General features: G+C 67.9%; 105 protein-coding genes, 2 tRNA genes and 1 pseudogene (2 of these 108 running past the window's edge). 61 read left to right on the forward strand and 47 right to left on the reverse strand.

What is annotated here, in order from left to right:
* Positions 1–882: the 5' portion of a DNA polymerase Y family protein gene (locus R4823_RS12165; RefSeq protein ID WP_279819942.1), read on the reverse strand. It extends 588 nt beyond the left edge of the window; the window shows 882 of its 1470 coding nt (coding positions 1–882); it begins with the start codon at positions 880–882; its stop codon lies off the left edge, out of view.
* On the reverse strand, positions 812–1558 hold the full coding sequence (gene imuA / locus R4823_RS12170; protein WP_087841058.1) for a translesion DNA synthesis-associated protein ImuA: 747 nt from the start codon (positions 1556–1558) through the stop codon (positions 812–814). Before imuA ends, R4823_RS12165 begins: the two co-directional genes overlap by 71 nt.
* A 151-nt stretch (positions 1559–1709) precedes the next feature.
* On the opposite strand from imuA, the gene R4823_RS12175 reads away from it, so the two are divergent.
* The gene (locus R4823_RS12175) at positions 1710–3014 is read left to right on the forward strand and encodes a pyridoxal phosphate-dependent aminotransferase (RefSeq protein WP_233146089.1); all 1305 of its coding nucleotides are present in this window, start codon (positions 1710–1712) and stop codon (positions 3012–3014) included.
* On the opposite strand, the gene R4823_RS12180 is transcribed toward R4823_RS12175, so the two are convergent.
* Both R4823_RS12180 and R4823_RS12185 read right to left on the reverse strand, forming a co-directional pair.
* On the reverse strand, positions 3011–4198 hold the full coding sequence (locus R4823_RS12180) for an alpha/beta fold hydrolase (RefSeq protein WP_338618787.1): 1188 nt from the start codon (positions 4196–4198) through the stop codon (positions 3011–3013). The two genes, R4823_RS12175 and R4823_RS12180, sit on opposite strands and share 4 nt — an antisense overlap.
* Before the next feature lie 51 nt (positions 4199–4249).
* Entirely contained in the window at positions 4250–5224 is a 975-nt protein-coding gene (locus R4823_RS12185) for a tripartite tricarboxylate transporter substrate binding protein (protein WP_338618789.1), read from the reverse strand.
* Positions 5225–5345: 121 nt separating this feature from the next.
* Between R4823_RS12185 and R4823_RS12190 the strand changes: the two genes are divergently transcribed.
* On the forward strand, positions 5346–6263 hold the full coding sequence (locus tag R4823_RS12190; RefSeq protein WP_279819954.1) for a LysR family transcriptional regulator: 918 nt from the start codon (positions 5346–5348) through the stop codon (positions 6261–6263).
* Between the two features lie 20 nt (positions 6264–6283).
* Here R4823_RS12190 and rnhA read toward each other — a convergent pair whose 3' ends face one another.
* The 4 genes and pseudogenes from rnhA to R4823_RS12210 form a co-directional block, all read right to left on the reverse strand.
* Complete coding sequence (rnhA, locus tag R4823_RS12195) at positions 6284–6751, reverse strand: ribonuclease HI (RefSeq protein ID WP_279820009.1); 468 nt, start codon at positions 6749–6751, stop codon at positions 6284–6286.
* A 93-nt stretch (positions 6752–6844) separates the two neighbouring features.
* Positions 6845–6964: pseudogene (locus R4823_RS12200) on the reverse strand (DUF5710 domain-containing protein); the annotation flags it as partial.
* Positions 6965–7152: 188 nt separating this feature from the next.
* The gene (locus R4823_RS12205) at positions 7153–8460 is read right to left on the reverse strand and encodes an MATE family efflux transporter (protein ID WP_338619156.1); all 1308 of its coding nucleotides are present in this window, start codon (positions 8458–8460) and stop codon (positions 7153–7155) included.
* Between the two features lie 179 nt (positions 8461–8639).
* A tRNA-Asn gene (locus R4823_RS12210) sits at positions 8640–8715 on the reverse strand.
* 73 nt (positions 8716–8788) lie between these two features.
* Between R4823_RS12210 and R4823_RS12215 the strand changes: the two genes are divergently transcribed.
* On the forward strand, positions 8789–9388 hold the full coding sequence (locus tag R4823_RS12215; protein WP_087841064.1) for a YigZ family protein: 600 nt from the start codon (positions 8789–8791) through the stop codon (positions 9386–9388).
* Between the two features lie 13 nt (positions 9389–9401).
* Here R4823_RS12215 and R4823_RS12220 read toward each other — a convergent pair whose 3' ends face one another.
* From R4823_RS12220 to R4823_RS12240, 5 genes are all read right to left on the reverse strand, one after another.
* Positions 9402–10220 (reverse strand): alpha/beta hydrolase, encoded by an 819-nt coding sequence (locus R4823_RS12220; protein ID WP_087841065.1) that lies wholly within the window; start codon positions 10218–10220, stop codon positions 9402–9404.
* Positions 10221–10357: 137 nt separating this feature from the next.
* The gene (locus tag R4823_RS12225; RefSeq protein WP_338618791.1) at positions 10358–10846 is read right to left on the reverse strand and encodes a copper chaperone PCu(A)C; all 489 of its coding nucleotides are present in this window, start codon (positions 10844–10846) and stop codon (positions 10358–10360) included.
* A 67-nt stretch (positions 10847–10913) separates the two neighbouring features.
* Positions 10914–11273: a DUF2946 domain-containing protein gene (locus tag R4823_RS12230; protein WP_087841067.1), complete on the reverse strand. Its 360-nt coding sequence runs from the start codon at positions 11271–11273 to the stop codon at positions 10914–10916.
* A 41-nt stretch (positions 11274–11314) separates the two neighbouring features.
* Entirely contained in the window at positions 11315–12283 is a 969-nt protein-coding gene (locus R4823_RS12235; protein WP_087841068.1) for a tripartite tricarboxylate transporter substrate binding protein, read from the reverse strand.
* Positions 12284–12499: 216 nt separating this feature from the next.
* The gene (locus R4823_RS12240; protein WP_338618793.1) at positions 12500–13990 is read right to left on the reverse strand and encodes an FAD-dependent oxidoreductase; all 1491 of its coding nucleotides are present in this window, start codon (positions 13988–13990) and stop codon (positions 12500–12502) included.
* 61 nt (positions 13991–14051) lie between these two features.
* Here R4823_RS12240 and R4823_RS12245 point away from each other — a divergent pair, with 61 nt between their 5' ends.
* The gene (locus R4823_RS12245) at positions 14052–14534 is read left to right on the forward strand and encodes a MarR family transcriptional regulator (protein ID WP_338618794.1); all 483 of its coding nucleotides are present in this window, start codon (positions 14052–14054) and stop codon (positions 14532–14534) included.
* A 274-nt stretch (positions 14535–14808) separates the two neighbouring features.
* On the opposite strand, the gene R4823_RS12250 is transcribed toward R4823_RS12245, so the two are convergent.
* Both R4823_RS12250 and R4823_RS12255 read right to left on the reverse strand, forming a co-directional pair.
* Positions 14809–14884 (reverse strand) — tRNA-Asn (locus tag R4823_RS12250).
* A 197-nt stretch (positions 14885–15081) separates the two neighbouring features.
* Positions 15082–16284 carry an amino acid aminotransferase gene (locus R4823_RS12255; RefSeq protein WP_087841071.1) on the reverse strand — a complete coding sequence of 401 codons (1203 nt, stop codon included), beginning with the start codon at positions 16282–16284 and terminating at the stop codon, positions 15082–15084.
* Between the two features lie 149 nt (positions 16285–16433).
* On the opposite strand from R4823_RS12255, the gene uvrB reads away from it, so the two are divergent.
* From uvrB to R4823_RS12310, 11 genes are all read left to right on the forward strand, one after another.
* On the forward strand, positions 16434–18581 hold the full coding sequence (uvrB, locus tag R4823_RS12260; protein WP_132980291.1) for an excinuclease ABC subunit UvrB: 2148 nt from the start codon (positions 16434–16436) through the stop codon (positions 18579–18581).
* 249 nt (positions 18582–18830) lie between these two features.
* Complete coding sequence (locus R4823_RS12265; RefSeq protein ID WP_087779776.1) at positions 18831–19322, forward strand: low molecular weight protein-tyrosine-phosphatase; 492 nt, start codon at positions 18831–18833, stop codon at positions 19320–19322.
* 239 nt (positions 19323–19561) lie between these two features.
* Positions 19562–20065 (forward strand): Rrf2 family transcriptional regulator, encoded by a 504-nt coding sequence (locus R4823_RS12270; protein WP_087841073.1) that lies wholly within the window; start codon positions 19562–19564, stop codon positions 20063–20065.
* A gap of 32 nt (positions 20066–20097) precedes the next feature.
* Entirely contained in the window at positions 20098–21309 is a 1212-nt protein-coding gene (locus R4823_RS12275; protein WP_087841074.1) for an IscS subfamily cysteine desulfurase, read from the forward strand.
* A 15-nt stretch (positions 21310–21324) separates the two neighbouring features.
* Complete coding sequence (gene iscU / locus R4823_RS12280; protein ID WP_087841075.1) at positions 21325–21711, forward strand: Fe-S cluster assembly scaffold IscU; 387 nt, start codon at positions 21325–21327, stop codon at positions 21709–21711.
* A gap of 9 nt (positions 21712–21720) precedes the next feature.
* A complete protein-coding gene (iscA, locus tag R4823_RS12285; protein ID WP_087841076.1) occupies positions 21721–22044 on the forward strand; it encodes an iron-sulfur cluster assembly protein IscA in 324 nt (107 codons plus the stop codon).
* On the forward strand, positions 22044–22577 hold the full coding sequence (gene hscB / locus R4823_RS12290; protein WP_087841077.1) for a Fe-S protein assembly co-chaperone HscB: 534 nt from the start codon (positions 22044–22046) through the stop codon (positions 22575–22577). Before iscA ends, hscB begins: the two co-directional genes overlap by 1 nt.
* 15 nt (positions 22578–22592) lie before the next feature.
* Positions 22593–24455, forward strand: a complete 1863-nt coding sequence (hscA, locus tag R4823_RS12295; protein ID WP_087841078.1) for a Fe-S protein assembly chaperone HscA — start codon at positions 22593–22595, stop codon at positions 24453–24455.
* Positions 24456–24500: 45 nt separating this feature from the next.
* Complete coding sequence (fdx, locus tag R4823_RS12300; RefSeq protein WP_087841079.1) at positions 24501–24842, forward strand: ISC system 2Fe-2S type ferredoxin; 342 nt, start codon at positions 24501–24503, stop codon at positions 24840–24842.
* Positions 24843–24873: 31 nt separating this feature from the next.
* Positions 24874–25065, forward strand: coding sequence for a Fe-S cluster assembly protein IscX (iscX, locus tag R4823_RS12305; protein WP_087841080.1), 192 nt, complete (start codon positions 24874–24876; stop codon positions 25063–25065).
* Positions 25066–25136: 71 nt separating this feature from the next.
* Positions 25137–26690, forward strand: coding sequence for a TonB-dependent receptor (locus R4823_RS12310; RefSeq protein ID WP_087841081.1), 1554 nt, complete (start codon positions 25137–25139; stop codon positions 26688–26690).
* Here R4823_RS12310 and R4823_RS12315 read toward each other — a convergent pair.
* Together R4823_RS12315 and R4823_RS12320 are read right to left on the reverse strand one after the other, a co-directional pair.
* Complete coding sequence (locus R4823_RS12315) at positions 26672–27136, reverse strand: MarR family transcriptional regulator (RefSeq protein WP_087841082.1); 465 nt, start codon at positions 27134–27136, stop codon at positions 26672–26674. The two genes, R4823_RS12310 and R4823_RS12315, sit on opposite strands and share 19 nt — an antisense overlap.
* Positions 27136–27999: an amidohydrolase family protein gene (locus R4823_RS12320; RefSeq protein ID WP_087841083.1), complete on the reverse strand. Its 864-nt coding sequence runs from the start codon at positions 27997–27999 to the stop codon at positions 27136–27138. The genes R4823_RS12315 and R4823_RS12320 overlap by 1 nt, the downstream gene beginning before the upstream one ends.
* Positions 28000–28152: 153 nt before the next feature.
* Between R4823_RS12320 and R4823_RS12325 the strand changes: the two genes are divergently transcribed.
* Complete coding sequence (locus R4823_RS12325; protein WP_087841084.1) at positions 28153–28356, forward strand: hypothetical protein; 204 nt, start codon at positions 28153–28155, stop codon at positions 28354–28356.
* A 12-nt stretch (positions 28357–28368) separates the two neighbouring features.
* On the opposite strand, the gene R4823_RS12330 is transcribed toward R4823_RS12325, so the two are convergent.
* Positions 28369–29274 (reverse strand): LysR family transcriptional regulator, encoded by a 906-nt coding sequence (locus R4823_RS12330; RefSeq protein ID WP_338618801.1) that lies wholly within the window; start codon positions 29272–29274, stop codon positions 28369–28371.
* A 117-nt stretch (positions 29275–29391) separates the two neighbouring features.
* On the opposite strand from R4823_RS12330, the gene R4823_RS12335 reads away from it, so the two are divergent.
* Genes R4823_RS12335 through R4823_RS12345 form a run of 3 tightly spaced genes read left to right on the forward strand, consistent with a single transcriptional unit; the run spans position 29392 to position 32511 of the window.
* Entirely contained in the window at positions 29392–30552 is a 1161-nt protein-coding gene (locus R4823_RS12335; protein WP_132980288.1) for a mandelate racemase/muconate lactonizing enzyme family protein, read from the forward strand.
* A 38-nt stretch (positions 30553–30590) separates the two neighbouring features.
* Positions 30591–31550 carry a tripartite tricarboxylate transporter substrate binding protein gene (locus tag R4823_RS12340; RefSeq protein ID WP_338618804.1) on the forward strand — a complete coding sequence of 320 codons (960 nt, stop codon included), beginning with the start codon at positions 30591–30593 and terminating at the stop codon, positions 31548–31550.
* Between the two features lie 4 nt (positions 31551–31554).
* Positions 31555–32511 (forward strand): NAD(P)-dependent oxidoreductase, encoded by a 957-nt coding sequence (locus R4823_RS12345; protein WP_338618806.1) that lies wholly within the window; start codon positions 31555–31557, stop codon positions 32509–32511.
* Between the two features lie 15 nt (positions 32512–32526).
* Here the strand turns inward: R4823_RS12345 and R4823_RS12350 are convergent, their stop codons facing one another.
* Together R4823_RS12350 and R4823_RS12355 are read right to left on the reverse strand one after the other, a co-directional pair.
* Positions 32527–33522 carry an aldolase/citrate lyase family protein gene (locus R4823_RS12350; RefSeq protein ID WP_279820004.1) on the reverse strand — a complete coding sequence of 332 codons (996 nt, stop codon included), beginning with the start codon at positions 33520–33522 and terminating at the stop codon, positions 32527–32529.
* A 468-nt stretch (positions 33523–33990) separates the two neighbouring features.
* Positions 33991–34977 (reverse strand): malate dehydrogenase, encoded by a 987-nt coding sequence (locus R4823_RS12355; RefSeq protein ID WP_087841090.1) that lies wholly within the window; start codon positions 34975–34977, stop codon positions 33991–33993.
* A 377-nt stretch (positions 34978–35354) separates the two neighbouring features.
* Between R4823_RS12355 and R4823_RS12360 the strand changes: the two genes are divergently transcribed.
* The 15 genes from R4823_RS12360 (at position 35355) to lpdA (ending at position 52041) form a co-directional block, all read left to right on the forward strand.
* Positions 35355–36095, forward strand: coding sequence for a GntR family transcriptional regulator (locus tag R4823_RS12360; RefSeq protein ID WP_207958678.1), 741 nt, complete (start codon positions 35355–35357; stop codon positions 36093–36095).
* Positions 36096–36309: 214 nt separating this feature from the next.
* Positions 36310–36723: a succinate dehydrogenase, cytochrome b556 subunit gene (gene sdhC / locus R4823_RS12365; protein ID WP_087841092.1), complete on the forward strand. Its 414-nt coding sequence runs from the start codon at positions 36310–36312 to the stop codon at positions 36721–36723.
* Positions 36723–37106, forward strand: a complete 384-nt coding sequence (sdhD, locus tag R4823_RS12370; protein ID WP_087841093.1) for a succinate dehydrogenase, hydrophobic membrane anchor protein — start codon at positions 36723–36725, stop codon at positions 37104–37106. The genes sdhC and sdhD overlap by 1 nt, the downstream gene beginning before the upstream one ends.
* A 3-nt stretch (positions 37107–37109) precedes the next feature.
* Positions 37110–38888 (forward strand): succinate dehydrogenase flavoprotein subunit, encoded by a 1779-nt coding sequence (gene sdhA, locus R4823_RS12375; RefSeq protein ID WP_087841094.1) that lies wholly within the window; start codon positions 37110–37112, stop codon positions 38886–38888.
* A gap of 108 nt (positions 38889–38996) precedes the next feature.
* Positions 38997–39713: a succinate dehydrogenase iron-sulfur subunit gene (locus R4823_RS12380; RefSeq protein ID WP_087841095.1), complete on the forward strand. Its 717-nt coding sequence runs from the start codon at positions 38997–38999 to the stop codon at positions 39711–39713.
* A gap of 7 nt (positions 39714–39720) precedes the next feature.
* Positions 39721–39981: a succinate dehydrogenase assembly factor 2 gene (locus tag R4823_RS12385; protein WP_087841148.1), complete on the forward strand. Its 261-nt coding sequence runs from the start codon at positions 39721–39723 to the stop codon at positions 39979–39981.
* Between the two features lie 46 nt (positions 39982–40027).
* A complete protein-coding gene (gltA, locus tag R4823_RS12390) occupies positions 40028–41338 on the forward strand; it encodes a citrate synthase (protein WP_338618812.1) in 1311 nt (436 codons plus the stop codon).
* Between the two features lie 208 nt (positions 41339–41546).
* Positions 41547–41804 (forward strand): hypothetical protein, encoded by a 258-nt coding sequence (locus R4823_RS12395; RefSeq protein WP_338618814.1) that lies wholly within the window; start codon positions 41547–41549, stop codon positions 41802–41804.
* The gene (locus R4823_RS12400) at positions 41801–42910 is read left to right on the forward strand and encodes a class I SAM-dependent methyltransferase (RefSeq protein WP_338618816.1); all 1110 of its coding nucleotides are present in this window, start codon (positions 41801–41803) and stop codon (positions 42908–42910) included. Before R4823_RS12395 ends, R4823_RS12400 begins: the two co-directional genes overlap by 4 nt.
* Positions 42907–43329 carry a hypothetical protein gene (locus R4823_RS12405; RefSeq protein WP_338618818.1) on the forward strand — a complete coding sequence of 141 codons (423 nt, stop codon included), beginning with the start codon at positions 42907–42909 and terminating at the stop codon, positions 43327–43329. The genes R4823_RS12400 and R4823_RS12405 overlap by 4 nt, the downstream gene beginning before the upstream one ends.
* A 41-nt stretch (positions 43330–43370) precedes the next feature.
* Positions 43371–44345, forward strand: coding sequence for a tripartite tricarboxylate transporter substrate binding protein (locus R4823_RS12410; protein ID WP_338618821.1), 975 nt, complete (start codon positions 43371–43373; stop codon positions 44343–44345).
* 285 nt (positions 44346–44630) lie between these two features.
* On the forward strand, positions 44631–45950 hold the full coding sequence (aceA, locus tag R4823_RS12415) for an isocitrate lyase (protein WP_338618823.1): 1320 nt from the start codon (positions 44631–44633) through the stop codon (positions 45948–45950).
* A 330-nt stretch (positions 45951–46280) separates the two neighbouring features.
* Complete coding sequence (locus tag R4823_RS12420) at positions 46281–49148, forward strand: 2-oxoglutarate dehydrogenase E1 component (protein ID WP_087841100.1); 2868 nt, start codon at positions 46281–46283, stop codon at positions 49146–49148.
* Positions 49149–49245: 97 nt separating this feature from the next.
* Positions 49246–50478 carry a 2-oxoglutarate dehydrogenase complex dihydrolipoyllysine-residue succinyltransferase gene (gene odhB, locus R4823_RS12425; protein ID WP_087841101.1) on the forward strand — a complete coding sequence of 411 codons (1233 nt, stop codon included), beginning with the start codon at positions 49246–49248 and terminating at the stop codon, positions 50476–50478.
* A gap of 135 nt (positions 50479–50613) precedes the next feature.
* Positions 50614–52041: a dihydrolipoyl dehydrogenase gene (gene lpdA / locus R4823_RS12430; protein ID WP_338618827.1), complete on the forward strand. Its 1428-nt coding sequence runs from the start codon at positions 50614–50616 to the stop codon at positions 52039–52041.
* Positions 52042–52187: 146 nt separating this feature from the next.
* Here the strand turns inward: lpdA and purB are convergent, their stop codons facing one another.
* Genes purB through R4823_RS12460 form a run of 6 tightly spaced genes read right to left on the reverse strand, consistent with a single transcriptional unit; the run spans position 52188 to position 57462 of the window.
* Positions 52188–53546, reverse strand: coding sequence for an adenylosuccinate lyase (purB, locus tag R4823_RS12435; RefSeq protein ID WP_087841103.1), 1359 nt, complete (start codon positions 53544–53546; stop codon positions 52188–52190).
* 55 nt (positions 53547–53601) lie between these two features.
* A complete protein-coding gene (locus R4823_RS12440) occupies positions 53602–53946 on the reverse strand; it encodes a carboxymuconolactone decarboxylase family protein (protein WP_338618829.1) in 345 nt (114 codons plus the stop codon).
* Positions 53947–53978: 32 nt separating this feature from the next.
* Positions 53979–54950: a tripartite tricarboxylate transporter substrate binding protein gene (locus tag R4823_RS12445; protein ID WP_338618831.1), complete on the reverse strand. Its 972-nt coding sequence runs from the start codon at positions 54948–54950 to the stop codon at positions 53979–53981.
* A 49-nt stretch (positions 54951–54999) separates the two neighbouring features.
* Positions 55000–55740 carry an enoyl-CoA hydratase/isomerase family protein gene (locus tag R4823_RS12450; RefSeq protein ID WP_132980281.1) on the reverse strand — a complete coding sequence of 247 codons (741 nt, stop codon included), beginning with the start codon at positions 55738–55740 and terminating at the stop codon, positions 55000–55002.
* On the reverse strand, positions 55733–56248 hold the full coding sequence (locus tag R4823_RS12455) for a cysteine dioxygenase (protein ID WP_338619158.1): 516 nt from the start codon (positions 56246–56248) through the stop codon (positions 55733–55735). The genes R4823_RS12450 and R4823_RS12455 overlap by 8 nt, the downstream gene beginning before the upstream one ends.
* A 47-nt stretch (positions 56249–56295) precedes the next feature.
* Positions 56296–57462 carry a CoA transferase gene (locus tag R4823_RS12460; protein ID WP_338618834.1) on the reverse strand — a complete coding sequence of 389 codons (1167 nt, stop codon included), beginning with the start codon at positions 57460–57462 and terminating at the stop codon, positions 56296–56298.
* A 99-nt stretch (positions 57463–57561) separates the two neighbouring features.
* On the opposite strand from R4823_RS12460, the gene R4823_RS12465 reads away from it, so the two are divergent.
* On the forward strand, positions 57562–58344 hold the full coding sequence (locus tag R4823_RS12465) for an IclR family transcriptional regulator (RefSeq protein WP_087841109.1): 783 nt from the start codon (positions 57562–57564) through the stop codon (positions 58342–58344).
* A gap of 18 nt (positions 58345–58362) precedes the next feature.
* Here the strand turns inward: R4823_RS12465 and R4823_RS12470 are convergent, their stop codons facing one another.
* The 8 genes from R4823_RS12470 to R4823_RS12505 form a co-directional block, all read right to left on the reverse strand.
* Complete coding sequence (locus R4823_RS12470; protein WP_338618835.1) at positions 58363–59232, reverse strand: hypothetical protein; 870 nt, start codon at positions 59230–59232, stop codon at positions 58363–58365.
* A 120-nt stretch (positions 59233–59352) separates the two neighbouring features.
* Positions 59353–59547, reverse strand: coding sequence for a hypothetical protein (locus R4823_RS12475; RefSeq protein WP_132980278.1), 195 nt, complete (start codon positions 59545–59547; stop codon positions 59353–59355).
* Positions 59548–59644: 97 nt separating this feature from the next.
* Entirely contained in the window at positions 59645–60835 is a 1191-nt protein-coding gene (locus R4823_RS12480; RefSeq protein ID WP_338618838.1) for an alpha-hydroxy acid oxidase, read from the reverse strand.
* A gap of 9 nt (positions 60836–60844) precedes the next feature.
* Positions 60845–61828, reverse strand: a complete 984-nt coding sequence (locus R4823_RS12485) for a tripartite tricarboxylate transporter substrate binding protein (RefSeq protein ID WP_087841112.1) — start codon at positions 61826–61828, stop codon at positions 60845–60847.
* A gap of 38 nt (positions 61829–61866) precedes the next feature.
* Complete coding sequence (locus R4823_RS12490) at positions 61867–62778, reverse strand: tripartite tricarboxylate transporter substrate binding protein (protein WP_132980275.1); 912 nt, start codon at positions 62776–62778, stop codon at positions 61867–61869.
* Between the two features lie 89 nt (positions 62779–62867).
* Complete coding sequence (locus R4823_RS12495) at positions 62868–63782, reverse strand: LysR family transcriptional regulator (RefSeq protein WP_087841114.1); 915 nt, start codon at positions 63780–63782, stop codon at positions 62868–62870.
* Positions 63783–63949: 167 nt separating this feature from the next.
* Positions 63950–66370: a DNA ligase D gene (ligD, locus tag R4823_RS12500; protein ID WP_338618841.1), complete on the reverse strand. Its 2421-nt coding sequence runs from the start codon at positions 66368–66370 to the stop codon at positions 63950–63952.
* 21 nt (positions 66371–66391) lie between these two features.
* Positions 66392–67261 carry a Ku protein gene (locus tag R4823_RS12505; RefSeq protein WP_132980273.1) on the reverse strand — a complete coding sequence of 290 codons (870 nt, stop codon included), beginning with the start codon at positions 67259–67261 and terminating at the stop codon, positions 66392–66394.
* A gap of 168 nt (positions 67262–67429) precedes the next feature.
* On the opposite strand from R4823_RS12505, the gene zapE reads away from it, so the two are divergent.
* A complete protein-coding gene (gene zapE / locus R4823_RS12510; protein ID WP_132980272.1) occupies positions 67430–68524 on the forward strand; it encodes a cell division protein ZapE in 1095 nt (364 codons plus the stop codon).
* Between the two features lie 65 nt (positions 68525–68589).
* Here the strand turns inward: zapE and R4823_RS12515 are convergent, their stop codons facing one another.
* Positions 68590–70956 carry a Tex family protein gene (locus tag R4823_RS12515; protein ID WP_087841122.1) on the reverse strand — a complete coding sequence of 789 codons (2367 nt, stop codon included), beginning with the start codon at positions 70954–70956 and terminating at the stop codon, positions 68590–68592.
* 55 nt (positions 70957–71011) lie between these two features.
* On the opposite strand from R4823_RS12515, the gene R4823_RS12520 reads away from it, so the two are divergent.
* The 3 genes from R4823_RS12520 to R4823_RS12530 are packed head-to-tail and all read left to right on the forward strand — an operon-like array spanning position 71012 to position 74075.
* Positions 71012–71791, forward strand: coding sequence for a hypothetical protein (locus tag R4823_RS12520; protein WP_338618845.1), 780 nt, complete (start codon positions 71012–71014; stop codon positions 71789–71791).
* Entirely contained in the window at positions 71791–71994 is a 204-nt protein-coding gene (locus tag R4823_RS12525; RefSeq protein WP_087841124.1) for a YdcH family protein, read from the forward strand. Before R4823_RS12520 ends, R4823_RS12525 begins: the two co-directional genes overlap by 1 nt.
* 8 nt (positions 71995–72002) lie before the next feature.
* Positions 72003–74075: an ATP-dependent DNA helicase gene (locus R4823_RS12530; RefSeq protein WP_338619160.1), complete on the forward strand. Its 2073-nt coding sequence runs from the start codon at positions 72003–72005 to the stop codon at positions 74073–74075.
* A gap of 44 nt (positions 74076–74119) precedes the next feature.
* Here R4823_RS12530 and R4823_RS12535 read toward each other — a convergent pair whose 3' ends face one another.
* Together R4823_RS12535 and R4823_RS12540 are read right to left on the reverse strand one after the other, a co-directional pair.
* Complete coding sequence (locus tag R4823_RS12535; RefSeq protein WP_338618847.1) at positions 74120–75811, reverse strand: hypothetical protein; 1692 nt, start codon at positions 75809–75811, stop codon at positions 74120–74122.
* A 12-nt stretch (positions 75812–75823) separates the two neighbouring features.
* Entirely contained in the window at positions 75824–77485 is a 1662-nt protein-coding gene (locus tag R4823_RS12540; protein ID WP_338618848.1) for a hypothetical protein, read from the reverse strand.
* A gap of 133 nt (positions 77486–77618) precedes the next feature.
* Here R4823_RS12540 and R4823_RS12545 point away from each other — a divergent pair, with 133 nt between their 5' ends.
* Positions 77619–79364, forward strand: coding sequence for a hybrid sensor histidine kinase/response regulator (locus tag R4823_RS12545; protein ID WP_132980741.1), 1746 nt, complete (start codon positions 77619–77621; stop codon positions 79362–79364).
* Between the two features lie 14 nt (positions 79365–79378).
* Here the strand turns inward: R4823_RS12545 and R4823_RS12550 are convergent, their stop codons facing one another.
* Positions 79379–80011, reverse strand: a complete 633-nt coding sequence (locus R4823_RS12550) for a response regulator transcription factor (RefSeq protein ID WP_087841129.1) — start codon at positions 80009–80011, stop codon at positions 79379–79381.
* Between the two features lie 13 nt (positions 80012–80024).
* Positions 80025–80873, reverse strand: a complete 849-nt coding sequence (locus tag R4823_RS12555) for an outer membrane protein assembly factor BamD (RefSeq protein WP_087841130.1) — start codon at positions 80871–80873, stop codon at positions 80025–80027.
* 89 nt (positions 80874–80962) lie between these two features.
* On the opposite strand from R4823_RS12555, the gene R4823_RS12560 reads away from it, so the two are divergent.
* Both R4823_RS12560 and pgeF read left to right on the forward strand, forming a co-directional pair.
* On the forward strand, positions 80963–81973 hold the full coding sequence (locus tag R4823_RS12560) for an RluA family pseudouridine synthase (protein ID WP_087841131.1): 1011 nt from the start codon (positions 80963–80965) through the stop codon (positions 81971–81973).
* Positions 81970–82725, forward strand: coding sequence for a peptidoglycan editing factor PgeF (pgeF, locus tag R4823_RS12565; protein WP_087841132.1), 756 nt, complete (start codon positions 81970–81972; stop codon positions 82723–82725). Before R4823_RS12560 ends, pgeF begins: the two co-directional genes overlap by 4 nt.
* Before the next feature lie 39 nt (positions 82726–82764).
* Here pgeF and R4823_RS12570 read toward each other — a convergent pair whose 3' ends face one another.
* A complete protein-coding gene (locus tag R4823_RS12570) occupies positions 82765–82989 on the reverse strand; it encodes a hypothetical protein (RefSeq protein ID WP_087841133.1) in 225 nt (74 codons plus the stop codon).
* Between the two features lie 225 nt (positions 82990–83214).
* Between R4823_RS12570 and phaC the strand changes: the two genes are divergently transcribed.
* The 4 genes from phaC (at position 83215) to rimO (ending at position 87789) form a co-directional block, all read left to right on the forward strand.
* On the forward strand, positions 83215–84846 hold the full coding sequence (gene phaC / locus R4823_RS12575; RefSeq protein WP_176400835.1) for a class I poly(R)-hydroxyalkanoic acid synthase: 1632 nt from the start codon (positions 83215–83217) through the stop codon (positions 84844–84846).
* Between the two features lie 64 nt (positions 84847–84910).
* On the forward strand, positions 84911–85648 hold the full coding sequence (gene phbB / locus R4823_RS12580) for an acetoacetyl-CoA reductase (protein WP_087841134.1): 738 nt from the start codon (positions 84911–84913) through the stop codon (positions 85646–85648).
* Between the two features lie 106 nt (positions 85649–85754).
* Positions 85755–86321: a polyhydroxyalkanoate synthesis repressor PhaR gene (gene phaR, locus R4823_RS12585; protein WP_087841135.1), complete on the forward strand. Its 567-nt coding sequence runs from the start codon at positions 85755–85757 to the stop codon at positions 86319–86321.
* Positions 86322–86403: 82 nt separating this feature from the next.
* The gene (rimO, locus tag R4823_RS12590) at positions 86404–87789 is read left to right on the forward strand and encodes a 30S ribosomal protein S12 methylthiotransferase RimO (RefSeq protein ID WP_087841136.1); all 1386 of its coding nucleotides are present in this window, start codon (positions 86404–86406) and stop codon (positions 87787–87789) included.
* 7 nt (positions 87790–87796) lie between these two features.
* On the opposite strand, the gene R4823_RS12595 is transcribed toward rimO, so the two are convergent.
* The gene (locus tag R4823_RS12595; RefSeq protein WP_176400836.1) at positions 87797–88561 is read right to left on the reverse strand and encodes a helix-turn-helix domain-containing protein; all 765 of its coding nucleotides are present in this window, start codon (positions 88559–88561) and stop codon (positions 87797–87799) included.
* 92 nt (positions 88562–88653) lie between these two features.
* Between R4823_RS12595 and R4823_RS12600 the strand changes: the two genes are divergently transcribed.
* The 8 genes from R4823_RS12600 to R4823_RS12635 all read left to right on the forward strand — a co-directional run bounded on the left by R4823_RS12600 (position 88654) and on the right by R4823_RS12635 (position 99244).
* Positions 88654–89796: an acyl-CoA dehydrogenase family protein gene (locus R4823_RS12600; RefSeq protein ID WP_165963381.1), complete on the forward strand. Its 1143-nt coding sequence runs from the start codon at positions 88654–88656 to the stop codon at positions 89794–89796.
* Positions 89793–91175 carry an MmgE/PrpD family protein gene (locus R4823_RS12605; RefSeq protein WP_338618854.1) on the forward strand — a complete coding sequence of 461 codons (1383 nt, stop codon included), beginning with the start codon at positions 89793–89795 and terminating at the stop codon, positions 91173–91175. Before R4823_RS12600 ends, R4823_RS12605 begins: the two co-directional genes overlap by 4 nt.
* 103 nt (positions 91176–91278) lie before the next feature.
* Positions 91279–92949 (forward strand): hydantoinase B/oxoprolinase family protein, encoded by a 1671-nt coding sequence (locus R4823_RS12610; protein WP_338618857.1) that lies wholly within the window; start codon positions 91279–91281, stop codon positions 92947–92949.
* The gene (locus tag R4823_RS12615; protein ID WP_338618859.1) at positions 92946–94994 is read left to right on the forward strand and encodes a hydantoinase/oxoprolinase family protein; all 2049 of its coding nucleotides are present in this window, start codon (positions 92946–92948) and stop codon (positions 94992–94994) included. The genes R4823_RS12610 and R4823_RS12615 overlap by 4 nt, the downstream gene beginning before the upstream one ends.
* 60 nt (positions 94995–95054) lie before the next feature.
* Positions 95055–95801, forward strand: coding sequence for a tripartite tricarboxylate transporter substrate binding protein (locus tag R4823_RS12620; protein ID WP_338618861.1), 747 nt, complete (start codon positions 95055–95057; stop codon positions 95799–95801).
* 13 nt (positions 95802–95814) lie between these two features.
* Entirely contained in the window at positions 95815–96687 is an 873-nt protein-coding gene (locus R4823_RS12625) for an amidohydrolase family protein (protein WP_338618862.1), read from the forward strand.
* On the forward strand, positions 96684–98165 hold the full coding sequence (locus tag R4823_RS12630; protein WP_338618864.1) for a class I adenylate-forming enzyme family protein: 1482 nt from the start codon (positions 96684–96686) through the stop codon (positions 98163–98165). The genes R4823_RS12625 and R4823_RS12630 overlap by 4 nt, the downstream gene beginning before the upstream one ends.
* A 164-nt stretch (positions 98166–98329) precedes the next feature.
* Positions 98330–99244, forward strand: coding sequence for an AraC family transcriptional regulator (locus tag R4823_RS12635; RefSeq protein WP_338618866.1), 915 nt, complete (start codon positions 98330–98332; stop codon positions 99242–99244).
* Here R4823_RS12635 and R4823_RS12640 read toward each other — a convergent pair.
* The 3 genes from R4823_RS12640 to R4823_RS12650 form a co-directional block, all read right to left on the reverse strand.
* On the reverse strand, positions 99232–100482 hold the full coding sequence (locus tag R4823_RS12640; protein ID WP_130358687.1) for an MFS transporter: 1251 nt from the start codon (positions 100480–100482) through the stop codon (positions 99232–99234). The genes R4823_RS12635 and R4823_RS12640 overlap by 13 nt on opposite strands.
* A 2-nt stretch (positions 100483–100484) precedes the next feature.
* A complete protein-coding gene (locus R4823_RS12645; protein ID WP_087841146.1) occupies positions 100485–101096 on the reverse strand; it encodes an isochorismatase family cysteine hydrolase in 612 nt (203 codons plus the stop codon).
* A 224-nt stretch (positions 101097–101320) separates the two neighbouring features.
* The gene (locus R4823_RS12650; protein ID WP_338618869.1) at positions 101321–102262 is read right to left on the reverse strand and encodes a LysR substrate-binding domain-containing protein; all 942 of its coding nucleotides are present in this window, start codon (positions 102260–102262) and stop codon (positions 101321–101323) included.
* Positions 102263–102375: 113 nt separating this feature from the next.
* Here R4823_RS12650 and R4823_RS12655 point away from each other — a divergent pair, with 113 nt between their 5' ends.
* From R4823_RS12655 to R4823_RS12665, 3 genes are read left to right on the forward strand one after another with little or no spacing between them, the layout of a single operon-like run.
* Positions 102376–103293, forward strand: coding sequence for an SMP-30/gluconolactonase/LRE family protein (locus R4823_RS12655; RefSeq protein WP_338618872.1), 918 nt, complete (start codon positions 102376–102378; stop codon positions 103291–103293).
* A gap of 22 nt (positions 103294–103315) precedes the next feature.
* Positions 103316–104281, forward strand: a complete 966-nt coding sequence (locus R4823_RS12660; RefSeq protein WP_338618874.1) for a tripartite tricarboxylate transporter substrate binding protein — start codon at positions 103316–103318, stop codon at positions 104279–104281.
* Between the two features lie 2 nt (positions 104282–104283).
* Positions 104284–104946, forward strand: a complete 663-nt coding sequence (locus R4823_RS12665) for a hypothetical protein (RefSeq protein WP_338618876.1) — start codon at positions 104284–104286, stop codon at positions 104944–104946.
* Here the strand turns inward: R4823_RS12665 and R4823_RS12670 are convergent.
* The 3 genes from R4823_RS12670 to mfd are packed head-to-tail and all read right to left on the reverse strand — an operon-like array spanning position 104921 to position 110008.
* The gene (locus R4823_RS12670) at positions 104921–105574 is read right to left on the reverse strand and encodes a TetR/AcrR family transcriptional regulator (RefSeq protein WP_087840971.1); all 654 of its coding nucleotides are present in this window, start codon (positions 105572–105574) and stop codon (positions 104921–104923) included. The genes R4823_RS12665 and R4823_RS12670 overlap by 26 nt on opposite strands.
* A 59-nt stretch (positions 105575–105633) precedes the next feature.
* Positions 105634–106500 (reverse strand): phosphoserine phosphatase SerB, encoded by an 867-nt coding sequence (gene serB / locus R4823_RS12675; protein WP_087840970.1) that lies wholly within the window; start codon positions 106498–106500, stop codon positions 105634–105636.
* A 22-nt stretch (positions 106501–106522) separates the two neighbouring features.
* Complete coding sequence (mfd, locus tag R4823_RS12680) at positions 106523–110008, reverse strand: transcription-repair coupling factor (RefSeq protein WP_338618879.1); 3486 nt, start codon at positions 110006–110008, stop codon at positions 106523–106525.
* A 69-nt stretch (positions 110009–110077) separates the two neighbouring features.
* On the opposite strand from mfd, the gene ispD reads away from it, so the two are divergent.
* The 4 genes in view from ispD to R4823_RS12700 are tightly spaced (at most 25 nt apart) and all read left to right on the forward strand, a layout consistent with a single transcriptional unit that may run on beyond the window.
* Complete coding sequence (ispD, locus tag R4823_RS12685) at positions 110078–110806, forward strand: 2-C-methyl-D-erythritol 4-phosphate cytidylyltransferase (protein WP_279815005.1); 729 nt, start codon at positions 110078–110080, stop codon at positions 110804–110806.
* Positions 110803–111354, forward strand: coding sequence for a 2-C-methyl-D-erythritol 2,4-cyclodiphosphate synthase (gene ispF, locus R4823_RS12690; RefSeq protein ID WP_338618882.1), 552 nt, complete (start codon positions 110803–110805; stop codon positions 111352–111354). Before ispD ends, ispF begins: the two co-directional genes overlap by 4 nt.
* 25 nt (positions 111355–111379) lie before the next feature.
* Positions 111380–112474, forward strand: coding sequence for an adenosine deaminase (locus R4823_RS12695; RefSeq protein WP_338618884.1), 1095 nt, complete (start codon positions 111380–111382; stop codon positions 112472–112474).
* 5 nt (positions 112475–112479) lie between these two features.
* A protein-coding gene (locus R4823_RS12700) for a tripartite tricarboxylate transporter substrate binding protein (RefSeq protein ID WP_087840978.1) crosses the window boundary here: on the forward strand, positions 112480–112958 show its 5' end (the start). 505 nt of this gene lie beyond the right edge of the window; the window shows 479 of its 984 coding nt (coding positions 1–479); the start codon lies at positions 112480–112482; its stop codon lies off the right edge, out of view.

Raw genomic sequence — 112958 nt, forward strand, 5'->3', positions numbered from 1 at the left:
GGTAGGAGGACGGGCGTATCGGCCGCGTTCATGTTCCAGGACCAGAACGATGGCATTGGTCGCGGTCTGGCTGGCGTGTAGCCAGCCCGCCAATTGCTGGACAAGGCGTCGAGCCACGACAAGGACTGCGGGAGCGTGGTCGATGCGAAAGAGCAATTCCACGCGGGCCGAGAACTCGGGTGGGGCCTGGACCCAGGTGAACAGCTCCGGCTTGCGGCCGCAGGCTTGGTCCAGCAAGTCGAGCAGTTCGCGGCCGCACCGGCGTTGCAGGCCGGATCGAGGCAGTTTCATCAGGGCCGCCACTGTGCGGCAGCCGATACCGTCCAGCCAGTCGCGATGCGGCCGTGCAGGAGGCAGCAGCAGGCAGGGCAGGTTCGCTATCCGGCGTATCAGGGGCGTCTCCCGCAGGACGCGTCGCGGTCCCGGCGTGGCGCGTGCCGCCAGCAACCAGGCGCCGTGTGCCGTGGGACCCATGCCGAGGCGAGCGTGGCAGCCGAGCTGGCGCAAGCTGTCGCGTATGCGTCGGCACAAGGCGGCAGGACCGCCGAAGACTCGCAGGCCGGCGCCCACGTCCAGCAGCAGGCTGGCATCGGGGCCCAGTGCCACCTCGGGGGTATATTGCAGCATGGCCAGCGCGGCGGCCTCCAGCAGCTGTGTCTCGCGCGCCGGATCGCGTTGGAGGAACTCGGCATGGGGTGCCAGCGCGCCGGCCCCTTTTTTGCGCATGCCGGGCCGTACGCCCAGCCGGCCAGCTGCGGGTGTCACGGCCACTACCGCTTCGTGGTCCAGCACCACGATCACGGCTGCCGGATCATCCTGCCAGAGCGGGTTCAGGGCGTCGAGGCTGGGCTGCGTCAGGTAGACGCTGATCCACAAACGCATGGCGAGGCTCGGAGGAAGGCTGGCCGCTGCCGAAGGCGGGCGCCGGCGGCGCGAGCGGCAGCAGCAGCGGCGTTTCGTGATGGGGGCCGCGGCGCTTCAGGATGGTCACGCTGAGATGGTCGCCCGCGGGCCGCAGCAGCAGGCGTAGCGGCGACGGCGACGAGGCGCGCGCGGCATCGGCATGGCGGAACATGAAGAAGGCGGTGTCGCCCGCCTGCGCCGCAAGGTGCAGCCGACGCAGGGCACTGGCCGGTGGCCGGGCGGACCAGTACAGCAGGGCGCCGCAACTGCCGTGCTGCAGGATGCGTTCGGCGGCCCACAGGGCATCGGCAGCCTGACTGGGATCGATCCACAGCAACTGGCTGGCGGGAAAACGATGCGCCAGCCAGGCTTGCGCGCAGGGCGCGTGAGGCGGATGCAGCAGCACGATGCTGCGCCGGGCGGGCAGTTGCCGCAGGGCGGGCAGGAGCAGCCGCATTTCGCCCAGACCGGGTTGTGCCAGCAGCAGTTCGGTCAGACTGCCCAGGGGCCAGCCTCCGCCGGGCAGGTGGCGGGACAGGTCGGGATGGCCGGTTTCCAGGCCCGGACGGTTGGCGCGCGCGAGTTGCGAGCCGCGCCAAAGGAGCGGGTGGATGGCGGCATGGGCCGTGGCGGACGAGATTCCGAAGGCGGACATGAGCCGGCAAACATGAATGATTACTGTATAAATATACAGTATTTGAGGGAAGTGGCGGCGGCATCCCTGTCTTTCGGCATGCCGTGTCCCGGTTCTGGTATCGTGGCTTGGCCGAGTTGTTGCTGTAATCCCTAGGAAAGACCGTTCATTCATGAAACCCATCAACAAATCGAACAAACTAGCCCACGTCCTGTACGACATCCGCGGCCCCATCATGGACAGGGCCAAGCAGATGGAAGACGAAGGCCAGAAGCTCATCAAGCTCAACATCGGCAACCTGGCCGTGTTCGGTTTCGACGCTCCCGAGGAAATCCAGCTCGACATGATCCGCAACCTGCCCAACTCGGCGGGTTATTCGGACAGCAAGGGCATCTTCGCCGCGCGCAAGGCGGTCATGCACTACACCCAGGCGCAGGGCGTGCAGGGCGTGACGCTGGAAGACATCTACCTGGGCAACGGCGCCTCCGACCTGATCGCGATGGCCACCAACGCGCTGCTGGACGACGGCGACGAGTTGCTGCTGCCCGCGCCGGACTACCCGCTGTGGACGGCGGTCGTGAGCCTGTCGGGCGGCACGCCCGTGCACTACCTGTGCGACGAGGCCAAGGGCTGGATTCCCGACCTGGACGACATCCGGGCCAAGATCACCCCGCGCACCAAGGGGATCGTGGTCATCAACCCGAACAACCCGACCGGCGTGGTCTATCCCGACCACGTGCTGCAGGAAATCGTCGCCATCGCGCGCGAGCACGGGCTGGTCATCCTGGCCGACGAGGTCTACGACAAGGTGCTGTACGACGACGCCCGCCACACCGCGCTGGCGAGCCTGTCCACCGACGTGCTGACGCTGACCTTCAACTCGCTGTCCAAGAGCTACCGAGCCTGCGGCTACCGCGCGGGCTGGCTGGTGGTCTCGGGCGACAAGCGCGCCGCGCGCGATTACATCGACGGCCTGAACATGCTCGCCAACATGAGGCTGTGCGCGAACGTGCCGGGCCAGTGGGCGATCCAGACCGCGCTGGGCGGCTACCAGAGCATCAACGACCTGGTGGCCCCGGGGGGCCGGCTGCGCCAGCAGCGCGACCTGGCCTATGAATTGATCACCGCCATTCCCGGCGTGACCTGCGTCAAGCCGCAGGCCGCGCTCTACATGTTCCCGCGGCTGGATCCCGAGGTGTATCCCATCGAGGACGACCGCCAGTTCTTTCTGCAGATGCTGGAAGCCACGCGGGTGATGCTGGTGCAGGGAACGGGGTTCAACTGGCCGCATCCCGACCACTTCCGCATCGTGTTCCTGCCGCACGAGGCGGATCTGCGCGAGGCCATCGGCCGCATCGCCAAGTTCCTCGAGGACTACCGCCTCAAGCATGCCAGGAAGGCGCCGGCGTCGCCCGAGGCCGGCGCGGACGATCGTGCCGTCGTCGTGCCGGCCAAGTTCGGGGCGAAGGCCGGCTAGCGCGGGCGTCGATCCTGCGGGCGCTGCCCAAGCTCCCGCATGGTTGCGCCGACCCAGTCAGCGATGGCGTCCACGCCCAGCGCCAGGTTGTCGACGCTGCAATGCTCGGCGCCGCCATCGCGCAGCGTATGGACGAACAGCTCCGCCTTGGGGCTGTTCACGCATTCGGCGACCAGGCGTTCGGCCTGGGCCAGCTTGATCTGCCGGTCGTTCTCGCCGTGCGTGACCAGGATGGGGCAGCGTATGCGATGCAGCACGCCCTCCAGCGTCATGCGGTCCGCCGTGGCCAGCAGGCCTTCCATGGTGGTCTGGCCGAACACCCACATCACATGTTCCCAGTAATGCGGAACGGGTAGCCGCGGATCCTGGCTCTGGTGGCGGTAGCGCTGGGTCGCGCCCCAGTCGTAGCTGGCGCCCCAGGCCACGCAGCAGCGCAGGCGGGGTTCGAAGGCGGCGGCGCGCGGCGCGTGATAGCCGCCCAGCGACAAGGCCATGATGCCGATGCGCGAGGCATCGACGTCGTCGCGTCCCTCCAGGTAGTCGACGCAGGCCGAGGCGGGCACCTCGGCCTCGGGGAAATTGGTCAGGCCCTGCAGGCGCAAGGCCTCGCCCACGCCGGGGTTGTCCACCAGCAGCACGGACACGCCGCGCTCGCGCAAGGCCTCGCCCATGCCCATCAGGTACAGGATCTCCTTGGTCACGTCCAGTCCGTCGAAATGCACCATGCAGGGCGCGCCGCCGGGCGGTATCTCGCGCGCCGGGACGTACAGGGCCGGCAGGGTGGTGCCCTGGTAGGGCACGTCCACCCATTCGACGGGCTGGCCGGTCAGCTCGGCGTAGCGCCGAAAGCACTCGAGCATGTTGCGGAAGGCCGCGTCCCGGCCTGGGAAGCGCGGCGCCTGCATGCGTTCGGCCTGTACGTAGTAGATGGCGGCGCGCTTGAACTTGCGGCCCGCGCTGTAGGCGCGATCGTGCTGGAGGTCCTGCTGCGCCAGCGCCTTCACGCGGTCGGCCAGCCCGGTCCAGGCGGCGAACAGGATCTCGGCCGCATGCGGGTCGCCGCGGCGCGACGCTTCCTTGACAGGGCCGGAGGCGTCGTCGAGCTCGCCGATCTCGGCGCCCATGCCGAGCGCCAGGTTGACGGCCATATTCCAGGTGTAGTTGTCGCCGAAGTATTCAAACATGGTCGATGTCCATTCGTGGTTGCATGGAAAGTGCGGTGGCGCCGGCGAAGGTCAGTCGGCCTTGATATTCTTCTCGACGATCAGCCTGGCCCACATCGATTGCTCGGCGACCAGGTCCCTGGCGAATTGGTCGGGCGGCTGGAGCACGAGGTCGTAGCCGTCCTTTTGCAGGCGGGCCTGCATCTCGGGCATGCGCATGACCCGGGCGATCTCCGCCGCCAGCTTGTCCCGTATGTCGGCGGGCAATCCCTTGGGCGCGAAGACGCCTTGCCAGACGTAGGCCTCCACCGGGACGCCTTCCTCGCGCATGGTCGGGATGTCGGGGATGGCGGGCGAGCGCTGCGCGGCGGCCAGCGCCAGTCCTCGCATCTTGCCCGCGCGGACCATGGACTGAGAATTGCCGACGGAGTCGCACAGGAAGTCCACCTCTCCGGCGATGACCGAGGTCTGTGCCGGCCCCGCGCCCGAATAGGGCACGTGCAGGGCCTTGATGCCCGCCGCATCCAGCATCTGTTCGCAGGCGAGGTGGCTGCCGCCGCCGGTTCCCGCGCTGGCGTAGCTCAACGCGCCTTGCCGGGACTTGGCCAGGGCGAGGAATTCCTTGAAGGTCCTGGCCGGCAGCTTGGCCGAGGCCACCAGGTAGGCGGGAAAGCGCAGCGCCTCGGTGATGGGCGTGAAATCGGCGGCCGGGTCGAAGGTGTGCTGCCTGTGCAGCAGCGGGCCGATGACGTGGGCGCTGTTGGTGGTGTAGAGCAGCGTGTAGCCGTCGGCTGGCGCATCCTTGACCAATCGGCTGCCGATCAGGCCGGTGGCGCCGGCGCGGTTGTCAACGATCACGGGCTGGCCCAGCGCCTCGCCCAGCAGCTTGCCGGCCAGGCGGGCATAGGTATCCGTGGAACCGCCCACGGGGAAGGGCACGATCAGCCGGATCGGCCGGGTGGGATAGGCCTGCGCGCCCGCCGTGGCCGCGATCAGCAGCGACGCGGCGGCAAGGACAAGGCGCGGCGCGATGAGATGGCGTTGCATGGTGTCTCCGTCTTGTTCATGTGCCAGGACATTCTGGACGGACTCGCGGCGCAGGAGAAATGCCGTTTTTCGGGGCGAGCTATAAAATAATTCGATAGCGAAAACGCATGGCGAGGCAGCGATGGATCTGGTTCAACTCCGGTATTTCGTGCGCGTCGCGCAGTTGAAGAGCTTCACGAAGGCCTCGGTGGCGCTGCACATCGCACAGCCCGCGCTGACGCGGCAGGTGCTGCTGCTGGAGGACGAACTGGGCGTGCAGCTCCTGTTCCGCCACAGCCGCGGCGTCGAACCGACCGAGGCCGGCATGCGGCTGCTGTCGGGAGCCGAGGCCATCTTCCGATTGGTGCGCGAAGTCCGCGCCAACGTCATCGCGTCCAGCACCACTGTCGCCGGCACGCTGCGGATCGGCTTTCCGCCTTCGTTGGGCGGCTTCGTGATCGGCACGGTCGCGGCCGCGTTCCAGAAGATGTACCCGCAGGCCACGTTCGACCTGTACGAGGGCCTGAGCAACGAATTGCGCGACCGGCTGCTGGCCGACAGGCTCGACCTCGCGGTATTGGCCGGGGGCGCCAATCCGCTGCTCGTCAGCACGCACCTGTGCGACGAGGAGTTCTGGGTGATGATGCCCCGCCGCCGCAAAAGCCGGCATGCGCTCAGGACCTACTCGCTGAAGGAGTTGGCCGGGCTGCCGCTGATCCAGCCCGGACGCGCGCAACTGGCGCGCCAGCACATCGAGAGCGAGGCCGCGCGCCTGGGCGTGGCGCTGAACGTGACGGTGGAGACCGATGCCTTCCAGGTCATCAAGGATCTCGTGCGCCGCGGGGTAGGGGCCCACATTTCGCCGTACTCCGGCATAGGCGCCGACATCAAGCGCGGGGACTTCGACGGCGGCCCGGTGAAGGGCCTGTTTCTGTCGCGCTATCTCGTGCGGCGCATCGATCGGCCCATCAGCCTGGGCATCACGAAGTTCCAGGAGATCCTGGTCGACACGCTCAGGGACCTGGGGGCTTCTGACCGGGCGATCCGGCTGCCTGCCTGAGGTCCGCCGATAGCCGGCCGTTATCCTGCGGCGCCGTGCTCGGCCACGATGCGCACCACCACTTCGCCGCGGCCGGTACGCTTGGCGTGGTCCAGCCCTTCGTTGGCCAGCGCATCCGCGCGTTCGTTGCCGCGATGCCCGCTATGTCCGCGCACCCACCGGAAGGTTGCGCGATGCCGGTCGGCCTCGGCGATCAGCGTCTTCCACAGCTCGACGTTCTTGACGTCCTTCCAGTTCTTGCGTACCCAGCCGTGGCGCCATTGCGTCATGCCGTTCACGACGTATTGCGAGTCGGTGTAGACGACCACCTCGCAGGCCTGCGGCAGCCAGCGCAGCGCCTCGATGGCGGCGGTCAGTTCCATGCGGTTGTTGGTGGTGTCGGGCGAGCCGCCGAAGATTTCCACGGTGGCCTCGGTGGTGCGGATCCACGCGCCCCAGCCTCCTGGGCCGCCGGGGTTGCCGCGGCAGGCGCCGTCGCAGTAGACGATGGCGCCGCCGGCCGGGGGCGTTTCGTCCCCCGTGGGCTGCGGCGCGGGGGGCGCCTGAGCTGGCGAGGGCGCGTCGGCATCCAGCCAGCGCTGGAAGGGCGCGGCATCGGCGCCGTCCTTGACGTACCACTTCTTCTGCGCTGGCGACCATCTGGCCCCGAGCGCCTTGGCTTCGTCTTTCTCGGCAAAGGGCACTTTCAGCCAGACAACCATGGAGTCACCAATTCGATGCAAGGGGCGAGACCTTAATCGGCGCGGCAAGCGGTTGTCAAGGCGGCTCGCCGGGAACGGGCCTTGCTCATTTCGTGGGCGGGGAACCTCGGAGCCTGCTGTGATGCGGGTCGCTTCGTCCTGTTCCAGGGCTGTCCCCAACGTTGTCCACAGGATGCGGGGATAACTGGTTACACGTTGTCCAGCCGTGCGGCCGGCCCGGTCCGGAACTCGCGATAGAGCGTGCGCGGCGCGGCCAGGTGCAGCGTCAGGCCGCGCAGGGCATTGAAAGCAAGGAAGGACAGCCACAGTCCATGGTTGCCCAGCCGCGGCAGCAAGCCCAGCGACAGCGCCAGGAACGCCGCGCCGCAGACCAGCATGGCCCGCATCAGCGCGCGGGTCTGGGTGGCGCCGATGAAGATGCCGTCGTACAGGTAGGCCGCGACCGAGGTGATGGGCGCCAGCGCCAGCCAGGGCAGGAAGCGGCCGGCGGTCTCGCGCAGCGCCGCCTGGTCGGTCAGCAGGCTCACTATCCATGGACCCACGGCCAGGTAGACCAGGGCATAGGCGAGCGCGCCGGCGAAGGCCCAGCCCATGCACAGCCGCACGGCGCGCCGCAGGCCCGGGCGGTCGCCCGCACCCACGGCGGCGCCCACCAGCGCCTCGGCCGCATGGGCGAAGCCGTCCAGGCCGAAGGCCATGAAGGTCAGGAAATTCAGCAGCAGCGCGTTGGCGGCCAGGACCATGTCGCCCTGGGTGGCGCCCAGGTGGGCGAACCATCCCATGCTGGCCAGCAGGCAGGCCGTGCGTACGAAGATGTGGAAATTGATGCCGACCAGGCGCCGCATCGCGGCGGCGTCGCGCAAGACCGCCAGGCGCAGTCGCGGCCAGGCGGCGCGGTGCGAGCGCCACAGCAGGATGCCGCCCGTCAGCGTGCCGGCGCCGTCGGCCACCGCGGTCGCCGCGCCTATGCCCGCCACGCCCAGGCCGAAGCCATGCACGAACAGCAGCACGGCGCCCAGGTTGACCACGTTGATCAGGATCTGCAGGGCCAGCGCCAGCCGCACGCGCTGGCACCCCAGCAGCCAGCCCAGCACCACGTAGTTGACCAGCGCCAGCGGCGCCGCCCAGATCCGGCCCGAGCAATACGCGATGGCCTGGCGCGTGGCCTCGGCGCTGCCGCCCAGCAGGCCCAGCACCAGCGAGATCAGGGGCCGCTGCAACACCAGCAGCGCCAGGCCGATGGCCAGCGCAAGGGATACCGCCCGCACCACGCTGGCGGCCAGCGCCTGTTCGTCGCCCTTGCCCCAGGCCTGGGCGACGAGCCCGGTCGTGCCCATGCGCAGGAAGCCGAAGCCCCAGAACAGGAAGCTGAAGAGCAGGCCCCCCAGCGCCACGCCAGCCAGGTATTCGGGGCCGGGCAGGTGGCCCGCCACGGCGGTGTCCACCGCGGACATCAGGGGCTGGGTCAGGTTGGCGAGGACGATGGGCAGGGCCATCGCGAGCACGCGCCGATGGGTGAGGGGGGAAGCGTTGGCTGGCACGTGTTGTCTCTGACGTGTTGTCTCTGTTTATTGGTCCCTGTTTTTTTTATTGGTCCCCGCATTATCCCTGCCGAGCGACCGGACCGCACAAATAAAAACGGACGCCCGGGGGCGTCCGTTTTCATTTTTAATCTTGGCTCCCCGAACTGGGTTCGAACCAGTGACCTGCGGATTAACAGTCCGTCGCTCTACCGACTGAGCTATCGGGGAAAGGAGCCCGCAAATATAGCAGAAAAATGACGTTCGTCAAAGCAAGGCGCAAGGGGCGCGGTAAACTCGCCGCATGAGTTCCCTCTTCACGCTCGAGGCGCCTTGCAGCTACCGCGAGGAGGTTCGCAAGAGCCGGTTCGTCGCCCACGCGGCGCCCGTGGCCAGCGCCGACGAGGCGCTGGCTTTCTTCGCCCGGCATGCCGACCCCACGGCCACGCATAACTGCTGGGCCTATCGCATCGGCGCCGCGTACCGTTTCAACGACGACGGCGAGCCGGGCGGGACGGCCGGCCGCCCCATCCTGCAGGCCATAGACGGACAGTCCTGCGATCGCGTGGCGGTGCTGGTGGTGCGCTGGTTCGGCGGCACGCTGCTGGGCGCGGGCGGCCTGGCGCGCGCCTATGGCGGCTGCGCGGCCAACTGCCTGCGGCTGGGGCGCCGGGTGCCGCTGCTGGACCTGGCCGAGGCCGAGGTCGCCTGCACCTTCGCCGAGCTGCCGCTGTTCAAGGCGCGGCTGAAGGAGCACGGCGCCGAGGTCCTCGGCGAGCTTTTCGACGAACAGGGCGCGACGCTGGCATTGAGCGTGCCGCGGCCGCGCCTGGAGGCGCTGCGAACGATGCTGTCCGACCTGAGCCGGGGCCGCGCCGTCCTGGCCGTGCGGGACGAGGCGTGAGGCGGGGCCGTTCCTACAGCCCCGCCAGGCGGCACGCGCGCTGGGTCAGGATGCCTTCGGGCGAGGCCAGGTCGTTCAGGATGGTGAAGTGGTTGCGATCGGGCAGCCGCAGCAGTTCGCCGGGCAAGCCCGCCCGCGCGGCGGCGAAGGTCTCGGACTGGCGTTGCAGCTCGGGCAGTTCGGAGGCGCCGTAGGCCAGGACCAGCTCGCGCTGGCTGAGCGGGCGATGCAGGGGGCTGAGCCGCCGGACGTCGGGCGGACACAGGCGCAGCTTGTCGTTCAGGTAACTCAGGCGTATGGGCTCGAGATCGTAGACGCCGCTGATGGCCAGGCCGCCGCATACCCCTGGCTCGTCCAGGACCATGGCCGCCAGGTGGGCGCCGGCGGACCATCCGCTGACGATCATCCGTTCGGGATCGGTGCCCCATTGTGGGGCCTGCCGCGCCAGCCATCCCAAGGCAGCGCGTATTTCGCCGACGATGCCGTCCAGGGACTGCTCGGGCGCCAGGGTATAGCCCACCAGCGCGACGTGCAGCCCATGGGCCAGCGGCCCGGCGGTCAGGAAACTGAAGTTTTCCTTGGAGCGCGTCTGCCAGTAGCCGCCATGGATGAAGACCATGAGCGGTCCCGGACGGGCCGCGGGGAAATAGTCGATCCGGTTGCGGGGAGCCGGGCCGTAGCGCAGGTCCAGGTATTGGGGATGGGCGGCCCGCAGCTTGGCGCTGCGTTCGTCGAATTCCGCCATCAGCACCGCGCTGTTGAGCACGGCGGCGGAATTGTTGTAGGAAGCGTCCAGCGCTTCCCGGGTCATTCCGTTGTACAGCGCAGTCATGCGGCAGTTCCGGTCCGGGCAGGGGGCAGGGCTATCGAGGGCACGGTTTGCAACCAAAAGTGTCCGAAATAGAAGAATTCATCCTTTCTCGTTCGATTGCAAGACCCGTGCCGGCCTTCCCGGCACGGACCGCCGCGTCAGTGGCGATGGCCGCCCGCTTCGTGACCGCCCGAACCTGCCCCGGCGCCGGCGGGCTCGACCTTGAAGTCCACCTTGACCTCGCCCGCCTTCTCGAAGACCAGGGTGGCGGGGAAGCTGGTGCCTTCCTTGAGCGGCGCTTTCAGGCGCATGAACATGATGTGGTAGCCGCCGGGCCTGAGCTCGACGGTCTGGCCCGTGGGCAGGGCGATGCCGTCGACCTGGCGCATGCGCATGATGTCGCCGTCCATCTGCATGGTGTGCAGTTCGGCGGTGGCCGAGACGTCGGCGCGGACGGCGATCAGCTTGTCGTCGGCCCCTTTGTTGGTCAGCTCCAGGAAACCGCCTCCGGCGGGCTGGCCGGTGACGGTGGCCCGGCTCCAGGGGTGGTTGATCTGGATCGCGCCGGCCGTATAGTCGTGGGCGACGGCCTGGCCGGCGGCCAGCATGGAAAACAGCAGCGACAGGGTGAACGTACGAATCTGCATGAGGGTCTCGTCTTGGAAATATGGCCGGCAAAGCCTGCCGGCGTGGCGCGTCGAGGAGAGCATGGGCTCAGGCCGGCGGCGCGCGGGACGAGAAATGCAGGTGGGGCGGGATGGGCAGGGACGGCAGGGCCCGGGTGGGCCGGCAGGCCTGGCCGAGGTCGCGCGCGGGCGCGATCTGCGCCTGCACGGCGGGCGGGGGCAGGGCGGCATGGGCGCCGGCCAGGCATAGCGGGCATTGCAGGGCGGCCAGCGCATGCGGATCGCCGTCGCGCGGATCCTGGGGCGCGGGAACGCTGCCCTGCGCCGTGCACAGCACGGACAGCCATGGCGGCGGGCCCGCCGATGCGTGCGCGACGGGCATGGCCGTGTGCCAGAGCACGCACAGCAGTGCCAGCCAGACGAAGCGCGGGGAAGCATGAACGGCCATGGGCGGGATGATACCCCAGTCCCGCTCCGGGGCCTGCCGCGCTACTCGGGCTTGATGCCCGCCTTGCGCGCGACGTCGCCGAACAGTTTCACCTCGCGTTCGATGCGGGCTTTCATCTGGGGCGCGGTCTCTCGCATCGGTTCGAAGCCGGCGGCGCGCAGCCTGTCGGCGTACTCGGGGTTGGCGACGACCTTGCCGACCGCCTCGGCCAGCCGCGCGCGGACGGCCGGCTCGACCCCCATGGGCAGCATGATGCCGAACCAGATGCTCATGATCACTTCGGGATAGCGCTCGGCCGCGGCCGGCACCTCGGGCAGGGCGGGCAGGCGCCTGGGTTCCATCACCGTCAGCGGCAGCAGCCGGTTGCTGCGTATGTATTCGGCCGACGGCGCATAGGTGGCCGAGGCCAGGTTGATCTGCCCGCCGACGGCGTCGGCCACCACGGCGGCCGCACCTTTGTAGGGCACGTGCACCAGATCGATGCCCGCGGCCGACTTCAAGAGCTCCACGGCGAAGTGCTGCGGCGTGCCGTTGCCCGAACTGCCGTAGGTCAGCCTGCCCGGATTGGCCTTGGCGTACTTGACCAGCTCGTCCAGGGTCTTGACCGGTGCCTGGGGATGGGCAAGCAGCAGCAGGGGCGTACCGCCGATCAGGCCGATGGGATCGAGGTCGCGCGCGATGTCGAACGGCAGGTCCTTCTGCATGGACGGCGCGATCGTGCGCGCGCTGTCGGCGAACAGGATGGTGTAGCCGTCGGCGGGGCCCTTGGCCACCATGTTGGAGCCGATCACGCCGCCCGCGCCGGGACGGTTCTCGACCACCACCTGCTGGCCGAGTTCGGCCGACAGGTAGGGAGCGATGAGCCGCGCGACGATGTCGGTGCCGCCGCCGGGGCCGAAGGGCACGACGAAGCGGATGGGGCGGGAAGGGAACGTATCGGCCCTGACGGGCGCGGCGGCCGCGCAGGCCAGGCCCGCCAGCGCGGCCGACAGCAAGGCGCGTCTCTGCATGGTGTCTTCTCCGGTGGTGCGGGCGCGATGGATGCTCGCCGCCTCGTCATGGGAACGGCCAAGGTTCCGGCCTGCGGCGGAAACGGGCGCCGGACCGGCCGTGCTGCGGCAAATTACCGGACGGTCCGGTGTTGATCAAGATTGAATGTTGAATGAAGTTTCGGCCCGCTTGTCGTCAGGTTCCGGGCCGGCAAGAATGGCGGTGTTCCACTCCATTCAGCTCAAGCCGACTTCCTCGAGATAGCTTTCGAGCGTGCCGGTTTCGTCGGAACCAAAGATTGCGGCGACATAACCGTCGGGTCGAACCAGCACCCATTCGCCAGGTGCAAGGCCGTAGGCGTCGCGTAGATGGCCGCCATCGTCTGAAAACTCGTGCCCGGCCCCGACTTGATGGATGCGGAGATCGCCTCGAGGTGTTGCGATTTCGCGGGTCGCTTCATAGCCAATCAGGCTCCAGTGCGTACCGGCGAACAGATCGAACAGCCGCCGGGGATGACCGGCCGCGCCGCGCAGCGGCGCGTCCGGTGCTCGGTCGCCCGCGAGAAGGATTCCTGACCGGGATGACGGTTCGAGGGTAAGGGACGATTCCGGATAACCGATGTCGAGCTGATGGACTTCGCGTCCCCGGCGCATGGAACCGCGCTTCTGCGCCTCGAGCAGCCGGGTCGAGAGACCCAGCATTTCTTCCGCCACAGGCCGCCTCTCTTCCTCGTAGGTGTCGAGCAGCCTATCGGGCGCGCCGCCCAGCACCGCCGCCAGCTTCCAGCCGAGATTGTAAGCATCCTGGACGCTCGTATTGAGACCCTGCCCTCCAGTGGGCGGGTGGACGTGCGCGGCATCGCCGACCAGGAATATGCGGCCGACGCGGTAGCGATCCGCCAGACGGGCGCTCATCGTATAGGCCGAGGCCCAGGACACCGATCGAACATGGATATCGTCGCGTCCGGTCCGCTTCGCCACCATGGCGTTGAGAGCGTCGACGGAGAGGTCCGCTTCTCCTTCGCTTGGGATGGCTGCCTGGATCTGGAACAGATCGGTCCCGGCGAGCGGACAGATCGACATCAACCGCTGCTTATCGCCGACATGATATTGATGCCACGCGTCACGGCTCAGTCCCACGAGATCGACATCGGCCACCATTGCACGCGCGCCCAGTGTCTTGCCGGGAAAGTCGATGCCGAGGGCGTTGCGGATGGAACTGCGTCCACCGTCGGCCGCGATCAGATACGGAACATGAACCAGCTCTTCACCGACGGGACTGACTAGACGCGCCGTGACGCCATCCTCTTCCTGCTCGAAGCCGACCAGCTCGCTCCCGAACTCGACGCGGCCGCCAAGCTCGGTGAGGCGTTCGCGCAACAGTCGTTCGGTCAGGAACTGCGGGAGCATTAGAGGGATATGGTAGGGCTCAGCCGGCGTCGGCGGTTCGACCTCGAGGGCCGTATCCGTGTGGCTGCCATCATCACGATATTCGCGTAGCGGCGGGTAGACGCCGCCGGCCGCAACGAGCCGGTCAAGCACCCCGAGATCCTCGAATACTTCCTGTGATCGCGGCTGTATGCCCTTGCCGCGCGACCCGGCAAACGGACGGTCCAGTTTCTCGATCAGCCGGAATGGCACGCCTCTTCTCGCCAGGTCGATCGCGAGTGTCAGGCCGGCAGCGCCGGCGCCGCAAATCAGGACCGCAGGCGGGCTTTGCTCTTTCATTCGACCTCCAATGTGTATAATGCACATATTAGTAGAGGGCTGACGGATGTCAAGAAAAAAAGTGCAAAATGCACATATTAAGGCGGTGTTTCCCTCCCTGCATGCGTCACTGCTCGAAATCGTGACCGTGATGAATCGGCCGGAAAGGGACGAGGAGTTGCTGGAGTTGGCGGGCCTGACGCTCGAGCGTGCGCTCTTTCCTCTGCTCGTCTTCGTCGAGCGCAAGGGACCGATCGGAGTCGTCGATCTCGCCGGCAGGGTTGGTCGTGACTACTCGACGGTCAGTCGGCAGGTCGCGCGTTTGGAAGAACTCGGCCTCGTCGAACGTCGGGCGGGGTCGGCGGACAAGCGCGTGCGCGAGGCGATCATCACGCCGCGAGGAAAGGCCGCGACCGACGCTTTGGATGCTGCCCGTGAGACGATGGCGCTGGACCTGTTCCACGATTGGTCTCGCGAGGACCTTGACGAGCTGGTTCGCCTCATGAGGAAGCTCGCCGAAGGTATGGCCAAGGAACCGGCACGGTCGAACCTGTCCGCCAGTTGATCGTCGATGCAGGGCCGCTTGTTCTTGGCGTTCGAGAGGCCCGGTTTGCGTGGGCGAATTCGTCGGCGATCGTGAGGAAGCTTACGCCGGAGAGCGCGGTGGCAACGGCTGAAGCCGGGGCAATCGCCAGGGCCGGGCCCACCGGCGAAGGGGCATGAGGTTTGCGTAACCGACGCCTTGTGCTCGGTTATCCGGCTTCCTGGCGAGGATCGCTTCTGGAAGAAAGCCTGGGGTGGGAACTGCGGCGCACGGCGCTTGCAGTTTTGCTTTGAAATGGCTCCCCGAACTGGGTTCGAACCAGTGACCTGCGGATTAACAGTCCGTCGCTCTACCGACTGAGCTATCGGGGAATCGAGCCCAAAACTATAGCATGCCCCAACGCTAGAGCGCAACCAGGGCGTCCCGGATCCGGCTCTGCCGGTCCGCCAGTGCCGCCCCGCGGGGTCCGGCGCCGGGCCGCCCCAAGGCGGGCCCCGGCCCCCTCGGGGGGCTGCCGCGTAGCGGCTGGGGGCTCACCATGCCGGGCGCGCGTAAGCGCGTAGGGGAGTTACTTCAACACAGCGGCGATGCCGTCGGCGACGGCATCGATGTTGCGGCTGTTGAGCGCGGCCACGCAGATGCGGCCGGTCGAGACGGCATAGATGCCGTGCTCTTCGCGCAGGCGGTCCACTTGCGCGGCCGTCAGGCCCGAATACGAGAACATGCCGCGCTGCTGCAGCACGAAGCCGAAGTCCCGCGCAACGCCGCGTTCCTTGAGCTTGGCGACCAGGGCGGCGCGCATGGCGCGGATGCGTTCGCGCATCTCGCCCAACTCGGCTTCCCATTCGGCCCGCAGTTCGGGCGAGGTCAGTACCTGGGCGACCACCGTGCCGCCATGGGTGGGCGGGTTGGAGTAGTTGGTGCGGATCACGCGCTTGAGCTGGCTCAGCACGCGGCCGCTTTCTTCCTTGTCGGCGGCGACCAGGGACAGGGCGCCCACGCGCTCGCCATACAGCGAGAAGGACTTCGAGAAAGACGAGCTGATCAGGAAGGTCAGTTCGGCGTCGGCGAACTGGCGCACGGCCGTGGCATCGGCGTCGATGCCGTCGCCGAAGCCCTGGTAGGCGATATCCAGGAAGGGAATGAGCTGGCGCGCCTTGACCACCTCGACCACCTTGGTCCACTGGTCGGCGGTCAGGTCCACGCCCGTCGGGTTGTGGCAGCAGGCATGCAGCACGACCACCGTGCCGGCGGGGTAGCTTTCCAGCGCGGCGATCATGCCGGCGAAGTTCACGCCGTGGGTGGCTGCGTCGTAGTAGGGATAGTTGACGACCTCGAAGCCGGCGTACTCGAACAGCGCGCGATGGTTTTCCCAGCTCGGGTCGCTGATGGCGACCTTGGCCTGGGGAACCAGGCGCTTGAGGAAGTCGGCGCCGATCTTGAGCGCGCCCGTGCCGCCCAGGCTCTGGGCCGTCAGGACCCGGCCCGCGGCGATCAGCGGGGAGTCGGCGCCCAGCAGCAGCTCCTGCACCGCGCGGTTATAGCCCGCCAGCCCTTCGATGGGCAGGTAGCCGCGCGCGGCGGCCGCGTCGATGCGCGCCTGCTCGGCCTTGCGAACCGCCTTCAGAAGGGGAATCCGGCCTTCGTCGTTGTAGTACACGCCCACGCCGAGATTGACCTTGTTGCTGCGGGTGTCGGCGTTGAATTGTTCGGTAAGGCCCAGGATGGGGTCGCGAGGGGCCAGTTCTACGGCGGCGAAGAGCGAAGTCATGAAAAGCGTCCGTTAAGCGCGCGGGGTTGAAGGGAGAAGTGGTGCAGGGGATAATGGCAGGTTGGTTTTTACAATACGAAACGCATCGGGGTCCGGAACTCTGGGACCCTTTCGCTGCCGAAGTTTTCCTGATGAAACAAGAGTCTAGCATGCAGACTACGCCTTCCGATGGGTTGAACGACGCCGCCGCGGTGGTGGCGGCAGCCGCCGGCGAGCAAGGCTTCGAGCCCCGTTTCGTTACCTACGACGGCAGCCCTTTCCAGCTCTACCAGCCCTATCCGCCGGCCGGGGACCAGCCGACGGCCATCGCGCAACTGTGCGAAGGCATCGAGGACGGCCTGATGTACCAGACCCTGCTGGGCGTGACCGGCTCGGGCAAGACCTACACCATGGCCAACGTGATCGCCCGCATGGGGCGTCCGGCCATCGTGCTGGCGCCTAACAAGACGCTGGCCGCCCAGCTCTACGCCGAGATGCGGGAATTCTTCCCGCGCAACGCGGTCGAGTATTTCGTCTCGTACTACGACTACTACCAGCCCGAAGCCTACGTGCCGACCCGCGATCTCTTCATCGAGAAGGATTCGTCCATCAACGAGCACATCGAGCAGATGCGCCTGTCGGCCACCAAGAGCCTGCTCGAGCGCCGCGATACCATCATCGTGGCCAGCGTTTCGTGCATCTACGGTATCGGCAATCCCGACGACTATCACGACATGGTGATGCTGCTGCGCACCGGCGACCGCATGGGGCAGCGCGACATCATCGCGCGGCTGGTGGCCATGCAGTACACGCGCAACGATACGGAGTTCATGCGCGGCACGTTCCGGGTCCGGGGCGAGCTGATCGACGTCTTCCCGGCCGAACACGCCGAGCTGGCCCTGCGCATCACGCTGTTCGACGACGAGGTCGAGACGCTGGAGCTGTTCGATCCGCTGACCGGCAAGGTGAGGCAGAAGATCCTGCGCTTCGCGGTCTACCCGGGCTCGCATTACGTGACGCCCCGCGCCACCGTGCTGCGCGCGATCGAGACCATCAAGGAAGAGCTGCGCGAGCGTACCCGCTACTTCGTCGACAACGGCCAGCTGGTCGAGGCCCAGCGCCTGGAACAGCGCACCCGTTTCGACCTCGAGATGCTGCAGGAGCTGGGATTCTGCAAGGGCATCGAGAACTACTCGCGCCACCTGTCGGGCGCCAAGCCGGGCGATCCGCCGCCGACGCTGGTGGACTACCTGCCGCACGACGCCCTGATGATCATCGACGAGAGCCACGTCACGGTGGGGCAGGTCGGCGCCATGTACAAGGGCGACCGCTCGCGCAAGGAAACCCTGGTGAACTACGGCTTTCGCCTGCCGTCCGCGATGGACAACCGGCCGCTGAAGTTCGAGGAATTCGAGTCCAAGATGCGCCAGACCATCTTCGTCTCGGCCACTCCGGCGGACTACGAAAAGAAGCATGCCGACGCCGTGGTCGAGCAGGTGGTGCGGCCGACCGGCCTGGTCGATCCCGTGGTCGAGATCCGGCCCGCGCTGAACCAGGTGGACGACGTGCTGGGCGAGATCAACGAGCGGGTGGCCCGCAACGACCGGGTGCTGATCACCACGCTGACCAAGCGCATGGCCGAGGACCTGACGGACTTCCTGACCGACCACGGCGTGAAGGTGCGCTACCTGCACTCGGACATCGATACGGTCGAGCGCGTGGAAATCCTGCGCGACCTGCGCCTGGGCACCTTCGACGTGCTGGTCGGCATCAACCTGCTGCGCGAAGGGCTGGACATCCCCGAGGTGTCGCTGGTGGCCATCCTGGACGCCGACAAGGAAGGCTTCCTGCGGTCCGAGCGCAGCCTGATCCAGACCATAGGGCGGGCGGCGCGCAACCTGAACGGCAAGGCCATCCTGTATGCCGACCACATGACCGACTCGATGCGGCGGGCGCTGGACGAGACCACCCGCCGCCGCGAGAAACAGTTGCGCTTCAACGAGGAACGCGGCATCGTCCCGCAAGGGGTCAAGAAGGAAGTGCGGGACCTGATCGACGGCGTCTATGCGCCGTTGGATGGCATGGACGGCGGCGAGTCGCTCGAGGCGGCCCGCTTCGAGGCCATGGGCGAGAAGCAGATCGCCAAGGAGATCAAGAAGCTGGAGAAGGCGATGCTCGAGTACGCGCGCAACCTGGAGTTCGAGAAAGCCGCGCAGGCCCGCGACCAGTTGCTGGCGCTCAAGCAGAAGGTATTCGGCGCGGGCGGGCAGCAGGCCGACGAGGACGCCCTGAACGCCGCCGGGCCGGCGCGCGCGTGAAGCACCCGTTGGCGGGTGCGGCGGACTTGTGCATCGCGAGATAGTTGTGCACCGTTTTGGTGCTCGAACGGGGCGAGACAAGGATTCGTCCGTGGAACCGCTATTGTGCGCGGTGTTTGCCCATGGTGCCCAATCGCTAATGCGTGAAAGGTAACGCCCTGATTCTAAAGAGGTTTTTAAAGCACCACATTTTCATGTGCTTATAAAAAAAGCTTGAACTATCCGGGGTTTTCCCGCACACTTCTGGACATGATGACCAAGGTACTGTTTGTGTGCATGGGCAACATCTGTCGCTCGCCGAGCGCAGAGGGCGTGTTTCGCCGCTTGGTGAAGGACGCCGGTCTTTCCGACGTTGTCCGTATAGAATCGGCCGGGACGCACGCCTTCCATATTGGCGAGCCGCCCGATGCCCGTATGCAGGCTGCCGCCCGCAAGCGTGGCTATGACATCAGCGAAATCCGCGCGCGCCAGATCCGTGTGGACGATTTCCGCGAATTCGACATGATCCTGGCAATGGACTGGGACAACCTGTCCTTGCTGCAACAGCAGGCGCCCAAGCAATATCAGCACAAGCTGATGCTGCTGATGCGCTTCGCCAACGAATACGAGGAAGCCACCGTCCCGGATCCGTACTACGGCGGGCCGGAAGGCTTCGCCAAGGTGCTCGACTATATCGAGGACGCCTGCCAGGGGTTGCTGGAAGTCGTGCGCAAGCGCGCCACCCAGTACCAGGCGGCCTGAATCCCGATCGCCGTTTCGTTCTGTCCCTCATTGCAGGCCCGGATCGCGTCCGGGCCTTGTTTTGCCGGCGACGGCCCCGTCGCCAGGCGCCGCGGCTGGCCCCCCGACCGAATTTTTGCGCCGCAGCATCACCCCCTGGTAATTTCCCGAATTAATCCCTAGAAAAACATTCGGGAATTGGCTATACTTGAGCAAATCGTTAAGGATTTGCTCCCGCCGGTTCACCTCAGGGGTTTCGAATGCGACTCACCACCAAAGGACGCTTCGCCGTCACTGCCATGATCGATCTGGCGCTGCGCCAGCACAGCGGCCCGGTCACCCTGTCCGCCATCAGCCAGCGCCAGAACATTTCGCTGTCCTATCTGGAGCAGTTGTTCGGCAAGCTGCGCCGGCATGAACTGGTCGACAGCATGCGCGGTCCGGGCGGTGGCTATTCGCTGGCCAAGCTGGCCCGCCACGTTACCGTGGCCGACATCATCTTCGCCGTCGACGAACCGCTGGACGCCACCGACTGCGGCGGCAAGCAGGATTGTTCCCGCGGCAACGACGGCAAGGCCGGCAAGTGCATGACGCATGAACTGTGGTCCACGCTCAACCGCAAGATGGTCGAGTACCTGGACTCGGTGTCCCTGCAGGACCTGGTCGACCAGCAGCGCATGCGCGAGTTGCAGGAAGCCAACGCCGCCAAGTCGGTGCTGATGGATCGCCGCTCGGGCGCTCCCGAATCCACCGCGACGGCCTGAGGGCCGTCGCAGCAACACAAGGGTTGGATGTCATGATCAAAACGCCGGTTTATCTCGATTATTCGGCGACCACGCCGGTGGATCCGCGGGTGGTCGACGCCATGGTCCCGTGGTTGTACGAAAAATTCGGCAACCCGGCCTCGCGCAGTCATGCCTACGGCTGGGATGCCGAACGGGCCGTCGAAATCGCCCGCGAGCAGGTTGCCGCCCTGGTGAACGCCGATCCGCGCGAAATCGTGTGGACCTCGGGCGCCACGGAGTCCGACAACCTGGCGATCAAGGGCGCGGCGCATTTCTACGCCGAGCGCGGCAAGCACATCATCACGGTGAAGACCGAGCACAAGGCGGTGCTGGACACCTGCCGCGAACTGGAGCGGGAAGGCTTCGAGGTCACCTACCTGGACGTGCAGGAAAACGGCCTGCTCGACCTGGAGGCCTTCAAGGCGGCGATCCGCCCGGACACGATCCTGGCCTCGGTCATGTACGTCAACAACGAGATCGGCGTCATCCAGGACATCGAGAAGCTGGGCGAGATCTGCCGCGAGAAGGGCGTGATCTTCCACGTCGACGCCGCCCAGGCCACCGGCAAGGTCGTCATCGACCTGGCCACGCTGAAAGTCGACCTGATGTCCTTCTGCGCGCACAAGATGTGCGGGCCCAAGGGCATAGGCGCGCTGTACGTGCGGCGCAAGCCGCGCGTGCGCATCGAGGCGCAGATGCACGGCGGCGGCCACGAGCGCGGCATGCGCTCGGGCACGCTGGCCACGCACCAGATCGTCGGCATGGGCGAGGCCTTCCGCATCGCCAAGGAAGAGATGGCCACGGAAAACGAGCGCGTGCGCATGCTGCGCGACCGGCTGTGGGCAGGCCTCTCGACCATCGAAGAGGTCTACCTCAATGGCGACATGGAGCAGCGCATCCCGCACAACCTGAACGTCAGCTTCAACTACGTCGAGGGCGAGTCCCTGATCATGGCGGTGAAGGAACTGGCGGTCTCGAGCGGCTCGGCCTGCACCTCGGCCAGCCTGGAACCCTCGTACGTGCTGCGCGCCCTGGGCCGCAGCGACGAGCTGGCGCACAGTTCCATCCGCTTCACCCTCGGCCGCTTCACGACGGAAGAGGAAATCGACTTCACCGTCCAGCTGATCCGCGGCAAGGTCGACAAGCTGCGCGAAATGTCCCCGCTGTGGGAAATGGTCAAGGACGGCATCGACATCAACACGGTGCAGTGGGCTGCACACTGAACCAGGAGAAAAAACATGGCCTATAGCGAAAAAGTCATCGATCACTACGAGAACCCCCGCAACGTCGGCTCCTTCGAGAAGGGCGACGACTCCGTGGGAACGGGCATGGTGGGCGCGCCGGCCTGTGGCGACGTGATGAAGCTGCAGATCAAGGTCAACGAGCAGGGCGTCATCGAGGACGCGCGCTTCAAGACCTATGGCTGCGGTTCGGCCATCGCCTCCAGCTCCCTGGTGACCGAATGGGTCAAGGGCAAGACGCTGGACCAGGCGCTCGATATCCGCAACACGCAGATCGCCCAGGAACTGGCGCTGCCCCCGGTCAAGATCCACTGCTCGATCCTGGCCGAGGACGCCATCAAGGCGGCCGTGAACGACTATCGTGCCAAGCACGGAAACAGCTAAGAGGAAGCCATGTCGGTAACGTTGACCGAACGCGCCGCGCGCCACGTCAGCCGCTACCTCCAGAAACGGGGGAAGGGCATAGGGCTGAGGCTGGGCGTGCGCACCACCGGATGCTCGGGCCTGGCGTACAAGCTCGAATACGTGGACGAGGCCCAGGCCGACGACCAGGTGTTCGAGAGCCAGGGCGTGAAGGTGTACGTCGATCCCAAGAGCCTGCCGTACCTGGCCGGCACCGAACTCGACTATGCGCGCGAGGGGCTCAACGAGGGCTTCAAGTTCAACAACCCGAACGAAAAGGCATCCTGCGGCTGCGGTGAGTCTTTCACCGTCTGATGCAACACGATCCCGATCACTTCGAGCTGTTGGGCCTCGCGCCCGGTTTCGCCATCGACCGCGATGCGCTGGACCGGGCCTGGCGCGAGGTCCAGGCGCGGGTCCACCCGGACCGGCACGCGGCCGGCTCGGCCCAGGAGCGGCGCGTGGCCATGCAGTGGGCCTCGCGCGCGAACGAGGCCTATCGGGTGCTGCGCGCGCCCTTGTCCCGGGCGCGCTACCTGTGCGAGCGCGCGGGCGTCGACCTGCAGGTCGAGACCAACACGGCCATGACCCCGGCCTTCCTGATGCAGCAGATGGAGTGGCGGGAGGCGCTGGACGAGGCCCGGTCGGCCCGCGACCCGGCCGCGCTGGAAGCCCTGGCGGGAGAGCTGGCCGCCGCGCGCAAGCGCATGACGGCCGAGGTTGGCCGGCTGCTGGACGAACAGCATGACTATGCCACTGCCGCCGCCCGCGTGCGGGAGTGGATGTTCATTGAAAAATTCTCCGAAGAGATCGACCTCGCCGTCGATGCTCTGGCGGAACAAGACTGAGAACAACAGGAACGCATGGCGCTTTTGCAGATAGCCGAACCCGGCATGTCCGACGCCCCCCACCAGCGCCGTCTGGCGGTGGGCATCGATCTGGGCACGACCAACTCGCTGGTGGCGTCGGTACGCAGCGGCGCCGCCGAGGTCCTGCGCGATGAAGAGGGCCATGCGCTGCTGCCCTCGGCGGTGCGCTACCTGCCGGGCGGCGACGTCCAGATCGGGCGCAAGGCGCTGGCGGCCCAGGCGCAGGATCCCCACAATACGCTGGTGTCGGTCAAGCGCTTCATGGGGCGCGGGCTGGCGGACGCCCAGCGGCTGCACGTGCCGTACGAGTTCGTCGATGCCCCCGGCATGGTGCGCATCCGTACCGTGCAGGGCGACAAGAGTCCGGTCGAGGTGTCGGCGCAGATCCTGGCCAAGCTGCGTCAGCAGGCCGAGGATGCCCTGGGCGACGATCTCGTGGGCGCGGTGATCACCGTGCCCGCGTATTTCGACGACGCCCAGCGGCAGGCGACCAAGGACGCCGCCCGGCTGGCCGGATTGAACGTGCTGCGGCTGCTGAACGAACCGACGGCGGCGGCGATCGCCTACGGCCTGGACAACGCGGCCGAAGGCATCTACGCGGTCTACGACCTGGGCGGCGGCACGTTCGACATCTCCATCCTGCGCCTGTCCAAGGGCGTGTTCGAAGTCATCGCCACGGGCGGCGACACGGCGCTGGGCGGCGACGATTTCGACGCCGCCATCGTGGCGTGGGCCGTGAACGACCGCAAGCTGTCCGGGCTGGGGCCGGAAGACCAGCGCGCCTTGCTGGTCGCGGCGCGCCAGGCGCGCGAGGCGCTGACCGACGCGGAGCAGGCCGAACTGGCCGCCACGCTGTCGGGCGGCCGTACGCTGGCGCTGGCGTTGACGCGCGAGCATTTCGAGATCCTGGCGCGTCCGCTGGTGGCCCGCACGCTGTCGAGCGCCAGGCGGGCGCTGCGCGACGCCGGCCTGGCCGCTGACGAGGTCAAGGGCGTGGTCATGGTGGGCGGCGCGACCCGCATGCCCATCGTGCGCCGCATGGTGGCCGATCTGTTCGGCACCGACCCGCTGATCAATCTCGATCCGGACCAGGTCGTGGCGCTGGGCGCCGCCATGCAGGCCAATCTGCTGGCGGGCAACCGCACGGCCGACGACGAGTGGCTGCTGCTGGACGTGATCCCGCTGTCGCTGGGCCTGGAAACCATGGGCGGGCTGGTCGAGCGCGTGATCGCGCGCAACAGCACGATCCCGGTGGCGCGCGCCCAGGACTTCACGACATTCAAGGACGGCCAGACGGCCATGGCCATCCACGTGGTCCAGGGCGAACGCGAGCTGGTGTCCGATTGCCGCTCGCTCGCCCGTTTCGAGCTGCGGGGCATTCCTCCCATGGTGGCCGGCGCCGCCCGCATCCGCGTGACCTTCCAGGTCGACGCCGACGGGCTGCTGAGCGTGACGGCGCGCGAGCAGAGCTCGGGCGTGGAAGCCTCGATCTCGGTCAAGCCCTCGTACGGGCTGTCGGATGACGAAGTGGCGGCCATGCTGGCGGACGGCATGAACAGCGCCGACGTGGACATGAAGCTGCGCGCGCTGCGCGAGCAGCAGGTCGAGGCCCGGCGCCTGGTCGAGTCGGTCGAGGCGGCGCTGCAGGCCGACGCCGATCTGCTGGATCCGGATGAACAGGCCGCGATCCGGGCCCAGCTGGCGCGCACCGCCAGCGCCGCGGCCAGCGACGACAGCGAGACGGTACGGGCCCAGGTCGAGGCGCTGGCGCAGGCCACCGAGGACTTCGCCGCCCGCCGGATGGACCGCAGCATACGCCGCGCGCTGTCGGGGCGCCGCGTGGACGAAATCGTGTAAGGAAGCGCCCGGCGCTTCCGTTCGCATCATTATCAGGTTGCCATCATGCCCAAACTCACCGTGCTTCCGCACGCCGAACTCTGCCCGGAAGGCGCGGTCATCGAGGACGCGCCCTCGGGCACATCCATCTGCCGCGTGCTGCTCGACCATCACATCGAGATCGAGCACGCCTGCGAACTGTCGTGCGCCTGCACCACCTGCCACGTGATCGTGCGCGAGGGTTTTTCCTCGCTCGAATCCGCCACGGACAACGAGGAAGATCTGCTGGACAAGGCCTGGGGCCTGACTTCCACCTCGCGCCTGTCCTGCCAGGCCGTGATCGAGGATGCCGACCTGACGATCGAGATTCCCAAGTACACCATCAACCACGCCGCCGAAAATCATTGACGGATGCCGGCGCAAGGCCAGGAGAACCCCGATGAAGTGGACGGACATCTACGAAATCGCCGCGGCGCTGGCCGACGCCCATCCCGACGTGGACCCGGAGCAGGTGCGTTTCACCGACTTGCACAACTGGGTGCTGGAACTTCCTGGCTTCGATGACGATCCGAAACGTTCCGGAGAGAAAATCCTCGAAGCCATACAGATGGCGTGGATAGCCGAGGCCTAGGGCCGGCGGTGCCGGCGTGCGCCGCGAGAGCCGGCCGAGTCCGGGCCACGGCGATACGGACGAGCATGCGAGTGACGTTTCTGCATTTCCTGACGCGGGCCGTGCCCATCCTGGCGTCGACGGCGGCGCTGCTGGCGCTGGGCGCGTGCGCGCCCGCGGTTTCCCTGCAAGAACCCGCCGCGGCCTCGATGGTGCCCGCGGGTCCGGCCGTGCCGCCGGAGCCGGCCGCGCCCGAGCCCGAGCTGCCCTATACGCCGGTGCCCATCGTCTATGCCGTGACGGACGAGGGCACGGTCAGGGTACCGACCGCGCCGGCCTGGAACCCCGGGGCGGACATGTCGGTGGACACCCGTACCGGTACCCAGGCCTACGACCAGGCGAACCGGAAGCAGTCCAGCTACGAGTTCGAGCAGAAGCTGGACGACACCTGGGTGGTCAAGCAGAACGTCCGCTATGGCCGGCCCGATAACCAGCCCGCCGTGGATTGGATCAACGGATCGCCGGCGCCGCAGGATGCGCTGGGGCCGGGGCTGGGCACCTTCAACGTCGGCTCGCAGGCGCAGGCCCGGTTCACGACGCTGGGATTCCAGCACACGTTCAAGTTCGGCTTCGATTACGTCAAGTCGCGCGACATCTACGAAAGCCGGATCGCGCCGTCGCCGTCGCTGGACATCTTCGATGCGGCCTACGGCACGGCCATCGGCCAGCCGCGCATTGCCGCGCGCTCGTTCGCGGAAGAAAGCAAGCTGGGATTCTTCGTGCAGGACCAGGTGCAGTACCGGCGGTGGGTCCTGTCCATGGTCGGGCGGCGCGACCAGAATACCCACCGCACCATCGACCTGAACGCCGCCGGGAACGACGGCACCGGCCTGCGCGAGGACGACGTCTACAGCGGCCGGCTGGGGCTGCGCTACCAGTTCGACATCGGCCTGGCGCCGTACGTGAACTATTCGCAAAGCTACGCGCCCCAGGCCGGCACCGCCGCGTCCGCCACCAGCCAGCAGTACGAGACCGGCGTGCGCTACCAGCCGCCGGCGCTCGGGCAGTTGATGACCATCACGGCGTTCAACCAGATCCAGAACAATGCCCAGACCTCCGAGGCGCAGGAAGGCTGCGCCGTGGCAGGGTGCAGCGCCTGGGCCGAACTGCGCATACGCGGCGCCACGGTCGAGAGCCGGATGCAGCCGCTGCAGGGCCTGAACCTCGTGGCCACCTACGCGGTCACCAGCTCGACCGTGATCGGCGCGAGCGAGGACGCCTACGCGGCCATGCTCGGCAATCGCTATGCGGACGTGTCCGAGCAGCGTGTTTCCGTGGGGGCCAGATACGCCGTCACGCGCGGCAGTTTCGCCGGCCTGAGCCTGGACGGCAGGGTGGGGCGCGCGGGCGCGGTCTACAGCAACGTGGCCCAGCCGGGCCTGGCCGTGGCCTATACCCTGGTGGATGCGGGCATCAACTACGACTTTGCCCACCTGAGCCCGGACCTGAAGGGCCTGAAGCTGCGCGCCAGCGCGAACAACATGTTCGATACCAGCTACGCGTCGTACTGCTACACCGATTCGTGCACCGCCGGCGGCCGCCGCTCGGTGTCGGCCATCCTGAACTATCAGGTTCCCTGGCCTTGAAGCGCGCCCTGCGCTTCGTTCACTTTCTTCAATAGCCGCAACAGTTCCCGGCGCTCGGCGGGCGTCAGCATGGCCGTGGCCTCCTGGTCCAGGTCCAGCGCGGTCGCGGCGGCCTTGCGGTAGAGGCGGGTGCCGGCCGGCGTCAGCAGCAGGATCTGCATGCGCTGGTCCGAGGGCTGGCGCTCGCGGCGGACCAGGCCGCGTTCGAGCAGCCGCGCCAGCACGGCCGCCATGTTGGGCGGCGAGACATTAATGGCGTCGGCCAGGCGCTTCTGGCTGATGCCTGGATTGGCGTCCAGCAGCGACAGCACGGCGAACTCCGCCTGCCGCAGGTCGTGGTCCGCCATGCGCTGGGCAAACAGGGGGCGGATGCCGGACGAGGCCAGCCGTGCGCTGTGGCCCACTAGGCCGAGCAGGAAGGTCTGGTCCAGGGGCTCCTGCGCCATCAGGCGAAACCCAGCAACTTGGCCGCGTTGTCCTTCAGGATGAGCGGATGGACCTCGGGGCGAAAGCCCGCGGTCTCGAAATCCTGCATCCAGCGTTCGGGCGTGATCAGCGGGAAGTCCGAGCCGAACAGCATCTTGTGCTTGAGCTGGGTGTTGGCGTAGTGCACCAGTTCCTTGGGGAAGTACTTGGGCGACCAGCCCGACAGGTCGATGTAGACATTGGGCTTGTGCAGGCAGACCGACAGCGCCTCGTCCTGCCAGGGCCATGAAGGATGGGCGATGATGATCTTCATGTCGGGGAAATCCGCCGCCACGTCGTCCAGGTGGATGGGGTTGGAGTACTTCAGCCTGAGCCCGCCGCCGCCCGGCATGCCGGTGCCTATGCCCGAATGCCCGCTGTGGAAGATGGCGGGCAGGCCGGCCTCGGCGATGACTTCGTACAGGGGGTAGGCCAGTTCGTCGTTCGGGTAGAAGCCCTGGACGGTGGGGTGGAACTTGAAGCCCGCGACCTTGTAGTCCTGGATCAGCCGGCGTGCCTCGCGCACGCCCATCTTGCCCTTGTGCGGATCGATGCTGGCGAAGGCCAGCATCATGTCGCTGTTTTCGAGCGCCGCTTCCGCGATTTCTTCATTGGGGATGCGCCGCCGGCCCAGGTTGGCTTCGGCATCGACGGTGAACATGACCAGGCCGATGCGTTTTTCGCGATAGCGCGCGATGGTCTCGGGTATGGTGGGCCGGTGCGTGAACTTGAAGTATTTCTCGGCGGCCTCGTCGAATTCCTTGCCGAAGGCATCGGGCGCGCAGCGGCAGGACACTTCGGCGTGGACATGGATGTCGATGGCGATGAGGTCGTCGATGTTCATGAGATAGTTATGAAACATAATAGATATTTTTCATAACTATACGGAGGCTGGCGGCGGGTGTCAGGAGGGGAAACCCTAGAACAAGACCGCGATGGGGACTTGCGCTATTCTTGCCGGAATGCCATGTGGCGTGATTTTCGATGGAACCGGCCTATGGCTACCGACAAAGACAACGATCCCGACCTGCAAGCCCTGATCCAGTGGTGCACCGAAGTGGAGGGCTTCCTGGTGGCCGCGGGCGCGAGCCGCGAAGAGGCCCAGGACTACATCGAGCAGGAAGCCGAGTGGTTCACCGACCAGTTCTACGACGGGCTGACCCCCGAGGAAGCCGCCAAGGCCAGCTTGAACGACCAGTAGTCCCGGCTCCGGTCACGGCCGTCCGCGCCGTGGCCGCGCCGGCCGGATCAGGGCGATGAGCTGGTCCGTGACCGGTTGCAGCGCCTGCCTGGGCCAGACCACGTGGATGGGGCGCTCGGGCAGGGCGTGCGCGACCTTCAATATCCTGAGGCTGCCGTTACCGGCATGGCGCCGCGCGACCTGCCGCGGCATGACGGCCAGCATGGGCGTGCCCGGCAGCACGCTGGCGATGGCGTCGTAGGTCCGCGCCGCCACCCGGCAGGCGGGGGGCGGCACGCCGTGGTGCTGCCAATAGCGGTCGAACTCCAGCCGCGAGGGGGTCTCCGGCGCCGGCGCGGCGAACGGATGCCGCGCCAGGGTCCCGGGTGTCAGCGGTCCGTCGGACATGTCCGGGCCGGGTACGCCGCACACGAACACGTTGCGGTCCAGGTAGAGCTGGCGCGAGAGCAGGTTAGGCGGCATTTCCCCGAACAGCGAGAGGATCGCCAGGTCCAGTTCCCCCCGTGCCAGGGCCGCGAGCAGGGTCAGGCTGTCGTCTTCCCGCAGGTCGATCTCGACCTCGTCGGCCAGCGCGCCGGCGGGGCGATGCAGCAGGCCGGGCACGACCAGGTCCAGCGCGCGGGGAATGCACCCCACGCGCAGGTGCCAGCGGCCGTCCCGCGCCATGTCCTGCAGGCGCCGCACGTCGGCGGCGACGCGGCGCGCCACCTGCTCGGCCAGGGCGCCCGCCGCCGTGGCTCGGCTGCCCTGGGCCGAGCGCTCGAACAGCCGCACGCCCATGCGTTCCTCGGCCTCGCGCAGCAGCCGCGACAGGGCGGGCTGGGAGGTTTCCAGGGCGATGGCCGCCTGGTGCAGCGATCCGGTCTCGGCGGTGGCCAGCACGGCGCGCAGGTGGCGAAGTTCCAGGGATTTGCTCATGATGGGGGGATAAGGGGGATGCGAATCTGATATCGATATATCTCATATCCATATCATTTTCAAATAACCTGGGCTTGCGTACGCTGGCGGCATTCCAACCCATGCAAGGGGCAAGTCGTGAAAGTGCGAAACGCCGAGTGCCTGACCGTTCATCCCGGCTGGCGCAAGAACCTTATCTTCATCCGGCTCGAGCTCGAGGACGGTACCGTCGGCTGGGGCGAAAGCTACAGCCAGTACGACCGCGACGAGGCCGTGGCGGCGCAGGCGCGCGAACTGCTGCGCTACCTGGTGGGGCGCGACGTCTTCAACATCCGGTATTTCTGCCAGGTGGCGTTCGACGACTATGCCCAGCGCCGCTCTTCCCTGGAGTTCTGGAGCGCGCTGTCGGGCATCGAGATGGCGATGTGGGACGCCGTGGGCAAGCTGCTCGGGCAGCCCGTGCACCGGCTGCTGGGCGGACGGTGCCGCGAGCGCGTGCGCGTCTACGCGAACGGGTGGGGGTACAAGCTCAAGACGCCCGATGACTATGCCCGCGCGGCCGAGCAGGTGGTGGCCGCCGGCTTCGACGCGCTGAAGTTCGACCCGCTGCCGCGGCCCTGGCGTACCTATATTCCGCGCGAGCACATACTGCACGCCGTCGCGGTGGTGCGCGCCGTGCGGGACGCGGTCGGCCCGGGCGTCGAGCTGCTGCTCGACCTGCACCGCCGGCTGGCGCCGGTGCATGCCATCGAGCTGGCGCGACAACTGGAACCGCTGAATCCGTACTGGATAGAAGAGCCGTGCCAGAAGGAGAACATGGAGGCGATCCAGGAAGTGCGCCAGGCCACGACCATCCCGGTGGTGACGGGCGAGGCGCTGTATGGCCGCGCGGATTTCCGCAGCGTGTTCCGCAGCCGGGCCGCCGACATCATCAACCCGGACGTGTCCAACTGCGGCGGCATCCTGGAACTGCTGTTCATCGCCGCGCAGGCCGAGACCGAGATGATCGCGGTGTCCCCGCACAACTACAACTCGACGCTGCTGTCGCTGTCGGCCACGGTGCACGCGGCGGCCTGCATGCCCAACTTCACGATCACCGAGTACTTCGTTCCTTTCGAGGAGTTCTCGCAGCGCATCTCGCGCCAGGCGCTCGTGCCGGTGGACGGCCACATCCGGGTGCCCGAGCTGCCCGGACTGGGGCTGGACATCGACGAGGCGGCGCTGCGGTCCATGCCCTCGCGTCCGTATCCGACGCGCAGCCTGCGGCACAGCGAGGACGATCTGCAAGCCACGTTCTGACCGCGCGTTCCACGACAACGACAAGCAAGGAGACGATCATGAATTTTCCGGTCCGTTGGTGGGGCGCCTGCGCCCTGACGGGGATGATGCTGGCGGCGTCGCCGGCACGGGCGGCGGAATGGCCCGAGCGCCCGCTGCACTTCATCACGACCTCCGCAGCCGGCTCGCCGCTCGACACGATGATGCGCGCGCTGGGCAAGGAACTGGGCGACGTGCTCGGGCAGACGGTGGTGGTGGAGAACCGCCCCGGCGGCACGGGGGCGGTGGGCATGAACATGGCCTTGAACGCGCCGGCCGACGGTTACACGGTCGTGTCGGCCACCGGGTCCACGTCGTTCCTGATGGCCGAGAAGGACAGCCGTTTCCAGCCGTCCGATTTCATTTTCCTGCGCGCCTTGCAGACCGAGCCGTCCAGCGTGGCGGTGCGCAAGGACAGCCCGTACCACAGCCTGAAGGACCTGGTCGAGGCACTGAAGCGCCAGCCCGACAAGGTCAATATCGGCGGCTACGCCACCGCCGGATTCCACCAATACGTGCTGTACCGCCTGGAGCAGAAGGCCGGCTTCAAGTCCACCTGGATTCCCTACCAGGGCGGCAACCAGGCGCTGCTGGCGCTGATGGGCGGACACCTGCATGCCGCGGTGATCACGCCCAGCACGGCCATGGCCCAGATCCGCAGCGGCGACGTGCGCCTGCTGGGCATCAGCAGCGAGTCGCGCAACGAGTTCTTTCCCGACGTGCCGACCTTTCGCGAGCAGGGGTACGATGTGGTGGAAACGCTGTGGCGCGGCGTGATGGTGATCAAGGGTACGCCGCCCGCGGTCACGGCGCGGCTGGTGCGGGGCATGGAGGATGTCGAGAAGCGGCCCTCGTGGAAGACGTTCATGCGCGAGAACATGCAGGACAGCATGCCCCTGTCGCAACCGGACCTGCAGCGCTTCGTCGCCGGCGAAGTCGCCGACCGGCGGCAGTTCCTGATGTCGCTGCAGAAGAAATAAGGCAATGAATATTCTTTGTTCGGAACGCGGCGCGCGGGAACTGGCCGACGCCGGCCTCCTGGCACGCTGGCCCGGCCGGGTCGACCTGGTCGGCATCGGGCAGGCCGACCAGGCCGACGTGGTCTTCCTGACGCGCGACATCGTCTGGCCGTCCACCGACGACTGGCTGGCGCCGGCCACCGCGGCGTTCTACGACGCGATGCTTGCCGCCCCCAGGCTGCGCTGGGTCCACACCTATGCCTCGGGCGCCGACCGGCGCATCTACCACGACCTGCGCGCGCGCGGCGTGCAGGTCACCAACTCCGCCGGCGCCAACGCCGGCGCGGTGGCGCAGACGGCGCTGGCAGGGTTCCTGTATTTCGCCCGCCGGCTGCACGCGGCGCGCCGCCAGCAACTGGAGAAGCGCTGGCAGCCGATGGCGCACGACGAGGTGCGCGCGTTGCGCAGCACCGAGGCCATGGTGGTGGGGTGGGGCGAGATCGGCAGCCGCATCGGGCAATACCTGTCCACCCTCGGCATGCCGCTGCGGGTGCTGCGCCAGAGCGCGGAACCCGTGGCCGGCGTGGTCGCCACCGGCGGCTACGAGCGCTTCCACGAATGGGTGGGGCAGGTGGACTGGGTGTTCTTCGCCTGCCCGCTGTCGCCGGCCACGCGGGGGTTGTTCAACATGGGCACGCTGGAGGCGCTGCGGGCCGAGCGGCCGCTGGGCGTGGTCAACGTGGCGCGCGGCCCCCTGATCGACACGCAGGCGCTGCTGGCTGCCCATGCGCGCGGCCTGGTGCGCCACGCCCACCTGGACGTCTTCGATACCGAGCCGCTGCCGCCGGACCATCCCCTGTGGGATTGCGAGGATTTCCTCGTGACGCCCCACATGGCCGGGACCTCGGACGGCAACCGCGAAGAGGTCGTCGACCGTTTCCTGGGGCTGCTCGCCCGCTTCCTGGAGGCCGGCGGCAACTGACGCCGGCGGCCCGGTTCAGGAGAAGAACTGGCGCCGTGCCTCGGCCGACACGTCCACGCCGGCGGCATGGGCACGCCGCAGCACGTCCCAGTAGTAGCGGTAGCTGGCGCGGTCGTGCAGCCGGCCGGCTTGCGGATCCCCGTCGCGGATGGGGCCCCAGTCGGCGCGGGCGGCGGCCAGCAGGATGCGCTCGGCGTCCGCGACGTCGGCCGCGGTGGGCGACAGGGCTTCGACGATGGGGTCGATCTGCGAGGGGTGGATGCTCCACATGCGCGTATAGCCGAATTCCTGTCCGGCGCGCCGGGCGGCGCGCGAGATCACGTCGGGTGCGTTCAGTTCGGTGACGACGTTGTGCGAGGGCACCTTGCCGTAGGCGTGGCAGGCGGCCGAGATCTCGAGCTTGGCGCGCGCGATCAGCGGATGGTCGAACTGGCCTTCGGCGGTCAGCGCGTGCGCGGGAATGGCGCCGTGGTGCGAGGATACGAAGTCCATCAGCCCGAAGGACAGGCATTCGATGGCGGGATGGGCGGCGATGCGGAAGACTTCGCGCAGTGCGCCGTGGGTCTCGATCAGCACGTGGACGGGGATCTTGCGGTCCAGTCCCATTTCCATGCCTATGCGTTCGATGGATTCGGCGGCGTTGAGGGCGTCGTTGGCGGAGTTGACCTTGGGGACGGTGATGTAGGCGAGCCGGGGGCCGGCGATGCCGATGAGGATGTCGAGGTCGCTGATGAAGGAGGGGTGGTTGACGTCGTGCACGCGCACGCCGACGCGCCCGTGGCGGTTGGCATCGCTGGCGGCCAGGCGGGCGGCCATTTCGGCGTGCTCGGCCTCGCGGCCGACGGCGGCGCCGTCCTCGCAGTCCAGGGTGACGTCGAACACGGGGCCGGCCTGGGCCTGGCGTTCCAGGCTTTTCTGCATCAGCTTTTCGGAGCCGGCGTAGTGGTCGCAGACGGGGAGGACTGCGGGGGGCTTGGCTGACTGGTGGAGGACTTCGGAGGGGTGTTTCATGGGGTCTGGTCCGGGTTCTTGAGACGGCCGTGTCCGGGGCGATGGGCTGGCGGGGCGCAGCGACGCCGGTCCCGCTGCGCGGGACTTCCCGGTTTTGTCAGGCTTGGCGGGGCGGGCGCAGAACTCGCGCGGGGACAGTCCCCCGGACTGTCCCTACTGCCGCGCTCAGACAGCTGCGCCCTTGCTTCCCCGCCAAGCCTGACAAAACCGGCGGCGCCGAATGCGCCCCGCCAGCCCATCGCCCCGGACACGGCCTGCGGCAGCGAATATTGTCGCGCCGCAGGGGGTAGAGGGGCGAAAAAAAACACGCGAGACGATATCGTACTCGCGTGCTTCCTTGCCGGGCCAAAAGAACGCCGTTCTACGCCAGCCCGGTGTTACCCCAGGATGCGGTGGATCCGGCTTTGCCGGTCCACCCGCATCGCCCCCTTGAGGAGGCGCCCGAAGGGCGTAGGGGGTGGGCTTCCCTTACAGCAGATGCTTGACGCCGTCGCGCTCTTCGGTCAGTTCCTTCAGCGTCAGGTCCATGCGCTCGCGCGAGAAGGCGTCGATCTCGAGGTCCTTGACGACCGCGTACTCGCCGTTCTTCGTGATGACCGGCACGCCGTAGATGATGCCTTCGGGGATGCCGTACGAGCCGTCCGAGGGAACGCCCATCGTGACCCACTTGCCGTTGCTGCCCAGGATCCAGTCGCGGACGTGGTCGATGGCGGCGTTGGCGGCGGAGGCGGCGGAGGACAGGCCGCGGGCGTCGATGATGGCGGCGCCGCGCTTGCCGACGGTGGGGATGAACACGTTGCGGTTCCACTCGTCGTCATTGACCACCGACAGGGCGGGCTTGCCGGCCAGGGTGGCGAAGCGGTAGTCGGGGTACATCGTGGGCGAGTGGTTGCCCCAGACGATGAGCTTCTCGATGTCGCCGACGGCGCAGCCGGCCTTGGCGGCCAGTTGCGACAGGGCGCGGTTGTGGTCCAGGCGCAGCATGGCGGTGAAGTTGCGGGCGGGCAGGTCCGGGGCCGACTTCATCGCGATGTAGGCGTTGGTGTTGGCGGGGTTGCCCACGACCAGCACCTTGACGTTGCGGCTGGCGACGGCGTTCAGGGCCTTGCCCTGGGCCGTGAAGATCTGCGCGTTGACGGTCAGCAGGTCCTTGCGCTCCATGCCGGGGCCGCGGGGGCGCGCGCCCACCAGCAGGGCCACGTCGGCGTCCTTGAAGGCGGTCATGGGGTCGCTGTGGGCGGTGACTTCCTGCAGCAGCGGGAAGGCGCAGTCCTCGAGCTCCATGATGACGCCCTTGAGCGCTTTCTGCGCCTTTTCATCGGGGATTTCCAGCAGCTGCAGGATGACCGGCTGGTCCTTGCCGAGCATTTCGCCGGAAGCGATGCGGAACAACAGGGCGTAGCCGATCTGGCCGGCGGCGCCGGTGACGGCGACGCGCATTGCGGGCTTGGTCATATGAGTCTCCGAAGAGGATGGGGGTGAGTGAGAATGACGCGACGCGCAGTGTAACTCCGCGAGGGAAGGGCACGGCGCGATACACGATGGAGAACCGGGGACGGGAGATCGACGGCCACGGCCAGGCCAGGGCGGCTGGGCGCCAGGGTGCTGCGGGCGGCGCGGCAAGCGTGGGTCGGCATGATCGTGGGAGTGTAGGAAAATCGCCGTTGAGCGTCAATAAACATATCTTATGTTTTATATAAGACATAAGATTTTTTACGGGTTTGGTTGGACATCGCGGGTTACGCTGTGACACAATCCCGGCCATGCCGTTCAAGCCCCATCCGCCCTGCCTGTCCGCCTCGACCGACGCGCCCGCGACGGCTGGCCCGGCCATGGCCCCGGAGCCGGGTGCCCCGGGCGCGGCATTCAGTCCTTTATACAGGCAAATCAAGGGCCTGATCCTGCAAAGCCTGGATCGCGGCGAATGGAAACCGGGCGAGGCCATCCCCAGCGAGCTGGACCTGGCTGCCCGCTTCAAGGTCAGCCAGGGCACGGTGCGCAAGGCCATCGACGAGCTGGCCGCCGACAACATCCTGCTGCGCCGGCAGGGCAAGGGCACCTTCGTCGCCACCCATCACGAGGACCGCGTCCGGTTCCGCTTCCTGCGCCTGGCGCCCGACGACGGGCAGCACGCCCGCTCGCGCAGCCGCTTCCTGGAGTGCCGCCGCCTGCGCGCGCCAGCCGAGGTGGCCAAGGCGCTCGAGCTGCGCGCGGGCGACAGCGTGGTGCTGGTACGCCGTGTGCTGTCATTCGGCGAGGTCCCCACCGTCATCGACGAGATCTGGCTGCCGGGTTCCCTGTTCAGGGGGCTGACGGCCGAACGCCTGGCCGAATACAAGGGCCCGATGTATGGCCTGTTCGAAAGCGAGTTCGGCGTGCGGATGATCCGCGCCGACGAGAAGATCCGCGCGGTCCCGGCCGGAGAGCCGGAGGCCGAGCTGTTGGATATCGAGGCGGGAACGCCTCTGCTGCAGGTGGAGCGGATCTCGTTCACCTACGGCGATCGCCCGGTCGAGATGCGCCGTGGGCTGTATCTGACTTCGCGCTACCACTACCGGAACAGCCTCAATTGATGCCGTTTTGGGACACGATTTGATACGGTGGCGCTGAATGGGCGAAAATAGCAGGGTTTGCCTTACTCGGCGGCTTTCGGGCGGCTTTGCGACGCCGGCTCCTGGAACCCCGACGAGAGCCTGGCCTGCCGGCCCGGTTTTCCTAGACGACTCCTGACGCCCAGTCTCGCAACAATGGTTTTTTCATGGTTCGCTTACTTTACCCGAGGTCGTGATGTCCGACTCTGCCGCAAAACCCCGCCCACAGTTCAGAAACATCAATATCACGCAGATCGCGCGCTACCGGCTGCCGCTGGCCGGCAAGGTGTCGATCCTGCACCGCGTTTCCGGCTTCGCGCTGTTCCTGGCGCTGCCGCTGGTGCTGCTGCCGCTGTTCGAGCGCAGCCTGATTTCTGAGATCGGCTTCGCGCAGTTCCACGATTTCGTTTCCCATCCCCTGGTCAAGATCGTCCTGCTGGGCCTGATCTGGGCGTACCTGCATCATTTCTGTGCGGGCATCCGGTTCCTGGCGCTGGATCTGCACAAGGGACTGGAAAAGCACACCGCCCAGCGCACCGCGGGCATCGTGCTGGTCGTCAGCCTGGCGCTGACCGTCGTCTTCGGTTTGAAACTGTTCGGAGTATTCTGATGTCGGCCCCGCAAAATATCGGTCCCAAGCGCCTGGTCGTCGGCGCGCACTACGGCGTGAAGGACTGGATCCTCCAGCGCATCACCGCCGTCATCCTGGTCGTCTACACGCTGGTGCTGGGCATCGGCGCGCTGGTCACTCCGGAATTCACCTACGAAAACTGGGTGCGCCTGTTCAATTTCGAAGTGCTCAGCTTCCCCCTGGGCAAGCTGCTGGCCATGCTGGCCTTCCTGTCGCTTGCCTATCACGCCTGGATCGGCGTGCGTGACATCTGGATGGACTACGTCAAGCCGACGGGCATCCGCCTGGCGCTGCAAGTCCTGACCGTTCTGTGGCTGGTCGGCTCCGTCGTCTATGCCGCTCAAATTCTGTGGAGAATCTAAGTCGTGGCCGCCGTTAAATCTTCTCTTCCGCGCCGCCAGTTCGATGTGGTGGTCGTCGGCGCCGGTGGATCCGGCATGCGTTGCTCGCTGCAGCTGGCCCAGGCCGGCCTGAGCGTCGCCGTCTTCTCCAAGGTGTTCCCGACCCGTTCGCACACCGTCGCGGCGCAGGGCGGCATCGGCGCCTCGCTGGGCAACATGAGCGAGGACAACTGGTTCTGGCACATGTACGACACCGTCAAGGGGTCGGACTGGCTGGGCGACCAGGACGCCATCGAATTCATGTGCCGCGAGGCCACCAACGCGGTCTACGAGCTCGAGCACTTCGGCATGCCGTTCGACCGCAACCCCAACGGCACGATCTACCAGCGTCCGTTCGGCGGCCATACCGCCAACTTCGGCGAAAAGCCGGTGCAGCGCGCCTGTGCCGCCGCCGACCGGACCGGCCACGCGCTGCTGCACACCCTCTACCAGCGCAACGTCGCCGCCCGTACCCAGTTCTTCGTCGAATGGATGGCGCTGGACCTCATCCGTGACGCCGAGGGCGACGTGGTGGGCGTGACCGCGCTGGAAATGGAAACCGGCGAGATCTACATCTTCGAAGCCAAGACCACCGTGCTGGCCACGGGCGGCGCGGGCCGGATCTGGGCCGCCTCGACCAACGCCTTCATCAACACCGGCGACGGCCTGGGCATGGCGGCGCGCGCGGGCCTGCCGCTGGAAGACATGGAGTTCTGGCAATTCCATCCCACCGGCGTGGCCGGTGCCGGCGTGCTGATCACCGAAGGCGTGCGCGGCGAGGGCGGCATCCTGCTGAACAAGGATGGCGAACGCTTCATGGAGCGCTACGCGCCCACGCTGAAGGACCTGGCGCCGCGCGACTTCGTCTCGCGCTCGATGGACCAGGAAATCAAGGAAGGCCGCGGTGCCGGCCCCAACGGCGACTACGTGCTGCTCAAGCTCGACCACCTGGGCGCCGAGACCATCAACAAGCGCCTGCCGTCGATCCGCGAGATCGCGATCAAGTTCGCGAACGTCGATCCCATCAAGGAACCGATCCCGGTCGTTCCGACCATCCACTACCAGATGGGCGGCATCCCGACCAACTACCACGGCCAGGTGGTCGTGCCCAAGGACGGCAATCCCAATGCCGTGGTCAACGGCCTGTACGCCATCGGCGAGTGCGCGTGCGTGTCGGTGCACGGTGCCAACCGCCTGGGCACGAACTCGCTGCTCGACCTGGTGGTGTTCGGCCGCGCGGCCGGCAACCACATCGTCGGCGCCGATCTGAAGCGCCGCAGCCACAAGGCCCTGCCGGGCGACGCCGCCGACTTCACGCTGGGCCGCGTCGACGCGATGGAAAGCCGCAAGCAGGGCGAGCGCGTGCAGGACGTCGCCAACGACATCCGCAACTCCATGCAGCGCCACTGCGGCGTGTTCCGCACCCAGGCGCTGCTGGACGAGGGCGTGGGGCAGATCCTGGAACTGGCCGAGCGTGCCAAGAGCGTGGCCTTCCAGGACCATTCCAAGGTCTTCAACATGGCACGCGTGGAAGCGCTGGAGCTGGAGAACCTGATCGAAGTGGCGAAGGCGACCATCGTGTCGGCCGCGGCCCGCAACGAGAGCCGCGGCGCCCATGCGCACAGCGACTTCCCCGAGCGCGACGACCAGAACTGGCTGCGCCACTCGCTGTGGTACTCCGAAGGCAACCGCCTGGACTACAAGCCCGTGACGATGAAGCCGCTGACCGTCGACAGCTTCCCGCCCAAAGCTAGGACTTTTTAACCCCCCCTACGCGCTGACGCGCGCCCCCCAGGGGGCGGCGCTGGCGGACCGGCAAAGCCGGATCCGCGGCGCCCAGGGTGAGGACCCCAACTTTTTTGGAGTGCTCTGATGAGTGCTAAACGTGTTGTGAAGTTCGAAATCTACCGCTACGACCCCGACAAGGACGAGCGTCCCTACATGCAGAAGCTCGAGGTCGAGCTGGGCCCGAACGACAAGATGCTGCTTGACGCGCTGGTGCGCATCAAGAACGACGTCGACGACAGCCTGTCCTTCCGCCGCTCGTGCCGCGAGGGCGTGTGCGGGTCCGACGCCATGAACATCAACGGCAAGAACGGCCTGTCGTGCACGACCAACCTGCTCGACCTGAAGCAGCCCATCGTGCTCAAGCCGCTGCCCGGTCTGCCGGTCATCCGCGACCTGATCGTGGACATGACCCACTTCTTCAACCAGTACCACTCGGTCAAGCCGTTCCTGATCAACGACACGCCGCCGCCCGAGAAGGAGCGCCTGCAGTCGCCCGAGGCCCGCGAGGAGCTGGACGGCCTGTATGAGTGTATTCTGTGTGCTTGCTGCTCGACGTCGTGCCCGTCGTTCTGGTGGAACCCCGACAAGTTCGTGGGGCCGGCCGGACTGCTGCAGGCCTACCGCTTCCTCGCGGACAGCCGCGACGAGGCGACCGGGGAACGTTTGGACAACCTCGAGGATCCATACCGTTTGTTCCGTTGCCACACCATCATGAACTGCGTCGACGTCTGTCCCAAGGGGCTGAACCCCACCCGGGCAATAGGCAAGATCAAGGAAATGATGGCCCGGCGGGCGATCTGACGCCGTGGTGCCGGAGTTTTCCCTGCATGACCGGACGCGCCTGCGCTGGCGCGCCCGGCGCGGGCTGCTCGAGAACGACCTGATACTGACGCGTTTCCTGGACGCGTACGAATCCCGGCTCACCGACGCCGACGTGGCGGAGTTGACCCGGTTGCTCGAGCTGTCCGACAACGAGCTGATGGACTATCTGCTGGCTCGCAAGGAGCCCGAGGGAGACCTTGCCACGCCGGCCATGCAGGACTTGCTGAAGCGGCTGCGCTCGGTGTGAGCGGCCGAGTCCATGTGAACTGATTTTGATGGAAGAGGAACATCCGATGAAACTGTCCGACAAGAAAGCGATCCTGACCTTCTCCGATGGGAGCCAGGGTGCCGAGTTTCCGGTTTATGAAGGCACGATCGGCCCGTCGGTCGTGGATATCCGCAAGCTGTACGCGCAAACCGGGATGTTCACTCTCGACCCTGGTTTCATGTCGACGGCGGCTTGCTCGTCCAGCATCACCTACATCGATGGCGACAAGGGTGAACTGCTGTACCGCGGCTATCCGATCGAACAGCTGGCGGTCAAGTGCGACTTCCTGGAAACCAGCTACCTGATCCTGAACGGCGAGCTGCCCAACGCCAAGCAGAAGGCCGACTTCGACCATCTGGTGACCCATCACACCATGGTCAACGAGCAGTTGCAGTTCTTCCTGCGCGGATTCCGCCGCGACGCCCACCCGATGGCCGTGCTGACCGGCCTGGTCGGCGCGCTGTCGGCGTTCTACCACGACTCGATCGACATCACCCAGCCCAAGCACCGCGAGATCTCGGCCATCCGCCTGATCGCCAAGATGCCTACGCTGGTGGCCATGGCCTACAAGTACTCGGTCGGCCAGCCCTACGTCTATCCGAAGAACGACCTGTCCTACACCGGCAACTTCCTGCGCATGATGTTCGCCACGCCGTGCGAGGAATACCAGGTGAATCCGGTCATCGAGCGCGCGCTCGACCGCATCTTCATCCTGCACGCCGACCACGAGCAGAACGCCTCGACCTCGACCGTGCGCCTGTGCGGCTCGTCGGGCACCAATCCGTTCGCGGCCATCGCGGCGGGCGTGGCTTGCCTGTGGGGTCCGGCCCACGGCGGCGCCAACGAAGCGGCGCTGCAGATGCTGGAAGACCTCCTGGCCGCCGGCGGCGTCGACAAGCTGGGCGAGTTCGTCGCCAAGGTCAAGGACAAGAACTCGGGCGTGCGCCTGATGGGCTTCGGCCACCGCGTCTACAAGAACTACGATCCGCGCGCCAAGCTGATGCAGGAAACCTGCCGCGAAGTGCTCGAAGCCCTGGGCCTGCAGGACGATCCGCTGTTCAAGCTGGCCATGGCCCTGGAAAAGATCGCCCTGGAAGACGATTACTTCGTCCAGCGCAAGCTGTACCCGAACGTCGATTTCTACTCGGGTATCGTCCAGCGCGCCATCGGCATCCCGACCCAGCTGTTCACGGCCATCTTCGCGCTGGCCCGCACCGTGGGCTGGATCGCGCAGTGGGATGAAATGATCTCCGATCCCGACTACAAGATCGGTCGCCCCCGCCAGCTGTTCACCGGTTCGCCCTCGCGCGACGTGCCGGACCTGGACAAGCGTTGATCCCCTGGCCGGCGGCTTGCCGCCGGCGAATGGGTGCTTCCGGAAAAACCCGCCTGCTTGCAGGCGGGTTTTTTTTATGTGCTGCACCGTTTACTGTCAACAGTTAACGAGGGGCTATCTAGGGAAAACGTAGACAGGTAACCATTGTCAATCCAGTGATCATTCATTAATGTGTCAACACATTAGCGTATTGATGACGGTTCATGACATGACCTTGGCTACCCCATCGGCCGCGGTTCGGCCGGAGCAGACCTTTTTCAACGATCCGGTGCTCGATCGCCTCATGGGGGTGACGATGGCGCTGGCCGCCGAAGTGCACATGCTGCGCGAGCGCGTGCGTGACCTGGAGGAGGCAAGGGGGCCGGGGTTGCCCGACGCCGCCGAGCGGCGGGACGATGCGGCGTCCTTCGCCGCCCATGTGCTGGAGCCGCTGCTGGGACGGCAGTCGGCCAGGGGGCCGCTGTGAAGGACGTCGCGCAAGCCCCGGCCCGCGGCGACGACGAGCGGGACCGTGCCGCCTACCAGCGCTTCGTCTCGGCCGCGCGCGGCTACTGGGCGAGCGAGATGTTCACCTCGCTGCTCGGCCAGATCGAGCGCGACATTCCCGCCTGGCATGCCTTCCGTGCCACGGCGGCGGGTTTCCGGACCCGGGTCGAAGGGCATCCCACGCATCAGGTCTTCGCGTGGATGGAGCGGCACCTGCAGCGGATGCGCTACTCCGGGCCATACGGTCTGGTCGCGGGGGTCGAGGCCTGCCGCGAAGTCCTGAGCGGGGTGCTGGACGAGCCCTTGCCCCCGGGGCTGCTGAGCCTGGATCCGGACCTGCGGCCGCCCGCCTACTATGCCGAATGGGACATCCACCAGCATCCGGGCGGCCTGGGCGGCGATTCGCTGGCAGCCTTCGTCTACCAGGACGCGGTCGGTGGAGGGGTCGTCGGCAAGCCGGCCCTGCATGAACGCTTCGCGCAGGCGGTGCTCGCGGCCTGCCAGCCGGCGCGGGTGCTGGACATGGGCTGCGGGTTCGGACGCAGCAGCGTGGCGTTCGCCCGGGCCGCGCCCGGGCTTCGCGTGCACGGCATCGACCTGTCCGCCAGTTGCGTGTCGCTGGCGGCGCACGACGCCCCGTCCGCATTGCGTCCGCGGCTCAGCTTCGCCCAGGCCGATGCGCTGGCCAGCGGATTGCCGGACGCCAGCTTCGACCTGGTCACGTCCACGATGCTGTTGCACGAGATGCCGGAAGACGCGGTTCGCGCCTTGATCCGCGAGACGGGACGCCTGACCGCGCCCGGCGGGATGGTCGCGCACCTGGATTTCCTGCCACCGGCCGATCCGCTGCTGGCGCTGCTCTACGCCGGCCACGCGCGGCGCAACAACGAACCCTACTTGCTGGAGCACAGCCGGATCGATCTCGCGGCGGCCTATCGCGCGGCGGGATTCGAGCATGTCGAGGTCACCGATTTCGCGGAAGAGGCCGGCGCGCTGTCGAGCCCTCCGCGGGCCTGGCGATTGCCTTGGAAGATGATCCTGGCCCGCAAGCCCGGCGAGACCGAAGGGCAGGGGAGACCGCAATGACGGGACGACCACCGGACATGCAGGCCGCCATCGACGTGATAGGGGATTACCTGGCCGCGCTGGAGGCCCGCGAGGTGGACCGGGCGCAGGCCCGGCTGCACGAGGGGGCGCGCATCATCGGGCCCGGGGGCAGTCCGGCCGCTTCGGTGGCCGGGATCGTCGCCAACTCGTCCCGCCGGTATCAATGGGTGGGCAAGCACATCGAGCGCTACGACGCCATGCCGGCGGACGATGGCGGGGTCATCGTCTATTGCATGGGCACGCTGCATGGGCGTTGGCCCGACGGCACGGCCTTCGACGGCATCCGTTTCATCGACCGCTTCGAACTGCGCGAGGGCCGCATCCTAAGCCAGCAGGTCTGGAACGATGCGGCCGAGCACAGGCTCAGGCGCGCGGCGGCCGCAGCCGGCACCGCATAGCCGCAATCGGATTTTCCACCCACACCGCACGAGTCTCCAAGATGCCGCTCATTCGCTTTCCTAAGTTGCTGGCCCTGTGCCTGGTTCCGGTCCTTGCCGCCGCAGGCCTGCGCGCGGCCGGTGCCCAGGCTTTTCCGTCGAAGCCGATCACCATCGTCGTTCCCTACGCGCCGGGGGCCACGGACGGCCAGGCGCGCCAACTGGCCGAGGTGGCCTCGCGAGAGCTGGGGCAGCCCATCGTCGTCGAGAGCCGGGATGGCGCCGGCGGGGCCATCGGCGCGGGCTTCGTGGCCAAGTCCAAGCCCGACGGCTATACGATTCTGTACGCGGCTCCGGCCGTGGTCACGGTCGCGCCGCTGGTCGGCAACGCGCCGTATCGCTACGAGGACCTGCGGGGGCTGGCCCGCGCCAGCGTGACGCCGCATCTGCTGGCGGCCCGCATCGATGCGCCGTTCAAGACGCTGCCGGAACTGCTTGCCTACGCGAAGGCCAATCCGGGCAAGGTGACCTTCGGCAGCCCCGGCAACGGCACCGCCGTCCATTTGGCCGGCGAGGCGTTCGCCGAGGCCGCGGGCATCAAGCTCAGCCACGTGCCGTACCGGGGACTGGCGCCGGCGGTGACGGCGGCCTCGGGCGGCTTCGTCGATCTGGTGCTGGGGGCGCCGGGTACGATCAATACGCAGATCCAGGGCGGGCGCCTGCGCGCGCTGGCGCAGTTCGGCGCGACGCGCACCGACGAACTGGCCGCGATCCCGACCTTGAAGGAAGCCGGCGTGGACTTGTCCCTGCGCGCGGATTTCGGCCTGTTCGTGCCCAAGGGCACGCCCGACGAGGTCATGAAGAAGCTGAGCGCGGCCTTCGCTGCCGCGGTGCAATCCGAATCCTTCCGCAATTTCGTCACGCGCGACCTGGTGGCGCCGGCCTATCTGCCCCCCGCCGATTACCAGCGCGTGGTGGATGAAGAGCGCGACATCTATGCCCGGGTCGTGCCCAAGCTGTCCCTGGACGCGAAATAGCCCGGGGGCGGGCTCCGATTCTCGTATCCTGGATCGGGTCCGCACATCGCAAAATCGCTGTGCCTTGATCGTTGCTTCGCAAAAAAACCGGCTTTCATAGGCCGGTTTTTTGTTTTTCATCATGGAATTTTATTTTTAATTATTTGATTTTAAAGGATAAAAAATAAGTCTTATAGAAGAGTAAAAACATTGATTGCGTTGCAGCATATCTATAAATTGTTTCTCACCCGGCACCGCGGCCGCCAGGATTTCCCACCGTCGTTTCCAACCTTCAAGGAGATATCCATGTCCCAACGCAACGCCGAGATCGAGAAACTGGAGCAGGAATGGCGCGAGAACCCGCGCTGGAAAGGCATACGCCGTGGCTATGACGCCGAGCGGGTCGTCGCGCTGCGGGGCTCGGTCCAGCCCGAGCACACCCTGGCCCGCCGGGGCGCCGAGAAGCTCTGGAAAATGCTGAACGAGGAACCCTTCGTCAACTCGCTGGGCGCGATGACGGGCAACCAGGCCATGCAGCAGGTGAAGGCGGGGCTGCGAGCCATCTACCTGTCGGGCTGGCAGGTCGCGGGCGATGCCAACCTGGCGGGCGAGATGTATCCCGACCAGTCCCTGTACCCGGCCAATTCCGTGCCATCGGTGGTGCGCCGCATCAACAACGCCTTGCAGCGTTGCGACCAGGTCCAGTGGATGGAGGGCGGCCGGCCCGGCACGCCCGACTACATCGATTATTTCGCGCCCATCGTGGCCGATGCCGAAGCGGGCTTCGGCGGCGTCCTGAATGCCTTCGAACTGATGAAGGCCATGATCGACGCGGGTGCGTCCGGCGTGCATTTCGAGGATCAGCTCGCCTCGGTCAAGAAATGCGGCCACATGGGCGGCAAGGTCCTGGTGCCCACCCGCGAGGCGGTCTCCAAGCTGATCGCCGCGCGCCTGGCCGCCGATACGCTGGGCGTGCCGACGCTGCTGCTGGCCCGCACGGATGCCGATGCGGCCGACCTGATCACCAGCGACGTCGACGACAACGACAGGCCGTTCATTACCGGGGACCGCACCGTGGAAGGCTTCTTCCGTACCCGGGCGGGCATCGACCAGGCCATTTCCCGGGGCCTGGCCTATGCGCCGTATGCCGACCTGATCTGGTGCGAGACCTCGACCCCCAACCTGGACTATGCACGCCGCTTCGCCGAGGCCATCCACAAGCAGTACCCGGGCAAGCTGCTGGCCTACAACTGCTCGCCGTCATTCAACTGGAAGAAGAACCTGGACGACGCCACGATCGCCAGGTTCCAGCGCGAGCTGGGCGCCATGGGATACAAGTTCCAGTTCATCACGCTGGCCGGCTTCCATGCGCTGAACTACGGCATGTTCGACCTGGCCTACGGCTACGCCCGCGAACAGATGACGGCCTTCGTGGCGCTGCAGCAGAAGGAGTTCGCCGCGGCCGAGCGCGGCTTCACGGCGGTCAAGCACCAGCGCGAGGTCGGCACGGGCTATTTCGACGCGGTGACTCAGGCGGTGGAGGGAGGGCGTTCGTCCACCACCGCGCTGCACGGCTCGACCGAGGCCGAGCAGTTCGAGGAGCATGCCGAGCAGAAAGTGGCGTGATGCCCGGCAGGCGGTGATGGCGTCCCCGGTGCGGTCCATGCATCCCACCGGGGGCGGGGAGCGCTGCGTCGCAGCACCGGAACTTGCGGACATGCGCCGGGTCATCCAGTACAGTGGCTGTCGTCCAAACCGCCACACTCGCACGGCTTTTCCGAGCGAGGGAAGTCCCTAAGTGCTATGCTTTACAGGTTTATTGATTTAATTCCTTCCAACCGAAAGGTTCCATCAACCGCCTTCTGCACTAGCTATCCGCTAATCGGCCGAGCCGTGTCGCGGAAGGTCCGTCCTGCATCGAACGGGTGAAACACCCGGCAAGGTGAAGCGCAAATCATGTCCAGCATCCAAGAATCCAGCACCTCGTATCTGTTCGGGGGTAATGCGCCGTACGTGGAAGAACTCTACGAGGCCTACCTCGACAATCCGGGTTCCGTTCCCGACAACTGGCGCAATTATTTCGACCAGTTGCAGCACACGCCGGCGGTTGACGGCCAGGAATCCACCCGCGACCAGGCCCATGCGCCGGTCATCGAATCCTTTGCCCAGCGCGCGCGCGCCAATGCCTTCCTGCCGCGTACCGCCGAAAGCGACCTGTCGGTCGCGGGCAAGCAGGTCCACGTCCAGTCCATCATCGCCGCCTACCGCTATCTCGGCGCGCGCTGGGCCGATCTCGACCCGCTGCAGCGCCAGGAGCGCCCGGCCATCCCCGAGCTGGAGCCGAGCTTCTACGGCCTGACCGAAGCGGACATGGACAAGGTCTACTCCGCCACCAACACCTACTTCACGACCGCCGAGCACATGACGCTGCGCGAGATCGTGAAGGCGCTGCGCGACACGTACTGCCGCAGCATCGGCGTCGAGTTCATGCACGTGTCCGACCCGGTCATCAAGCGCTGGATCCAGCAACGCCTGGAAAGCACGCAAGCCACGCCCAGCCTGACGGCCGAGCAGAAGAAGCACGTGCTGGACCGCCTGACCGCCGCCGAAGGCCTGGAACGCTACCTGCACACCAAGTACGTCGGCCAGAAGCGCTTCTCGCTGGAAGGCGGCGAAAGCTTCATCGCGGCCATCGACGAGCTGATCCAGCATGCCGGCGAATGCGGCATCCAGGAAGTGGTGCTGGGCATGGCCCACCGCGGCCGCCTGAACGTGCTGGTGAACACGCTGGGCAAGATGCCCAAGGACCTGTTCGCCGAATTCGAAGGCAAGTATGACGACGGCGGCCTGGCTGCCGGCGACGTGAAGTACCACAAGGGCTTCTCGAGCGACATCTCGACCCGCGGCGGTCCCGTCCACGTGTCGCTGGCGTTCAACCCGTCGCACCTGGAAATCGTCAACCCCGTGGTCGAGGGCAGCGCCCGTGCGCGCCAGGAGCGCCGCGGCATGGAAGGCGGCAAGCAGGTGCTGCCCGTGCTGGTCCACGGCGACGCGGCCTTCATCGGCCAGGGTGTCGTCATGGAAACCCTGAACCTCGCGCAGACCCGCGGCTACGGCACGGGCGGCACGGTGCACCTGGTCATCAACAACCAGATCGGCTTCACCACCTCCGATCCGCGCGACACCCGCTCCACGCTGTATTGCACCGACGTGGTCAAGATGATCGAGGCGCCGGTGCTGCACGTGAACGGCGACGATCCCGAAGCCGTCGTGTTCGCCACCCGCCTGGCCCTGGACTTCCGCGTCGAGTTCCAGAAGGACATCGTGGTCGACATCGTCTGCTTCCGCAAGCTGGGCCACAACGAGCAGGACACGCCCGCGCTGACCCAGCCGCTGATGTACAAGCGCATCGGCCAGCACCCCGGCACCCGCAAGCTGTACGCCGACAAGCTGGCGGTGCAGGGCGTGATCGGCCCGGACGAGGGCGATGAATACGTCAAGCGCTTCCGCGCCGCCATGGACGAAGGCCGCCACACGGTCGATCCCGTCCTGACCGACTACAAGAACAAGTACGCCGTCGACTGGTCGCCCTTCCTGGGCCGCAAGTGGACGGACGCCGCCGACACCGCCATGCCGCAGGCCGAGCTCAAGCGCCTGGGCGAGCGCATCACGACGGTGCCGGAAGGCTTCAAGGTCCACCCCATCGTCGAGAAGGTACTGGCCGACCGCCGCGCCATGGCGCGCGGTGAAATGAACCTGGACTGGGGCATGGGCGAGCACCTGGCCTTCGCCAGCCTGGTGGCCGCCGGCTACCCGGTGCGCCTGACCGGCCAGGATTCGGGCCGGGGCACCTTCACCCACCGCCATGCCGTGCTGCACGACCAGAAGCGCGAGCGCTGGGATTCGGGCGTGTACGTGCCGCTGCAGAACGTGTCCGAAGCGCAGGCGCCGTTCCGCGTCATCGATTCGCTGCTGTCGGAAGAGGCCGTCATGGGCTTCGAGTACGGCTACTCGACCGCCGAGCCCAACTCGCTGGTGATCTGGGAAGGCCAGTTCGGCGACTTCGCCAACGGCGCCCAGGTCGTGATCGACCAGTTCATCAGCTCGGGCGAAGCCAAGTGGGGCCGCCAGTCGGGCCTGGTGCTGATGCTGCCGCACGGCTACGAAGGGCAGGGCCCCGAACACTCGTCGGGCCGCATCGAGCGCTTCCTGCAACTGTGCGCCGATACCAACATGCAAGTGGTGCAGCCGACCACCGCCGCGCAGATCTTCCATCTGCTGCGCCGCCAGATGATCCGCCAGTTCCGCAAGCCGCTGGTCATCTTCACGCCCAAGTCGCTGCTGCGAAACAAGGATGCCACCTCGCCGCTGTCCGACCTGAGCAAGGGGTCGTTCCAGACGCTGATCGGCGAAGTCGACGAGACGATCGACGCTTCCAAGGTCAAGCGCCTGCTGGTCTGCTCGGGCAAGGTCTACTACGACCTGGTCAACTCCCGCAAGGAGCGCGGCGCCAACGACGTGGCCATCGCCCGTGTCGAACAGCTGTATCCGTTCCCGCACAAGAGCCTGGCCGCCGAGCTCAAGAAGTACCCGAACGCCACCGAGGTGATCTGGGTGCAGGACGAGCCGCAGAACCAGGGCCCGTGGTTCTACGTGCAGCATCACCTGTACGAGAACATGGGCGAAGGCCAGAAGCTCGCCTACGCCGGCCGCCCGGCCTCGGCCTCGCCGGCCGTCGGCTACTACTCCAAGCACATGGAACAGCTCAAGGCGCTGCTCGACCAGGCCTTCGGCCGTCTCAAGGGCATCGTGCTGACCAAGTGATCCTTACGTCCGGGACCGCCGCTTGCAGGCGGCCCCGACTCCCGGCCGCGTGGCGCCGGTCCAAGAAAGAACTCCCCATACTTGCGGAATAACTGACATGGCTATAGTCGACGTAAAAGTCCCCCAATTTTCTGAATCGGTGTCGGAAGGCACACTGCTGACCTGGAAGAAGAAGCCGGGCGAAGCCATCTCGCGCGATGAAATCGTGATCGAGATCGAGACCGACAAGGTCGTGCTGGAAGTGCCGGCCCCCGCCGACGGCGTGCTGGCCGAGATCGTCAAGGCCGACGGCAGCACCGTTACCTCGGAAGAAGTGATCGCCAAGATCGACACGGAAGGCAAGGCCGGTGCCGCCGCCGCGCCCGCCGCCGCTGCGCCCGCTCCGGCCGCCGCCGCCCCGGCTCCCGCAGCGGCTCCTGCCGCCGCCCCGGCTGCCGCGCCTGCCACCTCGATCCCGTCGCCCGCCGCCGCCAAGCTGCTGGCCGAGCAGGGCATCGCCCCCGAGTCCGTGCAAGGCACGGGCCGCGGTGGCCGCATCACCAAGGGCGACGCCCTGGGCGCCGCCGCCGCCCCGGCCGCCAAGCCCGCCGCCGCGCCCATCGTCAACGAAGCCGCGACCCTGGTCAACGGCCGTCCCGAGCAGCGCGTGCCGATGAGCCGGCTGCGCGCCCGCGTGGCCGAGCGCCTGCTGCAATCGCAAGCGGAAAACGCCATCCTGACCACGTTCAACGAGGTCAACATGCAGGCCGTGATGGACCTGCGCGCCAAGTACAAGGACAAGTTCGAGAAGGAACACGGCGTCAAGCTGGGCTTCATGTCCTTCTTCGTGAAGGCCGCCGTGGCCGCGCTCAAGCGCTATCCCATCATCAACGCCTCGGTCGACGGCAAGGACATCGTCTACCACGGCTACTTCGACATCGGCATCGCCGTCGGCAGCCCGCGCGGCCTGGTGGTGCCCATCCTGCGCAACGCCGACCAGCTCAGCCTGGCCGACATCGAGAAGAAGATCGCCGAATTCGGCCAGAAGGCCAAGGAAGGCAAGCTCAGCCTGGACGACCTGACCGGCGGCACGTTCTCGATCTCGAATGGCGGCACCTTCGGCTCGATGCTGTCGACCCCCATCATCAACCCGCCGCAATCGGCCATCCTGGGCGTGCACGCCACCAAGGACCGCGCCGTGGTGGAGAACGGCCAGATCGTCATCCGCCCGATGAACTACCTGGCGATGTCCTACGACCACCGCATCATCGACGGCCGCGAGGCCGTGCTGGGCCTGGTCGCGATGAAGGAAGCCCTGGAAGACCCGCAGCGCCTGCTGCTGGACATTTAATCCCCCCCTACGCGCTTACGCGCGCCCCCCAGGGGGGCGGCACTGGCCGACCGGCGGAGCCGGATCGGCGGTGCCCTGGGTTGAGACCCGCGTTGGCACTTGGGGTAGTTGGGTCCTTCTAACTGGAAAAATGAAATGAGTAAGCAATTCGACGTCGTCGTCATCGGTGCCGGTCCTGGCGGGTACATCGCCGCGATCCGCGCCGCACAACTGGGCATGTCGGTGGCCTGCATCGACGCCTGGAGCAACGCCAAGGGCGGTCCGGCCCCGGGGGGCACCTGCACCAACGTGGGCTGCATTCCCTCGAAGGCGCTGCTGCAATCGTCCGAGTACTACGAGCATGCCGGCCATCACTTTGCCGATCACGGCATCGAGGTCAAGGGCCTGGGCCTGGACCTGGACAAGCTGATCAGCCGCAAGGACACCGTCGTCAAGCAGAACAACGACGGCATCCTGTTCCTGTTCAAGAAGAACAAGGTCACCTTCTTCCACGGCACGGGCGCGTTCTCGGGCCAGGTCGACGGCGGCTGGTCCATCAAGGTTTCCGGCCCGGCCGAGGAAGAACTCGTCGCCAAGCACGTGATCGTGGCGACCGGTTCCAGCCCGCGCGCGCTGCCCGACCTGCCGTTCGATGAAAAGCAGGTGCTGTCCAACGACGGCGCGCTGGCCATCGGTGCCGTGCCCAAGCGCCTGGGCGTGATCGGCGCCGGCGTGATCGGCCTAGAGCTGGGAAGCGTGTGGCGCCGCCTGGGTTCGGAGGTGACCATCCTGGAAGCCATGCCGACCTTCCTGCCCGCCGCCGACGAGCAGATCGCCAAGGAAGCGCTGAAGGCCCTGACCAAGCAGGGCCTGAAGATCAACCTGGGCGTGAAGATCTCCGACGTGAAGTCGTCCGCCAAGAACGTCACGGTCAAGTACACCGACGCCGCCGGCGCCGAGCAGTCGCTGGTCGTCGACAAGCTGATCGTGTCCATCGGCCGGGTGCCCAATACCCAGGGCCTGAACGCCGAAGGCGTGGGACTGAAGCTGGACGAGCGGGGCTTCGTCGTGGTCGACGAGGACTGCCGCACCGGCCTGCCCAACGTCTGGGCCATCGGCGACGTCGTGCGCGGACCCATGCTGGCGCACAAGGCCGAGGAAGAGGGCGTTGCCGTGGCCGAGCGCATCGCCGGCCAGCATGGCCACGTCAACTTCAACACGATCCCGTCGGTCATCTACACCTCGCCCGAGATCTCGTGGGTGGGCCAGACCGAGCAGGCGCTCAAGACCGAAGGCCGCGCCTACAAGGCCGGAACCTTCCCGTTCCTGGCCAACGGCCGCGCCCGCGCGCTGGGCGACACGACCGGCATGGTCAAGGTCATCGCCGACGCCAAGACGGACGAGATCCTGGGCGTGCACATCATCGGCCCGCAGGCCTCCGAACTGATCTCGGAATGCGTGGTGGCCATGGAGTTCCGCGCGGCGTCGGAAGACATCGCCCGCATCTGCCATGCGCACCCGTCGCTGTCCGAGGCGGTCAAGGAAGCCGCGCTGGCGGTGGACAAGCGCTCTTTGAATTTCTGACAAGGGAAGCCCACCCCCTACGCCCTTCGGGCGCCCCCTCAAGGGGGCGGTACTGGCGGACCGGCGGAGCCGGATCCGCTGTGCCCTGGAGTCGGGATGCTGAGAAAAAACGGCCGTGAGGCCGTTTTTTTTGCCTTGAAGGGTGGTCAGGCCGTGGCGCCGCGGTGGGCGGCCACGACGCGGTCGACGAAGGCGCCGGCGGCGCCGGTGTAGGCTTGGGGATCCAGCATGCGGTCGATGTCCTCGGGCTTGAGGTGGCGGGCGATGGTCGGGTTGGCCAGCAGGCCGTCCTTGAACGTGCCGCCGCGCTCGAATACGTCCATGCAGATCTCGTAGACCAGCTCGTGGGCTTCCTGCCGGCCCAGGTGGTCGCCCAGCTTCATCATGACGGCTTCGGACAGCAGCAGGCCTTTCTGCACGAACAGATTGCGTTCCATGTTGTTGCCCCGGACGGTCAGGCCGGCGGTGACGTAGGCCAGCTTGGCGAAGGCCGCGTCGGCCATGCAGCACAGGCGGGTGACGAACTCGCGTTCGGTCTGGAGCACGATCTTGTCGCGCTCGTGCTCGGCCATCATGCCTTCCAGCCCCAGCGCCACGGTGCTGCGGACGACGCGCGAGATCGCCACGATGCCCTCGCAGGCGGGCGGGTTGCGCTTGTGGGGCATGGTGCTGCTGCCCACCTTGCCCAGGGTGAAGGGCTCTTCGAGTTCGGCGGTCTCGGTCTTCTGCAGGCTGTAGATCTCGTGGGCGATCTTGCCGGCGGTGCTGGTGCAGATCGCCAGCACGCAGGCCAGTTCGGCGATGCCGTCGCGCGCCACGTGCCAGCAGATCTCGGGGCAGGCCAGGCCCAGTTCCTTGAACAGGGCCTCCTGGACCTCGATGCCGCGGTCGCCCAGGGCGGCCAGCGTCCCGACCGCGCCCGAGAACTGGCCGACCAGCACCCGTTCCTTCATCTGCCGCAGGCGCTCCAGGTTGCGGCCGATCTCGGCCGCCCATACCGCGGCCTTGAAGCCGAAGGTGATGGGCAAGGCCTGCTGGCCGTGGCTGCGTCCCGCCATGGTCTGGTCGCGATGCCGCTCGGCCAGCGCGATGACATGGGCAAGCGCCCGGCGGTAGTTGCCCTCGATCTGTTCCAGCGCTTCCTTGACCTGCAGGATGGTGCCGGTGTCGACGATGTCCTGCGTCGTCGCGCCCCAGTGGATGAATTCCCCGGTGTCGCCGTCGCACACTTTCTTCATGGCCCGCAGCAGCGGAACGATGGGGTGGCTGGTGCGATCCATTTCCTGCTTCAGTTCCGCCAGGTCGATGAGCTCCACCCTGGCCTTGGCCTGGATCTCGTCGGCGGCGTGCCGGGGAATGATGTCCATGCGGGCTTGCACGCGAGCAAGGGCGGCTTCCACGTCCAGCCATTTCTGGACGGTCTGTTCGTCGCTGAAAATGGCCCGGGTGGCGGCGGTGCTGAACTGGTCTCGGAACAGCGCGCTGTCGATGACGTAGGCGCTCATGGGGTTTGTCTCCTGTCGATGGGCGTGAATGGGCGATGCCGGGCGCAATCCGCTTTCACGCGGAGGCGTTCTGCTGGAAGGCTTCCATGGCATGCAGCGAATAGACGTAGGCCGCGCCGGCATTCAGCGCGATGGCCGTTCCCAGCGCGTCGCTGACTTCGGCTTCGGTGGCGCCGGCCTTGACCGCCGCCGCGGCATGCGAGGAAATGCAGCCGTCGCAGCGGGTGGTGACGGCCACGGCCAGTGCGATCAGCTCGCGCGTCTTGGCATCCAGCGCGTCGTTGGTGCCCAGCGCGGCATTCAGGCCCCGGTAGGCCTCCAGTACCTTGGGGTTGGTGTTGCCCAGCTTGTTGGACGACTGGCGCAGGGTGCCCAGCAGTTCCTTCCAGTTCTCGAACATGTGTTGCTCCTGTCTATGGGGATGGGGACGTGTCAATCGACCTTGGTGCCGGCGGCACTGATCACCTTCTTCCAGAGGGCGATGTCGTCGGCAAGGAAAGAGGCGAAGAATTCCGGTGTGCTGTTCATGGGCTCGACCCCGGCCTGCATCAGCTGGTTGCGGAATTTCTCGTCCGCCAGCGCGTCGTTCACCGCCTGGTTCAGGCGCCTGACGATGGCCGGCGGGGTGCCGGCCGGCGCCAGCAGGCCGTACCAGGCGGCCACGTCCATGCCGTTCACGCCGGCCTCCGCCAGCGTGGGAATGTCGGGCACGGCGGCGGACCGCTTCGAGCTGGTCAGCCCGAGCACTTTGACCTTGTCGCTACCCATCAGCGCGGACATGGACGGGATGTTGATGAAGGTGAACTGGACCTCGCCGGTCTGCACGCCGTTGATGGACGGCCCCGACCCCTTGTAGGGAACGTGCGTGGCCGAGATGCCTGTCCGCAGCTTGAAGAGCTCGGCGGACAGGTGCTGGGTGCTGCCGTGTCCGGACGAGGAGAAGTTCAACGCCCCCGGATGCTGCTTGCCATAGGCGACGAGCTGCTTGACGTCCTTGACCGGCAGCTTGCTGGAGACCACGAGCAGGTTGGGGCTCTGGCCGAATACCGCGATGGGCGCGAAACTCTTGACGGGGTCGTAGTCGAGCTTGGGGAACAGGCTGACGTTGATCGCCAGCGCCGACGAGCTCAGGAACAGGGTATAGCCGTCGGGGTCGGCCCGGGAAACGTAGGTGGCGCCGATGTTCTGGCCCGCGCCGGGCCGGTTCTCGACGATCACGGATTGACCGAGTTTTTCCCCGAGCTGCTGCGCGAGCAGGCGGGCCGTCATGTCGGTGCCGCCGCCGGGCGTATAGCCGACCACGATCTTGACCGCGCGGGTCGGGAAGGACGCGGTATCGGAAGCCGCCTGGGACAACGGGCTCAGCAATACCAGTGCCGCGCCTGCGGCAAGACGATGAAGCATGGATGTCTCCTGTCGGGCGCCTCTGCGAGGGCGCTTGTGGTGGAAGGGATTACTGCTGCCTGGCCGCGCGCACGCGCGCGGCGTACTCCTGGATGCGTTGCTTGAGCCCTGGCCGGGCGGCCGAGCGGGCCAGCAGCGCAAGGTCGGGATCGTCGGCCTGCGCCGTCCGCATCGCCTGGTCCAGCAGGGCCTGGGTGCCGGCGTCCGGGGCGTGCGCGGCAGGCGCATCCCGGTTCCGCGCCGCATCGATGCGTGCCTGGGCAAGGCCGGCCGCCAAGGCCTCGTCGGCGTCGATCCAGCGACCGGAGCGTATCCAGTCCTGGGCCGTGTCGCCGCCCACCAGCGCAGCCAGGCGGCGCGTGCCGAGCACCAGGCCGAAGCCGGCGGCGCCCGGGAAGGCGAACGAAACGTCGTCGCGTATGAGCCGGCGCCGGCAGGCGGCGAAGAGGTCGGCACCGGCGCCGGCGACTCGGCCGTGGGCGACGGCGACCGTTTCGAAGGGAGCCCGGTGCACGGCCTGCAGCAGCAGTTCGATGCGGATGAAACGTGCAAGCAGGGAGTCGTCGGTTTCCCGGTCCAGGGCCGACAGGTCCACGCCGGTGCAGAAGTGACGGCCCGCGCCCTCGATCACGAGGCAGCGCACATCGTCCCGGACGCAGGCGTTTACGGCCTCGGACAGCGCGGCGACGAGGGCGGCCGACAGGGCGTTGCCGCAGGCCGGCCGGTCGAGCACGAGGCGGCGCACGCCCGAGCCGGCATCGGTCTCGATCTGGAGCAAGGCTTCAAGCATTGGCGTATCCGGAGACGAAGGACTTGGCGGCGCCGGTCTCGGCGTCGTAGACATAGCGGGACTGCTTGCCGATGTCCGTACCGTAGACGTGGATGCTGATCGAGACCCGATCGTCGTAGGCATTGCGCACGAGGTGGATGTCGCCGATGGACGGGGACACGCAAGTGGTTTGCCCGGGCTCGATGCGCTCTTCGATGGCAGCGGGGACCAGGCGTCCGTTTTCGCGGGCATAGGCGCGCGAGTATTCGGCGCCGCGCAGCATGCCGATCACGCCCCAGGTGCAATGGTCGTGTATGGGCGTGCGCTGTCCCGGGCCCCAGACGAAGCTGACCACCGAATAGCGGCCGGCGGGATCCCGGTGCAGCAGGTATTGCTGATAATGGACCGGGTGCGGACGCGAGCAGTCCCCGGGCAGCCAGTCGTCATGAGCCACGAGCTCGCGTAGCAACGCCGCGCAGGCCTCGACGGCATGAGGCTCGTCCGGCGCGGTGCCGAGGGCGGCGTCCATGCCGCGGACGAAGGCGGCCAGCCGGCCGGGTAGGGGGATCGTGGCGGTCATGCCTGGGGCTCCCGGTTCAAGGCGTTGCGGATTTCGTCGTCGTGTTCGCCCAGCGCGGGCGGGGTACGCCGTATCGGCGGCGATCGTCCGTCCAGGCGGACCGGCGAAGCGAAGGTGCGCGTTTCGCGTCCGCCGGGCAGGCGCAGTCCCCGTACCCAGTCCATGTGCTCGACCTGGGGGTCGGCCAGCGCCGACGCGTAGTCGTTGATGCGGGCATGGGGCACGCCGGCCTGCCGGAAGACATCGATCCAATAGTCCACGCCGTGCAGCGCGAAGCGGGTCTCCAGGATGTCCTTCAGCGCCTCCTGGTTGCGCGCCCGGTCCAGGATGCTGCCGAAGCGCGGGTCGTGCGCCAGCTCGGGAAGTTCGACGGCGCGCACGACCGCGCGCCACAGGTTGTCGTTGCCGGCGGCGATCGCGAAATGGCCGTCCGCGGCGCGATAGGCCTGGTAGGGGGCGTTGCGGGGGTGGGCCGAGCCCAGCTTGCGCGGGTTCACGCCCGTGCCGAAGTATTCGCTGGTCTGCAGCGCGCCGATGGCGAGCGTGCAGCCGAACATGGGAATGTCGAGGTGCGCGCCACGGCCGGTCCGTACCGCTTTCAGCAGCGATGAAGCCACGGTGAAGGCCGCGTACAGGCCCGACGAGAAATCGGAGATCGGGACGCCGCATTTGACCGGCGCGTCCGAATCGCCGGTCACGCTCATCACGCCGGCGGCTGCCTGCATGGTCAGGTCGAAGCCGCCTTCCTGGGCGCGCGGGCCGCTCTGCCCGTAGGCGGAGATCGAGCAATAGACCAGGGCGGGATTGCGCGCCGACAGCGCCGCGTAGCCCAGTCCCAGGCGGTCCATGACGCCGGGGCGGTTGTTCTCGATGAGGACGTCGGCCTTGTCCACCAGCGCGCGCGCGGTGGCGGCGTCCGCGGGGTTCTTCAGGTCCAGCACCACCGAGCGCTTGTTGCGGTTCAGCGAGGCGAAGTTCTCGCTGTATCCCTCGCTGAGCGGCGGCCAGGCGCGCATGGCGTCGCCCCCGGGCGCCTCCACCTTGACGACCTCGGCACCCAGGTCGGCCAGCAGCATGCCGCAGAACGGGCCGGCCGCGATCGAGCAGAACTCGATGACGGTGATGCCGGCCAACGGCAGTTCGCGGGGTTCGATGTGGCTCATGGGGGCTATGTCTCCTTGTCGAATTGGAGAGAGCTTATGAGCGTTCTCAGAAGAGGTACAACTGTTCTAGAATATGGAACGATCTAGCGAGGCATTACCATGAACAACACCTTGCTCAAGGGGCTGGCCGTCATCGAGTTGCTGGCGCGCAGCCAGGGCGCCATGGGCGTCACGGACATCGCCCGGGCGCTGGGCCTGCCCAAGAGCAACGCGCACCGGCTGTTGCAGGCGCTGGCCGGGCAGCGCTACGTGATCCGCCACGACGGCGGTTCGTACAGCATTTCGATCAAGCTCTGGGAGCTGGGCTCGGCCGCCTTGTCGGGGTTCGACCTGCGCCGCCACGCGGAAGGCGTCATGGATGCCCTCATGGACGCCACGGGCGAGTCCGTGCACCTGTCGGTCCTCGACCAGAAGGAGGTCGTCTACGTCCATAAGGTCGAAAGCCTGAATCCGGTCCGGGCCTATTCGCAGATAGGCGGACGCGCGGCCGCCCATTGCGTGGCCACCGGCAAGGCGATGATCGCCTTTCGCACTGCGCAGTGGCTGCAGGCGATGTCGCAGGAGCTGGTGGCATATACCCCTCACACCATCGTCGATCCGGCCGCCTTCGCGGCCGAGATGGCGCAGATCCGCAAGCGGGGCTACGCCGTCAATCGCTGCGAGTGGCGCGAGGCGGTCAGCGGCGTGGCGGCGCCGATACGAGACGGCATGGGCCACGTCATCGCGGCCATCGGCGTCTCCGGACCCGATGCGAGATTCAAGCCGCGCCGCTTGCGCGAGTTCTCCGAGCGCGTGCTCCTGGCCGCCCGGGAATTGTCCGAGGGCCTGTCCGGCGGGCCGGACCATGGTTTGTCCCACGTGGCCAGCGCCTGGCGGCCCTGACGCTCCCGCCAGCGGCTTTCAGCACGCGCTGCCGGCCCAATGGCCGCTGACCAGGCCGCCCGGCCGTTGCCGGGCCTGGACGCGGGCGCTGTCCGCCCAGGCGTCGCGCCGGACCTGCAGGCCGGCATAGATGCCGTAGCCCGCTCCGCAGCCGATCTCGCCGCCCGCCTCGACCCCTTCGCCGGCCCGGATCGAGCCCTGGGCCAGGATGTCGCCCAGGGCCTTGATGCCCCATGCCGATTCGATGTGATTGCCGGCCGTGACGTTGCCGCCGGCCAGGATGCCCTGGACGGCCACCAGGTCGTGCCCGGCGCCGATGTCGGCGCCTGCCTTGATGCCGCGGCCGCTGCGCAGCGCGTGGCCGGCCTGGATGCTGCCGTCGGCCTGGAGCATCAGCCCGGCCACGATGTCGCCGCCGGCCTGGATGTCCCACTTGGCGCGGCAATGCCCGCCCGCGTCGAGCTGGGTGGCTGCCTCGATGCCCCAGCCGGCCGAGATGTCGCCGCCGGCGCGGATATGGCCGCCGCTGGCCAGGTTGCCCGCGGCTTCGATGTCGCTGCCGGCCACGATGGCGGTGCCGGCGCGTATGCCGCCGCCCGTGCACAGATGGCGGCCGGCGCGCACCAGCGTGTCGACATTGATGCCGCTGCGGACTTCGAGCGTGCCCGCGAACACGATGGCGTGGGCGTCGACCGTGTCCAGTCGCAAGACGGTGTCCACCGGTCCGAACTGGTCCAGCAGCCAGCAGGCGTCATCGACCCGGCCATCGGCCACCAGGGCATCGAGGATGGCTTGATAGTCTCCGTGTCCGTTATGGTCTCGGATGAACCAGCGGTAGCCGCCGGTGCAGGGGTTCTTGGCTTTGACGAATTGCTTGGTGAGTTCCATGGTGCCTGGCGCTGGCGATGAGCAAGGGCGCCCGCGTGGAGCAAGGCTGCACGCGGGCGAAAACAGTCGTTCCGGGCGGCCGGAGGCGGACGCCGGAACGGATGCGGGACTGGATGCTCGTTAGCCGGGCTTGGACCGGGCGTAGGCCGAACGGGCCGCTGCTTCCTGGGCGTCCAGGAAACGCTTCCGCAGGGCATGGGGGAAACTGTAGGGCGCGAAATCGCCGTGCACCGCCGGGCCTGGCGCAAGACGCCACAGGCGGGGCCCCGTCAGGGCGGGCCACCGCTGGCAGGACACGGCGGGGCAAGCAGGCATGGTTGTTTCCGGGCAGTTGCAACCCTGTGGGCGGATTGCGGCGCGCCCCGGGAAGACAGGGCGCGGCAGCCGCATGCTACCAGTTGGTCGCGAATCGTCAAGTCGGCGGCGGTTGGCCGTTGGGCGGGGCGGCCGGGATGCCAGCGTTCCAGAGCAATTCGGAGGTCAAGGCGGCTGCGTTGGCGGCACCGCACAGGCGCATCGTCCGTATGAGCTCGTCGTGCAGGATGTCCAGCACGCGCGCCGCGCCCGCCTGGCCGGCCACGCAGGCGCCGAACAGCAACGGGCGTCCGACCAGGACTCCGGCAGCGCCCAGGCATCGCGCCTTGGCCACGTCGGCGCCGCGGCGCACGCCGCCATCCAGGAATACCTGCGCCTTATCACCGACCGCCCTCAGGACTGCGGCCAGCGCGGCCAGGGCGGGGACGCCGGTCTCGAGTTGCCTTCCGCCATGGTTGGAGACCACCAGGCCGTCGCATCCCGCCCTTAGTGCCCGCAGCGCGTCGTCTGGGCGCAGCACGCCCTTCACCAGCAGGGGGCCGGGCCAGCGCCGGCGGATCTCGGCCAGGCCGCTCCAATCGAACGCGGGATCGAATTCGGCGCCTACCGACGGTGCAAGCGTGGAGCCGCGCGCGCCGGCCGGGTCGAGGCCAGCGAGATTGGCCATGGCGGGTACGCCATGGCGCAGCATGCCCAGAGCCCATCGCGGCCGGGCCGCGAACGCGGCGACATTGCGAGCGGTAAACCGGAAAGGCATGGCGCAGTCATTGCGCAGGTCCCGTTCCCGCTTGCCGCCTACCGGCACGTCCACGGTCACGACCAGGGCTTCGAAGCCGGCGGCAAGCGCGCGTGCGAGCAGGCGCCACATATGGTCCCGCTGGCGAAGCGGGTAGAGCTGGAACCACTTGGCGCCGGCCGATGCCTCGCCGATGGCTTCGATCGTGGTCGTGGCGGTGGTCGACAAGATGTAGGGGATGCCCGCCTGGGCCGCCGCGCGCGCGATGGCCCGGTCGCCGTCCAGGCAACCGTACCCGACCGCTCCCATGGGCGCCACGGCCACCGGCATGGCGACGGCACGCCCCAGCAGAAGCGTGGACGCGTCGGGCGAGGCGCCGCCGGCCAGCGCACGGGGAGACCATCCCACCTGCCGAAAGGCATTGCGGTTGAGCGCCAGGGTGTGTTCGTCGTCCGCCCCGCCGGCGTAGAAATCGAAGATCGGCCCGGGTAGGCGCCGCTTGGCCAGCGCTTCGAAATCATCGAGGGCAAAGGTGCGGTCCAGGCGGGCCATGATCGTGCGTCAGGGTTGCTTGGGAACACGGGCCAATTCGACCAGCATGCCCGCGGCCTGGCGGTCCTGGGCGAGAAAGCGGACGAATTGCTCGGGCGTGTCAAGAGCGCTTTCCACGTAGCGGGTTTGCATGACCTCGACCATTTTCGGATCCTGGAACACGGCGGTGAATGCGCGATGAATGCGCGCCACGATGCCGGACGGCGTACCGGCGGGGGCGGCGATGCCCCACCACGGCCGGCTTGGGAAACCGCCCAGGCCGCTTTCGGCCATGGTCGGCACATCTGGCAATTGTGGCGACCGTTGGGCGCCCGCCACGGCGATGGCGCGCAATTGGCCGCTCTGGATCAGGCCGATGAAGTTGCCCAGGCCCATCTGCGCAAGCTGGATCTCGCCGGCCGTGACGGCGTTGGCGATGGGGCCGCCGCCTTTGTACGGGACGCCCACCATGCGCGTTCCCCATTCCCGGTTGAGCCAGGCGACGAGCAATTCCTGCAGCGAACCGGAGCCCAGGGTGCCGAAATTGACGGCATCCGGGTGCGCCTTCGCATAGGCGCGCAATTCAGCCACCGAGCGCACGGGAAGCGCTGCCGGCACCACCAGCCCTTCGGTGACGTAGAACAGGCGGTTGATCGGCGTGAAGTCCCGGGCTGGGTCGTAGGGCAGCTTCTCGAACATGAACGGGTTGAATGACATGGTGGCGTGATACACCGCGCAAAGGGTGTAGCCGTCGGCGGGGGCCTTCGCGCAGGCCTCGGCGCCGACGATGCCGCTGGCGCCCGGGCGGTTCTCGACGACGATCGGCTGTCCCAATTGCTGGCCGAGCGCCGGCGTGGCGGCCCGGAGCACGACGTCGGTGACGCTGCCCGGAGCGATCGGTACGATCAGCTTGACAGGACGCGTGGGGTAGTCGTCCTGGGCCTGGACGGCAGGCGACAGGACGCAAGCGGTCAGCGCGAGGACGAGCCCCGCGCGGCGGATGGTGGAATGCATGGTGGTCTCCTCGATGGCGGCGCCTGGCCGCTCGGTTTTCAGTGCAGCGACGTCTGGCCGGCAGCCGACAAGCCCAATGCCTTGATCACGTCTCCGAACTGTTTGTCGTCTTCCTGCATGTACTGCGCGAACTCGTCGCCCAGGCGCCAGCGGGTCGTGAAGAAACTGGCTCGGGCTTCGGCCTGGAAATCGGGGTCATCGGCCACGGCGCCCAGCGCCTCCACGTATTCGCGGGTGATCGTACCGGGGAGGCCGCGCGGAGCGACGATGCCCCGCCAGTGCGCGACCGACCACGGCACGCCCGCCGCCTCTTGCACCGTGGGAACGTCGGGAAACGAGCGGTGGCGCTGGTCTTCCATGGTCGCCAGCGCACGGGCGCTGCCGGCCTGGAGCGGCCCGCGGGCGTCGGTCATGGTGATGGGCGCGACATGCGCGCGCCCCGCCAGCGCGTGCTCCAGCCCCTGTTCGCCGCTATGCGTCTCTATCCATTGGAGGTGCTCCAGCGGAATGCCGTTGACGTGCATCAAACCGGCCAAGGAGAATTTCCAGACGCTGAAATTGGGCCCGCCCGAGCCGATGATCGGATGGCGGCGGCAATGTTCGAGGAAAGCGCGCAGATCATGAAACGGCGAGCCGGCCGGCACGATGACGGCCGAGGACTCGACGAACGGCACCGCCAGCGGCGTGTAGTCGGAGGGAGTCAGCGAGGTGAGGCCGGGGTGCCAGTGCATCATGCCGATTTCGCCGGTGATCAGGCCCAGCACCGTGCCGTCCGCGCTGGCGTCGGCGATGGCCTGGTGGCCGGAGACGGCGCCGGGTCGATTCACCACATCGATGGTGCGCCCGATTTTTCGTCCCAGGTGCCTGGCGATGAGCCGGGCGCGCTGATCGCTGCCTCCGTCTTTCACGTACGGGACCAGCAATCGGATAGGTGCATTGGAGTGGGGCATGGGCTTGTCGTGTCTCGTTGAGTCCGGTCAGCTTATCGGTGGGACGGCGCGGGGGCCAATGGCATGTTTTCATGCCTCATTCCCTGGGGTTATAGGCCGCCGGAAGACTCCCGCGCCGCCACGTGCCTGCGCATGCAATCGCCGAACAGATCGATCAGCGGCAGGGCAACCGGGTGCCTGCGCCGTGCCAGGCCGCCGCGGAAGCGCCAGATGCCTTGTGCTGTCGGCAGGACGTCGATGCCGAGCTTGCGCGCGTGCGGCAGCACCTGGTGCGATTGCGTCGCCACGAACTGGCCGGTCGCGACAAGCGAAAGCAGTATCTCGAGCGAATCGGCCTCGGCGGCGAAGCCTGGCGTGTCCAGCCCGCGCAGCGCGAAGTATCGCTTCATGCGTTCCAGCACGGCATAGTCATTGTGCGGGCCGACGAATCGGCATCGACTGAGTTCTACGTCGGAGACCTCGTCCGCCTGGTGCAGGGGATGGCTGCGATGCGCGAGGAAAACATGGCTGCTGTCGATCAGGTATTCCTTCTCGATGTCGTCGTGGTCGGGAAAATCCAGCGCGGCGCAGATGATGTCGAGTTCGCCGCGCAGCAATTGCGGCAGCAAGGTGCTCAGCACGCCGGGCACCACGCGTACGCGCAGGCTGGGATGGGTTTGCGCCAGTTCCGCCACGACGTCTGGCAGTAGATGGACGGACCAGAGCGGACCGGCGCCGACATTCAGCATGCCCACGCCGCCGTCCTTCATCGAAAGGATTTCGTCATGGGCACGCTGCGATTCCAGCTGGATGAGGCGGGCGCGGTGCGCCAGCGTCGCTCCGTACGCGGTTGGCACCATGCCGGCGGCGGTGCGCTTGAACAAAGGTACGCCCAGTTGTTCCTCGAGCTTGCGCAGGCTCTTGGACAGCGCCGGCTGGGTGATGCACAACTCGTCGGCGGCCGCCGTGAGCGTGCGATGCGTCACTACGGCCAGGAAGCAGGTAAGCAGCTTGGAGTTGAGCACGGGCAGGGCCTTCCAGCGGGGAAGTCATCCCGGCACTCTACGAGCGGATGAGACGGCCCGGCCAGCCGGTTTGCTGGATAGTCGGTATCCATGGGCTGGATGATGCGCTGGTCTTTCCAGGATTGCGCCGCCGCGGCCGCCCGGATGCCAAGAGGCCGGGACATGCTTCAGCCGTCCTCGCCCGGATCGAAGTCCATGCGCCGCATCGCGTCCGCCAGCGAGATCCGCGACCGCTCGTAGTCGGCCCAGGGCGTGTTGCCGGTGGCCAGCCGGTCGCCCAGCGTGTGCAGCGTCCAGTGGGCGGAGCTCGACAGGCCGTCCAGTTCCTCCCAGGCCACGGGCACCGACACGGCCAGCCCCGGCCGCGCGCGTACCGACCAGGCCGCCACCGTGGTGGCGCCGAAGCCGTTGCGCAGGTAGTCGATGAAGATCTTGCCCACCCGGTTCCGGGGCCCGCTCTTGGCCACGAAATGGCTGGGCAGGGTCTGCGCCAGGTGCTGGACGATGGCGCGCGAGAAGGCCTTGACGGTATCCCAGTCGTATTGCGGCCGCAGCGGCACGATGACGTGCATGCCCTTGCCGCCGCTGGTCTTCAGGAAGGCGGGCAGGCCCAGTTCGCGCAGGAAGGCGTGCACGAGCTGGGTGCCTTCGCGGATGCGCGGCCAGCCCACGCCTTCGCCGGGGTCCAGGTCGAAGGTCATGCGGTCGGGCGTGCCGATCGCGTCGTCCGTGCCGTTCCAGGTGTGCAGTTCGATGGTGTTCATCTGCGCCGCGGACAAAAGGCCCTGCAGGTCGTCGATCTTCATCAGCGGTGGATGGCCCGGGTCGATCTCCTGGGGCAGCCTGACCACGCCGGGCAGCGCCGCGCGGTCGGCGTGCTTCTGGAAGAAGAGTTCGCCGCCCACGCCGTCCGGCGCCCGCACCAGGGCCACGGGCCGGTTCTTCAGGTGCGGCAGCAGCAGCGGGGCCATGGCCGCGTAGCACTGGACCAGTTGCAGCTTGGTGATGCCGCTCTGCTTGTCGATCACCCGTCCCGGGTGCGTCACGCGGAAGGAGGCGGGCAGGCCGTTGCTTTGCATGGTCTCGGATTCCTTGGGCGGCGCGGCCGCCTGTTCGCGGGTGACGGCGCTGGCGGGCTTGTCGGCGCGCAAGCCGCGGAAGACGCCCTGGCGGATGTGGCCGCCGCCGGTCCATTCGGCGAACGAGACCTCGGCCAGAAGCTCCGGCCGGACCCAGTGGGCCCGGCCCAGGCCCTTCGTGTTGGTTTCGAACGGGGAGCGCGGCGCGGCCAGCTCGTCCAGGCGCTTCTTCAGGGATAGCAAGGTACGCTGGTCGAATCCCGAGCCGACGTTGCCCGCGTAGCGCAGCCGTCCCTCTTCGTCGTGCACGCCCAGCAGCAGCGAACCCAGTCCCGAGCGCGTCCCCTGGGGGTCGGTATAGCCGCCGATGACGAATTCCTGGCGGTTCTGGCACTTGAGCTTGATCCAGTCGGCGGAGCGGCCCGAGCGATAGCCGCCGTCCTTGCGCTTGCCGATGACCCCCTCGAAGCCCAGGCGGCAGGCCGAGGCGACCAGGTCGCGCGGCGCGGCCTCGAACGCGTCGCTGAAGCGCAGGCGCGCCGGATCGGCGTCCTCCAGCAGGCTGCGCAGCGTCGTGCGCCGCTCGGCAAGCGGCAGGCGGCGCAGGTCGCGGCCGGCGTAGAAGGGGAGGTCGAACAGGTAGTAGACGGCGCCGCGCGCGGAGCCGGTCTCGAACGCATTCTGCAGCGACTGGAAGTCGGGGATGCCGTGTTCGTCGGGCACGATGATCTCGCCGTCCAGCCAGGCATCGGCCAACTTCATTGCTTCGATCGCGGCGCGCAGTTCTTCCAGCTTGTGCGTCCAGTCCTTGCCGGTGCGGGTGTAGAGGCGAACCTGGCCGCCTTCGATGCGGGCCAGGATCCGGTAGCCGTCGAACTTCAGTTCGTATTGCCAATGTTCGGGATCCGGCGGCGGCGCGTTCACCAGCGTCGCCAGTTGCGGTTCGAGCGTGGCGGGCAGCTTCGCGTAGGCCGGCGCGGGAGCGGAGGCTTCCTCGGCATCGGCCTCGGGACCGGTGACCGCGTAGTCGTCTTTTTCCTTGATCAATAGCCAGGCTGGCTGCTTCTCGGTCTTGCGCATCCGCACCAGCGCCCACTGGCCGTGCAGCTTGGCGCCGCGCAGCTCGAACTTGAGCTTGCCCGCGCGGTAGCCCTTGCGCGGATCCTCCAGCGGAATCCAGGTCCCGGCGTCCCAGATGGCGACGTCGCCGGCGCCATAGTGGCCCTCGGGAATGCGGCCCTCGAAGCTGCCGTAGGACAGCGGATGGTCCTCGACCTGGACCGCCATGCGCTTGACGCCCGGATCCAGGCTCGGGCCCTTGGGCACGGCCCAGCTCTTGAGCGTGCCGTCCAGCTCCAGCCGGAAGTCGTAGTGCAGGCGCCGCGCCGCATGGCGCTGGACGACGAAGGACAGGGCGTGCGTGCCGGGCTTGCCGCCCGCGGCGGGTTCGGGCGTGTGGGCGAAATCGCGCTTGGCGCGATAGGTGCGGAGGGCGTCGTTCCTGGCCATGCGAGGCTCCGGTGGCCGCGGTCAGGCGCTGCGCCGGGTCTTGCCGCCTCGGGCATGCCCCTTGCCGCTGGAGCCACCGCTGCCCTTGTGTTTTTCCAGGCTGCGCTTGAGCAGTTCCGTCAGGTCCACGATGTCGGCCGTGGGCCGGGCTTCCTCCAGGGATTCGATGGGATGGACGGCCTGGGTTTCCTCCGCTTCGATCTTGGTCTGCACCAGTTGCAGGATCTTCTCCTTGAACTCGTCGTGGAACTGCTGCGGATCCCATTCGCCCGCCATGTCCTCGATCAGCTGGACGGCCATCTTCATCTCGCGCGCCGAGATGCCCTCGGCATGGCTGCCTTCCTCGGGCAGGTCCAGGTTCTCCCACGAGCGGATCTCGTCGCCCCAGCGCAGCAGGTTCAGGACCAGGCCGGGCCCGGCGGGAATCAGCGCCGCCAGGTGCTGCTTGGTCTGGATCACCACGCGTGCCACGCCTATCCGCCCGGTCTTGAACAGGGCCTCGCGCAGCAGGGCGTAGACCTTGGCGCCCTTGCCCAGGGGGGCCAGGTAGTAAGGCCGTTCGAGATAGATGAAGGGGATGGAGTCGGCCGCCACGAAGGTCTCGATCTCTATCGTCTGCGTGGATTCGGGATAGGCGGCGCGGATCTCGTCGTCGGACAGCACGACGTAGCGGCCATCTTCGTAGGCGATGCCCTTGACGATGTTCTCGCGCGTGATTTCGCGGCCGGTGCGCTTGTTGATGCGCTTGTAGCCCACCGGGTCCATGCTGCGCTTGTCCAGCCAGTCGAAATCCAGTTCGCTTTCCTGGGTGGCGGTGTACAGCGCCACCGGAATGTGGACCAGACCGAAGCTGATGGCGCCTTTCCAGAGTGTGCGTGCCGTGGTGGCCATGGCCGTTCCCCCTTGTGTAGCGGAATCGTCACGTCCAGCATATCCGAGGCTGGGGCCAGAGGCGGTGAAAATCCTGGCGAACTGGTAGCAGAGTGTTATCGCGGGCCAGGGCACGCGGGAGGGGCGGCCGCTTGCTGGACGTATACTTTCGTCTTTTGCCCGACCGTAATGAACGTCCGCGAATACTACGAGCAAGCCCTGGCCGAGCGCGGGTTCACCCCGGATGCGGCCCAGCGTGCCGCCATCGAGCGCCTGCAGCGCTACTACGATGACTGGGTCGAGTTCAAGTCGCTGCGTTCCAATGCCCTGAAGCGCCTGTTGAACCGCCCGGGCGTGCCGCGCGGCGTCTACATGTGGGGCGGCGTGGGCCGGGGCAAGAGCTTCCTGATGGACGCCTTCTACGCCACGGTGCCGGTGCAGCGCAAGACGCGGCTGCATTTCCACGAGTTCATGCGTGGCGTGCACCGGGAGCTGGACGAGGTCAAGGGCATGGCCGACCCGCTGGACGAGGTGGCGCGCCGCATCTCGCGTCGCTACCGGCTGATCTGCTTCGACGAGTTCCACGTCTCGGACGTGGCCGATGCCATGATCCTGTACCGGCTGCTGCTGGCGCTGTTCGCCAACGGGACCTCGTTCGTGATGACGTCCAACTACGAGCCCTCGACCCTGTATCCGGAAGGCCTGCACCGCGACCGCATCCTGCCGGCCATCGCGCTGATCCAGGAAAAGATGGACGTGATGAACGTCGATTCCGGCGTCGACTACCGCCGGCGGGCGCTCGAGCAGGTCGAGATCTACCATAGCCCGCTGGGTCCGGAAGCCGACCAGGCGCTGGAGAAGGCCTTCGCCGCGCTGGCCGACACGCCGCCCATCGAACCGCCGGTGCTGTCGGTCGAGAACCGGCAGATCAAGGCCCGCAAGCTGAGCGGGACGGTGGTGTGGTTCGACTTCGCAACCTTGTGCGGCGGACCCCGGTCGCAGAACGATTATCTGGAGCTGGCCAGCCGTTTCCACGCGGTGATCCTGTCGGACGTGCCCAGCATGGGGCCCAGGCAGGCCTCGGAAGCAAGGCGCTTCACCTGGCTGGTGGACGTGTTCTACGACCACAAGGTCAAGCTGATCATGTCGGCGGCCTGCGAACCCGAGGAGCTTTATACCGAAGGCGCGCTGGCCAACGAGTTCCACCGGACGGTGTCGCGGATACTGGAGATGCAGTCCCGGGAATACCTGGATGCCGAGCGGCGGGAGACGGTGGTCTTGTAGTTCTCGAGGTGGCCGTATCCCGGCCCCGCCGGAGTGGGCGTGGCCCCCTTTCGGGGGCCGGGTAATCAGCGCTTCAGCTTCGCGAACGCCGCTGCCATCGCGCTTTCCCCCGGAGGCGGGGCGCTCATGCCGCGATCGCGCCCGCGGCCGCCGCCCGGGCGTCCGGCACCGGCGCTGCCGCCGTCGCCGCGGCGCGCGGGGACCGAGTCGTCGTTCAGGCGCATGGTCAGCGCGATGCGCTGGCGCTGCAGGTCGACTTCCTGCACCTTGACCTTCACCGTCTGGCCCACGCGCACCACGTCGCGCGGGTCCTTGACGAATTTCTCGGACAGCGCCGAGATGTGGACCAGGCCGTCCTGGTGGACGCCGATGTCGACGAAGGCGCCGAAGTTGGCGACGTTGGTGACCACGCCTTCCAGGATCATGCCCTGGCGCAGGTCGTTCAGCGTCTCGACGCCGTCCTGGAAGGTGGCGGTCTTGAACTCGGGGCGGGGATCGCGGCCGGGCTTCTCGAGTTCGCTGAAGATGTCCTGGACGGTGGGCAGGCCGAAGCGTTCATCGGTGAACTGGGCGGGCGAGACGCCCTTGAGCGCGGCGCGGTTGCCGATGACCTGGCGGATGTCGGTCTGGAGCTTGGCCAGGATGCGTTCGACCACGGGATAGGCTTCCGGGTGGACGGACGAGCAGTCCAGCGGATTGTCGCCGTTGGCCACGCGCAGGAAGCCGGCGGCCTGTTCGAAGGCTTTGTCGCCGAAGCGCGGCACGTCCATGAGCTTGGCGCGCGAGGGAAAGGCGCCGTTCTGGTCGCGCCAGGAAACGATGTTCTTGGCCAGTGCGGCGTTCAGGCCCGAGACGCGGGTCAGCAGCGGCACCGAGGCGGTGTTCACGTCCACGCCCACGGCGTTCACGCAGTCTTCCACCACGCTGTCGAGCATGCGCGCCAGTTCGCGCTGGTTGACGTCGTGCTGGTACTGGCCGACGCCGATGGATTTGGGGTCGATCTTGACCAGTTCGGCCAGCGGATCCTGCAGGCGGCGGGCGATGGAGACGGCGCCGCGCAGGCTGACGTCGAGCTCGGGGAACTCGGCGGCGGCCAGTTCCGAGGCCGAATAGACGGAAGCCCCGGCCTCGGAGACGACGATGCGGGTCAGGTTCAGGTCCGGGTAGCGCTTCATCAGGTCGGCGGCCAGCTTCTCGGTCTCGCGCGAGGCGGTGCCGTTGCCGATGGCGATGAGCTCGATCTGGTGGCGGCGGGCGATGCGGGCCAGGGCCTCGATCGAGCCGTCCCAGTCGCGGCGGGGTTCGTGCGGGTAGACCGTCGCGGTTTCCAGCAGCTTGCCGGTGCGGTCGATGGCCGCGACCTTGACGCCGGTGCGGATGCCGGGGTCCAGGCCGAGCACGGCTTTCGGGCCGGCGGGCGCCGCCAGCAGCAGGTCTTTCAGGTTCAGGGCGAAGACGCGAATGGCCTCGGTTTCCGCTTCTTCGCGCAGGCGGGCCAGGTTCTCGGTCTCGAACGAGGGCAGCAGCTTCACGCGCCAGGTCCAGCGGCAAACCTCGCCCAGCCATTTCTGGCGCGGGCTGACGTCCAGCCCGAAGACGCCGTCCAGGCCGACCAGCTTGGCGACGCGCGCCACGCAGGGGTGGGGAAGCTGTTCTTCCAGTTCGGGCTCCAGGCCCAGGCGCAGTTCCAGCACGCCCTGCTGGCGGCCGCGCAGCATGGCCAGCACGCGGTGCGAGGGCAGGGTGCGCAGCGGCTCGCTGAAATCGAACCAGTCGCGGAAATTGGCGCCTTCGGCTTCCTTGCCTTCGGCCACCTTGGAATAGACCAGGCCGGTATTCCACAGGTAGCCGCGCAGGTTCTCCAGCACCTCGGCGTTTTCGGAGAAGCGCTCGGTCAGGATGTCGCGGGCGCCGTCCAGGGCGGCCTTGACGTCGGCCACGCCGGCCTCGGCGTTGACGTAGTCCGCGGCGGCGGTTTGCGGATCGATGGCCGGATCGGCGAGAATGGCGTCGGCCAGGGGCTCGAGGCCGGCTTCACGGGCGATCTGGGCGCGGGTCCGGCGCTTGGGCTTGTACGGTGCGTAAAGGTCTTCCAGGCGCTGCTTGGTGTCGGCGGTGGTCAGCGCGTCCTTGAGCTCGGGCGTCAGCTTGCCCTGCTGCTCGATCGAGGCCAGGATGGCCGCGCGGCGACTTTCCATGTCGCGCAGGTATTCCAGCCGTATTTCCAGGTTGCGCAGGACGGTGTCGTCCAGGCCGCCGGTCACTTCCTTCCGGTAGCGGGCGATGAACGGCACGGTCGCGCCGTCATCCAGGAGTTCCACCGCGGCCGAGACCTGTGCCGGGCGTGCGCCGAGTTCTTCGGCAAGCTGGGCGATAATGCGGGATTGGGCCTGGGTGTCGAGTGCCTCGCCCCGGTCGGTGACCATAGCCATCGAGTCCGTCCTACCTTGGAAAATGAAGCCGCGGATTTTGCCACAGTCTGAGAATATGTCCTTAATTGCTTTCTGCCCGGGCGTTACGCAATGTGTCGACCGCCTGCCCGCCACGGGCGGCTGGGCCGCCCGGCTGGCGCGCTGGCTGCTGCCCACGGTCGTGGCCGTGGCCGTCTGCGCGGCGCCCGCATGGGCGGCCGAGGGGGACGGGCAGCCCGCCCCCGCGCAGACCTACGCCTCGAAGGAGGCGGCCCAGGCGGCCGCCGACGCCGCCAAGGCCGAGTCCGACCGCATCAAGCGGCAGTACGACATCGACGCGGCCGAGTGCATGCACAAGTTCTTCGCCAACAGCTGTGCCGAGAAGGCCAGGCTCGAGCGCAATGCGGGCGTGACGCGCGCCGACGGGGAGCGGCGCGCAGCCGAGCTCTATATCCGGCGCGAAGAAGCCCGCGAGCGGCACGAGAAGCGCGACCGCGACAATGCCGAGCGCGACGCCAAGACCGCCGACCGCGCCGCCCGCAAGGCCGAGGAAGCGGCCAGCCGCCCGCCGCCCAAGGCCGAGCCGGCCCCCCCGCCGCGCCCGTCGGCCCCCGCCGCCGCGCCGGCGCCGCGTCTGCCGCGCGACGTGGACGATCCTGCCGTTCGCGCCCGCAACCGGGCCGAATTCGAACGCAAGCAGGCGGAGGCGCGCGAGTACGCCGAGAAGCAGGCCCGCGATCGGCAGGAAGCCGAGGCCAAGCGTGCCCGGCGCCGGGCCGAGCGCGAGGAAGAGGCCGGGCGCCTGAAGGCGCAGCAGCAGGAAGAGGGCGCGCCGGCGCCTGCCGGGAAGCCGTGATGGACGACAGGATCCAGGCGCTGACCGCGCGCATCGTCGAGCTGCAGCTCGAGCACCGCGACCTCGACGCCGCGATCGAGAGGCTGGCCCTCGACGCCGCGGTGGACGAACTGCGCCTGAAGCGCATGAAGAAGCGCAAGCTCCAGCTCAAGGACCACATCGTGGCCCTGCAGATGCAGCTCATACCGGACATTCCTGCATGACCGCTTCGATCATGGACATCGGCGCCGACGTGGCCGCCGTGTTCGCGGCCGACGGCCCCCTGGCGCGCAAGCTCAAGGGCTACCGGCCGCGGATCCAGCAGATCGAGCTGGCTCAGGCCATCGCGCGGGCCATCGGCGATCGCGGCACGCTCGTGGCCGAGGCCGGCACCGGGACCGGCAAGACCTTCGCCTATCTCGTGCCGGTGCTGATGCACGGCGGCAAGGTGCTGGTCTCGACCGGCACCAAGACGCTGCAGGACCAGTTGTTCGCCCGCGACCTGCCGGCCGTGCGGGACGCGCTGGGGCTGCCCGTCGTCATCGCGCTGCTGAAGGGGCGGTCCAACTACCTGTGCCACTACCATCTCGAGCGCACCGCGGGCGACGGCCGCCTGGCTTCGCGGGCGGAGGTCGCCCAGCTGCGCAAGATCGAGGTGTTCGCCAAGCACACCCGCAGCGGCGACAAGGCCGAACTGGCCGAGGTGCCCGAGAACGCGGACATCTGGCACAAGGTGACGTCCACCCGCGACAATTGCCTGGGATCGGACTGTCCGGCCTTTCGCGAGTGCTTCGTCATGCAGGCCCGCAAGCGCGCCATCGAGGCCGACGTGGTGGTGGTGAACCATGTGTTGTTCCTGGCCGACCTCGCGCTCAAGGACGAAGGCATCACCGATCTGCTGCCGGCCGCCGATACGGTGGTGTTCGACGAGGCCCACCAGTTGCCGGCCGCCGCCACGCGCTTCCTGGGCGAGTCGGTGTCGTCGCACCAGCTGCTGGACTTCGCGCGCGACGCCACGGTCGCCGGCCTGTCGCATGCGCGCGAAAGCGCGGACTGGCCGGTGCTGGGACAGGCCGTCGAGCAAGCCACCCGCGAGCTGCGGCTGTCGTGCGCGGCGGTCGAGAAAATGCCGGGCCAGCGCAGCACCTTCGACACGCTGCCCAATCCCCAGGACTTCGGCAAGGCGGTGCAACAGGTGATCGATGCGGTCCACACCCTGGGCCGCATCCTGATGGCCGTGGGTGAGCGCCACCCCGATCTGGACATGGTGGCCAAGCGCGGTCCCGACCTGATCGCGCGGCTGGCGCGCTGGACCGAGGCCCACGGCGTGCCGCCGGCCCATGCCGGGCAGACCGGCAAACCGGCCGAATCCGCCTGGCCGGAATCCGTTGCCGACCAACCAACCGAGCAGCCCCCGCAACGGGCAGACGACGGCTGGGTGCGCTGGGTGGAAACCGGCACCAGCCACATCCGCCTGCATACCGCGCCCTTGTCCGTCGCACAGGCGTTTTCGCAGTACCGGCCGGCGGGGCAGGCCTGGATCCTTACCTCGGCCACCTTGTCGGTGCGGGAGGATTTCTCGCATTTCACGCGCCAGCTCGGCCTGTACGAAGCCACGACCGGCCGTTGGGAGTCGCCGTTCGACTACGGGACCAATGGCCGACTGTTCGTGCCGCATGGCATTCCCGCGCCGCAGGATCCGCGCTTCACCGAAGGCTTCGTCGAGGCCTTGCTGCCCGTGCTGGCGGCCAGCCGCGGTTCGGCGCTGGTGCTGTGCACGACGCTGCGGGCGGTGGACAAGGTGGCCGAGCTGCTGCAGGAAGCCTTCCGCGAACGTGGCTGGGAATGGCCTCTGTTCAGGCAGGGCGACCGTTCCCGCCGGGAACTGCTGGAGCGCTTCCGGACCAGCGCGCACGCGGTCCTGGTGGGCAGCGCGAGTTTCTGGGAAGGCATAGACGTGCCGGGCGACGCGCTGACCCTGGTGGCCATCGACAAGCTGCCGTTCGCGCCGCCGGACGATCCGGTGCTGGATGCCCGCATCCGCGCCTGCCGCGAACGGGGCGGCAATCCCTTCTTCGAATACCAGTTGCCCGAGGCCGCCATCGCGCTCAAGCAGGGCGCGGGACGGCTGATCCGCACTGAAACCGACTGGGGCGTGCTGATGGTGGCCGACCGCCGGCTGGTCGAGAAGCCCTACGGCAAGCTGTTGTGGCGCGGCCTGCCGCCGTTCACGCGTACCCGCAACGTGGCGGACGTCGAGGCGTTCTACGCCGAGCGCGCCGAGACGCTGTCGCCAGCGGCCTGAGCGGTGCGCTGCCGGAACCCCGCACCGGCCAGGGCCAGCAGGCCCTAGCGAATCACCACCGACACGCTGGTCCGGGGCGGCACGGTGATGACCTCCTCGTAGACGTCCCGCACAGCCGGCCGCACGAACGGGAAGAATCCTCGCGGCTGCAGATACATCGGTACGCTCGTTGGCAGCCCGTAGTCCGCGTACAGCGCACCGTCCATCGGCACGAGGTCGTAGCCGGAGTCGCTTCTCGCCCCCAGGCCGAAGTTCGGCGGCGATGCCGCCGGCAACAGTGCGCTGGTCGTGCCGATGCGGCGCATCGTCGTCTGGATGCCCGGGCCGCCCACGTCGCGGATGACCTTGTCCAGGATGCGCCAGGAGTCCGGCGCGCCGGTCTCGTTCAGCAACCTTCGATAGAAGTCCATGCCGTAATGACGCAGCAGGTAGGCGCCTATGGTCGAGTTGATGTTGTAGCTGTCGCAGGCGCCCCAGTCCAGGATGGCGATCGACAGGATGTCGCAGTTGAAGTTCTGGTCGCGCAGCCAGTAGCGGACGAAGAAATCACGGTTTTCATGGTGGCGGTTCAGGCCGGGAAGGTAAAGGGCATCCTCGGCCATCAGCGCGATCAGTTCGATGAACCAGGATTGATGGAAGTACTCCTGGCCTGGCTCCTTGGAGATGACCTGCAGGTAGCGTGTGGAAAGGTGAGTCAGCTCATGGGCGAAGGAGGCCAGTTCGTCCAGGACGGGGTTGTAGAAGTTGTCGTCTGACATGAAGAGGACCAGCGCTTCGTTGCTGAGATTGTCCTCGGGAGGGCCGGCTGGATCGTTCAGCCCGACGTCGTTCCAATGCACCATTCCGGCCGCCATCATGTCGCGGATGAAGGCGACGTGCAGGTCCGCGTCGGGAGGGATGGCCGGCAATTCGCCTTCCGGATACGGGCCCCAGGGCGGACCGACGAGTGCCACGGTCCTGTCGTAGACCGCGTCCTCTCTTTGGGCGACGTCGCGGATGAAGCCGTCGAGCATTGCATCCGTGACACTGCCGGCTGCCTGGGTCTCCGCGTCGATCCATACATGGATGCCGCGCCCGTCGCGGGCCACGGTCTGGCGGACCAGGGTCGACCGGCGGAACGCGTCTTTTTCCGTGCCCATCCCGTAGCCGGATACCCGCCAGGTGCGCACGTCCCCGAGCCGGGGCGCGTGGGCGGTGCGGCTCGGCCCCACGATTCTGTGCGCGGGCGAGGGTTTGCGGCTCTTCAGCCTCTGCATCGGATCGGCCTGCATCGGCGGCAGGTCGGGGTGCCGCGGGCGGCGCGGACTTGCGGCATCCGCCGCGTCCGCGCCGGCCGGGAACGCCAGCCTGGCGGCGGGCGCAGCGAGCGGATAGGGCGAACGCAGATACAGCTCCAGCGCGGGCAGGCGCTGCGGCGTATCCCCGTGGTTGGTGATGATCAGCTGCACGTCCTTGCCTGCCAGGCCCGAGATGTCGATCGCCACTGTCTGCCGATCGTCGGTCGTATTGGTGTATTGCCAGATGCCGACGCCCGAACCCAGGTAGCGATGGGCATCGACCGCGCCGCAATGAGGTCCGCTGCAATCGACCGTCAGTTGCGCCTCGGCCGGAGCAGGCGGTTCGGGCGTATCCGGCGCCACGGCGCCGTCTCCGCCGCAGGCGGCCAGCAGCAGCCATACGCCATGGATGGCCAGGCGTCTGATGGGAAGGCATGGACGTGAAGAGACTGTGATCATGGCGATTCCTTGCTATCGGATGACGAGGCTCAGGCTGGAGCGTGGGGGAACCAGCAGCGTTTCGCGGTAGCTGCCCTGGACAAGGGGACGTACGAACGGAAAGAAGCCGTAGGGTTCCAGGTAGAGCGGCACGCGGCCGGGTAAGGTGTTGATGTCGGCATAGCGCGCGCCATCGAGCGGGATAAGGAAGACGTCCTGCCCGTGCCGCGCGGGATAGCCGAAGCCTGGGGGCGATGCCGCCGCGGGAAACAGCGCCGCGCTGGTCCCGAAGCGCCGCAGGAGGGCCGGGAAACCGTCGCCGACGGCCTGCCGGAGGGAGTGGTCGAGGATTTCGAACGAGTCGCTCGAACTGAAGTCGTGCAGCAACGAGACCAGTAGATCGGCACCGTAGTGGCGCATCAGGAAGGCGGCCAGTGCATTGACCGTGCTGTAGCCATAGCAGGCCCGGTTCGGCAACGGGATCGGATACATGTCTCGCAGGTCGCAATTGAAGCCACCGCGTTGTCCCCAGGACAACCAGCTCTGGAACCGCGCCTCGGTATCGGAGGGCGCCGCGTCGTCGGGATGGTAGGCCAGCTCCTTCATTGCTTCCGCGACGGTTTCGTTCAGCCAGGAGTCGAGCTGGTCGTCATCGCCTGCGAGGATGCCTCGATAGAACCAGAATATGAGATGGGTGAGTTCGTGCGAGAAAGTCTGGATGGCATCGGTGTAGATGTCGTCGGGGGCGTAAATGCTCCGGGCGTGCATGTAGACCGCCAGCGCCTCGTTGGACTGCTGGATGTTCGGGAGGTCCGGGTAGTAGTGCCGCACGTAGGCGTCCGTGAAGTTGACATAGCCCAGGACCTCGAGCGGTTCCACGATCACCACGTTCAGGTCTTCATGGGCGCCGATGATGTTCTCGTAGGGGGGGTCCGTCCAGATCGGTCCCGCGATCCTCGTTATCCGGTCGTAGGTGGACCGGATACGCTCCTGCAATTGATCCAGCGCTTCGTCGGTAATGACGCCAGCAGCCGTGACCGCGTCCTCCACCCAGATGTTCAGCGCCCGGGGATCGGCGCCGTCGAGGCTGGAGCGCCGGCGCAGCGTGGTCGGGCGCGGGGCCCTGGCGTTGTCACCGCCGGAAAAATCGTTCACCCACCATTCCCGGGTGTCGCCCACCCGGTGGGATGCGGAGGCCGCCATCCGGGCCAGGGCCGGGCCGGAGGCGGTCTTCGCACGCGGGCGGGGCAAGGCGCGCAGGTCGTAGGGCGCATGGGGCCGCGGAAGACCCGCCCGGGCCGGAGCGGGTGCCGCCGCGCGCAGCAGGGCGGCCGTGCCGGTGTAGGGCGAGCGCAGGAACAGCTCCAGCGGCGGCAGCTTCTGCCGCGTGTCCGAGTGGTTCACGTAGGAAAGATGGACGTCCTTGCCCGGTATGCCGTCGATCCGGACGGACACTTCCACGCGGTCGTCGGTATCGTTGGTGTACTGCCAGACGCCCACGCCGGAGCCGGCATAGCGATGGGCGTCGATGGCGCCGCAGTGCGGCCCGCCGCAATCGACGGCCAGTCGCGGGCCGGTCTCGGGCGCAGGTGGCGCCGGCCCGGCGGCTTCTTCCCCTCCGCCGCAGGCGGCCACGGCCAGGATGGATAGCAGCGACAGCACGCGCAGGAGCCGGGCGCGGAGTCGTGGGGGCATGGGCGATACCTGTCGGGTGGGAAACGTGGCCGCCAGCGTAGCGGAAGGTCTTGCCGCGCGCATTGGTCCAAGGTCCAATGCCTGGCGATCCACTCCGTGATAGCGTTGTGCCAATTCCTGGAACACGAGCCCGATGTCCGCACCCAGCACGCCCCTTGCCGAGCAGCTCCAGGCCGAACAGGCGGCGATTCTGCGCCGCAACCTGCCGTTCTCGCTGTGCGGGGCGCTGCTGACGGTCGGCCTGGTGTGGGCGGCAATGCGCGAGGCGGTGCCCGCCTGGCAGATGCTGGCCTGGTTCCTGGCGCAAGCAGCCTGGACCCTGGTCCGCGCCTGGGGCGTGTCGAGGTACCGGCGGGGCGCGGGCGACGCGGGCGGCGTGGCGCGCTGGCGCCGGACCGCCATCGCCACGACCGGGGTGGCCGGATTGCTGTGGGGAATTCCCTTCGCCTACTGGATGCTGCACGTGGACCTGCCGCACCAGATGTTCCTGATCGTCGCGCTGCTGACGCTGGGCACGGGTGCGATCTATGCCTATTGCATCGACCTGCCGCTGCTCTACGCCTTCCAGGTGCCGTATTTTTCGCTACCTTTCATTGCCATCCTGACCATTCCGGGCACCATGCATACGGTGCTGGCGCTGGCGGCGGCGCTGTACCTGGCCGTCACCCTGGTGTTCGCGCAGCGCATGTCGCGCACGCAGATCGACTCGCTGCGCCTGCGCTTCGAGAACCTGTCCCTGGTCGAGAGCCTGCAACGCGAGAAAGAGGCGGCCGAGCGCAGCGACCTGGCCAAGTCGCGCTTCCTGGCCGCCGCCAGCCACGACCTGCGCCAACCGGTTCACGCGCTCAGCCTGTTCATTGGCGTGCTGAAGGAGCAGCCCTTGCCCGACGAGAGCCGGCGCCTGGTCGACAGCGTGGGGCGGGCCGCATCCGCGCTGGGAACGCTGTTCGAGGCGCTGCTGAACATCTCGCGCCTGGATGCGGGCGTGGTGCGCGTCAACCGGCGGACTTTCGCGCTGACGGCGCTGTTCGACCAATTGCTGCTGGAATTCACGCCCCAGGCCGATGCCAAGTCGCTGGTCCTGCGCGTGCGGCCCACGCGGGCGGTGGTCTATACCGATCTGGCGCTGCTCGACCGGATCCTGCGCAACCTGGTGGACAACGCCATCCGCAACACGCAGCGGGGCGGAGTGCTGCTGGCGTGCCGGCCCAGGCGGGGCGCCTGGCGCATCGAGGTCTGGGACACCGGGGCGGGCATTCCGGCCGCCGAGCAGGACAAAGTGTTCTGGGAGTTCCACCAGTTGAACAATCCCGAGCGCGACCGGGGCAAGGGGCTGGGCCTGGGGCTGGCCATCGTGCGGCGCACGGCCAAGCTGCTGGGGCATGCCGTGGGCCTGCGCTCGCGGCCGGGGCGCGGCAGCGTCTTCGCCATTACCGTGCCCCGCATGGCCGAACAGCATGCCGGCCAGCCGGAGGCGCCGCCGCCCGGTCATTCCGCCGGAGCGTTGAAGGGCCGGCTGGTATTCGTGGTCGACGACGACATCGAGAACCGGCAGGGACTGCAACTGCTGCTGGAGGCCTGGGGGTGCCGGGTCGTGGCCGGCGGCAGCGGCGAAGAGATCGTCCAGGCCGCCGCCCGGCGCAACGAGCGGCCGGACCTGATCATCAGCGACTACCGGCTGCGCAACCACGAGACGGGAATCGAGGTGATCGACGCGCTGCACGAAGAGTTCAACGACGAGAACATCCCGGCCATGCTGATCAGCGGAGATACCGATCCGCAGCGGCTGGCGGAAGCGGCGGCGCGCACCTGGCCGCTGATGCACAAGCCGGTCGAGCCCGCCGAGTTGCGGGAGGTCCTGGTACGGATGCTGGGCTAGGGCCCATTCCCGGTCTACCTGGGCTTGCCGAACAGGCCGGCGCGGCGCGCGGCCAGCACCGCCTGGGTGCGGTTGACCACGCCCAGCGCGGCGAAGATGGCCGAGATGTGGGCCTTGACGGTCTTCTCGGTCGTGGCCAGGCGTTCGGCGATTTCACTGTTGCGCAGCCCCTCGCACAGCAGGCACAGGACCTCGGTCTGGCGAGGCGTCAGGCGGCCGGGGGGCTGCTCGGACAGGACGGCCAGCGATGCCGGAAGGTTTTCCGGCGGCCGGACGACCTGACCGGCCAGCACGCGCTGCATGGCATCCAGCAACTGCCCGACGTCGGCGGACTTGTGCAGGAAGCCGTGGGCCCCCGCGGCCAGGGCCGCCTCGGCATCCTCGTGGTCCTCGGAGGCCGACAGCACCATGACCCGCAGGCCGGCGCCCGCGCGCCGGAGCTGGCGCACCAGCGCCGTGCCGCCGATGTCGGGCAGGTAGTAGTCCATCAGCGCGATGTCGGCCGTGGTGTCCTTGAGCAAGGCCAGGGCCTCGGCGCCGCCGACGGCGGTGCGCAGATGCAGCGAGGGGCCGGCCGCTTGCCGCAGGGCAAGCGCCAGCCCCTCCCGGAACATGGCGTGATCGTCGATCAGCAGGGCGCTGGCCACGGAAGCGATGCCGCTACCAGATCTTCCACCAGGGACCGCTGTCTTTCTGGAAGCCGCTCTTGACGAAGCTGCTGTCGGGATAGTTCATGCTCAGCACGCGCGAGGCGTCGTCGCGCAGGTCGGTCATGCCCATCTTGTCGTAGGCCAGCACCATGATGTAGAGCGCTTCCTCGACCGCGGGAGCACCCTGGAAGTCGCGCACCGCGGTCTGCGCGCGGTTGACGGCGGCCACGTAGGCGCCGCGCTCGAGATACAGGCGGGCGACGTGGACCTCGTTCATCGCGATGGAGTTGACGAGATAGTTCAGGCGCAGGCGGGCGTCGGGCGCGTACTTGCTGTCGGGGAAGCGCGCGACCAGGGCCTTGAAGGCGTCGAACGATTCGCGCGCGCCCTTGGGGTCGCGCTCGCTGGGGTCCTGGCGCGTCAGGCTGGCCAGGAAGGCGCTGTCCTGGTAGAAGTTGATCAAGCCCTTCAGGTAGAGCATGTAGTCCAGGCTGGGGTGGTTGGGGTGCAGGCGCTCGAAGCGGTCGATCGCGGCCAGCGCCTGGGCGTTGGAGCCATCCTTCCAGTAGACGTAGGCGATGTCGATCTGCGCCTGCTGGGCGAAGACGCCGAAGGGATAGCGCGATTCGAGTTTCTCCAGCAACTTGGCAGCCTGGGTCCAGTTGCCGGTATCCATCTCGTCCTTGGCCTCCTTGTACAATCTCTCGGCAGTCCAGCCCACCGTGGGGTCGGGTTCCTTGCCGGTATTGGCGCAGCCCGCCAGGATGAAAAAGGCCAGCAGGCAGGCCAGGGCCAGGCTCAGCCGCGCGACGAGGCGCTGCCGCCGGGCCGGGGCCGGATGCCCGCAGGCCGCTTGCATTGCCAGGGAATTCAACTGCATGGTGGTGTCCCTCACCAATAGACTATCCGTGATTATATTCGGGCTTCGCGGCCAGGCCCTCCAGAAACATGTCATCTTCGCTGCCGTCCCAAGATATCGAAAGCCAGGAAGCCGAGCCGCGCTTGCTGGACCTGCCTTCGGGCACCCGGGCCGATCGCCTGGACAAGGTCCTGGCGCAGCTGCTGCCCGAGCATTCCCGCAGCCGCCTGCAGGGCTGGATCGAGCGCGGCGGCGTGCTGGTCAACGGCAAGGCGGCCTCCGTGCGGCAGGTCGTCGGGCCGGGTGACCAGCTCACGGTCTGGGAGGAAGCGGCGCCCGAGTCGCTGGCCTTCACGCCGGAAGCCATCGATTTTCCGGTGGTGGCCGACAGCGCCGACTGGATCGTGGTCGACAAGCCCGTCGGCCTGGTCGTGCACCCGGGGGCGGGCAACTGGCACGGGACGCTGCTCAACGGCCTGCTGCACCGCTATCCCGAACTGGCCCAGGTGCCGCGCGCCGGCATCGTGCACCGGCTGGACAAGGATACCTCGGGGCTGATGGTCGTGGCACGCACCATTACGGCGCAAACCTCGCTGGTGCGGCAGTTGCAGGCCCGCACGGTGGGGCGGCGCTATCTCGCGCTGGTGTCGGGCCACGTGCGGCGCGGCGGCACCATCGATCGGCCCATCGGCCGGGACCCGCGCGTGCCGGTGCGCATGAGCGTGGAGCGGCCTATCGCCGCCAAGCCGGCCATCACTCATTTCGAACCCCTGCGCCTGGGCAGGGCGCCCGGCGGCATGCCGGTGACCGAGGTCGAATGCCGCCTCGAGACCGGCCGCACGCACCAGATACGGGTGCACATGGCCAGCATCGGCCATCCGCTCCTGGCCGACACGCTGTACGGCGGCAAGGCGGTGGCGCCCGCCGCGCGGCAGATGCTGCACGCGGCCAGGCTGCAGTTCGACGATCCGGTCCATGGCGGGCCCCGCGTTTTCCATGCGCCGGTGCCGGACGACATGCAGGCCGTCGTGCGCATCATCGCCTGGGAGGATGGCGAGGAGGACGCGGACGGCTACCTGGACGAGGAGGATGACGCATGACCGCCGCCCAGCCGTTCGTGCAGGAAGGCCCGGACTGGCCCGGGCTGCGCATCTTCGCCACCACCCGTGCCGGCGGCGTCAGCGCGGCGCCGTATGCTTCGTTCAACCTGGGCGCGCACGTGGGCGACGCCCCCGGGGCGGTGGCCGCAAACCGCGCGCGCCTGCGCGCGTTGTTGCCGTCCGATCCGCTGTGGCTGGACCAGGTCCATGGCACGCGGGTGGCCGACGCCGACCACGAAGCGGATCCCGCGCCGGCCGATGCCGCCGTCACGCGCGTCCAGGGCCGGGTGCTGGCCATCATGACGGCCGACTGCCTGCCTGTCGTGATCGCGGCGCCCGAGGCCCGCGTCCTGGCCGTGGCCCATGCCGGCTGGCGCGGACTGGCGGGCGGCGTGCTCGAGAATGCCGTCGCGGCGATGGGCGTGCCGCCGGACGCAGGCCTGAGGGCGTGGATAGGGCCGGCCATCGGTCCCCTGGCCTTCGAGGTCGGAGACGAGGTGCGGGGGGCTTTCGCGCGCGCGGCCGAACCGCCTGCGGGCGCCTTCGTCCCGACCGGCGGCCACGACGCGGCGGGCGCCCCCAAGTGGCTGGCCGACCTGCCGGCCCTGGCCGAGCAGCGGCTGCGTGCCGCGGGCGTGGCCACGGTCGTGCGCAGCAATCTCTGCACGGTGGCCGGCAACGACCGCTTCTACTCCTACCGCAAGGAGGGCGTCACCGGACGCTTCGCGACGCTGGCCTGGCTCGTTCCGTGACCGCCAGGCGCTCGGGGCGACGCTTGGTCGCCGGCGCCATCAGGGTTTCTCTTGATCAGGGTTTTCCGGGGTGTCGCACGCCGCTTCGCGCGCACGGCGCAGCCGCTTGCGCATGGGCGCGGTGAAGATGTACAGCAGGATCGCGACCGGCAGCAATCCGTAGAAAAGCAGGGTCGCGATACCCGCCAGAACCGTGGGCTGTGCCAGGGACATCAGCAGTGTCACGTAAAGCCAGCCGATGGCGACGAGGAAGGAAAAATGCATGGGTCGGCGAAGATGAAATATGAGTGAAACGCCGGTCCGACCGGCGCGCCGCGCAGGCATTGGCGCGGGTCTTGCGCGATTTGACAGCCGCAGGCGCGCTATGCACTATGGCATCTAGCGTAATCGAATCAGCAAGGTGTTCTAGTGAGTCAGTCCAGGCAGGATTCTACGAACCCCTTGGCGTGGCTGGAAGCATGGCAGCAGATGTTGAATCAGAAGGCCGACATGCCTGGGTCGTCGGCGCCTTCGAGTCGCATCCTGTCGGGCGGGCACGCCATGGCCCCCGAGAAGCTGCTGGAGATCCAGCAGGAGTTCGCGCAGGAATGGGCCGATCTCTGGCGGGCCGCCGGCGCGGGCGAACTCGAACCACTGACCGATCAGCGCTTCGCCGGTGAAGCCTGGAGCGCCAGCCCCGGGCATGCATTCCTGGCGCATGCCTACCTGCTGTCCGCGCGCACCATGCTCAAGATGGCCGACAGCGTCCAGGCGCCCGAACATGTCCTGAACCGGCTGCGCTTCGCCACCATGCAATGGGTCGAGGCCATGTCGCCCTCGAACTTCCTCGCGCTCAACCCCGACGCGCAGCGCCGCCTGCTCGAGTCCGGCGGCGAAAGCCTGCAGCAGGGCATCGCCAACCTGGTGTCGGACCTGCAGAAGGGGCGCATTTCCCATACGGACGAATCGTCGTTCGAGGTCGGGCGCAATCTTGCCACCACCGAGGGGTCGGTGGTGTTCGAGAACCGGCTGTTCCAACTGATCCAGTACAAGCCTCTCGGGCCCCGGGCCTACGCGCGTCCGCTGCTGATCGTGCCGCCCTGCATCAACAAGTTCTACATCCTGGACCTGCAGCCGCACAATTCCTTCGTGCGTTTCGCGCTCGAACAGGGCATGCAGGTCTTCATGGTGTCGTGGCGCAACCCGCTGGCCGTCGACGCGGATGGCGTGCAGCATGCGGACTGGGATGCCTACCTGCAGGAAGGCGTGCTCGAGGCGATCGGCGTCGTCTCGTCCATCTCGCGGCAGCCGCAGGTCAACGCGCTGGGATTCTGCGTGGGCGGCACGCTGCTGTCGTCGGCGCTGGCGGTGGCGAAGGCACGCGGCCAGGATCCGGTGGCCTCGCTCACGCTGCTCACGACGCTGCTGGATTTCGCCGACACCGGCGTGCTGGACGTCTTCATCGACGAAGCCCAGGTGCTGCTGCGCGAACAGCAGTTCGCCGCGGGCGGCGTGCTGGCGGCGCGCGAACTGGCGACCACCTTCGCCTTCCTGCGTCCGAACGACCTGGTCTGGAACTACGTCGTCAACAACTACCTGAAGGGGCAGGCGCCGTCGGCCTTCGACCTTCTGTACTGGAACGCCGACAGCACCAACCTGCCGGGACCGTTCTATGCCTGGTACCTGCGCAATACCTATCTCGAGAACAACCTGCGGGTGCCCGGCAAGGTGCGCGCGTGCGGCGTGGGGCTCGACCTGAGTTCCCTCGACATGCCGGCCTATGTGTACGGTTCTCGCGAGGACCACATCGTGCCCTGGACCTCGGCGTACGCCTCGACCGCGCTCCTGCGCGGGCCGATGCGTTTCGTGCTGGGGGCCTCGGGCCATATCGCCGGGGTCATCAATCCGGCTTCGCGCAACCGGCGCAGCTACTGGGTGCGCGAGGACGACAAGCTGCCGGCCGACGCCGCCGCCTGGATGGGCGAGGCGCGCGAAGTGCCGGGCAGCTGGTGGAACGACTGGGCAACCTGGATCAAGGAGCACGGAGGGCGCCAGGGCAAGGCGCCGGGCGCGCTGGGCAGCGCCGACCATCCCGTCATCGAACCCGCGCCGGGCAAGTACGTGCGGGTCAGGGCGGCATGACAAGAGACATGCGTATTCTGCGGGTCAAGCGGCGGTGGGTTCCGCCGTTTCATAAGGAGGCATCATGAGCGGAAAGATAGCGTACGTGACGGGCGGCATGGGCGGCATAGGCACCGTCATCTGCCAGCGGCTGGCCAAGGACGGGTTCACCGTCATCGCCGGCTGCGGGCCCAATCGCGACTCTCAGCAGTGGCTGAACGAACAATCGGCGCTCGGTTATACGTTCCACGCCTCCGTGGGCAACGTGGCGGACTGGGATTCGACCGTGGCCGCGTTCGCCAAGGTGCGAGAGGAGTTCGGGCCGGTCGACGTGCTGGTCAACAACGCGGGCATCACCCGTGACGGCCTCTTCCGCAAGATGACGCTGGAAGACTGGCGCGCCGTCATCGACACCAACCTCAACAGCCTGTTCAACGTCACCAAGCAGGTCATCGGCGACATGACCGAGCGCAAGTGGGGGCGCATCATCAACATCAGTTCGGTCAACGGCCAGAAAGGGCAGTTCGGCCAGACCAACTACTCGACCGCCAAGGCCGGCATCCACGGCTTCACGATGGCGCTGGCGCAGGAAGTCGCATCGAAGGGCGTGACGGTCAACACGGTTTCGCCCGGCTACATCGGTACCGACATGGTGCGTGCCATCCGCCCCGACGTGCTCCAGAGCATCGTCGACACCATCCCGGTGAAGCGCCTGGGCACGCCGGACGAGATCGGCTCCATCGTGGCTTGGCTGGCTTCGGACGACGCGGGATTCGCCACCGGCGCGGATTTCTCGCTGAACGGCGGCCTGCACATGGGGTAAGCCCCGATCCGGCCCGACGCGTTCCACGCCGGGTTGGACTAAACTTGATGGCTGGTGCGGTCGGCGGACCGCACCGGTTTCATACAAATCTAAGTTGGGGGCAAGCATGGCGCAGCAAGCCGGAGCCGGCAACGCGTTGCGGTTGATAAAAAAATATCCCAATCGCCGGTTATACGATACGCAGACCAGCACCTACATCACCTTGGCCGACGTCAAGCAGCTCGTGCTGGACAACGAGACGTTCGAGGTCGTCGATGCCAAGTCCGGCGAGGACCTGACCCGCAGCATCCTGCTGCAGATCATCCTGGAAGAGGAAACCGCCGGCGCGCCCATGTTCACGTCCACCATGCTGGCCCAGATCATCCGTTTCTACGGCCATGCCATGCAGGGCATCATGGGTTCGTACCTGGAGAAGAACATCCAGGCCTTCATGGAGATCCAGAACAAGCTGGGCGAGCAGTCCAAGGGCCTGTACGGCGGCCAGTTCGGCCCCGAGGCGTGGGCGCAGTTCATGAACGTCCAGACGCCGATGATCCAGAGCATGATGAGCAACTACATCGAGCAGAGCAAGAACCTGTTCGTGCAGATGCAGGACCAGATGCAGAACCAGACCCGGTCCATGTTCACCACGTTTCCCTTTACCTCCGCGTCCAAGGACGACGAGCGCAAGTAGCGCGGGGGCGGGCGCGCCGTAACCCGGTAAAATGCCCCCATTCCGCTAATTCCGGCCGCGAGTCGCGCTCGCGGTGCGCCCGATGTCCATCCATTCGTCCGATTCCCCGACCAACACCGCCATTCCCCGCGTGGCCTTCGCCAGCCTGGGCTGTCCGAAGGCAGCCTCGGATTCCGAGCAGATCCTGACCCAGCTGCGTGCCGAAGGCTACGAGACGTCCAAGACCTACGAGGACGCGGACCTGGTCATCGTCAACACCTGTGGCTTCATCGACGACGCGGTCAAGGAAAGCCTGGACACCATAGGCGAGGCCCTGCAGGCCAACGGCAAGGTCATTGTGACCGGCTGCCTGGGCGCCAAGAAGGAGGCCGATGGCGAAGGCGTGGTGCAGAAGATGCATCCCAAGGTCCTGGCCGTGACCGGGCCGCACGCCACCCACGAGGTCATGCAGGCGGTGCACCTGCACCTGCCCAAGCCCCACGATCCCTTCAGCGACCTGGTGCCGCCGCAGGGCGTGCGCCTGACGCCCAAGCACTACGCCTACCTGAAGATATCCGAGGGCTGCAACCACCGGTGCAGCTTCTGCATCATCCCGTCCATGCGCGGCGACCTGGTGTCGCGGCCCATCCACGAGGTCATGCGCGAGGCCGAGAACCTGGTCAAGGCCGGCGTCAAGGAAATCCTGGTCATTTCGCAGGACACCAGCGCCTACGGCGTGGACGTGAAGTACCGCACGGGCTTCGTCGACGGCCGGGCGGTGCGCACCCGCATGACCGAACTGGTGCGCGAGCTGTCCAGGCTGGGCGCCTGGATCCGCCTGCACTACGTGTATCCCTATCCGCACGTGGACGAGGTCCTGCCGCTGATGAACGAAGTCCACGAGAACGGCGGTCGCGTGCTGCCGTACCTGGACGTGCCGTTCCAGCATGCCAGCCAGCGCATCCTGAAGCTGATGAAGCGTCCGGCTTCGTCCGAACGCAACCTCGACCGCATCCGGGCCTGGCGCGCGGTCTGTCCGGACCTGACGATACGCAGCACCTTCATCGCCGGCTTCCCCGGCGAGACCGAGGCCGAGTTCGAGGAAATGCTGGACTTCCTGCGCGAGGCCGAGCTGGACCGCGTGGGCTGTTTCGCCTATTCACCGGTCGAGGGCGCGGCCGCCAACGAGCTGCCCGATCCCGTGCCCGACGAAGTCCGGCAGGAACGCCAGGCCCGCTTCATGCAGGTCCAGGAGGCCGTTTCCCGCAAGCGCCTGGCGCGCCGGGTCGGCAAGGTCATCAAGTGCATCGTCGACGAGGTGGGCCCCGAGGGCGGCGTCGCCCGTTCCATGGGCGATGCGCCCGACATCGACGGCAAGGTCTACGTGGCGCCGGTCGACAAGCCCTGGAAACGCTACAAGGTCGGGGACATCATTTCCGTGCGCATCGCCCGTTCCGACGATCACGATCTCTGGGGAAACATAGGGTAGCCCCGGTTCATCTCCTTATCAGCAGTGGCGCTAATTCGGCGGCCAGGCGCTTCAGGGTGGGAGCGACGGTGGCGGCGACGTGGGCGTCGGTGAACAGGGCGTCCGACGCGCCGCAGGTCAGCACCAGCGTACGGTGACGGTCGGCGGGCTGGACCGGGACGCCGATGGCGGTGAAGTTCTCCTGCGGATAGCGCATGAACACGGCGCCATGCCGCTGGTAGTCGTCCAGCGCCGCCCGCAGCCGGCCGGGACCTCCGCCGGCATCCCATCGTCCTTCCGCCTGCAGCCCGGCGATGATGCGTTCGCGTTCGGCCGGCGGCTGGGCCGCCAGGTAGGCCAGTCCCAGCGATGAATCGGTCAGGCCCACGGTCGAGCCTATGTGCAGCATCACGCGCCGCACCTGGGCGGGTTCGCAGCGCTGGATGACCACCATGCTGGCCTCGTGCCGCTCGGCCAGCAGCACCGTGGTGCCCAGGGCATCGGCGGCGGCCTTCATCAGCGGCACGGCATAGTCATTGATCCCGGTCTGCGCGACCACGGCGTAACCCAGCAGCAGGGCGGCCGCGCCCACGCGCAGCTTGTCGTTGGCCGTGGGCACCAGGTAGCCCAGAGCCGCGAGCGTCTTGCACAGCCGCCAGACGGTGGGCTGCGGCAGTCCGGTCAGCCGGGCGATTTCCGTGGTGCCCAGTTCGCCGCGCGCGGGCGTGAAGCAGCGCAGGACTTCCAGGCCCCGGGCCAGGGCGGTGACGAACAGCGGATCGGTTGCTTTCATGGCGCGAGCGGGCCTTGACACCCTTCGAGGTGAAGCCCAGAATAAATTCATAAAACGAATTATCAATTCATATAATGAATTATTCAAGTGCCATGCAGCAAGATTGCACGCCGGAACTGGCCGAAATGCGGCCGGCCATCCGCCGCTTCGTCGGCGAGCGGCTCGAGCCCCTGGCCCGCCAGATGGACCAGGACGGCCAATTGGCGCCGTCGGCATTGGCCGAAATGCGCCAGCAAGGCTATCTGGGCATGCGCTTGCCGGTCGAATACGGCGGGGGCGGATTCGACTTGGCCACCTATTGCCTGGTCATGGAGGAAGTGGCGCGTTCACACCGCGTTTTCACGGTCATGCTCGATTGCACCAGCGGCCTGACCCCGATCGCCATCGCGCGCCATGGGACGCCCCAGCAGCGCGACAAGTATGTCGCGCGGCTGGCCAGCGGCGAATGGCTGGGCAGCTTCGCGCTGACCGAGCCCGAAGCGGGGTCGGACGCGGCCGCCTTGCGCACCACGGCGGAAAAAAGGGCGGGGGGCTGGGTGATCAACGGGCTGAAGCAGTTCATCAGCGCCGCGCACCGCGCACAGGTGGTCATGGTCCTGGCCGTGACCGATACGGCGCGGCGCGCGCGGGGCGGCATCACGGCCTTCCTGGTGGACCGGGGCACGCCGGGCATGTGCATCGCGCGGGTGGACAAGACCATCGGCTCCGACCCCATCGAGCTGGCCGAGATCCGCTTCGACGATTGCTTCGTGCCGGACGAGGCGGTGCTGGGCGAGGTGGGCGGCGGATTCCGCATCGCCATGGGGTCGCTGGCCAGCGGCCGCATGGGCGTATCGGCCGCGTGCATAGGCACGGCCGATCGGCTGCTGGAGGAAGCGGTGGCCTACGCCAAGGGCCGCGTCACTTTCGGCCAGCCGCTGGCCGACCGGCAGGCCATCCAGTGGATGCTGGCGGATTCGGCCACCGAGCTGGCGCTGGCGCGATCGCTGGCCTACGACACCATGCGGCGTATCGATGCCGGCCAGGACGCGGGCACGGCCACCAGCATGGTCAAGCTGTTCTGTTCCGAGATGGTGGGACGCGTTGCCGACCGCACGGTGCAGATACTGGGCGGCTCGGGGCTGATCCGCGGCGTGCCGGTCGAGCGCTTCTATCGCGACGTGCGGCACTACCGCATCGGCGAAGGCGCGTCCGAGATCCAGCGCATGCTGATCGCCCGGGCCCTGCTGAAATGAGGGCCCGCCCGCCGGACACCGATCAGGGCAGCCGGCCGTTGGCGCGGCGCCTGGCGGCATTCGCGCTGGGATTGCGGCGCGCGGACCTGTCGCCGGCGCGGCGCGAGAAGGTCGCGTTGATCCTGGCGGATTTCCTGGGGTGCGTGCTGGCCGGATCCAGTTTGCCCGAGGCCGGTTCGGCTTTCGTGCTGGCGCAGCCCGGCGCGGTGCGGATTCCCGGCGCGCCGGCGGGCCTGAGCCCGGAATCGGCGGCCATCGCGATGAGCGCCATGGGTTCGCTGCTGCAATGGCACGACGGCTACGGCAATGGCGGCAACCATCCGTGCAACACCATCATCCCGGCCGTCTGGTCCATGCGCGAGGGCCGGACCATGGAAGCGGTCCACATGGCCATCGCGGTCGGCTACGAAGTCGCGAACCGGCTGGCGGCCAGCGCGCATCCGGCCCTGACGCTGGCCGGGCTGGCGCCGACCTCGTGTACGGGCGCGATCGGCGCGACCGCCGCGCTGGGACGCCTGCTGGAGCTGGACGAAGACACCCTGGCGCGCGCGCTCGGCAACGCCGCCTTCTCGTTTCCCGCGGCGGCGCTGCGCGGCCTGACCGAACACGGCTCGGCGGTGCCGCTGCATGGCGGCCTGGCGGCGCGCTGCGCCATCGAGTCGGTGAAGCTGGCGCGCGCCGGCCTGGGGTCGGGCGGCCGCATCTTCGAGGGCGGCGCCGACCCGGGCGTCCTGGACGTTCTGCGCAGCCGGGGGCTCGCGCAGGATCCGGCAACCTGGCGGGGCGAGACGCTGGACGGCGTGTACTTCAAGCCCATGCCCGCCTGCCGCCACGCCCAGCCGGCCATCGACGCCATCCAGTCCATCTGGAGCGACGGGCCGGTGGCTGCTCGCGAGATCGAACGCGTGGACGTGCATACCTATCCGGTGGCGCTGCGCTTCGGGCAGGCCCCGGGCGCGGCGCACGAGCTCTACGATCGGCTGATGAGCGTGGTGTGGACCGTGGCCAGCGCGCTGTGCCATGGCCGGTACGACTTGTCGAACGTGCGCCGGCCCGCCGTCGAACCGGGCGTGCTCGGCCTGTATCCGCGCATCCACCTGCATGTCGACGAATCGTACGCGGCGCTGTATCCGCGCTACCTGCCGGCGCGGGTCGAGATCGCGCTGCGCGGAGGCGGCCGCCGCGCGGGCACCTGCATGATGGAGTACGGCACGCCGTCCGAGCACGGTCCTTATTCGCCCGGCGGCACGCACATGCCGCCGTTGGACAGGACGGGAGTGGAACGCAAGTTCCTCCAGTTGGCGGGCACCGTGCTGGACGATGGCCAGGCCCGCGCGTTGTGGCTGGAGGCGAGGGCGGTGGCGGACTTGAGCGGGTAGGCGAGGGCTGGGGTGCGGGATGCCGTTTTCCTAATTGTCCTATTGACAGAACAATAGATCATAAATAAAGTCCCCCGGAGTATCCTGAATGCAAGAGGGCAGCATGTCGGAAGTCAAGCTGGACCCGGTCACCCTGGCCGTCCTGAAAGGCCGGCTGGAGCAGATCGCCGATGAGATGGACGCCACGCTCTACCGCAGTGCGTTCAATCCCATCATTGCCGAGGCCCACGATGCCTGCCACGGGATCTACGACGGTGCGACCGGCGATACCCTGGTACAGGGCAAATCGGGGCTGCCGGTGTTCGTCGGGGCGATGGCGTTCGCGGTGCGGGCGGCGGTCCAGGCGGCGCAGCCGCTGGGCGGCATGCGCGAAGGCGAGGTCTGGCTGTTCAACGATCCCTACGAAGGCGGCACGCACGCCAATGATTTCAAGCTGGTCAAGCCCTTCTTCCTGGAAGGCCGGCTGGTCTGTTTCCTGGCCTCGGCCGCGCATTGGCACGACGTGGGCGGCAACGTTCCCGGCAACTACAACCCGGCGGCTACCGAGTGCTGGCAAGAGGCGGTCCAGATCCCGCCGGTGCGCATCGTGCAGCAAGGGGAAGTGAATCCCGACGTGCTGGCCATCCTGCGCGCCAATACGCGCATGCCCGACAGCCTGTGGGGCGACCTGAACGGGCAGCTCGCGGCGCTGGAACTGGGCGAGCGGCGCCTGGCCGAGCTGTTCGCGGCCTATGGCGAGGCGCGGGTGACGGGCGCCATGAGCGCGCTGCGCGAACGGGCGCGCAGGCTGATGCGGGCGCACATCGCGTCGCTGCCCGATGGCCGCTATGCATTCGAGGATTATCTGGACAACGACGGCATCCGCGGCGACATGCTGCGCGTCGCGCTGGACATGACGGTGGAAGGCGAGCGGCTGGTGCTGGATTTCTCGCGCACCTCGGGCCCCTGCGCGGGGGCGGTCAACATTTCGCGCGCCACCGCGGTAGCGGCGTGCTATGTCGCGCTCAAGCACCTCTTTCCCGACGTGCCGGCCAATGCCGGCGTGCTGGATGCGGTCGAGTTCGTGATGCCCGAGGGCCTGCTGATCACGGCGCAGCGGCCGCGGCCGGTCGGCGGCTACACCGAAACCATCCTGCGCATGATAGACGTGGTCTTCAGCGCGGCGGCGCAGGCCGATCCGGCGCGCGCCGTGGCGCAGGCCTACGGCACGATCAACGCACTGTCCATAGCGGGGCTGCGCAGCGACGAAGGGCGCCGGGGCCAGCGCTGGGTGATGTTCAGCTTCTTCGGCGGCGGCCACGGCGGCCATGCCGGCGGCGATGGCCTGAGCCACGGCAACGCGCCCATTTCCACGGCCACGATACCGCCGCTGGAGATCATCGAGGCCGCGTATCCGGTGCGCTTCACGCAGTGGTCGCTGCGGCCCGATTCGGGCGGGGCCGGCACGCACCGGGGCGGCCTGGGCGCGGTCTACGAGATCGAACTGCTGGAGCAGTCGGCGCAGGCTTTCATCTTCGGCGAGCGCGGCAAGTCCGCGCCCAAGGGCATCGCGGGCGGCGGCGACGGCGCGTTGAACCGGTTCAGCTATTGCGTGGACGGCCAGTGGCGGACCCCGCCCATGGTGTCGAAGATGATGGGGATACCGCTCTCGCGCGGGGACAGGGTCAGGCTGGAGACCCCGGGCGGGGGCGGCTATGGCGATCCCGCGCGGCGCAGCGGCGCCGCCGTGGAGCGCGACCGGGCCATGGGCTATGTGACGGAGGGTGGGCAGTGAGCGGGCAGCAGCGGGTCGTCGGCGTCGACGTGGGCGGAACATTCACCGACCTGTTCGTGCTGGACGAGGCGGACCAGTCGGTGGCGGTGGTCAAGGTCCCCTCCACGCGAGGCGAGGAAGCGGTCGGCTTCATGAACGGCATCGCGCGGCTGGACGATGCCGCCGGCGGCGCGGCCGGCATCGCCACCATCATCCATGGCACCACCGTCGGCACCAATGCGCTGCTCGAGCGCAAGGCCGCGCGCACGGGTTTGATCACCACGCGCGGCTTCGCCGACGTGCTCGAGATGCGGCGGCGCGACCGGCCGCATACCTGGGGGCTGCGCGGAGAATACCTGCCTCCCGTCTCGCGCGACCTGCGCAAGGAAGTGGACGAGCGCGTGCTGGCCGACGGTTCCATCCACACCGCAGTGGACCTGGGCCAGGTCGAGGCCTGCGTGCGCGAACTGCTGGCGCAGGGCTGCGAGGCGGTCTGCGTCTTCTTCATCAACACCTATGCCAATCCGGCCAACGAGGCGGCGGCGGTGGCGCGCGTGCGCGAACTGTGGCCCAACGACTGCGTGACCTCGTCGGCCGAGGTCCTGCCCGAGATCCGCGAGTTCGAGCGTGTCTCCACGGCCAGCCTCAACGCGGCATTGCAACCCGTCGTGGGCGGCTACCTGCGGCGGCTGGAAGGCGACCTGCGCGAACGCGGCTTCGGCGGGCAACTGATGATCGTGCAAAGCAACGGCGGAGTGATGTCGCGGCAGACCGCCTGCGAGCTGCCTGTGCGCACGACGCTGTCGGGCCCCGCGGCGGGGGTCATCGCCTGCGCCGCGATCGCGCGCGCGGCCGGCCATCCTGACGTGATGACCGGGGACATGGGCGGAACCTCGTTCGACGTCTCGCTGGTGGTGGACGGGCGGGTGGCGCTGGCCGAGCAGACCAGCATCGCCTTCGGCATGGTCGTGCGCTCGCCCATGATACAGATCGAGACCATAGGCGCCGGCGGCGGGTCGATCGCCAAGGTGGATGCCGGCGGCATGCTGCAGGTCGGACCCGAGTCGGCGGGCAGCCGGCCCGGGCCGGCCTGCTACGGGCACGGCAATCCCTATCCCACGGTCACCGACGCCAACCTGCTGCTGGGCCGCATCGACGCCGCGCGGCCGCTGGGCGGAGGCCTCCTGGGCACGCTGGACGCGGAACTGGCGCGCGCCGCCATCCGCGCCCACGTCGCCGAGCCGCTGGGCCTGGACGTGCTGGAGGCGGCCGAGGCCATCCTGACCGTGGCCAATGCCAAGATGGCGGGCGCCTTGCGCCTGGTGTCCATCGAGAAGGGACACGACCCGCGCCGGTTCGCCTACATGCCCTTCGGCGGAGGAGGCGGGCTGCACGTGTGCGCGATGATGCGCGAGACGGGCGTGGAGACGGGCATCGTGCCGCGCTATCCCGGCGTGACCTCGGCGCTGGGCTGCGTGATGGCCGACCTGCGCCACGATGCGGTGCGGACCATCAACCGCGGCCTGCACGAGGTGGATTTCGAGACCCTGCGCGCGCTGGTCGGGGAGTTCCGCGAGCGCTGCGACGTGCACCTGGCCTCGGCCGGCGTGGCCATCGCCTCGGTGCGCGAGGAACTCTTCCTGGACATGCTCTACCAGGGCCAGACCCATACCGTGATGGTGCCGGTCCAGGCCGACCACCTGCACGCCGGGGCCGTGGCCGCCGCGTTCGAGGCCGCGTATCGCGCCGAGTTCGGGCGGCTGTTGCCGGGCATTGCCGTGCGCATCATGAACCTGCGCTACGCGCGGATCGGCGTGCGGCCCAAATTCGACCTGCGCCTGCTGGCACCTCCGGCCGATGCGCGGCCCAGGCCGGCCGACACGCAACGCGTGCACGTGAACGGCGCGTGGATGGACGTGCCGCGCCATGCGCGCCTGGAGCTGCCCGTGGGCACGCGAGTCGAGGGGCCGGCCATCCTGGAGCAGCCCGATACCACCGTATGGCTGGAGCCGGGCTTCTCGGCCACGACGGACGACCACGGCAATCTGATCCTGAAACCGGTTTGATCCGGGCGGGATGGCCCGCCCGGCATGCGATGCAGTCCCGTAGACGATGAGGTAGGCGAAATGAGATCCCGCATCAAGCTTCGTGAGTACCTGGCCATCCTGTGCGCCGCGCTGGCGGCCGGCGCGCCGGCCGCGGTCCGTGCGCAGGACTATCCGTCGCGCCCGGTCATGGTGGTCAACACCTGGGCGCCCGGCGGCCCGTCCGACGCCATCATCCGGCCGCTGCTGGAAAAGTTCTCGCAGAAGTTCGGCCAGCCCTTCGTGCTGGAGAACCGCAGCGGCGCCAACGGCAGCATAGGCACCAGCTACGTGGCGCGGTCCAGGAACGACGGCTATACGCTGCTGTTCGCCAACGTCGGGCCGATCGCCATCAGTCCCTGGCTGCCCGACAAGCCCAGCTACGATTCGATCAAGGACTTCCAGCCCATCGGCCAGATCCAGTCCGCCTTCGTGAGCCTGGGCGGCGCGCTGGAACTGATCCGCGCGGGCAAGCTCAAGGCGATCGCGGTCAGCACCCAGTCGCGCTCGTCGGTGCTGCCCGACGTGCCGGCCGTGTCCGAGACCGTGCCGGGCTTCGACTTCAATGTCTGGTACGGGCTGATGGCGCCCGCAGGCACGCCCAGGGACGTGGTGCAGGCCCTGGCCGATGCGCTGAAGGAAGCGATGGCGATGCCCGACATCAGGAACCGGCTGCTGGCCAGCGGCCTGGACCCGCATCCGACCGGCCCGGCCGAGTTCGCCAGGAAGATCGAGCAGGACCTGGCGGCCTGGAAGCAGGCGGTCGCCAACGCCAACCTGACGCCGTAATCGAGGAAGCGAGATGACCTCCCACAGCTACGACATCCCGGCGATCGACGCCGTGGTCAATATCTGGACGCCCGAGCTGCTGGCGCAACGGCCCAAGCGCGATGCCTTCTACAGCGGCAAGATGAACGTCGATACGGCCATCATGCAAGGGTTGTCGCACGAGGACATGCTGCGCCGCATGGACTCCGCCGGCATCGAACAGGCCTTCCTGATCGCCGCCAAGGTAGGGCCCTGGCAGCATCGCGCCAGCTACCACGTGCCCTACGAGGCGGTGGCCGAGGCGGTCAATCGCCATCCCGACCGCTTCCACGGCCTGGCCGGACTCGACCCCACGGAAGGCATGCGAGGCGTGCGGGAGCTGGAGAAGGCCGTGCGGGAATACGGCTTCATCGGCGCGCATTTCTATCCCCATTGGTTCGAGCTCGCGCCCGATCACGCGAAGTGGTATCCCTTCTACGCCAAGTGCGCGGAACTGGACGTGCCGGTGCAGCTCCAGGTGGGGCAGTCCATGATCTACGACCCTTCGCACCGGCTGCGCAGCGTGGGCCGGCCCATCTGCCTGGACGCGGTGGCCTGCGATTTTCCGGAGCTCAAGATCATCGGGATACATGTGGGCATACCCTGGACCGAGGAGATGATCGCCATGGCGTGGAAGCATCCCAACGTCTACATCGGCACGGACGCCCACAGCCCCAGGTACTGGCCCGAGGCCTTCGTGAAGTACATCGACAGCTACGGCCAGGACAAGGTGATGTTCGGCACCGATTTTCCCATCCTGGATTTCAAGCGCGCGCGGGACGAGATCGAGGCCCTGGGCCTGCGGCCCGGCTCCCGGGAAAAGCTGTTGCGCGGCAACGTGCTGCGTGTCTACGGACTGGACCGATGAGCACGGTAATGCCGATGCGCGGCCCGAACATCGCGGACCAGCTGACCCTGCACGCGAGCCAGCGGCCCACCAAGCCCGCCATCATCCATCGCGACCGGGTCATCGACTATCGCCGGTTCGACCTGCTGGTGCGACAACGGGCTTCGCTGTTGCTGGAGATGGGCGTGCAGCCGGGTGACGTGGTGGGCGTGGCGCTGAAGGACACGCCCGAGCACCTGGTCATGCTCTACGCCGTGGCGCGCGCCGGGGCGGTGATCCTGCCGGTGGACTGCCGCTGGCAAGCCGGCGAGAAACTCAGGGTGGCGCGGCATTTCGGCGCGCGCTGCGTGCTGGTCGAGCCTGGAGACGACTTCGCGCCAGGCCTGTGCGTGGCGGCCGACGAGGCCTGGCTGGCCCGCGCGGAGCAGGTCGTGGTGCGCGACCGTTACGCCGAGGAGGACCGCGGCTTCTGCCTGTCGCTGTCGTCGGGGACCACGGGACGCCCCAAGGGGCCGCTGCTGTCGCATGCGCAGTTCATGAGCCGCTTCTTCACGCACTACGCCGACCTGGGGTTCGGCAGCCGCGAGACCTACATCAACGCCACGCCGCTGTACTTCGGCGGCGGGCGCGCGTTCTCGGTCTCGTCGCTGTACGTGGGGGCCACGACGGTGCTGTGCCCGCCTCCCTACAAGGTCGAGGAACTGGCCGCCGAGGTGGCGCGCACGGGCGCCACGATCACTTTCCTGGTACCCACGCTGCTGCGGCGCGTGTTGCAGGCCGAGCCGCGCGACGTGGCGCCGCTGCGCGGCCTGCGCACGCTGATCTCGTCGGGCTCGCCGCTGACGGCCGAGGAGCGGCGCCGCATCCGCAACGAGGTCTGTCCCAATTTCATCGAGTACTACAGTTCCACCGAGGGCGGCGGCGTGACCGTGCTGTCCAATCAGGAACTGGAGGCGCAGCCCGCCTCCGTCGGCCGGCCGGTGTTCGGCGTGCGCCTGCAGGTCGTCGACGAACAGGACCACCCATTGCCGCCCGGCGAAGTCGGGCGTATCCGTTACGAGGGCGCCACGGTGGCGCAGGGCTTCCACCGCGACGAGGAGGCGAGCAGGGAGGCCTTCCGCGACGGCTTCTTCTACCCGGGCGATCTGGGCTACCTGAACGAAGAAGGCTACCTGTTCCTGTGCGGCCGAGCCAAGGACATGATCATCCGCGGCGGCGTGAACATCTATCCGCTGGAGATCGAGTCCATCCTCATGACGCACCCCGACGTGCAGGAAGCGGCGGTGGTGGGCCTGCCCTCGAAGGAGTTCGACGAAGAAGTGGCCGCCTTCGTGATGATGCGTGGCGATCGCGACGCGGCGGCCCTGGCCGCCTGGTGCAGGGAACGGCTGGCGCCCTACAAGGTGCCGCGCCATTTCCGCTTCGTCGACGAGTTCGAGCGCAATTCGGCCGGCAAGATCATCAAGAAGCGCCTGATCGAGGGACCGACCCCGGATTAGCCGGTGGCTGCCCGTTTTCGCGCCATGGTCCGCAAACCCGCATGGTTGCTGGCGCCGGATGATTTGTCCGCAGCCTTTCCCCAGGGTTGTTCACAGCGGGTGGGGATAAGTCCGGCTGCCGGGTAGTATATGGGGTGAGCCGTTCCCGCCTTCCGGGAGATCCCGTGAACACCGACCCTTCCCCGACCGCCGCCCGGTTGCGCCAGGTATTGACGGATACCGGCGCCTACAGCCTGCACCAGTCGTTCGACTACGGAGGCCGGCTGGCCGGCAGCGTGGTGCATTGCAGCTTCGATGCCCATGAGTTGTCCTGCCCGGCGCTGCCCCACATGCTCCTGCTCGTCTCGCACGAGTACCGGCTGAGGTCGGCCAGATTCGACCTGGGCTGGGGCTACCGCGACCATTTCGTCAATTTCGCCAATCCGCTGCACCTGATTCCGCCCGGCACCGCTTTCCGCTGGGTCAAGGACGGGCCCGCCCGGGTGTCGCTGCTGACGTTCGACCAGCAGGCGGCGCTGGAGATGTTCGAGGAACTGGGGTGCGAGCGGCCGGTGGATGGCATGTGGTCGCTAGCCCAGCGCGGCTTCGTGAGTCCGCTGGTCTACACGGCCCTGGGAGCGTTCGTCCGGGACCTGGGGGCCGGCCAGGTCTCGCGCCTGCTGTCCGACAGCTTCGGCGCGCTGGTGTTGAACGAACTGGGCAAGAAGTGGCGGGCGGAGCCGGCGGCCGCGACGGCGCCGCGCCTGAGTCCCCAGGCGTTGCGCAAGGTCACCCGCTACATGGACGAACACCTGGCCGAGGACATTTCCCTGGCCGAGCTGGCCGCCTTGTGTGGCTTGAGCCGATACCATTTCCTGCGCTGCTTCAAGGCCGCGCAGGGCGTGTCCCCATACCGCCACCTGACCGCGATGCGGGTGGAGCGGGCCCGCCACCTGCTGGCGACGACGGGCCAGCCCGTCTCGTACGTCGCCAGCGTCTGCGGCTTCGCGTCGGCGGGCGCGATGGGCCGGGCCTTGAAGAAGGCCCTGGGCAGTTCGGCCTCGGCCTACCGCGCCACGGCCGGCCACTACGACGCCTGAGCCCGGACGCCGGCCTCGACCTTGCGCGGGGCGGTCTCCTTCAGGAACAGCGACACGGCGAGGCCGATCGCGATGCCGCCCAGCGCCAGGTACAGCGTGTACTGGATGCCATGGTGCTGGGCGATGTAGCCTGCCACCACGGGCGCGACCCCGCCGCCGAAGATCTCGCCCAGGCCGCTGACCGTGCCGATGGCTGAGGCCACCATGCCGGGAGGCGCCGCCTCGGTGGCGATGGGCCCGGTCATCAGGGCCAGCAGTCCGAAGCAGAAGAACGACACCACCAGCAGCACCCCGAACAGCGCCCAGGGCGAGGCATCGGTGCGGATGAAGGCATACAGGGCCAGCGCGGCGCCGACGAAGGCCAGGAAGGCGGCGGCGCGGCGGCCGATGAAGTCCGAGATGCCGGGCACGCCGAATTCACCGAAGAACCCGCCGATGCCGATGGCCGAGACCACCAGTCCCATTTGCTGCGGTGTCAGCTTGAGGTAGTCGGTCAGGTAGTTGGGCACCATGGCGCCGACCACGAAGATGCCGGTCATCGCGCACAGGATGGAGGCGACCGCGAGCAGCAGGTTGCGCCGGCGCAGCAGTTCCTTCCAGGACAGCGTGGCCCCGGCAGCCGGCGCGGCGGGCAGCCCGCCCTGGACACCGGTGCCGGGTTCGCGGATGACCTTGTACATGAACCAGGCGAGGATCAGGCCAGGCACCGCCGACAGGAAGAACACATAGTGCCAGGAGGGCAGTACGTCCATCAGCTGGGTGGCGATGATGGGTGCGAGCCCCAGTCCGAACAGCGGAAAGGCGCTCTGCTGCAGTCCCTGGTTCAGGCCGCGGCGCCGCGGATGCGAGGCCTCGCCGGCCGCGGCCACGCTGGTGGGGCAGAAGGAGCCCTCGGCGACGCCCATGACCGTGCGGATCAGCATCAGGCTGATCAGGCCCGTGGCCAGCCCCGACAATCCGGACAGGCAGGAGAACGCGATGGCGGCGGGGATCAGGACCTTGCGTCGGCCGACGCGGTCCGAGACCCGGCCCATGGTGATGGAGAACACGCCCCAGGCCAGGCCCAGCACCCCGATGAGCAGGCCGAGGTCCTGGTAGGACAGATCCAGGTCCTTCATCATGAAAGGGAACATGGGGGCGAGCAGCCAGCGGTCCAGGCCCATCAGGCCGAAGCCCAGGGCGAGGATGGTGACGGCCTTCCATTCGTAGGCGGTATCGTGCACGAGCGGCGGGGTCATGGTCATGCTCCGCCCAGCGCGTCCAGCACCTGGCGCGTGGAGACGACCTTGCCGAACACCCGGTCGATGGTGGCGAGCGTGGCGCGATGCGAGGCGTCGTCGAATCCGCCGGTGGCGTCGTCCACGAAAAAGACCCGCAGGTCGCGCATGAAGGCGCTGCGCGCGGTCGACTCGCAGCAGACGCTGGTGACCGTACCCGTGATGATCACGCTGTCGGCGACGTTGCGGCCCCGGATGTTGCGGATGACGGTCTCGAGGCGGGTGTTGTAGAACGCGTCGTAGCGATGCTTGGGTATGACGACCTCGCCGGGCAGGGGGGCCAGCTCGGCGATGATCTCGACCCCGGGCGTGCCAGCGCGCATGCCGGCCGTCTTCAAGTGCGGCAACTGGGTCGTCTCCAGCGGCGAGACGTCGAATCCGTCGTACAGCACGTGCTGGGTGTAGATGACCGGGACACCGGCCTCGCGCGCGCGGGCGACCAGCGCGGCCATGGCGGGGACGCGCTGGCGGGCGGCGGCGACCTCCATGGGCGCGTCCGGCAGGACGAAGTCGTTCTGCATGTCGACGACCAGCAGGACGGCCTTGGCGGGATCAAGGGAAAGGGAAGAGGGCATGCGAGAGGCCTCCGTGGGGTGGGTGGAAGGCCGAACATAGCGCCGCCGGCCGCGGGCCAAGCGCAGGAAATTGCGGTGGCAGCGCAAAAGTTGCGCAGCGGATGAGGAGCCTGCCCGTTTTCGCGTCACCGCCCGCAGACCCGCATGGAATCTAGGCCGGGTGAAGTTGTGCCCGTGCTTTCCCCAGGGTTTTCCACATCGCCTGGGGATAAATCGCGCGGGCCCTAGCGGAGGCGGGCGGCTTCCCGTGGCGGACGGTCGGGCCAGGTGCCGTCGCGCGCCAGGCGGGCCGCGGTGGCGACGACCAGGTCCCGGATGCCGGCCACGGCGCTGTGCGATGCGCCGTGCGAGGTGGCCAGCACCACCTGCGCGGTGGTGCGCAGGTCGGAAACCGGCGTGGCCTGTACGCGCCCGGCCTGCCATTCCTCGATGAAGGACGAGACGATCATGACCGAGCTGCCGTTGCCGGCGGCGATCAACTGCACGGTCTGTGCCATGGAGTCCAGCTCGTGCTTGATCCTGAGCGCCAGGCCGCGCTGCTCGGCCTCGCGCGACAGCATCTGGCGCACGCGGTGGCGCAGCGTGGGCAGCACGAGGTCCATGCGGGCCAGTTCGGCGAAGGGGACCGCATGGGAGGGCGGGGAGCCGTCCGCGGGCGACACCAGGTACAAGGGTTCGTCGCGCAGGGTGTCGATGAGGTGGGGACTGCCGGTTTCCCCCACGGTGAACAGGATGGCCATCTCGAGCCGGTTCTGCTTCAACAGCGCCTCGAGTTCGTCGGTCATCGCCTCGACCACGTGCAGCGTGACCTCGGGATGGGCCTCTTCGACCGCCTGCAGCAGGGGCACCGTCATCATGCGGCTGATGCTGCTGGGAATGCCGATGCGCACGATGCCGCGCGGCGATTCCGCGTCCTGCCGCAAGTCGTGTTCGGCGGCCGCCACCATGTCCGGGATGCGCCGCGCATGGCCGAGCAGCTTGCGGCCGGACGGCGTGGGCTGCACGCCATGGGCATCGCGCACGAACAGGCGCGTGCCCAGGGAGTCCTCCAGCTTCTGGATCTGCGCGCTGAGCGCGCTTTGCACGACGTGAAGGCGTTCGGCCGCCTGCGAGAAGCTGCCGGTTTCCAATATCGTGACGAAATAACGCAGGCGTCGCAGGTCCATGTCGGGCGTGGTCCGGGGCCATCGCGGATCCAGATGGGGGCATCTGAAAAAACCGTTACCCGGGCTGGGGAACGACTGCCATTATAGGTGGCTGTTCCATCCGTTCCGGTCCCATGTACGCCGCTCCTCCCGACCTGGCCACCGAGATCCACGCCGCGTTGCCGCCATCCCTGCACCTGGTGAGATCCATGTCGCCCTGGGTGAAGGCGCGGGGAGCCGGACCCCTGCATTCCTTCCTGGAAGGGCCGGCCTTCGACCGCGACGGTACGCTGTATTGCACCGACCTGGCCCATGGCAGGATCTTCCGCGTCGATCCGGCGGGACGGTTCGCGCTGGCATGCCGCTACGACGGCGAGCCCAACGGGCTCAAGCTGCATCGCGATGGTCGTCTCTACATCGCCGACCGGCGCCACGGCATCATGACCATGTTTCCCCGGGACAGTCGTCCGCGGGCCCTGCTCGCGCCGGACGAGGCCCGTGGGCTCCAGGGCGTCAACGACCTGCTGTTCGCCGCCAACGGCGACCTGTATTTCACCGACCAGGGCGACAGCGCGCTGAACCGGCCCACGGGCCGGCTGTGCCGGCTGCGGCGCGACGCCGGCCACGTCGAGACCCTGGTGGATGGCCTGGCAGGACCGAACGGGCTAGCCTTCGCGCCGGGCGAACGCCTGCTTTACCTGGCCGTGACCCGCGACAACGCCATCTACAGCGTGCCGCTGAACGAGGCGGGGCGGGTCGGCAAGGTGGGGCGTTTCATCCAGCTGTCCGGCAGTCCCACCGGCCCGGACGGCCTGGCGACGGACGCCCAAGGCAATCTGGCCGTGGTCCACGCGGGGCTCGGATCGGTGTGGCTGTTCAGCGCCATGGGCGAGCCGCTGCTGCGCATCCGTTCGTGCGCGGGCCGCCGCACCACGAACGTCGCCTATGGCGGGCCCGATCGGCGCACGCTGTACGTGACCGAAGCGGAGCAGGGCGTGATCCTGGCCGCCCGGCTGCCCGAACCCGGCCTGCCGCCATACGCACACACATGAAGAAAGACAACGAGGAGACCCGATGAAACACACCGCGCTTGCGCTGAGCATCATGACCGGCGCGCTGGGCGCCGCGCACGCACAGGACTACCCGACCCGCCCGATACGCCTGATCGCGCCGTTCGCGGCGGGCAGCTCGGTGGACATCCTGGCACGTGCGCTGGCGCAGCCCTTGTCGCGGCAGCTGGGCCAACCGGTGGTGGTCGAGAACAAGGGCGGCGCGGGTGGCAACATAGGCGTGGACATGGTCGCCAAGGCGCCCAAGGACGGCTATACGATAGGGATAGGGACGACGGGGCCGATGACGGTGAACCCGACGCTGTACGGGTCGAAGATGCCGTTCGACACCCGCAAGGACCTGGCCATGGTGGGCGTGATCGCCAGCAGTCCCAACGTGCTGCTGGTGCATCCCTCGGTGCCGGCGCGCAGCCTGCAGGAACTGGTCGCCTATGCCCGCGCGCACCCGGGCGGCCTGAATTTCGCGTCGTCGGGCGTGGGGAGCACCAACCACCTGGCCGGAGAGCTGTTCAAATCGCTGGCGCAGGTCGAGATCGTGCACGTGCCCTACAAGGGGAACCAGGACGCGCTGACCGACCTGCTGGCCCAGCGCGTGCAGATCCTGTTCAGCGGCGTGCCGCCGGTGCTGTCGTTCATCAAGTCGGGCCAGTTGCGCGCGCTGGCGGTGGCGGGGCCCGAACCCTCGCCGGCGCTGCCGGGAGTACCCACCGTGGCGCAGGCCGGACTGCCGGGGGCCGAGGTCGTGGCCTGGTATGGCCTGATCGCCCCGGCGGGCACGCCGCGCCCGGTAATCGAGCGGCTGAACGCGGAACTGCGCAAGGCGCTGGCGCTGCCCGAGGTCCGGGCCCAGCTGGCTTCGGCGGGCGCCGACCCCTCCAATGACGGTCCCGAGGCCTTCTCCAGGCTGGTCGATACCGAATTGCAGAGATGGCAGCGCGTCATCACCCATGCCAACATCAGGATGGAATGATCATGCAGGCAACCGGCTTGATCGCGGTCTGGCTACACGTGCCGCCGCATCGCGAGGAAGAGTTCCATGCGTGGTACGAACTGGAGCACATACCCCAGGTGGTCGGGCTGGACGGGTTCGTCAGCGGGCGCCGCTACTATTGCGACGACGCGTTCCCCAAGTTCCTGGCGCTTTATGAGACGCGGGATGAAGGCGTGGAGGACAGTCCCGGCTTCCAGCACGTGGTGACGCATCCGACGCCGTGGTCGGGCCGGATATGGACTTTCTTCGGCAAGGACCGCATCCGGCAGAACCTGGCCCGCCTGGCGTCGGTGGCGCATGGCGGGCATCCGGATCCTGGCGCCGTGCTGCTGCGTGCCTTCCGTGCGCCGCGTCCCCTGGCCGAGGCCGACGGGTTGGAGCAGGGGCGGGCCAGCGCGGAGATTCCGGGCTGCACCGGATACCGGCTGTTTCGCCAGGTCCGCGACCCCGGGCGCTACCTGGAGATTTTCGATTTCGCCGCGCCGGAGCAGGCGGCGGAGCCGGCCCTGGCGGCCTTCTTCGACCGTCCCGCGCGGCGCCGCTTCGACGACGGCGCCCGGGACGTGGTACGGCACGTCTATGCGGCCACCGGGACGCCGCTGGTGAAGGGCAGGGGAGTCAGGGGCGCAGGTAGCCCAGGATGACATCGACCATGTGGGCCAGCCGCTCGTCCAGCGCGGCGGGCGCCATCAGGTCGCGGCCGAAGATCTCCGACAGCGTGTACTGGTTGGACAGATAGAAATAGGCCACGCTGGCGATGGAGATATAGAGCTGCACCGGATCGACGCCGGCGCGGAACAGGCCTTGCGCCTGGCCGCGTTCCAGGATGTCGGCCAGCCACTGCACGAAGGGCGAGTGCATGTCCCGCACCTGGGACGAACGCTTCAGGTGCGTGGCCTGGTGCAGGTTCTCGTTGTTGAGCAGGCACAGGAACTCCGGGTTTTCCAGGTAGTAGTGCCAAGTGAATTCGACCAGCCGGCGCACCGCGTCGGGCGGGTTGAGCGCCTCCAGGTGCAATTCCCGTTCGGCCTGGCGGATCGCGGCATAGGCGCGTTCCATCACGGCCAGGAACAGGTCGTCCTTGTTGTTGAAGTAGTAGTAGATCAGCCGCTTGTCGACCTTGGCGCGTTCGGCGATGCGGTCCATGCGGGCCCCGCCCAGGCCCAGCGACGCGAACTCGGCGGTCGCGGCCTCCAGGATGATCTGGCGCGTGCGCTCGGCATCGCGGGTGCGGGGCGCATCCGCCGAGGCCTTGGCTGGGCGTGGTGACATGGCGGGCAAATCCTGAAAATGGGGCTGGACCGTAACACTACAACAGAAGCGGCCGCGGATCAGCCCAGGGTATCCTCGAACCAGTTCAGGATGCCGTCCAGTCCGCAGACGTTCAGCGCGCGGCTGGTCTGCTCGCGCACCACCGGCTTGGCGTGGTAGGCCACGCTCAGGCCGGCCAGTCCCAGCATCTTCAGGTCGTTGGCGCCGTCGCCCACGGCGATCGCGCGCGACAGCGGGGCGCCGTGGCGCTGGGCGAATTCGCGCAGGTGGCGGGCCTTGCCGTCGGCGTCCAGGATGGCGCCCTGCACCTTGCCGGTGAGCCGGCCATTCTCCACTTCCAGCGTGTTGGCGTGCGCCTCGTTCAACTGCAGCCGCTGCTGCAGCCGGCTGGTGAACCAGGTGAAGCCTCCCGACACGAGCAGGGTCTTGATGCCCACCCGCTGCGCCGCCAGCAGCAGGCGCTCGGCGCCCGGGTTCAGCCGCAGCCGTTCCACATAGACCTGTTCCAGCGCCTCCAGCGGCAGTCCCTGGAGCAGCGCCACGCGGCGGGTCAGGCTTTCGCTGAAGTCGGCGATCTCGCCCCGCATGGCAGCCTCGGTGATGGCCGCCACCTGCGGCTTGAGGCCGGCCATGTCGGCGATCTCGTCGATGCACTCGATGTTGATCAGGGTCGAGTCCATGTCCATGGCCAGCACCTTCCAGTCGGCCAGCCGGGCGCCGGGCTCGACGTAGGCCCAGTCCACGCGGGCTTCCTGGCAGTAGGCGGCGACCTGGGCGCGCGCCGCGGGCGTGTCGTCGGCCTCGGTCAGGCGGACGGCGCCGGGAGCGAGCTCGACGATCCGCCGGGCGCGGGCCAGGGCCGAGACGTGTTCGATGGCCGCCTGGGCAAGGTCGGGGGCCTGGATAACGAGATGGGTCATGGGCAGGGGATGGGAAGGGGAAACGGGTTCAGACCAGCGAGCGCAGTACCGTGCGCACGGCGTCCACGCGTGCCTTCAGGTCGGCGCCCTTGATCTCGATGCGCAGCTTGTCCTGGCCCGACAGCCGCATGTGGCGGTTCTTCTGGACCAGGCCGATGACGCGCATCGGATCGATGGGAGGATTGGGCTCGAATTGCAGCACGGCGGCCGATTCGCTGGCGTCGATCTTGATCACGCCCACCGACTTGGCCGCCAGGCGCAGCCGGTGGATCTCGATCAGGGCGCGCGCCGCCTCGGGCAGCTTGCCGAAACGGTCGATCAGCTCTTCCTGGATCGTGTCGATGTCGGCGGCGTCCTCGCAGTTGGCCAGGCGCTTGTAGATCGCCAGGCGCGCGTGCACGTCGCCGCAATAGTCCTGCGGCAGCAGGGCGGGCACGTGCAGGTTGATCTCGGTAGTGGCCGACAGGGGGGCGTTCAGGTCGGGTTCGCGGCCGTTCTTCAGGGCGCGTACCGCCTCGTTCAGCATGTCGGTGTACATCTGGAAGCCGACTTCCTGGATGTTGCCCGATTGCGATTCGCCCAGCACCTCGCCCACGCCCCGTATCTCCAGGTCGTGCATGGCCAGGTAGAAGCCCGAGCCCAGTTCCTCCATGGCCTGGATGGCCTCCAGGCGCTTCCTGGCGTTGCTGGTGATGGCGTCCTCGCCGGGCGTCAGCAGGTAGGCGTAGGCCTGGTGATGGGAACGCCCCACGCGGCCGCGCAACTGGTGCAGCTGGGCCAGGCCGAAGCGGTCGGCGCGATGCAGCACGATGGTGTTGGCCGTGGGCACGTCGATGCCGGTCTCGATGATGGTGGTGCAAAGCAGCACGTTGTATTTCTGCTGGTAGAAGGCCTTCATGACCTGCTCCAGCTCGCGCTCGGGCATCTGCCCGTGCGCGACCGCGATGCGCGCCTCGGGCACCAGTTCCTCGAGCTTGGCGCGGCGGTTGTGGATGGTCTCGACCTCGTTGTGCAGGAAGTACACCTGTCCGCCGCGCTTGAGTTCGCGCAGCAGGGCTTCGCGTATGGTGCTGCCGTCCTCGCGCCGCACGAAGGTCTTGATCGCCAGCCGCTTCTGCGGCGCGGTGGCGATGACCGAGAAGTCGCGTATGCCTTCCAGCGACATGCCCAGCGTACGGGGAATGGGCGTGGCGGTCAGCGTCAGCACGTCGACCTCGGCGCGCAGCGCCTTGAGCGCTTCCTTCTGGCGCACGCCGAAGCGATGCTCCTCGTCGATGATGACCAGGCCGAGGTTCTTGAACCTGACCTTGTCCGAGAGCAGCTTGTGCGTGCCGATGACGATGTCGACCCGGCCGTCGTTGATCTGCTCGATGGAGGCGCTGATGTCCTTGGCCGACTTGAAGCGGGACAGCTCGACCACCCGGACCGGCCAGTCGGCGAAGCGGTCGGCGAAGTTCTGGGCGTGCTGCTCGGCCAGCAGGGTGGTCGGGCACAGCAGCGCGACCTGCTTGCTGTTGGCCACGGCGATGAAGGCGGCGCGCAGCGCCACCTCGGTCTTGCCGAAGCCCACGTCGCCGCACACCAGCCGGTCCATGGGCTTGCCCGAGGTCATGTCCTGGATCACGGCCTGGATGGCGGCGGCCTGGTCCGGCGTTTCCTCGAAGCCGAAGGATTCGGCGAAGGCCTCGTAGTCCGACATGGGCAGCTTGAACATATGGCCCTGGCGCAGCGCGCGGCGGGCATACAGGTTCAGCAGCTCGGCGGCGGCGTCGCGGGCCTGGCCGGCGGCCTTGCGGCGGGCTTTTTCCCATTGGCCGGAGCCCAGCTGGTGCAGCGGCGCGGTCTCGGGATCGGCGCCGCTGTAGCGGGCGATGACGTGCAGCTGCGACACCGGCACGTACAGCGTGCTGCCGCCGGCGTACTCCAGGTGCAGGAATTCCATTTCCCCTTCGCCGATGTCCATGCTGACCAAGCCCTGGTAGCGGCCGATGCCGTGCTGGACGTGGACGACAGGGTCGCCCACGCGCAGCTCGGACAGGTCGCGCACCATGGATTCGACGTTGCTGGCGCGCTCCTGCCCGCGCTTGCCGCGGCGGACGGCGTGGCCCGGGAACAGGTCGCTCTCGGTCAGGAACAGCAGCTTGGGGTCGGCCAGGCCGAAGCCCGAGGACAGCGGCGCGATGCCGATGGCGAAGGACGACGCGCGGCCCAGGAAGTCCTGCACGGATTCGACCGGCTCGGGATCCAGTCCGAACTCGGCCAACATCTGGGCGATGGTCTCGCGGCGGCCCGCGAACTCGGCGCACAGCAGCACCCGCTGGTCCTGCCGGGCCACCAGCGCGCGCAGGCGCGCCACCGGGTCCTCGGCCTTGCGTTGCACGGCGACCTCGGGCGGCGCGGTGAAGGCGGGGTGCGGGCGGTCGCCCGCCAGGGCCAGGCGGGCGAAGCGTTTCAGGTGGCCGAACAGGCCATCGGTATCCAGGAAGATCCGGGACGGGGGCAGGATGGGACGCTCGCGGTCGCTCTTGAGGAATTCATAGCGGCTGGAGGTGTCCTGCAGGAAGCGCCGGATGGTGTCCTCGGCGTCGCCCAGCGTGACCGCGATGGTCTGCTCGCCCAGGTAGTCGAACAGCGTCGCGGTCTCGTCGAAGAACAGCGGCAGGTAGTATTCGACGCCCGGGAAGGCGATGCCGTTGCCGATGTCCTTGTAGGGCGTGGCGCGCGACGGGTCGCCCTCGAATTCCTCGCGGAAGCGCGCGCGGAATTCGTTGCGCGCGGCCTCGTCCATCGGGAACTCGCGCCCCGGCAGCATCTGGATCTCCTTGACGGGATACAGGCTGCGCTGGGTGTCGATGTCGAAGCTGCGGATGGACTCGATGGTGTCGTCGAACAGGTCCAGCCGGTAGGGCAGGGCCGAGCCCATGGGGAAGAGATCGATCAGGCTGCCGCGGATGCAGAATTCGCCGGGCGCGGTCACCTGGGTGACGTGCGTGTAGTTGGCCAGCGTCAGCTGCGCCCGCAGCGCGGCTTCGTCCAGCCGGTCGCCCTGCTTGAACGAGAACGTGTAGGCCGCCAGGAACGCGGGCGGGGCCAGCCGGTACAGCGCGGTCGTGACCGGTATCGTCAGGACGTCCACGTCCTGGCGCAGCAGGGCGTGCAAGGCCTTCAGGCGCTCGGAGATCAGGTCTTCGTGGGGCGAGAACGCGTCGTAGGGCAGGGTTTCCCAGTCGGGAAACTGGTGCACCCGCAGGCCGGGCGAGAACAGGCGGATTTCCTCGGCCAGGCGCTGGGCGTCGAGCGGGTCGGCCGTCAGCACCGCCAGCGGCTTGCCGGCGCGGCGTGCCAGGTCGGCCAGCAGCCAGGCATCGCCGGCTCCCGGCGGGCGGGGCTGGGCATAGCGTTCGCCGGGCCTGAGCGCGGCCAGCACGGCTTGCGTCAACGCCGAGGGCAGGCAGGCGGCGGGCGTGCTGGCGGAAGGGGAAGACGTGGAGGCTGTACTGGCTGGGAGGGACATCGGTTTCGCGGAAAGAGCGTCGCCCAGGGGCCGGCGCGGGCGTGGCGGCAATTCCGTATTATAGAAGCCATGAGACCGATTTCCCGTTTGATCGCCATCGTGCCGGCCGGCGGCGTGGGGGCGCGCGCCGCCGATCCCGCGCCGGATCCGGCGGCCGCCGCGCCGGTGCGGCCCAAGCAATACCGGCTCCTGGGCGGCCGGCCCATGCTGCGCCATGCCGTCCAGGCACTGTTGCGCGACGACCGCATCGGGCAGGTGGTGGTGGCCGTCGGCCCGGACGACACCCTGGCGGGCGCCGCGCTGGAGGGATTGCCACGCGTGGCCTGCCTGCCGTGTGGCGGCGCCACCCGCGCCGAGACCGTCACCAATGCGCTGGCGCGCTGCGGGGCCGAGGCCGACGACTGGGTCCTGGTGCACGATGCCGCGCGTCCGGGCCTGCCGGCGGAGGTGTTGCGGGCGCTGATCGACGCCTGCCTGGACGACGAGGTCGGCGGGCTGGTGGCCATGCCGGTGGCCGATACCATCAAGACCCAGGGCGGCGGCGCCGTGCCCCGCGTGGCGGGCACCGTGCCGCGCGAAGGGCTGTGGCAGGCCCAGACGCCCCAGATGTTCCGAGCCGGCCTGTTGCGCCGCGCGCTGGCCCATGCCGCGGTGCGCGGGCTGGCCGTGACGGACGAGGCAAGCGCGGTCGAGGCGCTGGGGCTGGCGCCCCGCCTGGTGGCGGGCACGCTGTCGAATTTCAAGGTGACCTGGCCCCAGGATTTCGCCTTGATGGAAAAACTGCTGGACGCATCATGAACAAAGACAAGGACATCGATCCCACCACCTATCCCTACCGCATCGGGCAGGGCTACGACGTGCACGCCCTGGTCGAAGGGCGGCCGCTGATCATAGGCGGGGTCCGGATCGAGCATACGCATGGCCTCCTGGGCCATTCCGACGCCGACGTGCTGCTGCACGCGGTCACCGACGCCATCCTGGGCGCGGCGGGGCTGGGCGACATCGGCCGCCACTTTCCCGATACCGATCCCGCCTATGCCGGCGCCGACAGCCGGCTGCTGCTGCGCACCGCGATGCAGCGGGTAAGCGAAGCGGGCTGGCAGGTCATCAACGTCGACGCGACGGTCCACGCCCAGGCGCCCAAGATCGGCCCCCACGCGCCCGCCATGGCCGCCAACATCGCCCAGGACCTGGGCGTGCCGGGGGCGTGCGTCAACATCAAGGCCAAGACCAACGAGGCCCTGGGTTTCCTGGGGCGCAAGGAAGGCATCGCCGCGACCGTGGTCGCGATGCTGGCGCGCAAGCCCGATCCCTTCCTGTACAAGGACCTGTACGCGGGGGATTGACCCCGCCTGGATGGAGTTGCCGGACATGACCGAACCCCGAGTTTCCACCGAGGCCGTGCGCGCCTTCTGTCACGCGCTGCCCAAGGCCGAGCTGCACTGCCACCTGCTGGGCGCGCTGCGCCGTTCCACCTTCCACGAACTGGCGGGCGGCAAGGGCGGGCTGTCCAGCGAGCAGATCGACGGCCTGTATGCCCACGGCGAGAAGCGCCAGGGCGCGATCCCCGGCCTGCGCGCGCTGGAGGACTACGGCCTGCGCACGCTGGACGATTTCTACCGCGTGACCCGCGAATACCTGGAGGATGCCCGCGCGCACAACGTGCTGTACGCGGAGTTCTTCTGGAATCCCACGGGCTCGGTGCGCGGCTCGGGCCTTTCCTATGCCGCCATCCAGGACGCGATGGTGCGAGCCATCCACGACGCCGAGCGCGACCTGGGCATCGTCGGGCGCCTGGTGCCGGCCATCGACCGCGAGGCACCGCCCGCCGCCGCGGTGGAAATGGTCGAATGGATGGTGGCGGCCCGGCGCGACGAGGTGCCGGGCATAGGCATCGACTACCGCGAGGCGCTCGGCCCGCCGGAGTGGTTCGAACAGGCTTACGCCGACGCTCGCCGCGCGGGCCTCAAGACCACCGCCCACGCCGGCGAGTACGGCCTGCCGTGGACCAACGTGCAGACCGCGCTGGACGTGCTCAAGGTCGATCGCATCGACCACGGCTACACGGTCGTCGACCAGCCGGAACTGGCGCGACGCTGCGTCGAATCGGGCATCGTGTTCGCGGTCGTGCCCGCCAATTCGTACTACCTGCGCACGCTGCCGCCGGACCGGTGGGCGCTGGACCATCCCATTCGCAAGATGCGCGCGATGGGCCTGCGCATCCACCCCAACAGCGACGATCCCACCCTGCACAACATCACCCAGACCAAGGCCTGGACCATGATGGTCGAGGACTTCGAGTTCCCCGTCGCCGACCTGCGCGACTTCATGCTGAACGGCCTGGCCGGCGCATGGATGGACGCGGGCCAGCGCAAGGCCTGGAGCGCCGACTGGAACCGCCGCTTCGACGACTTGCACCGGCAGCATTTCGGCACTCCGGCCAACCCCTCCCACTCTGCTTGCTGACGACCATGACCGCCACGCTTCGACGCGCATTCCTCGTTTCGGCCCTGGCGCTCGGATGCGCCGCCACCGCGCAGGCCCAGTCCGTCTGGCCCCATGCCAAGCCCATCCGCCTGATCGTGCCATTCACGGCCGGCGGCAGCACCGACGGCATCGCGCGCCTGGTGGCGCAGAAGCTGGGCGAGCGCCTGGGGCAGTCGGTCATCGTCGACAACGTCGGCGGTGGGGGAGGAACCATAGGCACCTACCGGGCGGCGCAGGCCGAGCCCGACGGCTACACGCTGCTGCTGGGCGTGGACAGCCCGGCGGCCATCGCGCAGTACGTCAATCCCCAGTCGGTCAAGTACGACACCGCGCGCGACCTGGTCGCCATCGGACTCATCGCGACCCAGCCCATGGTCATCATGGGCCGTCCGGGCCTGCCGGCGGATTCCTTCGCCAAGGTGCTGGAGATGGCCAGGGCCCAGCCCGACACGCTGACCTACGC

The sequence above is a fragment of the Pigmentiphaga sp. CHJ604 genome, assembly GCF_036972535.1.
GTDB lineage: Bacteria > Pseudomonadota > Gammaproteobacteria > Burkholderiales > Burkholderiaceae_B > Pigmentiphaga > Pigmentiphaga daeguensis.

What these genes read in the sequence shown, in the direction of transcription:
- R4823_RS12535 (WP_338618847.1), bottom strand. Translation starts at nt 75,811, where the DNA reads ATGATCACAGTCTCTTCACGTCCATGCCTTCCCATCAGACGCCTGGCC.
- R4823_RS12670 (WP_087840971.1), bottom strand. Translation starts at nt 105,574, where the DNA reads ATGTCACCACGCCCAGCCAAGGCCTCGGCGGATGCGCCCCGCACCCGC.
- R4823_RS12450 (WP_132980281.1), bottom strand. Translation starts at nt 55,740, where the DNA reads ATGCTTGAAGCCTTGCTCCAGATCGAGACCGATGCCGGCTCGGGCGTG.
- R4823_RS12255 (WP_087841071.1), bottom strand. Translation starts at nt 16,284, where the DNA reads ATGACTTCGCTCTTCGCCGCCGTAGAACTGGCCCCTCGCGACCCCATC.
- R4823_RS12515 (WP_087841122.1), bottom strand. Translation starts at nt 70,956, where the DNA reads ATGGCTATGGTCACCGACCGGGGCGAGGCACTCGACACCCAGGCCCAA.
- phaR (WP_087841135.1), top strand. Translation starts at nt 85,755, where the DNA reads ATGGCGCAGCAAGCCGGAGCCGGCAACGCGTTGCGGTTGATAAAAAAA.
- R4823_RS12330 (WP_338618801.1), bottom strand. Translation starts at nt 29,274, where the DNA reads ATGAGCAAATCCCTGGAACTTCGCCACCTGCGCGCCGTGCTGGCCACC.
- R4823_RS12380 (WP_087841095.1), top strand. Translation starts at nt 38,997, where the DNA reads ATGAGTGCTAAACGTGTTGTGAAGTTCGAAATCTACCGCTACGACCCC.
- R4823_RS12525 (WP_087841124.1), top strand. Translation starts at nt 71,791, where the DNA reads ATGGACGACAGGATCCAGGCGCTGACCGCGCGCATCGTCGAGCTGCAG.
- iscA (WP_087841076.1), top strand. Translation starts at nt 21,721, where the DNA reads ATGTCGGTAACGTTGACCGAACGCGCCGCGCGCCACGTCAGCCGCTAC.
- R4823_RS12630 (WP_338618864.1), top strand. Translation starts at nt 96,684, where the DNA reads ATGAGCACGGTAATGCCGATGCGCGGCCCGAACATCGCGGACCAGCTG.
- R4823_RS12620 (WP_338618861.1), top strand. Translation starts at nt 95,055, where the DNA reads ATGAGATCCCGCATCAAGCTTCGTGAGTACCTGGCCATCCTGTGCGCC.
- R4823_RS12325 (WP_087841084.1), top strand. Translation starts at nt 28,153, where the DNA reads ATGGCTACCGACAAAGACAACGATCCCGACCTGCAAGCCCTGATCCAG.
- R4823_RS12180 (WP_338618787.1), bottom strand. Translation starts at nt 4,198, where the DNA reads ATGTTTGAATACTTCGGCGACAACTACACCTGGAATATGGCCGTCAAC.
- hscB (WP_087841077.1), top strand. Translation starts at nt 22,044, where the DNA reads ATGCAACACGATCCCGATCACTTCGAGCTGTTGGGCCTCGCGCCCGGT.
- R4823_RS12520 (WP_338618845.1), top strand. Translation starts at nt 71,012, where the DNA reads ATGTCCTTAATTGCTTTCTGCCCGGGCGTTACGCAATGTGTCGACCGC.
- rimO (WP_087841136.1), top strand. Translation starts at nt 86,404, where the DNA reads ATGTCCATCCATTCGTCCGATTCCCCGACCAACACCGCCATTCCCCGC.
- mfd (WP_338618879.1), bottom strand. Translation starts at nt 110,008, where the DNA reads ATGTCCCTCCCAGCCAGTACAGCCTCCACGTCTTCCCCTTCCGCCAGC.
- iscX (WP_087841080.1), top strand. Translation starts at nt 24,874, where the DNA reads ATGAAGTGGACGGACATCTACGAAATCGCCGCGGCGCTGGCCGACGCC.
- R4823_RS12545 (WP_132980741.1), top strand. Translation starts at nt 77,619, where the DNA reads ATGTCCGCACCCAGCACGCCCCTTGCCGAGCAGCTCCAGGCCGAACAG.
- sdhC (WP_087841092.1), top strand. Translation starts at nt 36,310, where the DNA reads ATGTCCGACTCTGCCGCAAAACCCCGCCCACAGTTCAGAAACATCAAT.
- R4823_RS12470 (WP_338618835.1), bottom strand. Translation starts at nt 59,232, where the DNA reads ATGGAACTCACCAAGCAATTCGTCAAAGCCAAGAACCCCTGCACCGGC.
- R4823_RS12665 (WP_338618876.1), top strand. Translation starts at nt 104,284, where the DNA reads ATGCAGGCAACCGGCTTGATCGCGGTCTGGCTACACGTGCCGCCGCAT.
- R4823_RS12595 (WP_176400836.1), bottom strand. Translation starts at nt 88,561, where the DNA reads ATGAAAGCAACCGATCCGCTGTTCGTCACCGCCCTGGCCCGGGGCCTG.
- phaC (WP_176400835.1), top strand. Translation starts at nt 83,215, where the DNA reads ATGCCTGGGTCGTCGGCGCCTTCGAGTCGCATCCTGTCGGGCGGGCAC.
- R4823_RS12225 (WP_338618791.1), bottom strand. Translation starts at nt 10,846, where the DNA reads ATGCAGATTCGTACGTTCACCCTGTCGCTGCTGTTTTCCATGCTGGCC.
- R4823_RS12655 (WP_338618872.1), top strand. Translation starts at nt 102,376, where the DNA reads ATGTACGCCGCTCCTCCCGACCTGGCCACCGAGATCCACGCCGCGTTG.
- R4823_RS12460 (WP_338618834.1), bottom strand. Translation starts at nt 57,462, where the DNA reads ATGAGCCACATCGAACCCCGCGAACTGCCGTTGGCCGGCATCACCGTC.
- R4823_RS12605 (WP_338618854.1), top strand. Translation starts at nt 89,793, where the DNA reads ATGAGGGCCCGCCCGCCGGACACCGATCAGGGCAGCCGGCCGTTGGCG.
- uvrB (WP_132980291.1), top strand. Translation starts at nt 16,434, where the DNA reads ATGCAGACTACGCCTTCCGATGGGTTGAACGACGCCGCCGCGGTGGTG.
- R4823_RS12455 (WP_338619158.1), bottom strand. Translation starts at nt 56,248, where the DNA reads ATGGACGCCGCCCTCGGCACCGCGCCGGACGAGCCTCATGCCGTCGAG.
- R4823_RS12215 (WP_087841064.1), top strand. Translation starts at nt 8,789, where the DNA reads ATGAGTTCCCTCTTCACGCTCGAGGCGCCTTGCAGCTACCGCGAGGAG.
- odhB (WP_087841101.1), top strand. Translation starts at nt 49,246, where the DNA reads ATGGCTATAGTCGACGTAAAAGTCCCCCAATTTTCTGAATCGGTGTCG.
- R4823_RS12610 (WP_338618857.1), top strand. Translation starts at nt 91,279, where the DNA reads ATGTCGGAAGTCAAGCTGGACCCGGTCACCCTGGCCGTCCTGAAAGGC.
- fdx (WP_087841079.1), top strand. Translation starts at nt 24,501, where the DNA reads ATGCCCAAACTCACCGTGCTTCCGCACGCCGAACTCTGCCCGGAAGGC.
- ligD (WP_338618841.1), bottom strand. Translation starts at nt 66,370, where the DNA reads ATGGCCAGGAACGACGCCCTCCGCACCTATCGCGCCAAGCGCGATTTC.
- R4823_RS12505 (WP_132980273.1), bottom strand. Translation starts at nt 67,261, where the DNA reads ATGGCCACCACGGCACGCACACTCTGGAAAGGCGCCATCAGCTTCGGT.
- R4823_RS12345 (WP_338618806.1), top strand. Translation starts at nt 31,555, where the DNA reads ATGAATATTCTTTGTTCGGAACGCGGCGCGCGGGAACTGGCCGACGCC.
- iscU (WP_087841075.1), top strand. Translation starts at nt 21,325, where the DNA reads ATGGCCTATAGCGAAAAAGTCATCGATCACTACGAGAACCCCCGCAAC.
- R4823_RS12645 (WP_087841146.1), bottom strand. Translation starts at nt 101,096, where the DNA reads ATGCCCTCTTCCCTTTCCCTTGATCCCGCCAAGGCCGTCCTGCTGGTC.
- lpdA (WP_338618827.1), top strand. Translation starts at nt 50,614, where the DNA reads ATGAGTAAGCAATTCGACGTCGTCGTCATCGGTGCCGGTCCTGGCGGG.
- R4823_RS12410 (WP_338618821.1), top strand. Translation starts at nt 43,371, where the DNA reads ATGCCGCTCATTCGCTTTCCTAAGTTGCTGGCCCTGTGCCTGGTTCCG.
- R4823_RS12480 (WP_338618838.1), bottom strand. Translation starts at nt 60,835, where the DNA reads ATGGCCCGCCTGGACCGCACCTTTGCCCTCGATGATTTCGAAGCGCTG.
- R4823_RS12485 (WP_087841112.1), bottom strand. Translation starts at nt 61,828, where the DNA reads ATGCATTCCACCATCCGCCGCGCGGGGCTCGTCCTCGCGCTGACCGCT.
- R4823_RS12240 (WP_338618793.1), bottom strand. Translation starts at nt 13,990, where the DNA reads ATGAAAGAGCAAAGCCCGCCTGCGGTCCTGATTTGCGGCGCCGGCGCT.
- R4823_RS12175 (WP_233146089.1), top strand. Translation starts at nt 1,710, where the DNA reads ATGAAACCCATCAACAAATCGAACAAACTAGCCCACGTCCTGTACGAC.
- R4823_RS12340 (WP_338618804.1), top strand. Translation starts at nt 30,591, where the DNA reads ATGAATTTTCCGGTCCGTTGGTGGGGCGCCTGCGCCCTGACGGGGATG.
- aceA (WP_338618823.1), top strand. Translation starts at nt 44,631, where the DNA reads ATGTCCCAACGCAACGCCGAGATCGAGAAACTGGAGCAGGAATGGCGC.
- R4823_RS12475 (WP_132980278.1), bottom strand. Translation starts at nt 59,547, where the DNA reads ATGCCTGCTTGCCCCGCCGTGTCCTGCCAGCGGTGGCCCGCCCTGACG.
- phbB (WP_087841134.1), top strand. Translation starts at nt 84,911, where the DNA reads ATGAGCGGAAAGATAGCGTACGTGACGGGCGGCATGGGCGGCATAGGC.
- R4823_RS12695 (WP_338618884.1), top strand. Translation starts at nt 111,380, where the DNA reads ATGACCGAACCCCGAGTTTCCACCGAGGCCGTGCGCGCCTTCTGTCAC.
- R4823_RS12355 (WP_087841090.1), bottom strand. Translation starts at nt 34,977, where the DNA reads ATGACCAAGCCCGCAATGCGCGTCGCCGTCACCGGCGCCGCCGGCCAG.
- R4823_RS12270 (WP_087841073.1), top strand. Translation starts at nt 19,562, where the DNA reads ATGCGACTCACCACCAAAGGACGCTTCGCCGTCACTGCCATGATCGAT.
- R4823_RS12350 (WP_279820004.1), bottom strand. Translation starts at nt 33,522, where the DNA reads ATGAAACACCCCTCCGAAGTCCTCCACCAGTCAGCCAAGCCCCCCGCA.
- pgeF (WP_087841132.1), top strand. Translation starts at nt 81,970, where the DNA reads ATGACCGCCGCCCAGCCGTTCGTGCAGGAAGGCCCGGACTGGCCCGGG.
- R4823_RS12540 (WP_338618848.1), bottom strand. Translation starts at nt 77,485, where the DNA reads ATGCCCCCACGACTCCGCGCCCGGCTCCTGCGCGTGCTGTCGCTGCTA.
- R4823_RS12235 (WP_087841068.1), bottom strand. Translation starts at nt 12,283, where the DNA reads ATGCAGAGACGCGCCTTGCTGTCGGCCGCGCTGGCGGGCCTGGCCTGC.
- imuA (WP_087841058.1), bottom strand. Translation starts at nt 1,558, where the DNA reads ATGTCCGCCTTCGGAATCTCGTCCGCCACGGCCCATGCCGCCATCCAC.
- R4823_RS12445 (WP_338618831.1), bottom strand. Translation starts at nt 54,950, where the DNA reads ATGCTTCATCGTCTTGCCGCAGGCGCGGCACTGGTATTGCTGAGCCCG.
- R4823_RS12220 (WP_087841065.1), bottom strand. Translation starts at nt 10,220, where the DNA reads ATGACTGCGCTGTACAACGGAATGACCCGGGAAGCGCTGGACGCTTCC.
- R4823_RS12490 (WP_132980275.1), bottom strand. Translation starts at nt 62,778, where the DNA reads ATGCCCCACTCCAATGCACCTATCCGATTGCTGGTCCCGTACGTGAAA.
- R4823_RS12465 (WP_087841109.1), top strand. Translation starts at nt 57,562, where the DNA reads ATGAACAACACCTTGCTCAAGGGGCTGGCCGTCATCGAGTTGCTGGCG.
- R4823_RS12555 (WP_087841130.1), bottom strand. Translation starts at nt 80,873, where the DNA reads ATGCAAGCGGCCTGCGGGCATCCGGCCCCGGCCCGGCGGCAGCGCCTC.
- R4823_RS12360 (WP_207958678.1), top strand. Translation starts at nt 35,355, where the DNA reads ATGGCCCCGGAGCCGGGTGCCCCGGGCGCGGCATTCAGTCCTTTATAC.
- purB (WP_087841103.1), bottom strand. Translation starts at nt 53,546, where the DNA reads ATGAGCGCCTACGTCATCGACAGCGCGCTGTTCCGAGACCAGTTCAGC.
- R4823_RS12190 (WP_279819954.1), top strand. Translation starts at nt 5,346, where the DNA reads ATGGATCTGGTTCAACTCCGGTATTTCGTGCGCGTCGCGCAGTTGAAG.
- R4823_RS12560 (WP_087841131.1), top strand. Translation starts at nt 80,963, where the DNA reads ATGTCATCTTCGCTGCCGTCCCAAGATATCGAAAGCCAGGAAGCCGAG.
- ispD (WP_279815005.1), top strand. Translation starts at nt 110,078, where the DNA reads ATGAGACCGATTTCCCGTTTGATCGCCATCGTGCCGGCCGGCGGCGTG.
- R4823_RS12405 (WP_338618818.1), top strand. Translation starts at nt 42,907, where the DNA reads ATGACGGGACGACCACCGGACATGCAGGCCGCCATCGACGTGATAGGG.
- R4823_RS12650 (WP_338618869.1), bottom strand. Translation starts at nt 102,262, where the DNA reads ATGGACCTGCGACGCCTGCGTTATTTCGTCACGATATTGGAAACCGGC.
- R4823_RS12440 (WP_338618829.1), bottom strand. Translation starts at nt 53,946, where the DNA reads ATGTTCGAGAACTGGAAGGAACTGCTGGGCACCCTGCGCCAGTCGTCC.
- hscA (WP_087841078.1), top strand. Translation starts at nt 22,593, where the DNA reads ATGGCGCTTTTGCAGATAGCCGAACCCGGCATGTCCGACGCCCCCCAC.
- ispF (WP_338618882.1), top strand. Translation starts at nt 110,803, where the DNA reads ATGAACAAAGACAAGGACATCGATCCCACCACCTATCCCTACCGCATC.
- R4823_RS12395 (WP_338618814.1), top strand. Translation starts at nt 41,547, where the DNA reads ATGACCTTGGCTACCCCATCGGCCGCGGTTCGGCCGGAGCAGACCTTT.
- R4823_RS12600 (WP_165963381.1), top strand. Translation starts at nt 88,654, where the DNA reads ATGCAGCAAGATTGCACGCCGGAACTGGCCGAAATGCGGCCGGCCATC.
- R4823_RS12315 (WP_087841082.1), bottom strand. Translation starts at nt 27,136, where the DNA reads ATGGCGCAGGAGCCCCTGGACCAGACCTTCCTGCTCGGCCTAGTGGGC.
- R4823_RS12205 (WP_338619156.1), bottom strand. Translation starts at nt 8,460, where the DNA reads ATGGCCCTGCCCATCGTCCTCGCCAACCTGACCCAGCCCCTGATGTCC.
- R4823_RS12420 (WP_087841100.1), top strand. Translation starts at nt 46,281, where the DNA reads ATGTCCAGCATCCAAGAATCCAGCACCTCGTATCTGTTCGGGGGTAAT.
- R4823_RS12625 (WP_338618862.1), top strand. Translation starts at nt 95,815, where the DNA reads ATGACCTCCCACAGCTACGACATCCCGGCGATCGACGCCGTGGTCAAT.
- gltA (WP_338618812.1), top strand. Translation starts at nt 40,028, where the DNA reads ATGAAACTGTCCGACAAGAAAGCGATCCTGACCTTCTCCGATGGGAGC.
- R4823_RS12265 (WP_087779776.1), top strand. Translation starts at nt 18,831, where the DNA reads ATGATGACCAAGGTACTGTTTGTGTGCATGGGCAACATCTGTCGCTCG.
- R4823_RS12640 (WP_130358687.1), bottom strand. Translation starts at nt 100,482, where the DNA reads ATGACCCCGCCGCTCGTGCACGATACCGCCTACGAATGGAAGGCCGTC.
- sdhD (WP_087841093.1), top strand. Translation starts at nt 36,723, where the DNA reads ATGTCGGCCCCGCAAAATATCGGTCCCAAGCGCCTGGTCGTCGGCGCG.
- R4823_RS12275 (WP_087841074.1), top strand. Translation starts at nt 20,098, where the DNA reads ATGATCAAAACGCCGGTTTATCTCGATTATTCGGCGACCACGCCGGTG.
- R4823_RS12185 (WP_338618789.1), bottom strand. Translation starts at nt 5,224, where the DNA reads ATGCAACGCCATCTCATCGCGCCGCGCCTTGTCCTTGCCGCCGCGTCG.
- R4823_RS12570 (WP_087841133.1), bottom strand. Translation starts at nt 82,989, where the DNA reads ATGCATTTTTCCTTCCTCGTCGCCATCGGCTGGCTTTACGTGACACTG.
- zapE (WP_132980272.1), top strand. Translation starts at nt 67,430, where the DNA reads ATGAACGTCCGCGAATACTACGAGCAAGCCCTGGCCGAGCGCGGGTTC.
- R4823_RS12230 (WP_087841067.1), bottom strand. Translation starts at nt 11,273, where the DNA reads ATGGCCGTTCATGCTTCCCCGCGCTTCGTCTGGCTGGCACTGCTGTGC.
- R4823_RS12320 (WP_087841083.1), bottom strand. Translation starts at nt 27,999, where the DNA reads ATGAACATCGACGACCTCATCGCCATCGACATCCATGTCCACGCCGAA.
- R4823_RS12660 (WP_338618874.1), top strand. Translation starts at nt 103,316, where the DNA reads ATGAAACACACCGCGCTTGCGCTGAGCATCATGACCGGCGCGCTGGGC.